The sequence below is a fragment of the Marinobacter alexandrii genome, from assembly GCA_039984955.1.
Classification (GTDB): domain Bacteria; phylum Bacteroidota; class Bacteroidia; order Cytophagales; family Cyclobacteriaceae; genus Ekhidna.
Window position 1 is genome coordinate 2,561,960 of the sequence record JBDWTN010000007.1, and the last position, 115,343, is coordinate 2,677,302.

At 37.2% G+C, this 115,343-nt stretch carries 112 protein-coding genes and 1 riboswitch (2 of these 113 running past the window's edge); of the genes, 75 read left to right on the plus strand and 37 right to left on the minus strand.

Translation table 11 applies throughout. From position 1 onward, the window contains the following. The 3 genes in view from ABJQ32_17720 to ABJQ32_17730 are tightly spaced (at most 33 nt apart) and all read left to right on the plus strand, a layout consistent with a single transcriptional unit that may run on beyond the window. A protein-coding gene (locus ABJQ32_17720) for a DUF1223 domain-containing protein (protein MEP5291498.1) crosses the window boundary here: on the plus strand, positions 1–427 show its 3' portion. Its footprint begins 311 nt before the window's first position; only the last 427 of its 738 coding nucleotides appear in the window; its start codon lies beyond the left edge, outside the window; it ends in the stop codon at positions 425–427. A gap of 33 nt (positions 428–460) precedes the next feature. After that, positions 461–1,042 (plus strand): GNAT family protein, encoded by a 582-nt coding sequence (locus ABJQ32_17725; protein MEP5291499.1) that lies wholly within the window; start codon positions 461–463, stop codon positions 1,040–1,042. Further along, a complete protein-coding gene (locus tag ABJQ32_17730) occupies positions 1,043–1,555 on the plus strand; it encodes a DUF456 domain-containing protein (GenBank protein ID MEP5291500.1) in 513 nt (170 codons plus the stop codon). Here ABJQ32_17730 and ABJQ32_17735 read toward each other — a convergent pair. Genes ABJQ32_17735 through ABJQ32_17765 form a run of 7 tightly spaced genes read right to left on the minus strand, consistent with a single transcriptional unit; the run spans position 1,552 to position 7,645 of the window. Beyond that, the gene (locus ABJQ32_17735) at positions 1,552–2,403 is read right to left on the minus strand and encodes a geranylgeranylglycerol-phosphate geranylgeranyltransferase (protein MEP5291501.1); all 852 of its coding nucleotides are present in this window, start codon (positions 2,401–2,403) and stop codon (positions 1,552–1,554) included. The genes ABJQ32_17730 and ABJQ32_17735 overlap by 4 nt on opposite strands. Then, positions 2,400–3,125: a Rossmann-like and DUF2520 domain-containing protein gene (locus ABJQ32_17740; GenBank protein MEP5291502.1), complete on the minus strand. Its 726-nt coding sequence runs from the start codon at positions 3,123–3,125 to the stop codon at positions 2,400–2,402. Before ABJQ32_17740 ends, ABJQ32_17735 begins: the two co-directional genes overlap by 4 nt. Positions 3,126–3,163: 38 nt before the next feature. After that, on the minus strand, positions 3,164–5,659 hold the full coding sequence (ccsA, locus tag ABJQ32_17745; GenBank protein MEP5291503.1) for a cytochrome c biogenesis protein CcsA: 2,496 nt from the start codon (positions 5,657–5,659) through the stop codon (positions 3,164–3,166). Positions 5,660–5,685: 26 nt separating this feature from the next. Beyond that, positions 5,686–6,093, minus strand: a complete 408-nt coding sequence (locus ABJQ32_17750) for a cytochrome c maturation protein CcmE (protein MEP5291504.1) — start codon at positions 6,091–6,093, stop codon at positions 5,686–5,688. Then, positions 6,090–6,308, minus strand: a complete 219-nt coding sequence (locus ABJQ32_17755; GenBank protein MEP5291505.1) for a CcmD family protein — start codon at positions 6,306–6,308, stop codon at positions 6,090–6,092. The genes ABJQ32_17750 and ABJQ32_17755 overlap by 4 nt, the downstream gene beginning before the upstream one ends. A 9-nt stretch (positions 6,309–6,317) precedes the next feature. Further along, positions 6,318–6,995, minus strand: coding sequence for a cytochrome c biogenesis protein CcsA (gene ccsA, locus ABJQ32_17760; GenBank protein ID MEP5291506.1), 678 nt, complete (start codon positions 6,993–6,995; stop codon positions 6,318–6,320). After that, positions 6,995–7,645 carry a heme exporter protein CcmB gene (locus tag ABJQ32_17765; protein MEP5291507.1) on the minus strand — a complete coding sequence of 217 codons (651 nt, stop codon included), beginning with the start codon at positions 7,643–7,645 and terminating at the stop codon, positions 6,995–6,997. Before ABJQ32_17765 ends, ccsA (ABJQ32_17760) begins: the two co-directional genes overlap by 1 nt. Before the next feature lie 82 nt (positions 7,646–7,727). Here ABJQ32_17765 and ABJQ32_17770 point away from each other — a divergent pair, with 82 nt between their 5' ends. The 35 genes from ABJQ32_17770 (at position 7,728) to pheS (ending at position 42,192) form a co-directional block, all read left to right on the plus strand. Next, a complete protein-coding gene (locus ABJQ32_17770) occupies positions 7,728–8,747 on the plus strand; it encodes an NAD-dependent epimerase (GenBank protein ID MEP5291508.1) in 1,020 nt (339 codons plus the stop codon). Positions 8,748–8,749: 2 nt separating this feature from the next. After that, positions 8,750–9,805 (plus strand): dTDP-glucose 4,6-dehydratase, encoded by a 1,056-nt coding sequence (gene rfbB / locus ABJQ32_17775; protein MEP5291509.1) that lies wholly within the window; start codon positions 8,750–8,752, stop codon positions 9,803–9,805. A 3-nt stretch (positions 9,806–9,808) separates the two neighbouring features. Further along, positions 9,809–10,672 carry a glucose-1-phosphate thymidylyltransferase RfbA gene (gene rfbA, locus ABJQ32_17780; protein ID MEP5291510.1) on the plus strand — a complete coding sequence of 288 codons (864 nt, stop codon included), beginning with the start codon at positions 9,809–9,811 and terminating at the stop codon, positions 10,670–10,672. Then, on the plus strand, positions 10,669–11,220 hold the full coding sequence (gene rfbC, locus ABJQ32_17785; GenBank protein MEP5291511.1) for a dTDP-4-dehydrorhamnose 3,5-epimerase: 552 nt from the start codon (positions 10,669–10,671) through the stop codon (positions 11,218–11,220). Before rfbA ends, rfbC begins: the two co-directional genes overlap by 4 nt. Next, positions 11,220–12,164, plus strand: coding sequence for a UDP-glucuronic acid decarboxylase family protein (locus ABJQ32_17790; protein ID MEP5291512.1), 945 nt, complete (start codon positions 11,220–11,222; stop codon positions 12,162–12,164). The genes rfbC and ABJQ32_17790 overlap by 1 nt, the downstream gene beginning before the upstream one ends. 36 nt (positions 12,165–12,200) lie before the next feature. Next, entirely contained in the window at positions 12,201–13,454 is a 1,254-nt protein-coding gene (locus ABJQ32_17795) for a nucleotide sugar dehydrogenase (protein MEP5291513.1), read from the plus strand. Beyond that, entirely contained in the window at positions 13,441–14,043 is a 603-nt protein-coding gene (gene cysC, locus ABJQ32_17800; GenBank protein ID MEP5291514.1) for an adenylyl-sulfate kinase, read from the plus strand. Before ABJQ32_17795 ends, cysC begins: the two co-directional genes overlap by 14 nt. A 101-nt stretch (positions 14,044–14,144) precedes the next feature. Next, positions 14,145–15,050 (plus strand): sulfate adenylyltransferase subunit CysD, encoded by a 906-nt coding sequence (cysD, locus tag ABJQ32_17805; protein MEP5291515.1) that lies wholly within the window; start codon positions 14,145–14,147, stop codon positions 15,048–15,050. A gap of 35 nt (positions 15,051–15,085) precedes the next feature. After that, a complete protein-coding gene (locus ABJQ32_17810; protein ID MEP5291516.1) occupies positions 15,086–15,436 on the plus strand; it encodes a four helix bundle protein in 351 nt (116 codons plus the stop codon). Next, a complete protein-coding gene (cysN, locus tag ABJQ32_17815) occupies positions 15,433–16,764 on the plus strand; it encodes a sulfate adenylyltransferase subunit CysN (protein MEP5291517.1) in 1,332 nt (443 codons plus the stop codon). The genes ABJQ32_17810 and cysN overlap by 4 nt, the downstream gene beginning before the upstream one ends. Beyond that, on the plus strand, positions 16,761–17,531 hold the full coding sequence (gene cysQ, locus ABJQ32_17820) for a 3'(2'),5'-bisphosphate nucleotidase CysQ (protein MEP5291518.1): 771 nt from the start codon (positions 16,761–16,763) through the stop codon (positions 17,529–17,531). Before cysN ends, cysQ begins: the two co-directional genes overlap by 4 nt. A gap of 18 nt (positions 17,532–17,549) precedes the next feature. Continuing rightward, positions 17,550–20,174: an SLBB domain-containing protein gene (locus ABJQ32_17825; GenBank protein ID MEP5291519.1), complete on the plus strand. Its 2,625-nt coding sequence runs from the start codon at positions 17,550–17,552 to the stop codon at positions 20,172–20,174. An 11-nt stretch (positions 20,175–20,185) separates the two neighbouring features. Continuing rightward, entirely contained in the window at positions 20,186–21,250 is a 1,065-nt protein-coding gene (locus tag ABJQ32_17830) for a Wzz/FepE/Etk N-terminal domain-containing protein (protein MEP5291520.1), read from the plus strand. A 43-nt stretch (positions 21,251–21,293) separates the two neighbouring features. After that, positions 21,294–22,802, plus strand: coding sequence for a lipid II flippase MurJ (locus ABJQ32_17835; GenBank protein MEP5291521.1), 1,509 nt, complete (start codon positions 21,294–21,296; stop codon positions 22,800–22,802). Next, positions 22,802–23,524, plus strand: coding sequence for a class I SAM-dependent methyltransferase (locus ABJQ32_17840; protein MEP5291522.1), 723 nt, complete (start codon positions 22,802–22,804; stop codon positions 23,522–23,524). The genes ABJQ32_17835 and ABJQ32_17840 overlap by 1 nt, the downstream gene beginning before the upstream one ends. A gap of 11 nt (positions 23,525–23,535) precedes the next feature. Next, positions 23,536–24,693 (plus strand): histidinol-phosphate transaminase, encoded by a 1,158-nt coding sequence (locus tag ABJQ32_17845; protein MEP5291523.1) that lies wholly within the window; start codon positions 23,536–23,538, stop codon positions 24,691–24,693. A gap of 4 nt (positions 24,694–24,697) precedes the next feature. Beyond that, the gene (locus ABJQ32_17850; protein MEP5291524.1) at positions 24,698–25,168 is read left to right on the plus strand and encodes a ParB N-terminal domain-containing protein; all 471 of its coding nucleotides are present in this window, start codon (positions 24,698–24,700) and stop codon (positions 25,166–25,168) included. Positions 25,169–25,190: 22 nt separating this feature from the next. Further along, positions 25,191–25,682: a hypothetical protein gene (locus ABJQ32_17855; GenBank protein ID MEP5291525.1), complete on the plus strand. Its 492-nt coding sequence runs from the start codon at positions 25,191–25,193 to the stop codon at positions 25,680–25,682. Then, entirely contained in the window at positions 25,675–26,733 is a 1,059-nt protein-coding gene (locus tag ABJQ32_17860; protein MEP5291526.1) for a hypothetical protein, read from the plus strand. Before ABJQ32_17855 ends, ABJQ32_17860 begins: the two co-directional genes overlap by 8 nt. A 3-nt stretch (positions 26,734–26,736) precedes the next feature. Beyond that, positions 26,737–27,750, plus strand: coding sequence for a UDP-N-acetylglucosamine 4,6-dehydratase (inverting) (pseB, locus tag ABJQ32_17865; protein MEP5291527.1), 1,014 nt, complete (start codon positions 26,737–26,739; stop codon positions 27,748–27,750). Then, complete coding sequence (gene pseC / locus ABJQ32_17870; protein ID MEP5291528.1) at positions 27,747–28,946, plus strand: UDP-4-amino-4,6-dideoxy-N-acetyl-beta-L-altrosamine transaminase; 1,200 nt, start codon at positions 27,747–27,749, stop codon at positions 28,944–28,946. Before pseB ends, pseC begins: the two co-directional genes overlap by 4 nt. Then, complete coding sequence (gene pseF / locus ABJQ32_17875) at positions 28,939–29,634, plus strand: pseudaminic acid cytidylyltransferase (GenBank protein MEP5291529.1); 696 nt, start codon at positions 28,939–28,941, stop codon at positions 29,632–29,634. Before pseC ends, pseF begins: the two co-directional genes overlap by 8 nt. Then, positions 29,609–30,169, plus strand: coding sequence for a GNAT family protein (locus ABJQ32_17880; protein MEP5291530.1), 561 nt, complete (start codon positions 29,609–29,611; stop codon positions 30,167–30,169). The genes pseF and ABJQ32_17880 overlap by 26 nt, the downstream gene beginning before the upstream one ends. Beyond that, on the plus strand, positions 30,166–31,029 hold the full coding sequence (locus tag ABJQ32_17885) for a methionyl-tRNA formyltransferase (GenBank protein MEP5291531.1): 864 nt from the start codon (positions 30,166–30,168) through the stop codon (positions 31,027–31,029). Before ABJQ32_17880 ends, ABJQ32_17885 begins: the two co-directional genes overlap by 4 nt. A 1-nt stretch (position 31,030) precedes the next feature. After that, entirely contained in the window at positions 31,031–32,071 is a 1,041-nt protein-coding gene (gene pseI / locus ABJQ32_17890; protein ID MEP5291532.1) for a pseudaminic acid synthase, read from the plus strand. 361 nt (positions 32,072–32,432) lie between these two features. Beyond that, positions 32,433–33,293, plus strand: a complete 861-nt coding sequence (locus ABJQ32_17895; GenBank protein MEP5291533.1) for an O-antigen ligase family protein — start codon at positions 32,433–32,435, stop codon at positions 33,291–33,293. Then, complete coding sequence (locus ABJQ32_17900; protein ID MEP5291534.1) at positions 33,226–34,434, plus strand: glycosyltransferase; 1,209 nt, start codon at positions 33,226–33,228, stop codon at positions 34,432–34,434. The genes ABJQ32_17895 and ABJQ32_17900 overlap by 68 nt, the downstream gene beginning before the upstream one ends. Further along, positions 34,424–35,488 carry a glycosyltransferase family 4 protein gene (locus tag ABJQ32_17905; GenBank protein MEP5291535.1) on the plus strand — a complete coding sequence of 355 codons (1,065 nt, stop codon included), beginning with the start codon at positions 34,424–34,426 and terminating at the stop codon, positions 35,486–35,488. The genes ABJQ32_17900 and ABJQ32_17905 overlap by 11 nt, the downstream gene beginning before the upstream one ends. Beyond that, the gene (locus tag ABJQ32_17910) at positions 35,485–36,564 is read left to right on the plus strand and encodes a hypothetical protein (protein ID MEP5291536.1); all 1,080 of its coding nucleotides are present in this window, start codon (positions 35,485–35,487) and stop codon (positions 36,562–36,564) included. The genes ABJQ32_17905 and ABJQ32_17910 overlap by 4 nt, the downstream gene beginning before the upstream one ends. Positions 36,565–36,594: 30 nt before the next feature. Beyond that, the gene (locus tag ABJQ32_17915) at positions 36,595–36,738 is read left to right on the plus strand and encodes a hypothetical protein (GenBank protein ID MEP5291537.1); all 144 of its coding nucleotides are present in this window, start codon (positions 36,595–36,597) and stop codon (positions 36,736–36,738) included. Positions 36,739–36,762: 24 nt separating this feature from the next. Then, positions 36,763–37,530 (plus strand): WecB/TagA/CpsF family glycosyltransferase, encoded by a 768-nt coding sequence (locus ABJQ32_17920; GenBank protein ID MEP5291538.1) that lies wholly within the window; start codon positions 36,763–36,765, stop codon positions 37,528–37,530. Between the two features lie 27 nt (positions 37,531–37,557). Then, the gene (locus ABJQ32_17925; GenBank protein ID MEP5291539.1) at positions 37,558–38,928 is read left to right on the plus strand and encodes an undecaprenyl-phosphate glucose phosphotransferase; all 1,371 of its coding nucleotides are present in this window, start codon (positions 37,558–37,560) and stop codon (positions 38,926–38,928) included. Positions 38,929–38,933: 5 nt separating this feature from the next. After that, complete coding sequence (gene galE / locus ABJQ32_17930) at positions 38,934–39,947, plus strand: UDP-glucose 4-epimerase GalE (protein MEP5291540.1); 1,014 nt, start codon at positions 38,934–38,936, stop codon at positions 39,945–39,947. Between the two features lie 113 nt (positions 39,948–40,060). After that, the gene (locus tag ABJQ32_17935) at positions 40,061–41,149 is read left to right on the plus strand and encodes an MraY family glycosyltransferase (GenBank protein ID MEP5291541.1); all 1,089 of its coding nucleotides are present in this window, start codon (positions 40,061–40,063) and stop codon (positions 41,147–41,149) included. Positions 41,150–41,184: 35 nt separating this feature from the next. Then, positions 41,185–42,192 carry a phenylalanine--tRNA ligase subunit alpha gene (gene pheS, locus ABJQ32_17940; protein MEP5291542.1) on the plus strand — a complete coding sequence of 336 codons (1,008 nt, stop codon included), beginning with the start codon at positions 41,185–41,187 and terminating at the stop codon, positions 42,190–42,192. Here pheS and ABJQ32_17945 read toward each other — a convergent pair. The 8 genes from ABJQ32_17945 to ribD form a co-directional block, all read right to left on the minus strand. Further along, positions 42,189–43,151 carry a MoxR family ATPase gene (locus ABJQ32_17945; GenBank protein ID MEP5291543.1) on the minus strand — a complete coding sequence of 321 codons (963 nt, stop codon included), beginning with the start codon at positions 43,149–43,151 and terminating at the stop codon, positions 42,189–42,191. The genes pheS and ABJQ32_17945 overlap by 4 nt on opposite strands. Positions 43,152–43,198: 47 nt before the next feature. Then, entirely contained in the window at positions 43,199–44,548 is a 1,350-nt protein-coding gene (locus tag ABJQ32_17950) for a peptidylprolyl isomerase (protein ID MEP5291544.1), read from the minus strand. Further along, on the minus strand, positions 44,502–45,353 hold the full coding sequence (locus tag ABJQ32_17955) for a hypothetical protein (GenBank protein ID MEP5291545.1): 852 nt from the start codon (positions 45,351–45,353) through the stop codon (positions 44,502–44,504). Before ABJQ32_17955 ends, ABJQ32_17950 begins: the two co-directional genes overlap by 47 nt. Then, complete coding sequence (locus ABJQ32_17960) at positions 45,354–45,764, minus strand: ATP-binding protein (protein ID MEP5291546.1); 411 nt, start codon at positions 45,762–45,764, stop codon at positions 45,354–45,356. It lies immediately after the preceding gene. Further along, positions 45,757–46,098: an STAS domain-containing protein gene (locus ABJQ32_17965; GenBank protein MEP5291547.1), complete on the minus strand. Its 342-nt coding sequence runs from the start codon at positions 46,096–46,098 to the stop codon at positions 45,757–45,759. Before ABJQ32_17965 ends, ABJQ32_17960 begins: the two co-directional genes overlap by 8 nt. Beyond that, complete coding sequence (locus ABJQ32_17970; GenBank protein MEP5291548.1) at positions 46,091–48,049, minus strand: SpoIIE family protein phosphatase; 1,959 nt, start codon at positions 48,047–48,049, stop codon at positions 46,091–46,093. Before ABJQ32_17970 ends, ABJQ32_17965 begins: the two co-directional genes overlap by 8 nt. Positions 48,050–48,220: 171 nt before the next feature. Continuing rightward, complete coding sequence (locus ABJQ32_17975; GenBank protein ID MEP5291549.1) at positions 48,221–48,697, minus strand: GAF domain-containing protein; 477 nt, start codon at positions 48,695–48,697, stop codon at positions 48,221–48,223. Beyond that, entirely contained in the window at positions 48,690–49,712 is a 1,023-nt protein-coding gene (ribD, locus tag ABJQ32_17980) for a bifunctional diaminohydroxyphosphoribosylaminopyrimidine deaminase/5-amino-6-(5-phosphoribosylamino)uracil reductase RibD (protein MEP5291550.1), read from the minus strand. Before ribD ends, ABJQ32_17975 begins: the two co-directional genes overlap by 8 nt. A 23-nt stretch (positions 49,713–49,735) precedes the next feature. On the opposite strand from ribD, the gene prmC reads away from it, so the two are divergent. Then, positions 49,736–50,587 carry a peptide chain release factor N(5)-glutamine methyltransferase gene (gene prmC, locus ABJQ32_17985; protein ID MEP5291551.1) on the plus strand — a complete coding sequence of 284 codons (852 nt, stop codon included), beginning with the start codon at positions 49,736–49,738 and terminating at the stop codon, positions 50,585–50,587. Here prmC and ABJQ32_17990 read toward each other — a convergent pair. Continuing rightward, positions 50,559–52,766 (minus strand): DUF5916 domain-containing protein, encoded by a 2,208-nt coding sequence (locus ABJQ32_17990; protein MEP5291552.1) that lies wholly within the window; start codon positions 52,764–52,766, stop codon positions 50,559–50,561. The genes prmC and ABJQ32_17990 overlap by 29 nt on opposite strands. Before the next feature lie 223 nt (positions 52,767–52,989). Here ABJQ32_17990 and ABJQ32_17995 point away from each other — a divergent pair, with 223 nt between their 5' ends. Further along, complete coding sequence (locus ABJQ32_17995; GenBank protein MEP5291553.1) at positions 52,990–54,066, plus strand: histidine kinase; 1,077 nt, start codon at positions 52,990–52,992, stop codon at positions 54,064–54,066. Beyond that, entirely contained in the window at positions 54,056–54,778 is a 723-nt protein-coding gene (locus tag ABJQ32_18000) for a LytTR family DNA-binding domain-containing protein (GenBank protein MEP5291554.1), read from the plus strand. Before ABJQ32_17995 ends, ABJQ32_18000 begins: the two co-directional genes overlap by 11 nt. Here ABJQ32_18000 and ABJQ32_18005 read toward each other — a convergent pair. Both ABJQ32_18005 and ABJQ32_18010 read right to left on the minus strand, forming a co-directional pair. Further along, positions 54,762–56,174 carry a TonB family protein gene (locus ABJQ32_18005; protein ID MEP5291555.1) on the minus strand — a complete coding sequence of 471 codons (1,413 nt, stop codon included), beginning with the start codon at positions 56,172–56,174 and terminating at the stop codon, positions 54,762–54,764. The two genes, ABJQ32_18000 and ABJQ32_18005, sit on opposite strands and share 17 nt — an antisense overlap. Next, the gene (locus ABJQ32_18010) at positions 56,161–56,724 is read right to left on the minus strand and encodes a sigma-70 family RNA polymerase sigma factor (GenBank protein ID MEP5291556.1); all 564 of its coding nucleotides are present in this window, start codon (positions 56,722–56,724) and stop codon (positions 56,161–56,163) included. The genes ABJQ32_18005 and ABJQ32_18010 overlap by 14 nt, the downstream gene beginning before the upstream one ends. 72 nt (positions 56,725–56,796) lie before the next feature. On the opposite strand from ABJQ32_18010, the gene ABJQ32_18015 reads away from it, so the two are divergent. The 6 genes from ABJQ32_18015 (at position 56,797) to ABJQ32_18040 (ending at position 62,165) form a co-directional block, all read left to right on the plus strand. Next, positions 56,797–58,620, plus strand: coding sequence for a von Willebrand factor type A domain-containing protein (locus tag ABJQ32_18015; GenBank protein ID MEP5291557.1), 1,824 nt, complete (start codon positions 56,797–56,799; stop codon positions 58,618–58,620). Between the two features lie 322 nt (positions 58,621–58,942). After that, a complete protein-coding gene (locus ABJQ32_18020; protein MEP5291558.1) occupies positions 58,943–59,404 on the plus strand; it encodes a hypothetical protein in 462 nt (153 codons plus the stop codon). Between the two features lie 42 nt (positions 59,405–59,446). Next, entirely contained in the window at positions 59,447–59,863 is a 417-nt protein-coding gene (locus ABJQ32_18025; protein ID MEP5291559.1) for a SiaC family regulatory phosphoprotein, read from the plus strand. A gap of 88 nt (positions 59,864–59,951) precedes the next feature. Next, the gene (locus ABJQ32_18030; GenBank protein ID MEP5291560.1) at positions 59,952–60,623 is read left to right on the plus strand and encodes a hypothetical protein; all 672 of its coding nucleotides are present in this window, start codon (positions 59,952–59,954) and stop codon (positions 60,621–60,623) included. Between the two features lies 1 nt (position 60,624). After that, entirely contained in the window at positions 60,625–61,170 is a 546-nt protein-coding gene (locus tag ABJQ32_18035; GenBank protein ID MEP5291561.1) for a CAP domain-containing protein, read from the plus strand. 2 nt (positions 61,171–61,172) lie between these two features. Further along, positions 61,173–62,165 (plus strand): aldo/keto reductase, encoded by a 993-nt coding sequence (locus tag ABJQ32_18040; protein ID MEP5291562.1) that lies wholly within the window; start codon positions 61,173–61,175, stop codon positions 62,163–62,165. A 1-nt stretch (position 62,166) separates the two neighbouring features. Here ABJQ32_18040 and ABJQ32_18045 read toward each other — a convergent pair whose 3' ends face one another. From ABJQ32_18045 to ABJQ32_18060, 4 genes are all read right to left on the minus strand, one after another. Then, entirely contained in the window at positions 62,167–62,703 is a 537-nt protein-coding gene (locus ABJQ32_18045; protein ID MEP5291563.1) for a hypothetical protein, read from the minus strand. Between the two features lie 175 nt (positions 62,704–62,878). Next, a complete protein-coding gene (locus tag ABJQ32_18050) occupies positions 62,879–63,781 on the minus strand; it encodes an ABC transporter substrate-binding protein (GenBank protein ID MEP5291564.1) in 903 nt (300 codons plus the stop codon). Positions 63,782–63,793: 12 nt separating this feature from the next. Continuing rightward, positions 63,794–66,166 carry a TonB-dependent receptor gene (locus ABJQ32_18055; protein ID MEP5291565.1) on the minus strand — a complete coding sequence of 791 codons (2,373 nt, stop codon included), beginning with the start codon at positions 66,164–66,166 and terminating at the stop codon, positions 63,794–63,796. A 73-nt stretch (positions 66,167–66,239) separates the two neighbouring features. After that, positions 66,240–66,347: riboswitch (TPP riboswitch) on the minus strand. A 51-nt stretch (positions 66,348–66,398) separates the two neighbouring features. Further along, entirely contained in the window at positions 66,399–68,285 is a 1,887-nt protein-coding gene (locus ABJQ32_18060) for an ABC-F family ATP-binding cassette domain-containing protein (protein ID MEP5291566.1), read from the minus strand. 72 nt (positions 68,286–68,357) lie between these two features. Between ABJQ32_18060 and ABJQ32_18065 the strand changes: the two genes are divergently transcribed. Both ABJQ32_18065 and ABJQ32_18070 read left to right on the plus strand, forming a co-directional pair. Next, positions 68,358–69,278, plus strand: a complete 921-nt coding sequence (locus ABJQ32_18065) for a hypothetical protein (protein MEP5291567.1) — start codon at positions 68,358–68,360, stop codon at positions 69,276–69,278. Between the two features lie 105 nt (positions 69,279–69,383). Then, positions 69,384–69,926, plus strand: a complete 543-nt coding sequence (locus tag ABJQ32_18070) for an NUDIX hydrolase (GenBank protein MEP5291568.1) — start codon at positions 69,384–69,386, stop codon at positions 69,924–69,926. 12 nt (positions 69,927–69,938) lie between these two features. Here ABJQ32_18070 and ABJQ32_18075 read toward each other — a convergent pair whose 3' ends face one another. Beyond that, positions 69,939–70,655, minus strand: coding sequence for a hypothetical protein (locus tag ABJQ32_18075; protein MEP5291569.1), 717 nt, complete (start codon positions 70,653–70,655; stop codon positions 69,939–69,941). Positions 70,656–70,744: 89 nt separating this feature from the next. Here ABJQ32_18075 and ABJQ32_18080 point away from each other — a divergent pair, with 89 nt between their 5' ends. The 3 genes from ABJQ32_18080 to ABJQ32_18090 all read left to right on the plus strand — a co-directional run bounded on the left by ABJQ32_18080 (position 70,745) and on the right by ABJQ32_18090 (position 74,242). Beyond that, a complete protein-coding gene (locus tag ABJQ32_18080; protein MEP5291570.1) occupies positions 70,745–72,055 on the plus strand; it encodes an MATE family efflux transporter in 1,311 nt (436 codons plus the stop codon). Further along, positions 72,052–72,954 (plus strand): DUF4350 domain-containing protein, encoded by a 903-nt coding sequence (locus ABJQ32_18085; protein ID MEP5291571.1) that lies wholly within the window; start codon positions 72,052–72,054, stop codon positions 72,952–72,954. The genes ABJQ32_18080 and ABJQ32_18085 overlap by 4 nt, the downstream gene beginning before the upstream one ends. Before the next feature lie 61 nt (positions 72,955–73,015). Then, positions 73,016–74,242: a TCR/Tet family MFS transporter gene (locus tag ABJQ32_18090; protein MEP5291572.1), complete on the plus strand. Its 1,227-nt coding sequence runs from the start codon at positions 73,016–73,018 to the stop codon at positions 74,240–74,242. Here the strand turns inward: ABJQ32_18090 and ABJQ32_18095 are convergent. The 3 genes from ABJQ32_18095 to ABJQ32_18105 all read right to left on the minus strand — a co-directional run bounded on the left by ABJQ32_18095 (position 74,220) and on the right by ABJQ32_18105 (position 77,741). Beyond that, the gene (locus tag ABJQ32_18095) at positions 74,220–76,826 is read right to left on the minus strand and encodes an FtsX-like permease family protein (protein ID MEP5291573.1); all 2,607 of its coding nucleotides are present in this window, start codon (positions 76,824–76,826) and stop codon (positions 74,220–74,222) included. The two genes, ABJQ32_18090 and ABJQ32_18095, sit on opposite strands and share 23 nt — an antisense overlap. Next, complete coding sequence (locus tag ABJQ32_18100) at positions 76,823–77,149, minus strand: PadR family transcriptional regulator (protein MEP5291574.1); 327 nt, start codon at positions 77,147–77,149, stop codon at positions 76,823–76,825. Before ABJQ32_18100 ends, ABJQ32_18095 begins: the two co-directional genes overlap by 4 nt. A 235-nt stretch (positions 77,150–77,384) precedes the next feature. Then, a complete protein-coding gene (locus tag ABJQ32_18105; protein MEP5291575.1) occupies positions 77,385–77,741 on the minus strand; it encodes a hypothetical protein in 357 nt (118 codons plus the stop codon). 35 nt (positions 77,742–77,776) lie between these two features. Between ABJQ32_18105 and ABJQ32_18110 the strand changes: the two genes are divergently transcribed. From ABJQ32_18110 to ABJQ32_18130, 5 genes are all read left to right on the plus strand, one after another. Continuing rightward, the gene (locus ABJQ32_18110) at positions 77,777–78,421 is read left to right on the plus strand and encodes a DUF6503 family protein (GenBank protein ID MEP5291576.1); all 645 of its coding nucleotides are present in this window, start codon (positions 77,777–77,779) and stop codon (positions 78,419–78,421) included. Positions 78,422–78,535: 114 nt separating this feature from the next. Further along, positions 78,536–78,865: a PadR family transcriptional regulator gene (locus tag ABJQ32_18115; protein MEP5291577.1), complete on the plus strand. Its 330-nt coding sequence runs from the start codon at positions 78,536–78,538 to the stop codon at positions 78,863–78,865. Position 78,866: 1 nt separating this feature from the next. Further along, positions 78,867–81,506, plus strand: coding sequence for an FtsX-like permease family protein (locus ABJQ32_18120; GenBank protein MEP5291578.1), 2,640 nt, complete (start codon positions 78,867–78,869; stop codon positions 81,504–81,506). After that, positions 81,506–84,133 carry an ABC transporter permease gene (locus ABJQ32_18125; protein MEP5291579.1) on the plus strand — a complete coding sequence of 876 codons (2,628 nt, stop codon included), beginning with the start codon at positions 81,506–81,508 and terminating at the stop codon, positions 84,131–84,133. The genes ABJQ32_18120 and ABJQ32_18125 overlap by 1 nt, the downstream gene beginning before the upstream one ends. Further along, positions 84,126–85,595 (plus strand): serine hydrolase domain-containing protein, encoded by a 1,470-nt coding sequence (locus tag ABJQ32_18130; GenBank protein MEP5291580.1) that lies wholly within the window; start codon positions 84,126–84,128, stop codon positions 85,593–85,595. Before ABJQ32_18125 ends, ABJQ32_18130 begins: the two co-directional genes overlap by 8 nt. Positions 85,596–85,728: 133 nt before the next feature. Here the strand turns inward: ABJQ32_18130 and ABJQ32_18135 are convergent, their stop codons facing one another. After that, positions 85,729–86,091, minus strand: a complete 363-nt coding sequence (locus ABJQ32_18135; protein MEP5291581.1) for a SnoaL-like domain-containing protein — start codon at positions 86,089–86,091, stop codon at positions 85,729–85,731. Positions 86,092–86,338: 247 nt separating this feature from the next. On the opposite strand from ABJQ32_18135, the gene ABJQ32_18140 reads away from it, so the two are divergent. The 7 genes from ABJQ32_18140 to ABJQ32_18170 all read left to right on the plus strand — a co-directional run bounded on the left by ABJQ32_18140 (position 86,339) and on the right by ABJQ32_18170 (position 91,221). Next, a complete protein-coding gene (locus ABJQ32_18140) occupies positions 86,339–87,211 on the plus strand; it encodes an RNA polymerase sigma factor RpoD/SigA (protein ID MEP5291582.1) in 873 nt (290 codons plus the stop codon). A gap of 62 nt (positions 87,212–87,273) precedes the next feature. Further along, a complete protein-coding gene (locus ABJQ32_18145; GenBank protein ID MEP5291583.1) occupies positions 87,274–87,909 on the plus strand; it encodes a hypothetical protein in 636 nt (211 codons plus the stop codon). Next, entirely contained in the window at positions 87,906–88,238 is a 333-nt protein-coding gene (locus ABJQ32_18150; GenBank protein MEP5291584.1) for a tRNA-binding protein, read from the plus strand. The genes ABJQ32_18145 and ABJQ32_18150 overlap by 4 nt, the downstream gene beginning before the upstream one ends. Positions 88,239–88,365: 127 nt before the next feature. After that, complete coding sequence (locus tag ABJQ32_18155) at positions 88,366–89,142, plus strand: exodeoxyribonuclease III (GenBank protein MEP5291585.1); 777 nt, start codon at positions 88,366–88,368, stop codon at positions 89,140–89,142. A 5-nt stretch (positions 89,143–89,147) separates the two neighbouring features. Further along, entirely contained in the window at positions 89,148–90,230 is a 1,083-nt protein-coding gene (gene gcvT / locus ABJQ32_18160) for a glycine cleavage system aminomethyltransferase GcvT (GenBank protein ID MEP5291586.1), read from the plus strand. Positions 90,231–90,295: 65 nt separating this feature from the next. Continuing rightward, on the plus strand, positions 90,296–90,997 hold the full coding sequence (locus ABJQ32_18165; protein MEP5291587.1) for a 2-phosphosulfolactate phosphatase: 702 nt from the start codon (positions 90,296–90,298) through the stop codon (positions 90,995–90,997). A 2-nt stretch (positions 90,998–90,999) separates the two neighbouring features. Beyond that, positions 91,000–91,221, plus strand: coding sequence for a hypothetical protein (locus tag ABJQ32_18170; GenBank protein ID MEP5291588.1), 222 nt, complete (start codon positions 91,000–91,002; stop codon positions 91,219–91,221). On the opposite strand, the gene ABJQ32_18175 is transcribed toward ABJQ32_18170, so the two are convergent. From ABJQ32_18175 to ABJQ32_18195, 5 genes are all read right to left on the minus strand, one after another. Beyond that, on the minus strand, positions 91,218–92,141 hold the full coding sequence (locus tag ABJQ32_18175) for a leucine-rich repeat domain-containing protein (GenBank protein MEP5291589.1): 924 nt from the start codon (positions 92,139–92,141) through the stop codon (positions 91,218–91,220). The genes ABJQ32_18170 and ABJQ32_18175 overlap by 4 nt on opposite strands. Positions 92,142–92,202: 61 nt before the next feature. Continuing rightward, positions 92,203–93,348, minus strand: a complete 1,146-nt coding sequence (locus tag ABJQ32_18180) for an AraC family transcriptional regulator (protein ID MEP5291590.1) — start codon at positions 93,346–93,348, stop codon at positions 92,203–92,205. A gap of 26 nt (positions 93,349–93,374) precedes the next feature. Then, on the minus strand, positions 93,375–93,845 hold the full coding sequence (locus ABJQ32_18185) for an SgcJ/EcaC family oxidoreductase (GenBank protein ID MEP5291591.1): 471 nt from the start codon (positions 93,843–93,845) through the stop codon (positions 93,375–93,377). Next, entirely contained in the window at positions 93,842–94,168 is a 327-nt protein-coding gene (locus ABJQ32_18190; protein MEP5291592.1) for a nucleotide pyrophosphohydrolase, read from the minus strand. Before ABJQ32_18190 ends, ABJQ32_18185 begins: the two co-directional genes overlap by 4 nt. Then, on the minus strand, positions 94,165–94,728 hold the full coding sequence (locus ABJQ32_18195) for a hypothetical protein (GenBank protein MEP5291593.1): 564 nt from the start codon (positions 94,726–94,728) through the stop codon (positions 94,165–94,167). The genes ABJQ32_18190 and ABJQ32_18195 overlap by 4 nt, the downstream gene beginning before the upstream one ends. Positions 94,729–94,951: 223 nt before the next feature. Here ABJQ32_18195 and ABJQ32_18200 point away from each other — a divergent pair, with 223 nt between their 5' ends. Beyond that, the gene (locus ABJQ32_18200; GenBank protein MEP5291594.1) at positions 94,952–95,470 is read left to right on the plus strand and encodes a DUF2911 domain-containing protein; all 519 of its coding nucleotides are present in this window, start codon (positions 94,952–94,954) and stop codon (positions 95,468–95,470) included. A 50-nt stretch (positions 95,471–95,520) separates the two neighbouring features. Here ABJQ32_18200 and ABJQ32_18205 read toward each other — a convergent pair whose 3' ends face one another. Genes ABJQ32_18205 through ABJQ32_18215 form a run of 3 tightly spaced genes read right to left on the minus strand, consistent with a single transcriptional unit; the run spans position 95,521 to position 100,659 of the window. After that, positions 95,521–96,396, minus strand: coding sequence for a YicC/YloC family endoribonuclease (locus ABJQ32_18205; protein MEP5291595.1), 876 nt, complete (start codon positions 96,394–96,396; stop codon positions 95,521–95,523). 23 nt (positions 96,397–96,419) lie between these two features. Further along, a complete protein-coding gene (locus ABJQ32_18210) occupies positions 96,420–99,635 on the minus strand; it encodes a hypothetical protein (GenBank protein MEP5291596.1) in 3,216 nt (1,071 codons plus the stop codon). Next, positions 99,616–100,659 carry an FAD-dependent oxidoreductase gene (locus ABJQ32_18215; GenBank protein ID MEP5291597.1) on the minus strand — a complete coding sequence of 348 codons (1,044 nt, stop codon included), beginning with the start codon at positions 100,657–100,659 and terminating at the stop codon, positions 99,616–99,618. The genes ABJQ32_18210 and ABJQ32_18215 overlap by 20 nt, the downstream gene beginning before the upstream one ends. A 37-nt stretch (positions 100,660–100,696) precedes the next feature. Between ABJQ32_18215 and ABJQ32_18220 the strand changes: the two genes are divergently transcribed. From ABJQ32_18220 to ABJQ32_18250, 7 genes are all read left to right on the plus strand, one after another. Then, on the plus strand, positions 100,697–101,335 hold the full coding sequence (locus tag ABJQ32_18220) for an MBL fold metallo-hydrolase (protein MEP5291598.1): 639 nt from the start codon (positions 100,697–100,699) through the stop codon (positions 101,333–101,335). Then, positions 101,332–101,997 (plus strand): CDP-diacylglycerol--serine O-phosphatidyltransferase, encoded by a 666-nt coding sequence (gene pssA / locus ABJQ32_18225; protein ID MEP5291599.1) that lies wholly within the window; start codon positions 101,332–101,334, stop codon positions 101,995–101,997. The genes ABJQ32_18220 and pssA overlap by 4 nt, the downstream gene beginning before the upstream one ends. A 25-nt stretch (positions 101,998–102,022) precedes the next feature. Beyond that, complete coding sequence (gene porU, locus ABJQ32_18230; GenBank protein ID MEP5291600.1) at positions 102,023–105,358, plus strand: type IX secretion system sortase PorU; 3,336 nt, start codon at positions 102,023–102,025, stop codon at positions 105,356–105,358. Between the two features lie 98 nt (positions 105,359–105,456). Continuing rightward, positions 105,457–106,650, plus strand: coding sequence for a type IX secretion system outer membrane channel protein PorV (gene porV, locus ABJQ32_18235; GenBank protein MEP5291601.1), 1,194 nt, complete (start codon positions 105,457–105,459; stop codon positions 106,648–106,650). An 89-nt stretch (positions 106,651–106,739) separates the two neighbouring features. Then, on the plus strand, positions 106,740–107,936 hold the full coding sequence (locus ABJQ32_18240; GenBank protein ID MEP5291602.1) for a pyridoxal phosphate-dependent aminotransferase: 1,197 nt from the start codon (positions 106,740–106,742) through the stop codon (positions 107,934–107,936). Then, positions 107,937–108,935: a bifunctional ADP-heptose synthase gene (locus ABJQ32_18245; GenBank protein MEP5291603.1), complete on the plus strand. Its 999-nt coding sequence runs from the start codon at positions 107,937–107,939 to the stop codon at positions 108,933–108,935. It begins immediately after the preceding gene. Between the two features lie 17 nt (positions 108,936–108,952). Beyond that, positions 108,953–111,289 carry a response regulator gene (locus ABJQ32_18250; GenBank protein MEP5291604.1) on the plus strand — a complete coding sequence of 779 codons (2,337 nt, stop codon included), beginning with the start codon at positions 108,953–108,955 and terminating at the stop codon, positions 111,287–111,289. Here the strand turns inward: ABJQ32_18250 and hemE are convergent. Beyond that, positions 111,286–112,326: a uroporphyrinogen decarboxylase gene (hemE, locus tag ABJQ32_18255; GenBank protein MEP5291605.1), complete on the minus strand. Its 1,041-nt coding sequence runs from the start codon at positions 112,324–112,326 to the stop codon at positions 111,286–111,288. The two genes, ABJQ32_18250 and hemE, sit on opposite strands and share 4 nt — an antisense overlap. A gap of 61 nt (positions 112,327–112,387) precedes the next feature. Between hemE and sdaAA the strand changes: the two genes are divergently transcribed. Further along, positions 112,388–113,296 (plus strand): L-serine ammonia-lyase, iron-sulfur-dependent, subunit alpha, encoded by a 909-nt coding sequence (sdaAA, locus tag ABJQ32_18260; protein ID MEP5291606.1) that lies wholly within the window; start codon positions 112,388–112,390, stop codon positions 113,294–113,296. On the opposite strand, the gene ABJQ32_18265 is transcribed toward sdaAA, so the two are convergent. Next, the gene (locus tag ABJQ32_18265) at positions 113,293–113,742 is read right to left on the minus strand and encodes a hypothetical protein (GenBank protein ID MEP5291607.1); all 450 of its coding nucleotides are present in this window, start codon (positions 113,740–113,742) and stop codon (positions 113,293–113,295) included. The two genes, sdaAA and ABJQ32_18265, sit on opposite strands and share 4 nt — an antisense overlap. 92 nt (positions 113,743–113,834) lie before the next feature. Here ABJQ32_18265 and ABJQ32_18270 point away from each other — a divergent pair, with 92 nt between their 5' ends. Both ABJQ32_18270 and obgE read left to right on the plus strand, forming a co-directional pair. Beyond that, the gene (locus ABJQ32_18270) at positions 113,835–114,410 is read left to right on the plus strand and encodes an adenylate kinase (protein MEP5291608.1); all 576 of its coding nucleotides are present in this window, start codon (positions 113,835–113,837) and stop codon (positions 114,408–114,410) included. A 6-nt stretch (positions 114,411–114,416) separates the two neighbouring features. Beyond that, positions 114,417–115,343, plus strand: partial view of a GTPase ObgE gene (gene obgE / locus ABJQ32_18275; GenBank protein ID MEP5291609.1) — the 5' portion only. 57 nt of this gene lie beyond the right edge of the window; only the first 927 of its 984 coding nucleotides appear in the window; it begins with the start codon at positions 114,417–114,419; the stop codon falls past the right edge of the window.

Sequence of the window (115,343 nt, forward strand, 5' to 3'; positions counted from 1 at the left end):
GGTTGTTAATGGAAAACATGAATTTGTAGGTTCAAGTAAATCCAAATGGAGAGAAACGTACTCAAGCGAGAGTGCAACAAAATCAAACTTAGATTTAGTTGTTTCTAGCATCATTGTAGACCATCAAACTCTTACCTTCGATGTGAAGTCTAAAGCAACTGATTCTCAAATCAACGTGGCAATTGTTGAAAAGAATCTATCTCAAAATGTTATCAGAGGCGAAAACCGAGGAAGAACTTTGTCACATGACAATGTTGTGAGAGTTTATGATACAAGAAGATTTGATGGGAAGTCAAATACGTTTTCCTTGAAAGTTCCTATGGATTTGAATTTTGAAAATGCAAGCTTGATCATTTATTCACAAAACAGTGAGTCTTGGAATGTTAATGGGGCTAAAAAAATAAGTTTCGCCTCTCTACTTAATTGACAATAATTATCTTTCCACCGTAAGTACAGCGAGATGAAAGATAAATTTTATCGCCCACTCAAAGGTGAAAAAATCACATTGATCCCTATAACGAAGGAGCATATTCTTCAAATGAGAATGCTGAGTTCTGATTCAGATATATGGACATGGTATACAGAAGATTTAAGCAATCCGGATGCACTAGAGGGATGGATGACCAAGCGACTAGAAGAGACTGAAAGGGGGGATAAAATGACATACTCTGTGCTACTAAATGAGACAGGTCAAGTTATTGGTGCAACAAGTTATGGTCATCTGGATTGGGTTGAGCAAGGAATTGAAATCGGTTGGACATGGCTAGGAAAGAAATATATAGGTTCAGGAATCAACAGACACATGAAATATTTGATGCTTCATCATGCTTTTGAGATAATGGATATAGAGCGTTTGGAACTTCGTACAGATGAACAGAATATTCGGTCACGGAAAGCGATGGAGAAGATTGGGGCCAAGTATGATGGTACTCTTAGGAATCATCGAAGTACACAAGGGAATAGAAGAAGAGATACAGTGGTCTATAGTATCATTAAATCGGAGTGGTCTCAAATAAAATCAACGATATTCAAAGAGTTCTAAATGGAGGTAATTTTAGTAATTCTCACTGTTCTTTTGATTGCGGGAGGTATTGTGTTCTCAATTCTGCCTCCGCTTCCTGGTCCAATATTAACCTATGGGGCATTGGTTTGTGCTGATGCGATTTCAGGTGATACTGAATTCAGTACTACATCATTTGTTATCTGGGGTGTGATTGGTTTAATAATTATAGTAGCAGATTATTTGCTACCAATAGCAGCTACCAAGAAATTTGGAGGAACTAAGGCAGGAGTAATTGGAGGAATGATAGGTATGGTAGCTGGAGTCTTGTTACCCATTCCATTTGGGATTATCCTAGGGCCATTATTAGGTGCAATTATTGGAGATTTATATGGAGGTAATCGAATTAGGTCTGCATTTAAATCTGGCTTTGGTTCCTTTTTAGGATTTCTTTTGGCTACTACGATAAAACTTACCTACTCAATTGTGCTAGGAGTAATTATAGCTTGGAAAGTAGGAGGATTCACGTTTAATGCAATAATGGGAATGTTTTAAATCAAAAACATACTCACCAATCCGGCTATAATGATAATGTCTATGTAAACCTTGATGGTTTTAAAATCATTCATTTTGTCTGCTTTAGAAAGTTGAACGGCGATCCAAAAAATGAATAGCAGTACGGCGATAAAAAAATAACGAACTGTCCAGTTTGGTATGGATAGGAGGTAGAATGATAGCCCCCCCACACCAGCAATTCCTGCTAGGTAGATGAACACTTTTGCTCCCCTTATGCCCCACACGATTGGTACAGATTGTATCCCAAATTGTATCTCGCCTTTGGCACTTATGATATCTTTTATACTCTCACGAATAAACACAGTGACACATCCAAACATTGCATAAGCAACTACTAGTAAGCTAAATTCTCGAAAGTAAACCATGACTAAAAGAAGAGTCAGACAGGCTAAGAATGATATTGTCAGAGTACCTAATAATAGCCACCTTCGTAAAACAATACTATATGTCCATAAGGCGCCAGCTGAGAAAACATGGATGACCCCAACGGCAGGATCAATGAGGAACCCAAGAAGTATACCAGATATGGTCAAGATGATATGAGAGAAGAGAGCAAACCTTCTACGAAAAGTGGTTCCCACGATTACCTTTCCTGGACGATTGATCATGTCAATCTTTTGATCAAAATAATCATTGATTATGTATCCAGCAGCTCCAATCATTCCAGTACTAAAAATGAAAATGAAGAAGTCTGGTTGTATAAGTGTGGAGGTTGATTTATCCAGAAGGCAATATGCAGTAACAAATTGCGTAAGGCCAATAATGATGAGGTTAGGAATTCGACTCGCTTTTAAGAATCCTATGGTATCATTTGTATGTGCTTTCACTTGATATTTCTAATACTATCGGTAATCATACGATAGATATTTTTCATTTGTTCATCCTGAAGCATATCAAGATGTGTGTTTATAGTTGTTTCGTCATTTCGAATTGCAGGACCAGTTTGTGACTCAGATGGACCAAGTTTTATTGCTTTTTGTAGGGTTTCCTCTACAAGTGGTTGAATGTCCTGAAAGGTCATATCTAAGCTATCCAATATTTTTTCTGACAAGTGAAACATATGATTGCTGAAATTGCAAGCAAAAACAGCAGCTAAATGTAGCTTAGAGCGATTAGTAGATGTAAGAAGCCTTACATCGTTGCTGAAACTTCTAACAAGAGTAAAAATGTCTCTTTCACCATCTTCAGAGCCCTCAATAAAGATTGGAAAAGATGTAAAGTCAATTTCCTTCGTTCGACTAAAAGTTTGAAGAGGGTACATCACTCCATGCTTGGAATGTTTAGATAACTCAGCGATAGGAATTGACCCTGAAGTATGTAATACCACAGCATCTGAAGAATCAATTTGTTCTGATATTTCTTTAACGATACTATCAGGAACGCTTAGAATTATAAAATCAAATGAATTTGGATCGAGCTGATCGATAGGTAAAATTTGATCCTCAGACTGTGTTCTCGAAAAAATAGATACATCATGCCTTTTGGAAGAAAGCCGATTGGCTAAATGATAGCCTACATTTCCATACCCAATGATTGCTACCTTGCTCATGGAGTAAAAATAGGAGATAAAAATTCAAAAAATGAAAGTTACGCCTCTACTCCTTTGTCTCGCATTCTTACAAATTCTAAATACCTTCTTCTAATTGCAACTATAAAGCCAATCACTAACAGGAAGGTGCCTATCCATAAAAGATTAATCCAAGGCTTTTTCACTGCTTCCATGATGATCCAATCCTTTTGGGTAGTTTGATAGGCCAGTACTACCGCATTCTCTTGAGGTAAGATATTCTGAATAGACACTCTGAAAGCTAAATCATTTACCTGATCATCTATTCTACCAACATATTCCTTATTGCGAATGACAAAGACAGGCTCTGCATCGTAATCTTTATATTCACCTTGTAAGTTGATTACAGCCTTTACCGCTATATCTCCTGACGAAAGTGGAGTTCCTTCGACATTTGAAACAGGCTCCATTCGTTCTAGTGTCGCCACATAATCATTGATGAAAAATTGATCTCCAATCTTCACTTTTATTTCTTGTGGTTCGCTCCAGTCTGGCTCCTGATCTGGATCAGGAAAAGTTCGTACATGTGTATACATGTCTGCATTGACCTTCCTTTTGATGTCAGGAGAATAAACAATCATGTCCATCGCTGTATTTATTTGAACTCTTGGAAAGAGTGTGAACTGTTTTCCTTCTTCCGTATGATATTCAACCTCAAAGTAGCTATTCTCTGGGTTGATTAATGTAAGTGTGTCAGTTCCACGCTCACTCTTTCTGACCACCTTGAGGGGGTTGATAGTAGGGGTCAATTCGTTCTGATCTACAAACCCATCTTCGCGAGTATCCTTGCGAATGCCTCTATAAATCATAGAATACTCATCCATTTGTCGAGGTTCGTTGATGAAAAGCAGGAGGTTATCTTTATTTACTTCTTCAGGAAATTCGCTACTCCAGACCATAGAAGTATAATTGGTGGAAAGAATTTTTGAATAACCGCTGGAAAACAAGATTCCCACTAGCATTAAAGCTACTCCTATATGTGTGATGGATCCACCTGAAAGCTTAATGTTCGATTTTGCTATTCCAATAAAAACTTTACTATTAGCTACGATAGAATATATGCAAGCAATGAGTAGAATAACATAATAAGGCTCAGTGATTTTTCCGATTACAATAATCAAACCTGAGATAACCAATGAGATTAGAAAAGGAGTACGGAGCTCTTCTTTAAGCTTCTTTCCATCCATCTTTTTCCACCAAAAAAACTGACCAGTACCAGATAGAATTGCCAGCAGTACAGAAAGTATCAGTTGAGGTAACGAATAGGCAGAGTAAGTGTCTGTGGCAGGGGCCATATTTAATTCAAACCCAAACAACTCGGCTACCTGATTATAGACAGGTATAGAAGTGCCAGCAAGTACTTGAAATGCCATCAGGCAAAGCACTGCAGCACCCATAAAAATCCAAAACTCACGAGAATAGGGTGATGTTTCTTCTTTAGTAGACGGTATGTCTTTCCACCGCTTAACAATAAATGCAATGGATAACGCGATGAAAACTAGAAGATAAATCAGTAATTGTCCAGAAAGACCTAAATCTGTGAAAGAATGAACAGAGGAGTTACCTAGAATTCCACTTCTAGTTAAGAACGTAGCATAAAGTACTAGTAGGAAGGAGGCAACTACTAAGATCATAGAGATTTTCAGCGCAGATCCACTCTTTTTGTAGGCTATCATAACATGTATGGAAGCTACCAAAACAAGCCAGGGAACATAGATGGCATTTTCAACCGGATCCCAGTTCCAATACCCTCCAAAGTTCAATGTTTCATATGCCCAATAAGCACCCATGAGAATACCTACTCCAAGAATCATAGCCGAAAACTGGGCCCAAGGAAGCGCTGGTCTTATCCATTCTTTGTTTTTGCCTATCAGCAATCCACCAATGCAATACGCAAATGGAATAACGGTCGTGGCAAACCCTAAGAACAGTGTTGGAGGATGAATGACCATCCAATAATTTTGTAGCAAAGGATTTAATCCATTTCCATCCTCAGGGATGAAATTTGGGTTTGTTTTGAAAATAGGAGCGTCTATTACTTCACGTAAGAGCATGAATGGCGAACTACCTAGTTTAATATCAAAAATGACCACTCCGAGTATCATGGATGCTAGAAATACCTGCGTTAACGCTACTACAAACATGACAGGTGCTTTCCAGAAATTGTTGGTTCTGATTAAAATGACCCCAAGAATTGCGTTCCAAAACATCCAAAGTAGAAATGACCCTTCTTGACCTTCCCAGAAACAGGAAATCTGATAATAAATAGGTAGCAGCTTAGAGCTATGACTGAATACGTAGTGATATTCAAAGTAATGGTTGGTAATGAGATAAAATAATGTCCCTATAATTCCTATAATCGAAAAAACATGAACGTAGAATATTTTAGAAGCGAATGTTGTCCATTCTTTATCTTGATTTCTTCCTTTGAAATAAGCATATGCTGAAAGCATACTTGTTACGAATGCAATGATGACAAACGTATGACCTAACTGTCCTTCGAAGTAATGTATCATAAAACAGGCTTTTTTCAGCCTAAGGTTTAGCTATTAAATTCAGGATCTTCTTGATATTTAGAAGGGCACTTGAGTAGGATTTTTTCTGCAACAAATTTATCTCCTTGATAAGAACCGACAATGACTACCTGTTCAGAACGTATAAAATCAGTAGGAACTGGATTGGCGTGTAGTACTTGTTGCTGCACCCCATTCTCATCAATCATTTCGAACTTGAAAGAAAGCTTATCAGGACTCTCCTCTATACCAACTATTTCACCTGAGGCTGTTTTAGGTAATTCTCCAACAACATGGATGCTCTTTTTGAATCCCTTTTCAGAGAGCTTTTTGGCTTCACCAAAGGTGACGTAAGTGCTGGCGTCCCCAGCCATAGAAATGATAATGGCAATGGCTATTCCAATAATAACAATTGCTCCTATGTATTTCGTTTTCATTTTTCTCTTACTTCTTTTTCTAACTGCTTAGTCCTTTTGTCGAGCCTAAAAAGCAAAACAAAGAAACCCGCCAAAATGATAAGAATAACACCTATAACAATATAAATTTTTCCTTCGCCACGAAAATTATCAGCCATTTCCACTTGCGAATAACTTACAAGTGAACCAAGCGAGAAAAATCCTGTCATTAGAGGTTTTAAGTATTTCTTCATCATGCTAATTTTTCAATCTTGATTATCATTTTCATATTGAATCAACCCAATACGGGATGAAATAGTTGCCATCCAGAAGCCCAATAAGGTCCATCCAATTACAGCCACATAAAATACTTTTTTGAGATTACTGTCTGTATCATAAATACTAAGCGCAGGGTTACCTCCATTGCCAGGATGTAGGCTGTCAGTCATTCTAGGGAGAATGAAAAGCAAAGGAATCATTAAAGCAAAAGCGAAAATGTTATAAACAGCTGATATTTTGTTTCGCTGTTGTTCATCTTGTATCGAACTCCTTAAGACAAAGTACGCCAGGTATATAAGCAAAGAAACCGCTGATGCATTCTGCTTTGGATCATTACTCCAGTATTCTCCCCAAGCAAATTTTGCCCAGAGCATTCCAGACAGAATGCCCAAAATCCCAAAAAACAAACCAACTGTTGCTAATTTTTCACTAAAAATATCTGACTGGTAGCTCCCTGACTTCAAATACTTCACTGCATGAATGACGGAAGCGGTAAATACGAGAATCATCCCAAACCACATCGGTACATGAAAATGAAGGACACGGATAGTCTCATTTAGAATAGGTAGTCTCGGAACAGGAAACAATAAACCTGCAATCACTGTGTAAACGAGAATTGCCACACATAACCATTTCCACCAATTCGTTTTTAGCAAATACCCCATTAGGATTTCCAGATAAAAGGGAACAAAATAAACGTGAGCGCAATGATAATCACATCGACTGAAAAGAGTGTAGCAATATTACCCTGAATCTGCATTAGAATGTATCCATCAAGGACTTTGAAACTGTTGCTAATCGATAAAATAAGTACTGGGATTATCACGGGAAACCCAAGAACCGCCATCATAATTGATCTATTGCTAGTTCTAAATGCGATTGCCGAGACCATTGTAAAAGCAGAACTTAACCCAAGACAACCCAGAACTAAATTGAGAGTAAATAGAGGATAATTAATGATTGGATTCCCAAGTAATACGCCATAAATAACAAGTGAGATGATACTGATTGAAATCAGATAAATAAATGAATAAATCAGTTTTGCAAAAATGATCTCATTCGGTCTACACAAAAAATAATAATAATGTGACCTTCTTTCCTCTTGAATAAAGCTTTTTGAAATAGCGTTAATAGAAGTGAAGAGTAGTATAATCCAAAATAAAGCATTCCACACCTCCATAGATACAAATCCTTGAAAAGCCATATAGGCAGCAAAAATGGTAGACGCGAGGTATAGTAAAATTCCAGATATAGGATTCTGTTGTCTCCAGTCTACGATTAGATCTTTTTTTATAAGGGATATAATGCGTTCCACCACACAAAGGTACCATCAAGAGTGAAAAGCTATCTTGTTATCAAGTTCTAAAACCTTTAGAATTGTATTAAAATCAAAAAAATTGAATAACTCATCTTCTATTTTAGTAACGGGTTCTGCTGGTTTTATAGGATTCCATTTAGCGAAAAGGCTTCTCGATGAAGGTTTTCAGGTTATCGGAATTGATTCTCTCAATGATTATTATGATGTTTCATTAAAAGAAGCGAGAAACAATATCTTAGAGAGACAGAAAAACTATCATTTCTACAAAGAATCGCTGGAAAATTATGCTTCAATCAAATCTATTTTTGAGAAGAATCGTCCTAAAATTGTTGTCAATTTAGCTGCTCAAGCGGGTGTCAGGTACTCTCTGACTAACCCTCATGCATATACAAGCGCTAATGTCACAGGGTTCCTTAATATTCTTGAGTCATGCAAAGACTTTGATATAGATCATTTGCTTTATGCATCTTCAAGCTCTGTTTATGGCGCTAACACATCCATGCCTTTCAGTGTGAATCAAAATGTAGATCACCCCTTATCACTATATGCAGCAACGAAAAAATCAAACGAATTAATGGCGCATACATATGCATCAAGTTTTGGTTTACCTGTGACAGGTCTGCGTTTTTTTACTGTTTATGGTCCATGGGGAAGACCGGATATGGCTTTGTTTCTCTTCACAAAGGCAATTCTTAATCAAGAATCTATAGATGTTTTTAATTATGGTAAAATGAAAAGAGATTTTACCTATGTCAAAGACATTATCGAAGGAATTTATCGCCTTATCGCTCACCCGCCCAAGAAAAGGGATGATTGGGATTCAATGCATCCAAATCCAGCCTTTAGTTTTGCGCCATATCAATTATTTAATATTGGTAGTAACAATCCAGTAGAGCTCATGGAATACATCTCTGCGATAGAAAAAAAATTGGGTAAAAAAGCGATCATTAATTTTCAACCGCTCCAAATAGGGGACGTTCCAGAAACATTCGCAGATATTAGTAGCCTGGCTGAGTTGACTGACTTTAGACCACAGACAAATATTGACGATGGAGTCAGCGATTTTGTAGAATGGTATAGAGAATTCTATCAGGTTTGAGGATGCCAAAGAGAGCTAAAATACTGATTACTGGAGGAGCAGGATTTATTGGGTCACATGTCATGCGAAGGTTTATTAAGACAGACAAATACCATATTGTTAACTTAGATAAGTTGACATATGCAGGTAACCTTGAAAATCTAAAAGACATTGAGGATAGTTCAAATTATGAGTTTATCAAGGGAGATATCTGTGATTTTGAATTTGTTAAAGGGCTATTCACGAGGAATAATTTTTATGGTGTTATTCATTTGGCAGCTGAGTCCCATGTCGACAGAAGTATCTCGAATCCAATAGAATTTATTCAGACCAATGTTGTTGGGACAATGAGTCTATTAAATGCGGCAAAGAATTCATGGAATCAAAGCGCTAATCATAGGTTTTATCATGTTTCAACTGATGAGGTCTATGGTTCATTAGGAGATGAAGGATTCTTTTCAGAAACTACTCCGTACGACCCAAAATCTCCTTACTCTGCATCAAAGGCTTCATCAGATCACTTTGTCAGAGCCTATGGAAATACATATGGCTTGCCACATGTAATTTCTAACAGTTCAAATAATTATGGTCCTAATCAATTTCCTGAGAAATTGATCCCATTGATGATTCATAATATTAAAAATAGGAAGCCCTTACCAATCTATGGAAAAGGATATAATATACGAGATTGGTTATATGTTGAAGATCATGCTCGAGCCATTGAATTAATTTTTGAGCAAGGGGGAAATGGTGAAACTTATAACGTAGGAGGATTTAATGAGTGGAAGAATATTGATTTGATCCATTTACTGTGTGATATTATGGATAAAAAGCTAGGTAATGAACAGGGTACTTCTAGAAAGCTAATCACGTTAGTAAAAGATAGAGCAGGTCATGATATGCGCTACGCTATTGATGCTAGCAAGCTCAATTCAGAATTGGGTTGGAAACCTTCTTTGCAGTTTGCTGAAGGATTAGAAAAAACGGTAGATTGGTATTTTGAAAATGAGAAATGGCTGAATGATGTTACCTCTGGTGATTATCAAAAGTACTATGAAGAATATTATACAAATAGGTAGATCGTGAAAGGAATAATTTTAGCAGGCGGCTCAGGTACACGTCTTTATCCGTTGACATATGCTGTAAGCAAGCAAATCTTGCCGGTTTACGATAAACCAATGATCTATTATCCCCTTTCTACTTTAATGTTATCGGGAATCAATGAAATTTTGATCATTAGTACACAAAGAGATTTGCCAATATTCCAAGATTTACTAGGGGACGGGTCTGAATTGGGCTGCTCCTTCTCTTATACTGTACAGGAAGAGCCAAAAGGATTGGCAGAGGCCTTTATTATAGGAGAGGACTTCATAGGAACTGATTGTGTTGCCCTAATTTTGGGAGATAATATTTTCTATGCATCTGGTTTGCCAAAAAAACTTCAGACCTGTATCGATCCTAATGGAGGCATTGTCTTTGCCTACCACGTTAATGATCCCGAAAGATATGGAGTAATTGAATTCGATGAGAATAAAAAAGCTATCTCTATTGAAGAAAAACCAACTAATCCTAAATCTAACTATGCAGTTCCTGGGCTTTATTACTATGACAATGAAGTTGTAGAGATTGCTAGGAATGTGAAGCCAAGTTCGAGAGGAGAACTCGAAATCACAGATATCAATAACTTCTATTTGCAAAGAGATAAACTAAATGTTCAAGTATTCAATAGGGGTACAGCGTGGTTGGATACGGGAACGTTCGCCTCTCTCATGCAAGCTGGAAACTTTGTTAAGGTAATTGAAGAGCGCCAAGGACTTAAAGTGGGTTGCATAGAGGAGGTGGCTTTTTACATGAATTTCATCTCAGCAGAAGAGTTGGAGACATTAGCTAAGCCGTTAGAAAAAAGTGGCTATGGGAGCTATTTGTTAAGTGTTTTAAAGAAATGAAGGGAGAAAAAAGTAATTTAAAGGATTGTTGGATACTTGAACCAGATGTGTTTGAGGATGAAAGAGGATATTTTTATGAAGGGTTCAATATTGAGAAATTTAAAAAGGCGACAGGATTAGATTTTGATGTGAAGCAAATCAATCAATCAAGATCCTCTAAAGGCGTTCTAAGAGGTTTACATTTTCAGCGAGGAGATAGGGCACAAGCAAAATTAGTTTCATGTATTGAAGGTGAAGTATTAGATGTGGCAGTGGATTTAAGAAAGAACTCTCCAGATTTTGGAATCTATTCAATAGTTAGGCTCTCAGCCCATAACAAGAAACATTTCTACATTCCCAAGGGTATGGCACATGGTTTCTTAGTGCTTACAGATTATGCAAAACTGATGTATCAAGTTGATGAACTTTACTCAAAAGAACATGATTCAGGAATTATTTTCAATGACCCTGACATAAAAATTAGCTGGGGGCTTTCCGAAGATCAAATAATTCTTTCGGAAAGAGATAAAAATTTACCATTACTAAAGCAAGTAAAAACTGATTTCTAATGTCGAAAAAGAAAATATTAATAACCGGAGGGGCAGGATTTCTAGGTTCGCATCTATGTGATCGATTTATTAAAGAAGGATATCATGTTGTAGCAATGGATAACCTACTGACAGGTGATATTGCCAATATTGAGCATTTGATGGGGCATAAGGATTTTGAGTTTCAACATCACGATGTTTCGAACTATGTACATGTTTCAGGTGATCTAGAATATGTTCTTCATTTTGCTTCTCCAGCGAGTCCAATTGATTATCTCAAAATGCCAATTCAAACAATGAAAGTTGGCTCTTTGGGGACACTAAATTGCCTGGGTCTTGCAAAAGTTAAGGGAGCAAGAATGCTGATTGCTTCAACATCAGAGGTATACGGAGACCCTCTTGTTCACCCTCAAACAGAGGAGTATTGGGGGAATGTAAATCCAGTGGGACCTAGAGGAGTATACGATGAGGCTAAAAGATTTCAAGAAGCATTGACCATGGCTTATCATACATTCCACGGATTAGAAACCAGGATTGTTAGAATTTTTAACACATTCGGCCCACGAATGAGACTAGATGATGGAAGGGTATTGCCAGCCTTTATTTCGCAGGCTTTAAGAGGAGAAAATCTTACCGCTTTTGGCGATGGTTCTCAGACACGTTCTTTTACTTATGTTGATGACTTAGTTGAAGGAATTTATCGATTGTTAAAAAGTGACTATGCTCAACCAGTTAATATTGGAAACCCCGAAGAAATTACAATTAATGAGTTTGGGGAAGAGATTATTCGATTGACTGGTAGTAAGTCCAAGATTGTTTACAAAGACTTACCCAAGGATGATCCGAAACAACGTAAACCGGATATTAGTCTTGCCAAGAGTATTTTGGATTGGAAACCACAGTTTACAAGATCTCAGGGGCTAACACCAACGCTCGAATATTTCCAGAAAAAGGTATTAGGGTAAGTTTTATCCTATTTTTGCAGCCTAATTTATTCAGATATGGATTACAATGTCGGTATTATTGGCTTAGGTTATGTTGGCCTTCCTCTTGCAGTGGAGAGTGGAAAATTATACCCAACAGTTGGATTTGATATCGATTTAGGAAGAATTGGAGAGCTAAGGTCGGGAAATGACCGAACATTGGAAGTAACTAGTGAAGAGCTAAAGGAATCCACTTTCTTGAAATGTTCGCAAGAGCGAAAGGACCTGTCTGAATGTAATTTTTACATTGTTACAGTTCCTACACCGATTGATGAGAACAAAAACCCGGACTTGAGACCGATGATTTCAGCGTCTCAAATGATAGCTTCTTTTCTTAATGATGGTGATATAGTTGTGTATGAATCAACTGTTTTTCCAGGGTGCACGGAGGAGGTTTGTGTGCCGATTTTAGAGGAAGGTAGTGGCCTATTTTTTAATAAAGATTTCTATTGTGGCTATTCTCCTGAACGAATTAATCCGGGTGACAAAGAACATCGTATCACGAATATTCTTAAAATAACTAGCGGGAGTGATGAAAATTCCTCAGAAAAAGTTGATTTTTTTTATAAGTCGTTTATCAAGGCAGGCACCTACAGAGCATCATCAATTAAAGTAGCCGAAGCAGCTAAAGTCATTGAAAATTCTCAAAGAGATATCAATATCGCTTTTGTGAATGAACTAGCAATCATTTTTGATAAACTAGAAATAGATACCAATGAAGTGCTCGAAGCGGCTGGAACTAAGTGGAATTTTCTCCCCTTCAGACCAGGACTTGTTGGTGGGCATTGTATTGGTGTAGATCCCTTCTATCTCACACAAAAGGCAGAATCAGTAGGTCATCACCCTCAGGTAATTTTATCCGGTAGGAAAATAAATGATCAGATGGGAGAGTACGTGGCTCAGAAGGTCATAAAGCTGTTGGGCAGTAAAGGAGAGTTGAGTAATGAATCCAAAGTCTTAATTCTTGGTTTTACATTCAAGGAGAATTGTCCTGATACTCGCAATACACGTGTGATTGATATTTACGATGAGTTTTTAACTTATGGAATAAAAGTTGAAATATTTGATCCTCAAGCGGATAAAAAACAGGTGAAATCAGAATATGGAATTTTGCTTGAGGACACGATAAAAAATGATTATAATGCAATTATCCTAGCAGTCGCTCATACTGAATTTTTAAGTATGGACTGGAAAGCACTTAGAAAATCTACGTCAGTCATTTATGATGTGAAGAGTATTCTTCCGAAAGTTTTAGTAGATGGCAGATTATAAGGAAAACATTATCCCCCATTCTCACCAAATTAGACTCGAAGATCGAATCCTGCAAAAAGGTTTTAGGCCAAAATTAGTGTGGTTTACTGGCCTCTCTGGATCTGGAAAATCAACACTAGCCAGTGGCTTAGAAGCTTATTTCTTTAATAAAAATGTCAGTACCTACGTTCTCGATGGTGATAATATCCGAAGTGGACTCAATAATGATCTGGATTTTGGTGATATAGGAAGAAAAGAGAATATTAGAAGAATATCAGAAGTTTCAAAATTGTTTGTGGATGCAGGTGTGTTAGTCTTTACAGCATTCATCTCACCATTCAATGAAGACCGAGAGACGGCAAGAAAACTAATAGGGAGTGAGAATTTTATTGAGGTATTCGTAGAATGCCCTTTGAAGATATGTGAAGAGAGAGACGTAAAAGGCCTTTATAAAAAAGCCAGAGCTGGCGAGATTGAAAATTTTACTGGGATAAGTTCACCTTTTGAGAAACCGACCAATTCAGACATAAAACTGAACACGGCTGAACATTCATTAGATGAGTGTTTAAAGAAATTAATTGAAGAAATAGAACCGAAAATAAGATTATGAAATGAACAAAAAGAAAAGCTTGTCAATCGAAATGGCATTATACTTTTTGCAAATTCCCGTTTCGGCGGACCGATGTGACCATTTAAAAATGTACATCATACATGAAGAATTATAACCTGACACATTTGAAAGAGTTAGAAGCTGAGTCAATCTACATATTGAGAGAGGTGACTGCTCAGTTTCAGAAACCTGCTATATTATTTTCAGGAGGTAAAGACTCCATATGTGTAGCACATTTAGCCCGAAAGGCTTTTCACCCAGGCAAGATTCCATTCCCTTTGGTACACATTGATACTGGCCATAATTTCCCTGAGACCATGAAGTTTCGAGATAGTTTGATAAATGAATTGGGAGCGAAACTGATTGTTGGTTCAGTCCAGAAATCAATAGATGAAGGTAGAGCAGTAGAGGAAAAAGGCAAGAATGCCAGTAGAAATGCCATCCAAACAGTGACTTTGTTAGATACAATAGAAGAGTATGGATTCGATGCATGCATAGGCGGAGCTAGAAGAGATGAGGAAAAAGCAAGAGCGAAGGAGCGATTCTTTTCTCATCGCGATGAGTTTGGACAGTGGGATCCTAAAAATCAGCGACCTGAACTTTGGAATATATTTAATGGAAAACAAAGCTATGGAGAGCACTTTCGTGTATTCCCATTGAGCAATTGGACGGAGATGGATGTTTGGCAATATATCATGGCTGAAAACATAGCGATTCCTTCACTCTACTTTGCTCATCAAAGAGATGTAATTTGGAGAAATAATACATGGTTGCCAGCCTCGAATTTCATCCAAATTGATGCCGGGGAAGAAGTCGTCAACAAGCAAATACGGTTTCGTACACTAGGAGATATTACAATCACTGGAGGTATTGAGTCGGATGCGGATTCGTTGGAAAAAATTGTTGACGAAGTTGCTGCTGCTCGACATACTGAGCGAGGTAATAGAGCAGATGATAAACGTTCTGAGACTGCAATGGAAGATAGAAAGAAGGAAGGATATTTTTAGGTTAGCCATTGGCTTGTGCTATTAGCCTATAGTTCATGAGAGATTATACTAAGTACGATATTTGGAAAGGTGGAATAGAGATTTCCATCAAGAAATATAAATTGACAAAGCCCTTTCCTGAGGAGGAAAAATTTGGGATAGTTTCTCAACTTAGAAGGGCTTCTGTTTCAATTTCTTCAAATTTTGTTGAAGGATGTAGTATAAGTTCAGAGAAAGAATTCAAAAGATTTATTGAAATAGCCCTCGGTTCAGTTTTTGAGCTGAAAACTCAATTGATTATTTCAAATAAGCTTGGTTTTACAGAAGAAAGATTATTAACTGAATTAACAGAAATGATTGACAAAACATCTAAGCAATTAAATGCACTAAGAAATAAATTAAAATGACCTTGAAACCAAAAAAATCAACTAACGTCAACAACCAACAACGAACGGCTAAAGGCCAACAGCTAAAGGCCAACAGCTATCTCGATATGGAATTGCTGCGTTTCACTACAGCAGGGAGCGTAGATGACGGAAAGAGCACATTGATTGGCCGCTTGCTTTACGATTCAAAATCAATCTTTGAAGATCAATTGGAGCAGGTGCGAGAGACAAGTGAGAGACGAGGTGCAACGGAAGTTGATCTTGCATTATTAACCGATGGACTTAAAGATGAGAGAGAACAAGGTATAACGATTGATGTAGCATACAGGTATTTCGCAACTCCGAAACGCAAATTCATCATAGCGGATACACCAGGTCATATTCAATATACACGCAACATGGTTACAGGAGCTTCAACAGCCAATGTTGCACTAATTTTAATTGATGCAAGAAACGGTGTTGTGGAACAGACTTGCAGGCATTCTATTATTGCTTCCTTGCTCCAAATCCCACATGTAATTGTTTGCATAAACAAGATGGATTTGGTGGATTATAGTGAAGAAAAATTTGAGAGTATAAAAGAAGATTTTGAAAAATTTGCATCTAAACTAGATGTTAAAGATGTTCGTTTTATTCCCATCAGTGCTTTGAAGGGAGATAATGTTGTGAATCGAAGCAATAAAATGAAATGGTTTGAAGGATCAACACTTTTGTATTCCCTCGAAAATATTCACATCGGAAGCGATCACAACCACGTTGATTGTCGATTTCCGGTTCAAACTGTGATTCGCCCACAAACAGATGAATATCATGACTATCGTGGTTATGCTGGCAGAATTGCCGGAGGTGTGTTTAAACCAGGAGATGAGATAATAGTTCTTCCATCTGGGTTCACCTCGAAAATTAAAGCGATTGATACTTTTGATGGATCGGTTGAAGAGGCTTTTGCACCCATGTCGGTTACAATCATATTAGAAGATGATATTGATGTTGGCAGAGGAGATATGATTGTGCGACAAAACAATCAACCAGAACCACAACAAGATATCGATGTGATGCTTTGCTGGTTAAACAATAAAGGTCCCCAGTCTAGAACTAAATATACCATTAGGCATACAACTGCAGATGCCAAGGCAATGATCAAAGACATTCGATATAAGTTGGATATCAATTCACTTCATAGAAATGAAGATGATAAGAACATCTCTGCAAATGATATCTGTAGAGCACAAATCAGAACGACAAGACCACTTTTAGTAGATTCCTACAAGAAAAATAGAAATACTGGTAGCATCATTCTTGTTGATGAGGGAACAAATGAAACGGTTGCCGCCGGAATGATAATATGAAGGTTGACTTACAAAACCTTCTCGAGGTAGCAAAAGAATCTGCACTTGCGGCTGGAGAAGAAATCCTTAGGATTTACAAATCTGGAAATTTTTCTGTTGAAGTAAAATCGGATGACTCGCCTTTAACCAAGGCAGATAAAGCAGCACATAATAAAATTGTTTCAATACTCGAGAAAACTAAGATCCCTATTCTGAGTGAAGAAGGCAGAGATATCCCTTATTTGGAAAGGTCAAAATGGGAATATTTTTGGATGATAGACCCTTTGGATGGAACAAAAGAATTCATTAAAAAGAATGGTGAATTCACAGTCAATATTGCTTTGATACATGCTGGTAAAGCAATACTGGGTGTTGTATATCCACCCGTGATCGGAGAATTATACTGGGCAATTGAGCGAAATGGTGCTTATAAAGAAAGAAATAATGTTGTAAGTAGATTAAGTACAACTAAAAAGGAACTTAAAGAGTCAGGGGTTAGGGTGGTCGCTTCTAGATCTCACATGAATGAAGAAACTGAAAAGTACTTAGGCAAGTTCAAAGACGCAGATATTGTGTCAAAGGGGAGCTCATTGAAATTCCTTTTGGTGGCATCAGGAGAAGCGGATGTTTATCCTCGTTTTGCACCTACAATGGAGTGGGATACCGCTGCTGCCCATGCTATAGTTTCTGAAGCTGGGGGTCAAGTAGTACTTGAAGATGGTATAACTCCATTAACCTACAATAAACAGAACTTATTAAATACATCCTTTATAGCTTTGCCCTCTTAATTTGGAAGCACCGATTACATGAAATTTCTAAAGTATTGTTTGATATTGATATCTCTTGTATGTGCAGTACAAGGGTTAGCGCAAGACCCCAGTGATTTTTCTCCCAGCGATTTGAACTCTGTTAACATAGATGAATTAACAGACGAGCAAGTGCAAGGTTTCCTCGACAAAGCAAAGGAAAGTGGCCTTACACTAGAGCAACTTGAATTGGTAGCAAAGCAAAAAGGAATGTCAAGCTCGCAACTATCTAAACTAAGAAATAGGATACAACAATTACAGTTTGTGACTAATAGCGAGTCAGCAATTACTGTACCTTCAAGTAGACTAAGGGAATCTAATCAAGATCAGAACGACGAATATTCTTTTTTTACGTTCCTGAATAATCCAGATTCAATAAACACAAATGAGTTGGAAATTTTTGGAATGAATATTTTCAAAACCGCAGATATGACTTTTGAACCTTCGCTAAATGTGGCTACCCCAGAGAGCTATGTATTGGGTGCTGGTGATGAAATCATAATTGATGTCTATGGTGCGTCAGAAATCACGTATCAGGAGGTCATAAGCCCTGATGGCACTATTTTGATCACTAGTGTCGGGCCAATCAGCCTTACGGGAATTAGCATTAAAGAATCAAAAAATCGTATTTTTAATAAGCTATCATCTATCTACTCCGGATTAAGAGGAAGAAATCCTAACACCTTTATTCAAGTGTCTCTTGGTCAAGTAAGGTCCATCAAGGTTAATGTGGTAGGTAATGTTGTACAGCCAGGAACATATGAGATGTCGTCTTTTTCTACTGCATTTAATGCTCTTTACTTTGCAGGAGGACCATCAGAAAATGGATCACTAAGAGAAATTGAAATTGTAAGAAAAGGGAAGAAAATTGCGGTACTAGACGTATATAAATACCTGTTTGAAGGAGATGATAATCAAAATCCGCAACTTTTAGATCAAGATGTAATCATTATTAAACCATACCTCAATAGGGTAAAATTAGCTGGAAATGTCAAACAACCCGCAATATATGAGTTGAAGGATGACGAGACTGTTGCTTACTTATTCAACTTTTCTGGAGGATTTCATAATAACGCATTCAAAGAATTCATTACCATTGACCGAGTTGGAGAAAAAGAAAGAGAAGTTGCAACTATTGAAAGCTCAGAATTTACATCAGAACAAGTGATAGATGGAGATTCAATATTTGTGACAAGAATCTTAGATACATACGCCAATAGAGTAAAAATAGATGGCGCTGTAAATCGTCCGGGATACTATGAAATAACTCCTAATCTCATGCTATCGAATCTAATTGAAAAAGCAAATGGTTTAAGAGAAGATGCGTATCTTCAAAGAGGTAATATTATACGTTTATCCCAAACACTTACTCTTAAAAATATCTCTTTTGATGTGCATGAAATAGTTAACGGAATTCAAGATATTGTTTTAAGTCCAGATGATATTATTAAAATATCATCAATTTTTGATCTAACAGAACAGCGCGTTATCACTATTGATGGTCAGGTTAGAAATCCTGGAGAATTTCCTTATATAGATTCTATGACTGTGGAAGATTTAGTGAGTATTTCTGGCGGCTTGAAAGAAGATGCAAGTACTACGACCGTGGAGGTAGCTAGACGACTATCTACAGATGAGGATTTAACCAAATCTTCGAAAATCTTTACTTTTCAAATCAATGGTGACTTGACCATCGATGATGAGGCATCAAGCTTTATGTTACAAGCTTTTGATTTAGTCCTGATTAAATCGACTCCATTTGTGAGGCAACACAAGATAGTTAGAATAGAAGGCGAAGTTAATTTTCCGGGATTCTATGCCTTAGAAACCAATGAAGACCAAATTTCAGATTTGATAATGAGGGCTGGAGGATTGACCAAATATGGTTATCCAGAGGGCGCATCACTTATACGAAGAACTGAGTATTATCGAACTCTATTTGAAAAAGAGGAATTTCAGGCACTTTTGAATTCTAGAAGAGAAGAGCTAGAAGAGAAATTCATCAAAGACAATCCCAATGGCATTGAAAACTACAAGCTCGTTGAAGAGCAGCTTCTAGAATATGAAAAAGAATTGACTGAAGCTTTCAAGATTGAGGAGTCAACAGATGAGCTAGAAGCTCGAATTTTTAGAGCACAACAACTTAGAAAACTTTTGGTTAGGGATTCAGTCTCTGGGTCTGAAGAATTGATCGAACAGCAAGCTATAGGAATTGAGCTTGATAAGATTCTCGACCAGCCAAAATCTAAATATGATTTAATTTTAAAAGATGGAGATTTGATTAGTGTTCCTAAACAGCTGGAAACTGTGAGAGTTCAAGGAGAAGTGCTTTATCCTAATACGGTCCGATTTCAAGATGGAATATCATTTAAAAATTACGTTTCCGCATCAGGTGGTTTTTCTTCAAAGGCGAAAGTTGGAAAATCCTACATTGTATATGCAAATGGATCTGCTAGACGTACGAAAAATTTTCTGTTTTTCCGAAACTTCCCAAAAGTTAAGCCAGGTGCAGATATTATTGTTCCACAACGAGAGCCAAGAAGAAAGTTAAGTCCTCAGGAAATTCTTGGGATAGGTTCATCTCTGGCAACAATGGCATTGATAATTGATAGACTAAGCAATTAAAGACTAAGATAGTGAATCAGCAAAAGGAGGATATATCTATTTCATTGAGATTGCTAATTTCAGTAATTTTTAAAAATTGGGTTAAAATATTAATTGTATCCCTAGTATTCGCAATAGCTGCAATCTTGCTTTCATATGCTTGGCCAAAAGAGTTTGAAAGTAATGTTCTACTGCTGCCCGAAAGTAATTCTAGTGGATTGGATATTGGTAGTTTGTCTGGGTTGGCAGGATTGGCAGGAATTAATATTGGAAATCTAGAGACTACACAAGGGATATCGGTGAAGGTATATTCTAAGATTGTTAGTTCAACTGAATTAAACCATACCTTATTGTACTCTAGTATTGATTTACTAAGTTCAAATGACAGCATAACAGTAAAAAAGTATTTAGAAGGTTTAAAAAAATCACCTCTCGATTTTGTGTTAGGCTTTGTAGAAACAATTAGATCCTTGGCTAGACCAAATGTTTCTGGTGAGGGTGTAAGTGAAAAAATCATAGAAGAATATCTTATTCTCTCTCAGCAAGAATACTCATTGATTGAAGAGTTAAAAGACAGGATAGCAATTTCCTATAGTCCTTTAGATGGAGTGTTTAATATCAAGATAAAGATGCAAGATAGGATTGTGGCAACTCAAATATTGGATATTACCATTCAAGAACTAGAAAAAAAATTGATTGATTATAAGATAAATAAAGAAAAACATAATGCGGAGTTTATAATGGAGAGAATGAATGAGGCGGAGATAAATCTCAATAGGAAGATGGAAAAACTAGCCAGTTTTATTGATCAAAACAAGAATAGAATTGATCAAGGTCATTTACTTCAAGAAGACTTTCTGCGTTCTGAATATAATCTTGCTTTAGAAATCTATTCATCTATGGCAAATCAATATGCTCAAGCTTTGATTAAAATAGAAGAGTCTAAACCGGAATTCGTATACCTTGACGCAATCCAAGTTCCAGTTAGAAGATCCTCACCTCGAAGAATTTTTGCTGGAATTAGTTTCTTTTTATTTGGAGCGATCATTTCAGTTTTACTTCTTTTAATAAGGAATTACAAGGATGTACTTATTTAGTATCAATAGACCTTATTTGGGTTAGATTATATTTTTTCAATCAATGAATTCAACATTAAAAAAAGGTATTTTTAAAGATACACTTCTGGTTTCTATTCTAAGCATTTTTAGTCAAGGTGTAGGCTTTTTGATGATTATTTTTGTTGTTCGTATATACGGAGTAACAAATGTTACTGATGCTTACTATTTGGCTCTTTCTTTTTCCGATTTGATCATCAGTATCATTATTGGAGGAGCAATGAGATTGGTTTTACTTCCTATTTTAATTGAATTAAAAAATAGCGAAAACTACTCGGAATTTCTTGGTCAGATTTTACTTATACTGGTTTTGTTTTCTTTGCTAATGGTCGCTATTGCACTTATGGTATTTGAATCAAGCCTTTTTTCTGAGTCAATTTCAGGTGAATTCAAATACATATATTGGCTTTTGTTGATATTAGTTCCAATCAATATTTTTTTCAATTATTTCAATACTATTTATACTTCAGAACAAAAGTTTGGGTTATTCGAGGTTGCAAATACAATCAGGATTTTGACAGTATTAGGTTTTATTTTGTTCTTAAATAAAAGCCTTGGAATATATGCATTGGTATTTGGTCAACTGGTTGGGAGTTCGATTGCCTTATTAGTGACAATTTACAAGGTAAATAAAACGGTAAAACCAAGATTTATATTCAAATTAAGAGTTCACGAGTCGATTAAGCAGACTTTTAACCTTGTCGCCTATGGTGTTGCAGCATTTGTTCTTGCAAGATTCACGCCCTTTGTTGCAAAAATGCTTTCAGCCATTCTAGGCGAAGGAGATGTTACCATATACTCCGTTTCAGAAAAAGCGATTGCTATTCCAAGCCTATTAATAGGCAGTACTTTTACAACAGTTCTGACTTCACACTGGATGAAGTTAAAAACTGAACAAAAAAATGATGAAGTGATTAAGACTTTCAACAATACTTTGTCAATTATTACAATGTTAACAGTCCCTATTACTACTGGTTTGTTCTTCTTACGGGAGAATTTTGTGGTATTGATTTATTCTGATAACACCTTTTCTGAACAGACAATCAAGGATGCGGCACTAGCTTTTGGAATTCTAGCAATTACAATTGTGCCAAATTATGTTCATTCAGTTGCCATTAGAATTTTACATATCAATAAGTCTTTAAAGCTAAACTTTATTCTGGCTTTGGTTGGGTTCTTAACCAGCTCGTTTCTTATGTATATTCTTGCCGTAGAATTTAAACTGGGTCTAACAGGATTGGTTACTGGATTATTGATTAGCAACACCTTGATTTCAGCTACAACTCTGCTGTATGTTAAAAAGCATTTCATTAAGCTCAATGTAAAATATTTGCTAACTAACAACGTAAAAGTTGTACTAAGCACTGCTGTTATGTGGTTGATGCTCCATATGCTGAATAAGATTATTACATTCACAAGCTCGTTCCTACATGTATTGGTGTTCAGTTTAGTTGGGATATTGGTATATTTTTGCATGAATTTTTTACTGAAAAATTCTGACCTAATGGAATTGAAGAAAATAAATAGAAAATAATGGAAAATAGTTTTAAAGAAGTAGAATGGAGTGCTGAGAAAATATCAAAATTTTGGGATTTTATAGGGTCGAATACTTCATCCAAAGACCACTACTTTAGTAAGATGATGGGTGACGGGATAATTAATAAAGCAAGGAAGAGCGTCCCCCTGAAGGGAAAATTTCTGGATATGGGGTGTGGTCCTGGCTTTTTTACAGAGCATCTATTGAATGCAGGAATAGATTTCATCGCTATGGATTCATCTCCTGATTCTATCACAAAATTGCAAGAAAGGTATCCAAGCGTAGATTCAAAAGTTGGAAGCTTGGATAGCATTCCAACAGATGATGATTGTTTCGATGGAATTTTTTTGATAGAGGTTATGGAACATCTTGGAAATGACTATTTACAAGTTGTTCTGAAAGAGTTGAAGCGTGTCATTAAAAAAAATGGTTATTTGATTGCAACTGTACCTTTTGCTGAAGACTTAAGAGCAAACCATGTTGTTTGTCCGGAATGTGATCATCATTTTCATAGAATGCAGCATTTGCAAAGCTATACTGAGCAAAAAATGAGTACTTTAATTAGTAATGCAGGATTTGAACCTGTTTTAGTAAAAGCTTTGAATTTTAAGGACTATAAGAATAAGAGCATTAATAAATTTATAAGGCTAGCCAAGAAGTTGCCGCTTGGATTGGATCAAAGCACTCCTCACCTCCTTACAATAGCTAGACACCCCTGAAGATTATAATTTTGGAAACAATTAATAAGAGCGTTTATTATAAGCTAAAGGAGCTAAAGGATAATGCTGGAACACACTCTCCCAGTATTAACACTATTCTTGAAAATATTCCAGAAATTGATTTGAGAATTGATGCTTGCTATCTTTCTAATCCCTATGCTACAGACTTATTCATTTCTCATTTTGATTCGGATCTTGTCAAATCCAATAAACTTCGGGAAGTATTAGAATTTTATCCCTCTCAGAATAATAATATATCTTACAAATTGGGAGATTTTCTTGATATTGATCATGAAAATATTTTTATCGGGAATGGAGCCGTTGAAATTATTCAAGCTGTGATCCATAATTTTTCTAAGAGGATAATTGTAAATATTCCTACTTTTTCATCCTATTATGAATTTGCTAAGCCTGATCAAGAAGTTATATTCTATCAGCTGGATAAAAATGACAATTATAGACTTGACATAGAAGATTATATTCAGTTTGTTAAGGAAAAAAAACCAGACACAGTTGTAATAATCAATCCCAATAATCCAGATGGGAGCTATTTAACCTCTGAGGAGATGGAAGTTCTTGTTAAAGAACTTAAGGATGTAAAAAACTTAATCATAGATGAAAGTTTTATCCATTTCGCTTACGAGGAAGATAGCTTGCAAATGATAAAGGCTGTTGACTTTTTTAGAGAGAATAAAAATGTTATCGTCATTAAAAGCATGTCCAAAGATTTTGGAATAGCTGGTATTAGAGCGGGCTATGCAATCATGCCTTTAGAAAAAAGAAATTACCTACTTGAGAATGGTTTTCTTTGGAATTCTAATGGCTTAGCTGAATATTTCTTTCAACTTTATGTTAATAAGAATTTTCAATTGGAATACGATGAAGTACGAAGAAGATATATCCGGGACACACAAAAGTTCTATCAGGATTTATTAGTGCTTCCTGGAATCAAAGTTTATCCGACAAAAGCTAATTTTGTTTTGATAGAGCTATTAAATGGGATGAGTTCGTTTGAATTCGTTTCTAAATTGCTCATTGAGTATGGAATTTATGTCCGAACTTGCGATGATAAGATTGGTCTGGAAGGTCAGTTCTTAAGGATTGGAAGTAGAACCTTTGAAGAGAATGAACAAATTGTTTCTTCCTTACAGAGTATCTTGACCATTTGATCAAATGAATAATACACAATTAGAGCTGGATTATAATCCAATTTTAGGATTTAAACTTCTGAAACATTCAGAACTCAAACCACATGAAAGAGTGGTGACTGAAAGGTTTAGCAAATTGACTGATTACCTTAAATCATTGTCACCTTATGTTATAATCCCATCGATTTTAGTAAACATTGAAGATAATGTGATAATAGATGGTCACCACAGGTTTCATGCATTGGTTTCATTGGGTTTTGAGAAGGTACCGGTTACGTATATCAATTATCAACTTGATATGATTGTGACTGATTTAGAAGGTAATAAAGTATTGAAGTCTGAAATTTTGGAAGCTGGTAATTCAGGAAATTTACTTGAACCAAAAACATCTTTTCATCACGTAAGAGATAAAAACGAAGGGTTTCATCCTATTATATTGCTGTCTACACTTTATTCGGAGATAAATTCACTTCATGCTCACTCGACTGAAGTCTAGTTTATTTTCGATATATGTTAAGATGCTATTCATATCTTATAGAACTCAACTTGCTGGGAAGAAAGTTGTAGTGTTTGACATTGATAATACAATAAGCAACACTTGGCCTTTATTGAAAGAAACATCTAAGAATTATGCGTTAACATTCAAAAAAGCAATACCATTTCCGTCAATCAAGGATCTGATTCGCGAATATCATAGTTCTGATTACCAAGTACTCTACCTAACAGCAAGGAAGCATAGCTATTATAGAGTTACTTTAGAATGGATTAAAAAAAATGATCTTCCCTGTAAATATGGTGCTTTCCTGGTAAGAGCGCCCTTTAAGAAGCTTTGGTTTCTTAATAAATTAATAAAGATGGAATGCAGCGTAATTTACTATGATGATTTATCCTATAATCATGAAAATGGGAGAGTGAAATTTTATGATAACATTGTAGAAGAGGTAATGAAATTGGATTTGAAGTTCTATGGATATGAGGATTTAATAAACATTCAAAGTACAGATGCTTAAGAAAATTTTCAAATTAATTATAAACGTTTTACTGGTTCTTAGATATGGCCATTTTAAGAATGTTTCATTTTTCAAAAAAGACCAGAGTGTTGTTTTATGGATTTGTCCTAGTAGACGGTATTGGATATCGGATAATTTTATAAAAGATTTTTCAGCCGCTTCAGCTCTTTCCAAGAGAGGTATAGGGGTGTATGTTTATATTGGAGATAAAATTGGGAGATTTGAAGGTAGAAATATTATGTTTTCTTTTGATAGAGGTGTAAACAAATTTGGATTCAAGAATTACCTCTCCATACAACATTACATAACTTCAAACCTAAGTAATCAGCGAAACCGGATTTACCCTAATTCACATGAAATGAATCTATGGGAAAATAAGGCATTAATGCACCGGATGTTCGAGGAATTAAACATCAATACGCCGAAAACAGTGGTATTAGAATCTCTCAATGAGCCGAATAGCAGGCAGTTACCATTTCCATTCCTAATTAAAGAAGAACATTCATTCTCTTCTCAAGGTATTCACTTGATAAATAATAAAGAACAGCTAGATCAATGTATAAACGAAAAATTTTTAGAGAGAAATAAGCATATAATCCTCCAAAAACTCATAAACATGAGACGAGATCTTAGGGTTATTTTGGTGGGTGATGAAATTGTGTTGCATTATTGGAGAATAAACAAGTCTAAGGATTGGAAACCCACTGCCACCGGATATGGAAGTGAAGTGGACTTTGTTATGTTCCCAGAAAAATGGAGACATTATATAATAGAAGTATTTAAAAAACTGAATCTAGTGACAGGTGCATTTGACATTACTTGGGAAAATGACGACCTTGAAAGCGAACCACTTATTTTGGAAGTTAGTCCAAATTATCAGCCTAATCCCGTAGTTGATGTATCCAAATTGAAGGTTCCTTATGGTGAATTCAAAAAGAAGATCGGTTTTGGAAAGAATTCATACACTAACCTTTTTGTAAAAACCATATTTTCGCAACAAGAAAAAATTGTTAATTATTTAATTGACGTAGATAATAGATTTAAACTCTAAGCAATGGATTTGAATTCAAGATCAATATTAATAACAGGAGGCACTGGGTCGCTTGGCAAAGCTTTGACTAATCATATTCTTACAAATTACCCAAACATTGAAAGGCTGGTGATCTATAGTAGGGATGAACAAAAGCAGTTTCAAATGGCTCAAGACTACCCACAGTCAAAGTATCCGCAAATTCGTTTTTTTATAGGTGATGTTAGAGATAAGGAGCGTTTGATTAGGGCATTTAAGGGTGTTGATATGGTCATTCATGCTGCAGCAATGAAACATGTGCCAATAGCTGAATATAATCCTGATGAATGCATTAAAACAAACATTGTAGGAGCACAAAATGTAATTCATGCTTCGTTGGAAACGAATGTTCAAAATGTTGTTGCTCTTTCTACCGATAAGGCCTGTGCACCTATAAATTTGTACGGAGCAACTAAGCTTACATCTGATAAACTATTTGTAGCAGCAAATAATATTAAGGGAGACAACCCTATTCGATTTTCTGTTGTAAGATACGGAAATGTAATGGGGTCGAACGGATCAGTGATTCCGTTTTTTCTAAACAAAAGAAAAGAGGGAATACTACCAATCACTGATACCAATATGACAAGGTTTAACATATCACTTCAAGGAGGAGTTGATATGGTTATGCATGCTCTGGACTTGGCTTGGGGAGGGGAGTTATTTGTTCCAAAAATTCCATCATACAAAATTCTTGATGTAGCAGAAGCAATAGGTCCTGAATGTGAGAAGCCAGTCGTTGGAATTCGTCCTGGGGAAAAGGTTCACGAAGAAATGATAACAGCCTCAGATTCCTTTTATACCTATGATCTAGGAAAGTATTATGCAATTATTCCAGCTACACTCTCATGGGATTTAAACGAATTTATTAAAACATTCAAAGCAGAAAAGGTTCAAGAGGGATTTAGCTACTCTTCCGGTGAAAATACAGAATGGGAGACCGTTGAGACACTTAGGAACTTGATAAAGGAACATGTTGATCCAGAATTCAAGGTATGAAAAAAAGAAGTATTCCTTATGGCAAACAGCAAATCACAGATCAAGATGTAAAAGCAGTTGTTGAAGCACTTACTTCAGATTTTTTAACTCAGGGCCCACGCATTAAGGAATTTGAAGTCGAGTTTGCCAAATATGTTGAGTCTGATTTTGCAGTAGCAGTATCTAATGGAACTGCTGCTTTACATCTTTCAGCACTGTCGTTGGATTTAAGACCAGGACAGAAGGTAATTACCTCTCCGATTACATTTTCGGCCTCAGCAAATTGTATCCAATATTGTGGTGCAGAAGTTGTTTTTGTGGACATTGACCCTGAAACATATCTTTTGGATTTGGATAAAGTAACTGAGTTGCTGAAGAAATCATCTGAAAATGAATTTGTGGGAATTATTCCGGTTGATTTGGCAGGTAGAGCTGTTGATCTACAACGATTGAGAGAAATAGCTGACGAATATAGTTTATGGATCATTGAGGATTCTTGCCATGCTCCAGGGGGATTTTTCGTTGATAATCAGAGCAAAAAGCAATTTTGCGGGAATGGGTCATTTGCTGATATGTCTATATTTTCATTTCATCCCGTAAAACATATTGCCGCTGGAGAAGGAGGCATGATTACTACGAATGATGAAAAACTATACAATAGGCTATTGGACCTTCGAACCCATGGAATCACAAAAAATCCTAATCGATTTGTAAACGAACAAAGCCTAGCTGTAGGTAAGCAACATACGTCACCTGACTGGCCCGAATGGTATATGGAGATGCAAGAGTTGGGTTACAATTATAGACTCACAGATTTTCAGGCTGCTCTAGGACAAAGTCAACTGAAACGTGCAGATGAAGGTGTAGCCAAAAGAAGAGAAATAGCTGCACAATATTATAAATCATTTGAAGGAAAATCCTTTATTCTGGGGCAGTCAGGAATTGTATATGGTCATGCGTACCATTTGTACGTCATAGAAGTGAACGATCGACTTGGTCTATATAATTATTTAAGAACTAAAGATATTTATTGTCAGATTCACTATATCCCAGTCCACTTGATGCCATATTACGGGAAATTGGGTTGGAAAAAAGGAGATCTCCCACATGCTGAGAATTATTACAAATCATGCTTGAGTCTACCAATGTTTCCCTCATTGACTGAAGAAGAACAGGCCTTTGTTATTGACACAATTTGTAAATATTACAATGAGTAACATTTGTATTATACCAGCAAGGGGGGGGAGTAAGAGAATTCCAAGAAAGAATATTAAACAGTTTTTTGGTAAGCCAATAATTTCTTACAGCATTGAGGTGGCAAAAAGATCGCAGCTTTTTGATGAGATTATGGTTTCGACCGATGATGAAGAAATTGCTAAAATTGCGAAAGAAAATGGAGCTAAAGTCCCCTTTTTGAGATCAGCGGAAAGAGCGGATGATTTCACTACAACCGCGGAAGTTCTTGTTGAAGTTTTAGATAGATATAAAGAATTGGATAAATCATTCAAATATGTTTGTTGCTTGTATCCAGCGGCTCCTCTTGTCAGTTTCGAGGGTTTAATTCAAGGGTTTAATAAATTGCATACTGAAAAGAGAGATAGCGTGCTACCTGTTACTTCTTTCACTTATCCTATTTGGCGAAGTTTGAGACAACTTTCAAACGGTAGTGTAGAATTGATTTGGCCTAATTTTCAAGATAGTAGATCTCAAGATTTAGAAAAAACGTATCATGATACAGGCCAATGGTATTGGCTTAATTATGAATTATTTATTCATAACAAAAAGCTGTTTACCAAAAATAGCGGTATGATTGAATTATCACAGATGGAGGTTCAAGACATAGATGAATTGACTGATTGGAAAATGGCGGAACTCAAGTATGAAATATTACAAAATACTAGATAAGCAAGTCTTTAGTTCTGGAGATTATTCAATAGTTCCTATAAGATTGGAAGATCGTTACTTAATAATGAAGTGGCGAAATGAACAAATTTATCATTTGAGACAAAAGAACTCTTTGACAAAAGAACAACAAGATGATTATTTCTCAAATGTGATAGCAAAGAGTTATGATCAAGTCAGCCCGCATCAACTTTTGTTTTCTTTTTTGAAAGAGAGTGAGTGTATAGGTTATGGCGGATTAGTTCATATCAATTGGATTGATATGAATGCAGAAATCTCATTTATAATGAATACTGAATTAGAAAAGTCCGGTTTCAAATCTATTTGGTCTTGCTATCTTGAATTAATTGAATTAATTGCATTTGATCAGCTAGAATTTCATAAGATTTATGTTTATGCTTTTGATTTAAGACCTCACTTGTATGACACACTTGAATCCAGTAGTTACTTTCTTGATGCTAGATTGAAGGATCATTGTTTTTTTGAAGGGTCTTTTAAAGATGTAGTTATTTATTCCAAGATAAATCCAGGCTCATGAAGTTGGCATTGTTGTTATCGGGAAATTTAGGATTATCGATGGCGAGATATCTCTATGATAGAGACTACAACATTGAGGCAATTTTAACAGACAAAAATTCTTCTCAAATACTAGATTTTGCAACGTCAAAAAACATTAAACTCTTTGTTGGCAATCCAAGAAAAGGAAGGTGTGAAAAACTTATTGAGGATGTCAAACCAGAAGTACTTATTTCAGTTAATTATCTTTTTTTGATTGAAAACGATTTGATTCAATGGCCGAGCAAAATTGCTTTCAATGTTCACGGTTCTTTGCTTCCTAAGTATCGAGGAAGAACACCTCATGTATGGTCAATTATTAATAATGAAAAAGTAACAGGGATTACTGCCCATATTCTTGACGAGGATTGTGATGCCGGGGACATCCTTCAACAGAAACAGGTAAAAATTGAAAAAAATGATACTGGAGGAGATATTTTAAAGAAATTTGGGTTGCAATATCCTAAACTTATCGACAAAGTCTTAAGCAATATCAACTCGAATAAATTGCAAAGAATTCAACAAGATGAATCTTTAGCAACATATTTTGAAAAGCGAGTACCAGAAGATGGTAAGATTGATTGGAATTGGCAAAAGGAAAGAATAAGAAATTGGGTGAGAGCTCAGTCGTATCCATACCCAGGAGCATTTACAAACTTTGGGGATCAGATTATCATTATTGACGAGGTTTCTTTTGATAATTATGGATTTCGTCAAAGTATGAAAAATGGAGAAGTGATTTCCGCTAACCCAATAAGAATCAAAACCCCCAATGGGGTATTACTGATAAAAAAAATAAGAGGACAAGATTTCCAATTTTCAAAAGGCATGTTATTAAAATAGTATGAAAATAGATTCATTTAATTTCAGTACTGAACCAGGTGTTTTCATTATTGCAGAGTTATCGGCCAATCACAATGGAAGTTTGGATGTGGCAATTGAAACAATACATGCAGCAAAAAGAGCTGGAGCTGATGCAATAAAGTTTCAAACCTATACGGCTGATACTCTTACTATCAACTGTGAAAAGGAGGATTTTATTATTAAATCAGGATCTATTTGGGACGGTAAAACATTTCATGAACTATATCAAAGTGCTTTTACTCCATGGGAATGGCATGAAAAACTCTTCTCTGTTGCGAGAGATCTAGATTTAATCTGCTTTTCATCACCATTTGATAAAACTGCAGTTGATTTTCTTGAAGATTTGAATACACCAGCGTATAAAATCGCTTCATTCGAAATCACTGATATCCCGTTAATTGAATATACTGCATCAAAAGGTAAACCAATTATTTTATCAACTGGTATTGCCAATGAGGAAGATATAGAGCTCGCGTTGAACGCTTGCAAAAGCATGGATAATAGTCAAATTGCGCTATTGAAATGTACTTCAAGTTATCCTGCACCAATTGATGAAGCTAATATGTTAATGGTGCAGGATTTCCGGAAACGCTATGGAGTAATTCCCGGCCTTTCAGATCATACAATGGGCAGTACGGTACCTATAGTTGCTACAAGCCTGGGAGCAAAAATAATTGAGAAACATTTCATTTTAGATCGTTCAATTGGTGGTCCAGATGCTACATTTTCAATGACTGAAGAGGAATTTGCTGAGATGGTAAGAGCTGTACGTGAAGCAGAAAAAGCCATTGGGAAGGTGGATTATGAATTAACAGATAAGCAAAGGGCGGGTAAATCATTTTCAAGGTCTCTTTATGCAGTAAAGGATATAGAAATTGATGAGACTTTTACATCAGAAAATATTAAATCAATACGTCCAGGCTTTGGGCTTCATCCAAAGCATTACTCTGAATTAATTGGGCAAAGAACGAAGCGGAAAATAGAAGCTGGAGAGCGATTGACTAGTGATGATCTTACCTGATAGAATTGTTTTAGTTGACCGATTATCCTTTTCATTTGGAGTGAAAATATTGCATTCCGTAGGTTTTGTTTTTTTAGCATATTTTCAACGCTTATCAGATCCTTTTTCTAGTATAAAGGTTTTGGAGAGTCCGATTCATATAGCTCTTTGTACTCTTTCTATAATCTTATTCATAAAAATTATACCTCAACTCAAATCATACGATTGGAATATATGGTACTTTATTTTTTTGTTGGTACTTATAGCTTCAACTCTTTGGTCGGAACATCCCATCATTACCTTAAAAAACTCTTCTCTCTTAATAGCGACCTCTCTTTATGCTACTTATCTTTTTGTCAAATTTGATTTCAACGATTTCATTTTGATAATAACCTTAGGATTGCTAATTGTTCTAACATTATCACTCTTATTGACTATTCTAGCCCCATCAAAAGTCATACATAGTGGTACTGTTCATATTGGTGCCTGGAAAGGTATTTACTACCACAAATCTGGTTTTGGGCGTGAGATGGGTATTCTTGGTTTACTTCTACTCTTTACAGGAAAAGGTATCTGGAGATATTTGGTTTTTGTTCTTTGTTTGTTCCTAGTTTACAAATCTCAATCGGCTATTAGTTTACTTACAATAGTTGGAGCTTCGTTTTATCTCTTGACAGAAAGAATTCTTTCTAGAATAAAAGAACTAAAAAATCACACTAACAAAATAATCTTAGCTGGGATAGCAGGCTTCATAGCGTTCATTGCATCCGATTTCGCAAGTTTCATGGAATTGATAGGTAAGGATATCACTTTAACAGGCAGGTTGCAGATTTGGTTGTATTCAATTTTTTCGATTCGAGAACACTTATGGTTTGGATATGGATTCGAAAGTTTCTGGCAGGATCAAACGCTTACTCATAATTTAGGCTGGACAATAAATCACGCACATAATATGATATTTGATATTTTACTCGATGGAGGTATTTTATTGTTAGTGCCATTTTTAATGCTAATAGTTACCTTCTTCAAAAATTTGAGATCGTTATTAAGTAATCCACACTTGGCAAGTGTAATAATTACCTCGTTTTCCATGATCATCTTAATATCATTTATGGAAGAAACTATATACGTACCTTTTGATTTAAAATGGATATATACAAGTTGTTTAGTATTTTATGTCTCTAACCCTGGAAAAACAAAGAATTTTAATAATTACTCCTTCCAAATATGGGGGGGGAGCTGAAAGAGCTGCATCAAGACTTTCTAAACATTTAGATGAAGAAATTCACGTTCTTTCTCTCTTTGATAAAGATGAAAGTTACGATTTTGGAGGATTTATATATAATGTTCATTTTGAGCCTCGGAAATCTCTTTTAGGAAAAGTCTTATCATTTTTTAAGAGAATCCATACAGTTAAGTCAATTAAAAGGAGAATAAAGCCGGATGTATCAATTTCATTTATGACACAGCCTAATATTCTTAATGTCCTATCTAAGATTCGTTCAGAAAGGGTTTTCGTTAGCATCCGAAATTATCCATTATTAAAAGACCAAGAAGATAGGTCTATGCTGAACAAGCTTATGAATTTTGGATATACATATGTGCTTAGGAAAGCTAACAAAGTAATTACCGTTTCTAAAGGTATTGAAGAGTATTATCGAAAAAAAGACCCCAAATTGACGAATAAATTAAAAACAATATACAATGGGGTAGATGTGAATGGTATTTTTCATGACAGCAAGGAATCTGTGCAATCAGAATTAGAAAGCTTACTTTCTAACAAACCATCACTCATTAACATAGGAAAGTTGGAATATCAAAAAGGGCAAGTTCATCTGATCGATATTTTTAGCGAAATAAAGAAAGAAAAGGCCTTGAGTGACGCTGTTCTTCTAATTCTTGGCGATGGGAGACTCAAGTCGGAATTAATGGAATATGCAAGTAAGAAAGGCCTTGTCGTTACCACAGCTGATGAGCTTGGGAAATACAACTTTGATGCTGATATTTTTTTTCTTGGGTTCCAAAAGAACCCATACAAATATGTGAGGAACACCGATTTGTTTGTTTTAAGTTCTTTGTACGAAGGATTTCCAAATGCGCTAATTGAGGCAATGGCATGTGAGAGCCCCGTAGTATCCGCTGACTGTTTAACAGGCCCTGCGGAAATCCTAAAAGGACCTAAAGAAAACTATGGAGTATTACTACCAACCTTTACACAAACAAACCTAGAACCTATTTATAGTCAGTGGGGTAAAGAAATCTCCAATCTTTTGCTTGATAAGCATCGTTTGTCCTACTTTGCGTCAGCTTCTAAATCGCGATCTCAAACATTCGAACTATCTAATATTATTGATGTGTGGAAGCAGTTGATCAATGAAAGTTAAGAGAAAGAAGATTTTAATTAATGCGGATGCTACCAATGGCAATTTTAATGCTCAAAATCGCAATGGAAAACTTTGGTCTATTTTCCTTTCAAAAGAAAAGTACAATATTTATATATTCAGTTCAGACAAGAATATAGATCAAAGGATTAGCTCTGACTCTCAGATAAGAATAGTTTTTTCCAAAAAATATTTCTCATTATTAATCTTTTTTCTGAAACATTTTGTTTTTGAAAAATTTGATGTAATTCTAAACGCCAAGGTTACCCCCCACCTCAAATACTTTCTTTATTTTAAGAAAATTTTTAGTAAGAGAACTAAGTTTATCACTTTTGTAGTTAATCAAGTTCCTTACGGAGAATTTGGATCTAAATACACCAAGACATCAGATTATATTGTCCAAAATTCAGACTTGCGAATAGCAAATAGCGGATTTGTAGCCCATACAGTAAAGAGATATTACAAGGAAGATATTCCAGTGATAAACAACTTTATTGATACCAACCTTTTTAATCTGACAAGCAACTCAAGTAAAAGTAAATCTGAAAGAATCAAAGTGATTTCGGTTGGATCCATGATTTGTGTAAAACAACCTTTTTTATTTGCGTCTTTAGCAAAAAAACTGCCAGAAGTAGATTTTATGTGGATTGGAGGTAGGTACTACTTTCCAGACATGAAGGAGAAAAAGGAAAAAGAGAACATTGAAAATCTTCAGATTTTAGAAAGAGTTGATAATAATGAACTCCCTAATATACTATCAGAACAAGACATTTTTGTTTCTACATCTATACAAGAAGGTTTTGCCAATGTAATACTGGAAGCACTGGCTTGCGGCATCCCTGTTATTGCATTAGACAGATACTGGCCTGATGCTATTCTTTCTGGTGAAACGGGTTTTATTGTCTCAGACGAATTTGAGATGCTGGAGAAACTTCAATTTCTGTCTAAGAATAAAGAACTCTTGGATAAATTTAAGTCAAATGCAGCAAAACGTGCTGCTGATTATTCAGCAGAAAAAAATATTTATAGGTTAGAAGATATTATTGACCAGTTGTGAAAAAGAAAGTTTTATTATCCGCAGCAAATCCTCAAAGTTTCAAAAACATATCTATCATCTGCGATTCTTTGGATCCAAGTAAGTTTGAATTTTATTTTGCTGATTTCCGAGATGTATACAAGCAAGATTTTCAACTTCCGCCCTATATATCAAAGGTTTTGAATTTTGATGGATTAAAGGATTCCTTCTACCTAAAGAATTCTATTGGAAAAATTCAGCTCCTGATAAAGCTAAGAAGACATTTTAGAAGGTTGGAGGAGGATGTACATTTATGTTTACTTGGAGACTTTGGGATTTTAGAATATTGGTTAGTGCGATCGGTAAATCCATCCAAAACTCTTTTTATTCAAGATGCGATTCTATTATGGCCGGAAAAGCAAAGTTTTTTTAAACGTCTAAGAGGTTTTTTATATGGATTTCGTCCAAGATATAGATTGATCGATAATATTTATTGTTCTGGAGAGGCCACGAAGAAAACATTGACACTAGATGGTGCTAATGCTGAGATTATAAAAACGGTTGGAATTCCGCGATTTAAAGACGGCATGAAATTAAGGAAACGTTCCTATGATGGTGGGACAATAGAAATCCTTATCATTGGAGCATCATATACTTGGCACGGCCGAGATGACCTTCAGAAAAAACAAGCACAGTTTTTAAATAAAATAGATCAAAACCCTAAAGAAAATGTTCGCTATAATTTTAGAATTCATCCTAGGGATTTTGATAATTATGAATTTAAGAATATAAAGATCCAACATTCTAAAGAGATGACTCTCAAAGATTCAATTGAAGAGAACCATTTGGTGGTTAGTTACCAATTTCCATCTACGATAATCTTCGAATTGATGAATTTAGATGTACCATGCATTTTTGTTGAAAGTAATAAAATTGATTATTCTTTTATGACTAGCTGGGAAGAGTTCAAGAAAGTTTTCAATACAATTGATGAGGACAATTTCTTAGAGATCGATTTGGTTCCATTAATTAGGAATCATTTTTATGCTGCCGAAGCAAGTAAAGGATTTTTTAGTACCGATTTCCTTCTAGATGAAATTCTGGAAGCATTCAAATAATGGAATTAATTATAGGTAAGATTAAATAGTATGAAACATAACACAGAACAAGAAAAATTTTGGGCTGGAGATTTTGGAGACCAATATATCGACCGAAACAAAAGTGACGAATACCTAGCCTCTAATTTAAATTTCTTTTCAAAGGCCTTAACTGATGAAGAAAAGGTTAAATGAAATTTTCAAATTGAGTAGTAGCTTTTGAGTTTTAATGATGTGAAGGAGTTTGAGAAGATTAATATTCTGGGTATCAATGTCACTAACCTGACAAGTAAGGAATTAATTCGGCAGATTGGATTTTACGTTACACATAATCAAAAGCAGAATATTTTATATGCGAACATTCACGGCATCAATGTTGCAAGTTCATTAGGTTGGTTTAGAGAGTTTTTCAATAGATGTGCAATAGTTTTTTGCGATGGGGATGGTGTTAGGTTAGGAGCAAAGATTTTAGGACATCATATTTATGAAAAGATTACTTATAATCGTTGGATTTGGGACTTTGCATCATTCTGTGAAAGTGAAGGAATTTCGTGGTACCTTGTTGGATCTGAGAGCATCGTTATAAAAAATGCAGTAGACAACCTAAAAGTCAAGTATCCTAAGCTTGTGATTGTAGGCTATAGAAACGGATTTTTTCAAAACGAATCAGAGTATGAAAAACTAATTACTGATTTAAATACTACAAAACCTAATATTTTATTGCTTGGTATGGGTATGCCTCATCAAGAGAACTTATTGTTAAAACACGGAGATAGAATGACTTATAATGTCGCATTAACAGGTGGAGCAGTTTTTGAGTATGTTTCGGGTGAAGCAAAAATGACGCCTAGCATTTTCTTTCATTTAAAACTGGAGTGGTTTTTTAGATTCCTTTTAGAGCCCAAGAGATTGTTTAAAAGATACTTTATTGGAAATCCACTTTTTTTTGCTAGGATTTTTATGCAAAAATATTTCAATAAGTCTTGAACTATATTTGTACTTGTTTAGTAACAAATGCCAGCAAATCACCGATATTCCCAATACTTCCCAATACTTTTTCTTATCACAGACTTGGTATGCCTGAATATTGGTGTTTTGGTTGCCAATCAGTATCGCTATGGAAGTTTGATTCCCAGCGACGAATATCAGTTGCTTCAATTGCTCCTCAATGTAATTTGGGTTGGAGTTTTTTTCAGTTCCAATTTGCAAAGAATAAACCGAAACTCAAGGCTTCTTGATCATTTAAATAAGGTACTTACTGGTCTAGTTATTAACCTGTCTATTGTTTTTGCCTTGTGGTTTGCCTTAGAGCCGGTTGATTACTCGAGAAAATATCTTTTTGTAACATATTTAATCTTTACAGTGGCCATTCTACTATGGCGGAGCTTATGGCACTACCTGATTAGATATTATAGGATTAAAGGCTATAATATTCGTCGAGTAGTTATTATCGGCAAAGGGGATTTATCTGATTCACTAACTCATTATTTCAAAGAAACTCCAGAACTTGGATATCAGTTGGTAGGGATTGTGGATAATGATAATGGGGCAGATGAAAGCTTGACTAATTTTGAGGAATTCACTATTAACAATAAAGCTGATATTGTTTTTTGTTGCCTACCACACCTACAAGATGAACAAGTAAAGGATGTAATTGATTTTGCGGAAAATAACCTGATAAAGGTGAATTTGATATCGCAATTTAGTCGACTATCTAATTACAACCTTTCCATTGAGCAATTTGGGAACATCCCAATAATCAATGTAAACTCTATCCCCTTGGATAGCCAAGTGAATCGATTAATTAAAAGAGGATTTGATCTGGTATTTTCTAGCATATTTATTTTGCTGATTCTGTCATGGTTGATCCCGATCATCGGATTACTTATAAAGATGGAGTCAAAAGGCCCCATTTTCTTCAAACAGAAAAGACATGGAAAGGATAATAATTTTTTTCTCTGTTGGAAGTTTCGGACGATGGCGTTTGAAAAAGGAGCAGACTTTAAGCAGGCGACAAAAAATGATAATCGCATCACAAAAATGGGAGCTATTTTGAGAAAGACTTCTATTGATGAATTACCACAGTTTATTAATGTGTTCCTTGGTGATATGTCTGTGGTAGGCCCTAGACCTCACCCTATTAAATTGAACGAAGAGTTTCAACCAAAAATTGATCGCTTTTGGCAAAGACATGCTGTAAAACCAGGCATTACAGGATTAGCCCAAGCTAAAGGGTTTAGAGGCGAGACAGCAGAACTTAGTGACATGAGCGGTAGAGTAAAACTTGATCGTTTTTATGTGAAGAATTGGTCACTTATTCTAGACTTTAAGATAATTCTCCTCACCGCGCTCGCTATAGTTAAAGGAGATCAAAACGCTTATTAATGAATATGGAGAATGTACTTGTGACAGGAGGGCTTGGGTTTATTGGCTCTCATACAGTTGTGGAGTTAATAGCTCAAGGATACAAAGTCTTTATTGCAGACAATCTTTCAAACTCAAAAATAGAAGTCTTAGATAGAATTGAGAAAATCACAAAAGTTAAACCTGAATTCTTTAATATTGATTTAACTGATAAGGAGAAGCTCTTTAACCTATTTTCCACATACAATTTAGATTCGATCATACATTTCGCTGCATCAAAAGCTGTAGGGGAGTCTGTTCAAAAACCACTCTTATATTACAAAAATAATCTTAGCTCTTTAATTAATGTATTGGAATGCTGCAGAGAACTCAAAGTAAATAATCTTATTTTCTCCTCCTCATGCACAGTATATGGACAGCCGGATAAACTACCTGTTACCGAGAAGACGCCCAAGCAGCAAGCAGAGTCACCTTATGGTAACACGAAACAAGTAGGCGAAGAGATAATCGAAGATTATTGCAATTCAAATGTTGATTTTAAGGCTATTTCATTACGGTATTTCAATCCAATCGGAGCGCATGATAGTGCATTGATCGGAGAGCTTCCTCTTGGGATTCCTAACAATCTTATCCCCTTTATAACCCAAACTGCTTCTGGCATTAGAGAAAAGCTAAATGTATTTGGTGGCGACTATGACACCCCAGATGGCACATGTATTCGAGATTACATTCATGTTGTGGATTTAGCAAAGGCTCATATAGCTGCATTGAAGCATGCTAACTCTTCTAAAGTAAATTACGATTTTTTTAATGTAGGTACTGGAAAAGGGCATTCAGTTTTGGAGGTGATACAAACTTTTGAAGCACAATCAGGTATGAAGCTTAACTACGAAATCGTTGAAAGAAGACCTGGTGATGTCGAGAAGATTTATGCCGATACGACTAAAATGAATCAAGAACTTGGTTGGAGTGCTGAAAAGGATTTAAATGACATGATAAGCTCAGCTTGGAAATGGCAAAAGTCTCTGATAAAGTCATAAAATGCCTGTTCAACTATAAAATTCACCTATTTGCCGAAATAGTCTAATATTCCCTTAAAAAGTTTACATTTTTGAGTTCTCATTTGATAAAACAGATGACTTAAATAATGATCATGGTACTACCGCTAGCCATAGCAGCTTCCTTTTTAGTAACACTAACTCTTATGCCAATAGTAATAAGAGTTTTCAAGTCTATTAATCTTCTAGATAAGCCTGACAAAAGAAAAATCCATAGCGTAAGTACGCCATCTTTAGGTGGTATTGCAATTTTTGCAGGAATCATCTTTGCCCTTCTTCTTTCTACTTCACTAGTAGATATAGCAACTGAAAAATATTTTCTTGGAGCCACTGTTTTAATTTTCCTATTGGGAGTACGTGATGACTTATCAAGTCTCTTAGCACAACACAAATTAGTTGTCCAAATTTTTTCTGCTTTCATGGTGGTCTATTTTGGAGATGTTCAGATTCATGGACTTAATGGACTATTTGGAATTACTTCTTTTCCTTGGGTTTTTAATGAAATTTTCACAGTTTTTGTGATCGTAGTGATGACCAATGCATTTAATCTAATAGATGGGATAGATGGTTTAGCAGGCAGTATAGCTCTTATAATTTCTTCTTTTCTTGGATGGGTAGCTTTTCAAAGTGGTTATTACGTTGATGCTTGTTTGGCTTTTTCAATTTCTGGCGCATCATTAGGCTTCCTACTATACAATTGGTATCCATCGAAGGTTTTTATGGGAGATACTGGCTCAATGGTTTTTGGTTTCATGCTTACTACCTTAATGGTTAAATTTTTAGCAATACCAATTCCTCCGTCAACGATATTAGCTCCAGTAGCAACAAGCTTTGCACTATTTATCTTACCCATATATGATACTTTAAGAGTGATTCTCATACGCTTTGTTACTGGCGCGCCTCCATTGGCTCCAGACAGAAATCACACACATCACGTTCTATTAAAGTTAGGACTTACTCATGGACACTCTACTTTGTGTTTGGCTTCCTATAATATCTTCGTGATCACTATGGCTGTAGTTTTCCAGTCTGTTGGGGAGCTGTGGTTAATTTTTATCATGGCAGTTTTGACAGCAAGTATTGGCGCTATCCTAGATAGAAAATTAATACGAAGAGAAGCTGCAAGGCTTGCTAAAATTATGCCGCCAGAAATAAAATTGAGTAAAACACATACCTCAGTTTAATTACTATTTTTGCAATTCAATATCGAATTGCAATCATGCTGGAGAAAGTAAAATTATTTATTTCAGAAGTAGAAAAAGCCACTGCACAAAGCAGTGATGAGGTAGAAAAGTTCCGGCTGAAATTTATCGGTAAGAATAATGTGATAAATGATCTCTTTGAAGACTTTAAGAAAGTTCCGGCTGAGCAAAAACGCGAACTAGGCCCAGCTCTTAATAATCTTAAAAACCTTGCTCAAATCAAACTCAAAGATCTATCTAGCCAAGTAGTAGGCGGAAGTGTATCTTCTGAAAATGTAGATGTAACGCTACCAGGAGAGTACGGTGTGGAAGGCTCTATTCATCCAATTTCACAAACTAAAAATCGAATCATTGAGATTTTTGAGCGACAGGGATTCAATGTAGAAGATGGACCAGAAATAGATAATGATTGGAACAACTTTACTGCGCTGAATTTCCCCGAAAATCATCCTGCGCGTGAGATGCAGGATACTTATTTCATTGAAAAAAATCCAGATATTCTTTTGAGGACACATACATCAAATGTTCAAATACGCTTGATGAAAAATAAGAAACCACCTATCCGTTCCATCATGCCAGGGAGAGTTTTTCGGAATGAGGCAATATCTGCTAGAGCACATTGCTTTTTTCATCAGGTTGAAGGACTTGTAGTTGGAAAGAATATTAGTTTTAAAGATCTAAAGAATACACTGTATCACTTCTCAAAGGAAATGTTTGGGAAGGATACAAAAATCAGATTGAGGCCTTCATACTTTCCTTTTACAGAGCCAAGTGCTGAAATTGATATTAGCTGCTTTATCTGTGGAGGGTCAGGTTGTAAAATTTGTAAACAAACTGGCTGGGTTGAGATTGCAGGTTCAGGGATGGTAGATCCAAATGTTTTGGAAAATTGTGGGATAGATTCAACTAAGTATAGCGGATTCGCATTTGGAATGGGAATCGAACGCGTTACTATGCTGAAATATCAGTTAGACGATTTGAGACTTTTTTCAGAAAACGATATTCGATTTTTGAAGCAATTTTAGAGAAGATCAGAAATAATCTTCTCCTCGGTAACTCGTTCTGCTTCAGCTTTAAAATTCTTAACAATCCTGTGTCTTAATACAGGAATAGCAACAGATTTAATATCCTCAATATCAGGGGAGTATTTGCCATTGATAAGTGCATTGCATTTTGCGGCAAGAATCAAAAATTGACCTGCTCTAGGGCCAGCACCCCACTCTAAATACTCTTTGGCAATAGGATCTGCCTTTTCGCCATCAGGCCTTGTTTTTGTCACAAGATTCACTGCATATTCAAAAACATTATCAGCTACTGGAACTTTTCTGATAAGTTTTTGATAATTCAATATGACTTCTTTTGAGATCACTTCCTTTACTTCTCCTGTTTGTTGGGATGTGGTACTCTTTATTACTTCTATCTCGTCTTCGTAGCTTGGATAGTCCAGCTTGATCATAAACATGAATCTATCAAGCTGTGCTTCAGGAAGCGGATAGGTTCCTTCTTGTTCTATTGGATTTTGAGTTGCTAAAACAAAAAATGGTTTATCTAGTGTGTAATTTTTACCGGCAATAGTTACTGCTCCTTCTTGCATTGATTCCAGCAAAGCAGATTGTGTTTTTGGTGGAGTTCTGTTGATTTCATCTGCTAAAATCACATTGGCAAAGATTGGACCTTGAATAAACCTTAAGTTTCTTTCTTTATCTAGAGTTTCAGCGCCCAAAATATCAGAAGGCATAAGATCTGGTGTGAATTGGATTCTATTAAAATCTAGAGATAGACATTTTGATACAGTTTGTACAAGCAATGTCTTTGCAAGACCTGGAACACCTACCAGCAATGAATGTCCATTACAAAACAGTGATGTAATTAACAATCTAACAACTTCAGGCTGGCCTATAATCTTTTGGGATATTTCAGTCTCCAACCTTTTAAAATCTTTGGAAAGATCATCCGCCAATTGTACATCTTTTGTATCAGCCATTCAGTTATTTATTTGTTCAGTGAATTTATTCTTTTCTTAATCGAAAATTAATTTGTCAGGTTACAGTAATCATACTCAGGATCCACCTCTATGAATACATTACCCCTGGCTTTGTCAAACCAATTAGAAATTTTAAGGTTTCGTTTTTGAGCTAATGATGCGGCCGCAATCTTTTGATAATCATCATTAAGATTTGCTTGGTGAGGTGCTATTTTATTGTTGTAATAGATGATTCTAAAAGCATAACTTCCATCTTCTTTCTGAAAGCGCAATGGCTTGGTTATATTTCCAATTTTCATAGTGTCAATCGTAAAGAAGATATTTGGATCTAGCTGCTCCGCAGGAATTCTTAAGGCACCTGTTTCATCTTGGAAGTATCCTCCAGCGGAGGAAGTCTGTTGATCATCAGAATGTTCTTTTGCTGCTGATTGGAATGTAATACTATCCAATGTAATGAGTGTTCGGATACTGTCGATATAATTTTCAGCTCTTTTATAATCCTCCTGATTTGGTTGAGGGCTAATGAGGATGTGTTTGGTCTTATACGTATTCCCCCTTTTTTCCAGAAGCTGTATTACGTGATATCCAAATTGTGTTTCAACTGGCATGGAAATTTCGCCTGGAGACATAGAGAGTGATGCAGCTTCATATTCTGGAGCTAACTCTCCACGACTATAAAAACCAAGTTCTCCTCCTCTAGCGGCAGATCCCGGGTCTTGCGAATATTGTTTTGCCAAAGCAGCAAAGGATTCTCCTCTCTCTAATCTTTCACGGATATCGAGCATGAGATTTCGAACCTTATCTTTCTGAGATTTACCAGGTTTTGGCTCTTTCACTATTTGAGCTACTGATACCTCCGTTGAGAAATAGGGAAGTGAGTCTTGAGGAATATTTTTAAAGAACTTCTTTACTTCTGAGGGTGTAACCTTCATGCCTGAGGTAAGCTCAGATTGCATACGTTGAATAGTGAGCTGCTCTTTAATGTTATCGAAGATTTCAGCTCGAATCTGAGTGATACTTTTTCCATAAGCTCTTTCAATTTCAGACTCTCCTCCAAACTGTTGGGCCATAACAGACATCCGCCTGTCAAGACTTAAGTTAACTTCAGAATCGTCCACAAAAATTGAATCAATTTCTGATTGGGCCATTAGCATTTTGTTGACTACCAGCTGTTGAAGTATGTTGCACTTTGCGTTACTGCCACGCGCTTCTCCTCTTGATAGAAAATCAAGATAGGAACGTTCTAGTTCTGATTTTAAAATAATATAATCATCAACCTTGGCAATGATTTTATCTATTGCTACTTCACTATCTTGCGCTAAACCGCTGAATGACAGCAGGATTGCTGTACTAATTACTATAAATCTCAAACGCATTTGTCTGTTCTGCTTCTTCATAAATTTTCTTCTCTAACTCTATCTTCAGAGCTATTTTACGCTTGTTAATGATAATATCAGAAACACTTTCTTTTATAAACTCTAAAGGGGCAATTTCACCGACTAACTTGTATTCAAAAATCCTAAGGAAATAAATATAATCTTCGTCAGAAACCTCTACTGAGCTATTTGTTTTGAGAAATGAAACCTTATCGCTAACGTCCTTGAGAGGAGTCTCAAGTAATACCTCATCAAACTTTACCCAAACTGAGTCCTCAATGAAAGCTTTGATCGCATGCTCATTAGCATATTCCCAGATTTTTGTTGTGTCCTTTGGGTAATTTTTCAAATTTCTTCTAAATCTCCATACATTCGGCGAATTTGAAGGAATCTTAAAATAAATACATTTGGCTAAGTTTTGTCTAAGGATAAAATTTTCTGCTTTATTTTGATAGTATGCCTCTATTTCCAGATCATCCACCTCATCATTGAGATTAGCGTCTATATATTTTTTCTCTAACTCATGAACCATCAGCGCATACTGATAGTCCAGTACCTTCTTTTGGATTCTTGCTTCATTGAAATCAATTGCCTCTTCTGCTCGTGCAATCATTAATTGTTTCTTCACCCAATCGAGAATAAACTTCTCAACAAAAACTGAGCTGTCTATGATAGAGAGATTAGCAGGAATCAAGTCTTGCAGAGAAGATTCTAATAGTCTTTTATCTCCCACTTTTGCGATAACCTTTTCCTGAGTCTCTTCCTTCGGTTGGAAATACTGACAGCCAGTAATAAATAAAATATTGAAAATGAGGATGTTTCTCACTTAAGGATACATTTTAATGAGCTTGCAAATATTATGATTCTTTTCAGTAGAGAACTCAATTTTATCCATTATTCTTTTGACAAGCATTAAGCCTAAACCACCTTGCCTGCGTGATGATACTAACTCTTCCATTGATGGAGATTCATATTCATTGATGTCAAAACCAGCCCCTCTGTCTCTAAATGTGAAAATGATTTGTTTGGGCTTAAAGTCTATGTCAAATTCTATACGACTTTCAGGATTGCAGTCATTGGCATGTATGATCAGATTAGCGCATACTTCGTCTACTGCAAGAACCAATTTATGTGCTTGTAAGTCAGGTACGCTATGTTCTTCCAGCATATCTGATGTGAATTGACGTATTTTTACCAATTCATTTTTATCACACCCTATGGTTAATCTCTTAATCATTTAACGCTTTGATGGCTGCTTCTTTCGTTTCTTCTATTGTTAATAACTTTTCCAAACCTAGAATATCAAAAACTTGTTTCACTGAGTCGTTTATTCCAAACAATGCCAATTCTATATTTTGCAACTTGAATTCATCAAGGTGTGAGATAAATACGCCAAGTCCGGCAGAAGAGATATAGTCCAGCCCCGACAAATCAGCAATGATTTTCTTCTCACCATCTCCAAGAGCCTCTTTAAAGGCATTGTCAAGATAAATACTTGAACCAGCATCAATATCTCCATTTACGGTTATAAAATGAATTCCATCGTTATTTTCAGTATTTATTTCAGCCATTTTTTCCTTTATCTTTAAATTTTATGACCACTAATGTGTAGTCATCATCAATAATCATCTCTCCTATAAATTCAGATAGATCATCTTTAATTCCTTCTTTGACTTGGTTGGGTGCTTTCGAGGCATGGATGGTGAATGAATCTTTTAACCGTTCGCTTCCAAATTGCTCCCCGTCAATATTCTTTGCCTCAGTAATACCGTCAGTATATAGAAGAAGAGTATCTCCTTCGTTATAGTTCACAGTGTTGCTATAAACGTAATCATCGTACTTTGAGTTTCTAAGAATTCCTAAGCCCATACCATCACACTTGAGAAAATTTACTTCATCTTCCTTTTTGCAGTAGAACAAACTAGGGCAATGTCCCGCTCGTGAAAAATGTAAAATATTTTTAGTCGTATCAATATCAAAGTACGTTGCGGTGATGAAAGATGACTTTTCAAGGCATTGACTTAAGGCCATATTGGCTTGTTTGTTAAACTCTTCTGGTGATTTACCTTGTGCAACTAGACTGTGAAATATTCCTTTCATTTGAGCCATTTGAAATGCAGCACTCGTACCCTTACCCGAAACATCTCCGATAATCACTCCAAACTTATTTTTTTGATATTCTAAAATATCATAGTAGTCGCCTCCGACTTCATCTGCAGCCATAGAAAACGCAGACATTGTAAGATGATCATTATTGATCAAAGCTCTTGGAAGGAGGCTTTTTTGAACGTTCTTGGCAATTTTTAACTGCTCTTTATAGCGTTCATTTTCAATGGACTCCTGAATGAGTGTGAGGTTTTCCAATGAAATACTTGCCTGATTTACAAAAGTTGTAATGATATTTACCATTTCGCGGTTAAATGCTTCAGAGACCTCATTTAAGAGAACAATAAAACCAACTTGGCTATCCTGAACCATAATGGGTAGTGCGATGATGGATTTAAATTTTGCATGCTTAATGCCATCCGTCAACTTCCCAGGACTGACTTCATTTTTGAGCTCAAGTTGAAGTATTGATTTTATAGTATCTGTTTTGATCGCGGATTTTATTCCTTGTATATCGTCATCTCTTAAGTTTCGGATAACTTGAGTTCTTCCGCCATCTTCGATAACCTCTAACCATGCAGCATCAGCAAATACGGCGCTCATTGAGCTTTCTAATAGAATTTCATAGGTCTGATCTTTTGTTTCACCTCTGGGGATTGACTGACTAAGTTTTTGAAAATCTATAGCCTCTTTCAATTTTTGTTCAAAAACAGAGGATGTAGGAAGATTAAAAAGCGTTACTAAAATGGATATGACAGCATATAAAAAAAGGAATCCAAAAACACCCCAAACAAATACTCTATCTAATAAATCAATCACCAAAACTTCGGTGTAAGAGAATTTTAGAAGGTTAAGTATAAAATGATAGAGATAGATAGCGGATAGAATAATAAATAGTATTCCCTTCCACTTTTGCTTAAAATTTAAATAGGCAACCCATTTGAGATTGAATACGAGGATGATTGAGAAACAGCCTAGGACAATAAGCGAGAATCGAAAATTAGCATCATCAACCTTTAGATTAAAGAAATCAAATAGTAGAGCTGCAACGAGAGCTATTTCAAACAATCCCCAAAGCTGAAGTAGTCTTTTTGATTTTTGATAGAGAATCAATCGCTTCCAAACGACTAAAGTGGAAACCATAAATATGACCACTAGAGCTATTAAAATATTATAGAAGAAGTTAATAGTGAGCGGGCTTTCTACCAGAGTAGATCTTGCAAATAGGTTGAAAAATAGCTGAATAGCTAGTGATATTAAGGTTGTAATTAGACCGGTGATGAATACTTTCCACAATAAGTCTGTGAAGTTGAGCGAATCAGCCTTTGTTATTACATACCTGTAGTACGCGAAAGTGAATAGAACAAATCCGGTAAATGACAACTGAGGGAAGAAGTTAGAAAAATCTACCTTCATGTCGTAGTTCTGGACAAAAAGAAGGTATATGCTAGAGCCTGAAAAAAGCAGCCAGCATATAATTGCTCCTAGAAAACTCAATCTTATTTTCACCTTGTCCGACACGGGGGCAAAAATACAGCGCTTGGTCTATATAATGATGATAGAAGCCAGATATGCAGTTAAAGTATGTTAAGGAAGAAGATCTAGGATTTTTTGAAGATATTTCTGATCGATTTCATCAAAGTCGGCAAGTATATCACTGTCTACATCCAATACACACATGGTCTTTCCATCTTTTTTAATAGGTATAACAATTTCGGATTTCGAAGCTGAAGCGCATGCAATGTGACCTGGAAACTCATCTACGTTTGGAACAATCAATACTTCATCTCTTTGCCAACTTGCACCACATACACCTTTACCCTTTTTAATACGAGTGCACGCAACAGGACCTTGAAATGGTCCGAGAACGAGTTCATCTTCGGAATCAACTTGGTAAAAGCCAACCCAAAAGAAATTCATGCCTTCTTTTAGTGCAGCTGCTATGTTAGCGAGATTGGCAATCAGATTTGTTTCTCCGTACAGAAGCCCTTGAATCTGAGGCAGTAATGCTTCATACCTCTCTTCTTTAGTCCCTTCCTTTACAATTGTTAAATCTTCAGCCATTAATGTTTTTATAAAAAGTTAGTATATCATCAAAAATCTTCTCTTCTCTAGTTATTCCATCAATTTGCGGAGCAAGAACACCTTTTTCGAAGGACTCTTTTGAAGTGAAAACCCTAGCTTCATCCCAACAATTTTCATTGATAAAAGAGTTCAATACTTGAGATCCTCCTTCTATTATAACTGATTGTACTCTTCTTTCATGAAGCTTTCTAAGGACACTCCACGGATTGTTCATGTCTATTTTAATCCATTCAAGATTCTTCTTCTTTTCCTCTTTCAAAGAATTAAAAATCAAAGTAGGTGCAAAGTCATTGAAAAGATTTGAGTCTTTATTGACTTCTAGATTGCTATCTAGTAAGATTCGAATGGGGTTTTTTCCTTCCCATTCTCTAGCGGTAAGTTGTGGGTTGTCATAAATGGCAGTATTCTTCCCCACAAGAATTGCATCTTCTTCTGTGCGCCATTTATGTACTAACTGCCGTGAGTATTGATTGCTAATCCATTTTGAATCATAATTTTCTCTTGCGACAAAGCCATCAGAAGTCTGTGCCCATTTCAAGATTACATAAGGTCTTTCCTGCTGAATAGAAGTAAAGAATCTGATATTTAATTTTTCAGCCTCTTCTTTATGTAAACCGATTACAACTTCGACTCCTGCTGCTTTTAGTTTTTTAATCCCCTTTCCGTTTACCTTTTCAAAAGGATCTCTAGAGGCGATTACAACTCGTTTGATTTTTTTTTGAATCAATAAATCAGCACACGGAGGAGTTTTGCCATGATGAGCACATGGCTCTAACGTAACATAAGCGGTGCTTTTGGCAAGTACGGAGTGATCCTTTACAGCATTGATTGCATTGACTTCTGCATGAGGTTTTCCATATTCCTGGTGATAGCCTTCTCCCACAATAGTGTCCTCATGAACAATGACACAGCCCACCATCGGATTGGGGGAGATTGACCCTCGACCAAGTTCGGCTAGTTCTAGCGCACGTTTCATATATCGCCTATCATCCATTGAATGTGTAGTTTCGCTTTGCTATGCAAAATGTCAAGCAAATCTGGCAAGAAACAGCGAAACGACTGGAAAAAATTTATGATAGGCGAGAAGCTGAAAGCATTACTTATCTATTGCTGGAAGATGTTTTTAATATAAAACTTGCGGATGTTATTGCTGAGGAAAGCAGAGGGCTAGATTCAGAGAAATTAGAAGAATTGATAGGTCGACTACTAAATCACGAACCAATTCAATATGTGACAGAGGTGGCTGACTTTTATGGAAGGAAATTCAAAATCTCTCCCGGGGCTTTGATTCCGAGACCTGAAACCGAAGAATTGATCGAACTGATAGTTCACAAAAATGAACTTGAAAAGCCAAGAATTCTAGATATAGGAGTAGGTTCAGGATGTATTGGAATCTCACTATCTCTGGAAATAGGTGGCATTGTTTATGGTACTGATACATCTAAAGGTGCGATCCAGATCGCACAGGAAAATGCGAAGAGATTGAATGCAGAGATAACTGTTTTTCAGCACGATGTTTTGAAAGATGAATTGCTGCAAAGTGAACTCGATATTTTAGTAAGTAATCCGCCTTACATTCCAGAAGAGGATAGGGAGCATATGAATAAGAATGTACTTCAGCATGAGCCTAATATTGCCCTTTTTGTGCCGGATTCTGATCCAATTGTTTTCTATAAACGGATTGCAACTATAGGATTGATATCACTAAAAGACGGAGGAAAAATCTATTTTGAAATTCATGAGAATTTTGGAAAGGATGTTCAGGATTACCTCATTAGTCTGGGATATGTTGATGTAGCTATCCATCAAGATATGCAGAAAAAAGATAGAATGATCTCAGCTACAAATTCAACCAATAAGTTGCTTTAAACACAATTTGGCGGTCTTTTAAGCCTAATCCATCCATTTCGTAATTATCTGTATACACAAGAAAAAAGTCTGACATTGGTCGGTAGCGCCACTGAAATCGCGTAAAGAAGTTATAGTTTTCGCTCTGCGAATTGAATTGAACTGCTGATGTTAAGAACATAGTGTTGGAAAAGCTGATTTGAGCATTGGTTCGCAATAAGTGAAAATCTGCTTCACCAAAGGCTCCAGGTAATTGCACTTTGTTATAATCGTAAGAGATTCCAAAATTTCCCCAAGGTTGGGCGCGAAAGTTCAAACCTGTTGAGGTATTGACTCTTGTACCGTTGAAGAAATTTCCAAACCCAAAAATAAGATTTGCGCTTACTACTTTTCTTCGGTCGGTGTTATATCTGACATCTGCTCTGGTGAATCGATAATTGGCAACTGGGAGAGGTTCAAAATCATCACCAAGTAATGTAGTAGGTACGGGCAGATTCACTTCGCGATAGACCATGTTTGGCCTCAACCATGAAGTATTCTTAAAATTGAAGTTATAGCCTAAACCATGAGTCCTTTCATTTAAACCTGTGCCATCTTGATTTAAGAACATGTTAAACCATGATACTGGCCCATGCGAATTTAATTTCCCTTTTTCAGGGAAAAAGCGATAGTTAATCCATGGATTTATGCGTGTAAATCCCTTACGAGTAGTTTCTTCTGTTTCTGCGTTATAGTTCTCTAATCTTGGGTTGAACCCTAACTCTGTAATGTAATTTTCACCAACCACATCAAATGACCAACCCATACGAAGGTTTCTGCTGTTATAATTCCCGTTGAATCCATAAAAATGATTGTCACTCAAACCATCATCGGTAGTTGCAGCATGAAATCGAACAGTATTTCCCAATTTTCCATCGTTAGATAAGTAAGCGAATTCAAGTCCTCCATTTCGAGCAAACTGTCCGGTCTCTAAGGTCTCTCCAGCTTGCCTATTAATAAAAATGGCTTTGATGACTGAGCGATCCAATACCTGCTGATGGATGGCTGCAACAGAGTAATTCTGTACGGCTATTGTATCGAATTGACTCGTTCGAATATTCATAACACCTATTCGAGTGCTGTTGGAGATATTCCCTGTCAGACGAGCTCCATGAGTAATGGGAACCTGTTCTCCATCAACTAAGCCGATACGGCGTGAAAAAAAAGGGGAAATCTGCCATGTTCCAAAGTTTGAGAAGATGTCGCCATTTTCTAAGAAAAAATTTCGCCTCTCGGGAAAGAAGATGCTAAATCGGGAAAGATTTGTGACTTGCTGATCTACATCAACATTAGAGAAGTCTGGATTAATAGTTAGATCCAGGTTCAACGAGCCAGTAACGGCAATCTTGGCATCTAGTCCGGTATCGCGTGTTTTTTTATAAGATGTTTGCTCAGTCTCCTCAAAGTCTCTCTGTGTTCCTCCTGATAGGTATGGAATCAATACAACTTTCCCGGAAGCTTTTTTTGGATTCTGCTCCCAATCCAGCGTACCCATAAAGTTTAAATCAATACCTCCATAATTAAGTGGAAACTGTGTCCAGGTAGAAAACTCATTTCGCTCCATATCTCCTCTTATGAAGTTGATTCCCCACTCTGATTGATTGGGAGAGTATCTCAATGTTTTGAATGGGATAGCAAACTCAGCAGTCCAATTTTTGTCATTTGACTTCACCACCGAATACCATTTATTGTCCCAATTTTGATCATATTGAGTTCGTGCACCTTGCACATTTAATTGCCCTTCCAATTGAGAACCGCCCGCATTCACACCAAAAATGAACCCATTTTGTTTATTGTTCATTGGATCTATGACAATGGTGAAATTGTCACTATTCCAATGAGCATCTTCATCATCTCTTCTTAATGACTGCACGATGCGTGTGCCGTTATCAAAACAAGTTGCTAGTATATATAGGTAGTCATCATCGTAGGTGACTTTCACTTTGGTCAATGTTTCAGATCTGCCAGAATCAATGGGCCAGTGGTTAATAAAGTAAGGGATGTCTTGCGTGTTCTCCCAGGCGGGATCATTTTCTTCACCGTCAATCTTGATGGATTCCGTTGATTTTTTTATGATGTATCTAAATGTTTGACGGGTCTCTTGAGCAGAGAGAAATAGTGTACAAAAAAGTAAACTCAAGGCTAACACAACTTTAGTCATAGTAGTAGGATTTGAATGCGTATACCTATCAGGATCGCCTTAGTTCCTACTTCATTACTTTTTTAGCTAAACTGCATTTTACTAATCCTCAACACATTTTTTGACTTACTTAATGCCTCTTAGAGATAGAGATTGGTTGTTTGACAGAATAAGGATGTTGTTTGTCGATGGAAGATCAATTATCCAGTGGAATTGATAAGTTTGAACGTAATAGGAGTGGATTATGAGTCGCATTAAACTTGAAGATATTCTATTTAGGCCCCCAAGGATTCTATGGCACTTTGTGTTTTGGATTGTATTCATAAGCTTCTTCGCACTGGTGTATGGAAGTTTTGAGGAAGACTATGGACGGCAATACCTGATTCTACTTACTGATGCTGTTCTCCAAATTCCAGCTGTTTACTTCACGCTTTATTTTCTGATGCCCAAGTTCCTATTCAAGGAACGCTATATAGAGTTCATCATTTATTTGGTTCTGGTGATTTTAGTAGTTAGTGGATTGCTTTGGCTCAACTACGTCTTAGTACAGAAGCCGATATTCTGGCCTGATAATGATTACAATCCATACTTTTTGAATTTTGGAAAAATGCTGAAAAACACCACCAAGATTTATCCAGTCTTGGTCTTGGCAATAGTGATTAAGTGGTTTAAGTATTGGTATCGAGAGCAAAGAGCGAATCAATTGTTGGTTGAGGAAAAGCTTAAGGCTGAATTAAATTTTTTGAAAGCTCAGGTTCATCCTCATTTTTTGTTTAATACGCTTAACAACCTTTACGCATTGACGCTGAAGCAGTCAAAAGATGCCCCAGAAGTAGTATTGAAGCTTTCAGATTTACTCAATTACATGCTTTATGAGTGCACAGCTGATGAAGTTCTTGTTGAGAAAGAAGTCAAACTGTTGAAGGACTATATTTCCCTAGAACAAATTCGATACGGTGAGCGGCTGAATATTTCTTTTAATATTCTCGGACAGGCTACAGCAATGCGGGTAGCTCCTTTAATGCTTTTGCCTTTTGTAGAAAACAGCTTTAAACATGGTGTAAGTGAGGAAATGGATGAAGCATGGGTGAGCATTGACCTTGAACTTAAACCAGAAAGACTAACCTTAAAGGTAGAAAACAGTAAAAGTAAACATGAGGATAGGGATGACAAATTCAACTACAAACAAGGGATAGGGCTAAAAAATGTAAGAAGAAGATTAGAGTTGCTTTATCCTGAAAAGCATAAACTGGATATGCACGATTCAGAAGATTCATTTTTGATAGTGCTTAACATCAATCTTAGAACAGATGTCAATTAAATGCTTAATCGTTGATGATGAACCGCTAGCCATTGAGATTCTTCAATCTTATGTAGAGCGTGTGGAGTCATTAGAGCTTATTGCAACATGCAATAATGCGGTAAAGGCATTTGATGTATTGAAGAAGGAGTCAGTGGATTTACTTCTCTTAGATATTCAAATGCCCAAGTTGACAGGGATAGAATTTTTGAAGGTCTTAAACCCTTCGCCTAAAGTGATTTTTACAACTGCCTACCGAGAATATGCCGTTGAGAGCTATGAACTCAATGTTGTTGACTACTTACTCAAGCCAATAGCATTTGATCGCTTTTTGATGGCCATCAATAAAGTAGTGAAAAATGGGAGTTCGACACTTGAAATGGCTCAGCCAAAAATAGAATCCACTCAAGATGGTGACCCTTTTCTCTTCCTTAAGGTAGATCGGAAGATGGTAAAAGTCTATTTGAAAGACATTACATACATCGAAAGTTTGAAAGACTATGTGAGAGTTAAGAAACATGACGGGAAAGAGGTAGTGTCTCTCCAGAAAATTAGCTACCTCGAGCAAAAGTTACCTTCGGATTGCTTTTTAAGAGTTCATAAATCGTACATCATTTCTCTAAAGAAGGTTGATGCCTATTCAAATACATCTATTGAAGTAGGAGGAGTAGAAGTTCCTATTGGGAGAAGTTATAAGTCCGAGGTTGTTAAGGTGCTCAACGATCAAGTTTAAACTTCACCCTCACTCTTAATTTATCTTCAACCTTATTTCCATCTTTTTCTGCAGCATCCCACTTGGGTCCTTCTCTCACTAATCGTATCGCTTCTTCATCACAGCCATATCCAAGGCTTTTTTTAATGGAGATATTACTGACTTTACCATTTGAATCAATGGTTAATTCTAGCACCACAGTTCCTTCAATGTTGTTTGCTGTTGCCGCTTGAGGATATTGAAGATTTTCTTCCAGGTATTTCTTAAAGGCTCTATTTCCATTAGCAGGTTGGGCTGGAGAATAGCTTGGGCTTGTTTCTTCATTATCGCTATATCCTGTTACTACAACTTCTTGTAGCTCAGTAGCTCCTCCCATTGTCACATCAATAGTTGACCGACTGCCTACATCGATCTCTTGCGATTCAAAACCAACATAGGCAAATACTAAAGTTTGTCTGTTGATTTTTGGAATTTGATAGTTACCGTCCAAATCGGTAACTACTCCAGTAGTTGTGCCTTTGATGATTACATTGACTCCTGGTAAAGCTTCACCCGTATCATCTGTTACTTTTCCTGATATGTTTTCGGTTGATTTACTTCTTGCAGTAGCCAATGGTATGGATGCCTTTGCTCGTTTAGCGATTTTTATTTCTTCATCCGAGTCAGTAATTGAATTCCCAAGTGCTTCTTTCTTGGCAACCAAAGGTTGAGCTGTAATGACCACCTCTTCTAATTGAGTAGTGTCAATAAACAATGCAGCTCTGTCTTGATTAATTTTTACTCCTGCTACTTGACTGTTAAGGGCTTTTGCAATATCCTGATCATCTTCAGATACCAATTTATCTATATCAACTATTTCTGATTCTGGAATTTCAGCGACTTCAATTTCTTCAACAAGAAGTTCTTCTTTATTCTCCTCTTCAATAGCCAGCTGGGCTACTTCATCATCTTTGTCTTCGACCTTCAATCCATCTTGTCTGAATTTTTTCGGATCGATTTCTTCTGTCAATGTCGATTCGCCAATTGACTCTATTTCCTTAGCTGTAGGGACAGAAATGGTGTCTGGTTCAGGGCTGCTTTGAATGAGTTCCTCAATTGGTTCTTCTTCGATTGCCAATTGCTCGCCTTCTATTTCATTAGTAAATTGATAAATAGAGAAGAAGCCGACAATTAGTAGAGCTATAGCGGCGGCTACTTTCATGAAGGAGAATGTTTTTTTCTTCTTGGGAGAAACTTTTTCTTTCAGAATCTTAATGTCTTCAAGTGAATTTGATCCTTGCGCTTCAAAACCTTCAAGGGCTTCTTGGGCAAAAGGATCGTCCAAAACCTCACGCTCAAAAGAATGTGCTTCTTTCGGATCCATCTGACCTTTCAGATACCTTTCAAATTGCTCGCTATGGTTTCTATCGTTTGACATTCTTATTCTCTAGGCACATCTTCAAATTTCGTTTACCATTTTGAATGTAGCTCTTCACTTTTTTTAAATCTATCCCGGTTTGCTCATTAACCTCCAGATAGCTCTTTTTTTCAAGGAAGAATAGTTTCACACATTTTCTTTGTTGCTCTTTCAATTCTTCGATGCATGCTTCCAGTGCTTCTATATCTTTTTCCAACTCCACCTTTTCCTCATTAAGATGCACAGCTTCAGCGGATTCCATAAAAATATCTGCATGAACCTCCGGATTCTTTTTACGCAATTCCATGAGGCAATGATTTTTACTCACCATATATAGCCAGCTTTTGAAGTGTTGTACCTCAGTAGTAAGCAGCTTGGTACTGATCTTCTCATAGATGGTCATCGTGGCATCTTGACTGTCATCTCTGTTTTTCAAATACTTCAAACACAAGCCATACACTAGATGCATATAGGAATTGAAAAGATTTCCGAATAGCTCTTGATTACCCGTTTCTCTATATACAGAAAGGATTTCTTCATCTGTGGATGATATGGATTTTAGTTTACTCAGAAAAAAATCAAAATAATTTTATGGAATCTATTTTATAACTGCATCTCAATGTCAAATCAAATGAAAAATGGCATGAAAAATCTAATAATCATCTTCTTAATATTACTGGCATTCAATGTTAATGCCAAGTATGTGAATGGTACGGTCTATGAGGATGGCGGGCAAACGCTAGCTGGAGTGAATGTGGTAATCAAAGGAACAACAACAGGTGTCATCACAGATATCAATGGTTTTTATTCTATAGAGGTGCCCAATGAGCGGTCTGTTCTGGTCTTCTCTTATATTGGTTTTGAATCTCAGGAAACCAGAGTGGGTAAGAGAAAGATCATAGATGTTGCACTCGTATCAAGTGAAATGGAGCTGCAAGAAATAGTGGTAGAGGATGCTGTATCAAGACCTATGCTGCTCAGATCAAAGGTGGGGAGAGCAGAAAAAAAAACCATGAGTTATTCACCTGCTTATTTTCAAGAGCAAGGAATAAATCATAATACCGAAGAATATGCAACGATTCATGAAAATGGATTTAGAAAAGTTTTGGATCATGCACTCTCGACCTTTTCGATAGATGTGGATGCAGCTTCTTATAGCAACATGCGGAGGTTTATCAATAATGGGCAGCTGCCACAAAAAGACGTAGTACGAATTGAAGAGATGATAAATTATTTCAATTATGAATATAAGAACCCAGAAGGAAAAGATCCATTCTCGATTAATACTGAATTAGCCAAAGCGCCTTGGAATGAAAAGCATCTTATAGCGCAAATAGGGCTTCAAGGAAAGAAAATTGAGTTGGATAATCTTCCAGCCTCAAACATCGTGTTTTTGCTGGATGTGTCTGGCTCAATGAGTGCTCCGAATAAATTACCATTGTTAAAGTCCTCATTCAAGCTTTTGGTGAATGAGCTTCGTCCTCAAGACAAAGTATCTATCGTAGTGTATGCTGGAGCAGCTGGTGTTGTTCTTGAACCGACCGATGGGAATGACAAGAAGAAAATCATGGATGCGTTGGATAAGCTGCAAGCTGGTGGGTCAACTGCTGGTGGAGCGGGTATCCAGCTCGCATACAAGCTAGCTAAGGAGCAATATATGGAAAGAGGAAATAACCGGGTAGTGATAGCTACTGATGGAGATTTTAATGTTGGTGCTTCCAGTAATGCCTCAATGGAGCGTATGATTGAGGAAAAGCGAAGTGAAGGAGTATTTCTGACTGTGTTGGGATTTGGAATGGGAAATTACAAAGACTCGAAAATGGAAATATTGGCAGATAAGGGAAACGGAAATTATGCTTATATCGATAACATGAAGGAGGCAAAGAAAGTGTTAGTAAATGAATTTGGCGGAACTATGTTCACCATTGCGAAAGATGTGAAGATTCAGGTGGGGTTTAACCCAGCAGTGGTTCAAGCATACCGATTGATCGGGTATGAAAACAGAATGTTGAATGATGAGGATTTCAATGATGATAAGAAAGATGCAGGAGAACTTGGAAGTGGGCACACAGTAACGGCATTGTATGAGATTATTCCGGTAGGAGTAGATAGTGAGTTTGTGAAAGACATTGACCCTCTGAAGTATCAAGCAAACGATAACAACGTGCCTGTAATTTCCAATGATTTGTTGACTGTAAAATTCCGATACAAAGAACCTGATGGAAACAAGAGTAAGTTGATCACCCAGGTTGTGGGAAATCAGATTAGAAAGTCAAGCAATAACCTGGACTGGTCTATGGCTGTAGCTGGATTTGGAATGCTCTTGCGTAATTCTGAGTATAAAGGAGACCTAAACTATTCAAATGTGCTAGCCTTAGCAAGGTCCTCCAAAGGATCAGATGAGTTTGGCTATCGAAGCGAGTTTATTGAATTGGTGGATTTAGCTAAGAGCATGAGTCCGCAGTAATGAAGATTGAATTTGATCAAGAGGCGGTTCCGAAGGGATCGCCTTTTTTCTTCATTCTAACAGTAGATAAATCAGTCTAGCTCTTTTAAAAGCACTTTCTAAGTTTAGGAATTCCCCTTCTAAAGCATGGATAGCAGTTAAAAATGTATGTGACTGGATCATCTAAGTAAATTCCGCAATTCGATACGTGCTATTGCTATAAGTATCATCCGTACATTTCTCAGTGATTTTCGGAAATATTAAGAACCAGAGAATCACTCTCAGTTTCGACCACTCATTTTCGGACTTTTGAATTATCAAACAATTTAAAACCAATACGAAAATGAAAAAGCAATTACTACTTCCGATCTTTTTTGTGGCAATTCTAGGAACTCTATCAGCACAAACTGTAATCATTAGAACCTACGTAGAAAAGACTCACATGAGCCCGAAGACAGGAACATCTATTGGATTAGAAAACCGATACGCTTGGGAATTCGGAGCATTCTTTCAGGAAGCATCTTTGATGGAATCATTCATGATGAGTGAAGAGCAGAAAGAAGCACTTCCAAGAGAATATGAGGAAGAGTTCAGTGGTATCTACTTCGCAGTGCCTATCACTGTCAGAGAAAAATTTGTTGTAAAAGCACAGGTGCGAACGGGTATGACAAATGGAGAAAACTTCGCAATCACACCATCGATCCTCGCAGACTATAAGCCTATGAAGCATGTCAGAATCGGTATGGGTGTAGGAACAAGAAGCTTCCGACCCACCTTACAAGGCTCAGTGTCTTTTTCTTTTTAATATCCTTTTCCAATCTACTCACAAGAATTTAATTATACCATTATGAACGCGCTTACAATAAACGAAACACATCAAGAAGAAGTATCTCCTCTGCACCTGGTAAAAAGTGAACTCAAAGTATTTAAAGTTCACTACCTGGGAAGTCTCAATCTGATTACTGTAGTAGGGTGGAGCATCACAGATGATGCTTGGATAAAGTACTGTGAAATGCTTGCAAACATTGAATCACATTTTGTGAATCGAGACGAGCTTGCCATTCACTTCAAGTATGAGTTATTCAACACTTCATCCGCAGCATACATGTTTAAAATCATTCAGAGATTGAACAAGGCTCATGCTGCTGGCAAAACTGTGAAAATCTACTGGTCTTATACTTCAAGTAATGAAGATGAAATGGTAGACATGGGATTGGATCTTTCGGAAATGTGTGATTTCGAATTCAAGATCTCAAAACAATAAAATCAAAAGGAAAAGTAGTAGTTTTTAAATTGGTAAAGGAGGCTCGTAACGAGCCGCCTTTTTTTGTTATTCTTGTAAGAAAATTCTTATGAGGAATATTATTTGTATCGGGTTAATCTCATTGTCTTTTATTGCTTATGGACAAATTCAAAAGGGTGCAGAAATCATTGATCTAAATTTTTCTTATATATTAAGTAATTCTGAAACCATAGGGGCACTTGATGGGACCTTAAGAACTTTTAGAACCGAGTCAAGAACTATTAATATATTACCTAATATAGGAATTGCAATAAAGAAGAATCAACTCCTTTATATAGGAGCTAATCTACTCTTCAACAAAGGAACCAATAATCGATTCTTTTCATCCGGCTTTACACAGTTAGTGACAACAAATAATGTTTACTCATTTGTTCTTGGTTATGAGAGATTGCTACAGATAGAAAACAGGCTGTTTATAGCTCCTTCTCTTTCAGGATCAATAGGGTTTGGAAAAAGAAAAGGAGAAGATTTTTCAGGTGAAGTTGATAATAGTATAGTTCAATATAGAGTGTCATTAGCACCAAGAATGTATTATTTTGCTAATGAAAAGTGGGCACTAACAGGAAGCATTGGATTTATAGAATATCGTAGAAATGAAGAAAAGATTGATGTTCCTAATGGGGAAGATTTGAAGGCTATTAATCAAAACTTCCAATCAACATTTGGTTTAAATTCGTGGAGGTTAGGAGTCAGGTTTATCTTAAATAATTCATCAGATTAATATGAAAAAAATTTCATCCCGAAAATCCGACTTGAAAATTTATCAGACATTTAGAAAAGCAAGATCACTGAGTTTAATCGTATTGATGGGGCTTTCAATCTTTTCTTGTGGTGATGATGATGGAATCAACTCAAGTGTGGAAATCAATCTTGACCCCAATTCAATTTTGAACATTGTGAATAATCATCGTCGGTCTGGAGCAAACTGTGGTGGAGATAATTTACCTAACACCGGAGGCTTGCAATGGAGTGATGAACTTGCAAAAGCAGCACTCGATCACAGCAATGACATGCAGCAAAATGGTTATTTTGATCATACCTCTCAGGATGGAAGAAAATTCTCCGAAAGAGCTAAGTCTGCGGGATTTGAAGGTTCCCCAGTTGGCGAAAACATAGCTTCAGGTTACCAATCAGAGGAAAGTGTGATGCAAGGTTGGATGGAGAGCTCGGGACATTGTAAAAATATTATGAATAGTAATGCTACCCATGTCGGAGTGGCCAGATCAAATGAAGGTGCACTTTGGACAATGGTTTTAGGAAGACAGTAGATATGCAAAAAGTACAGTTAGGAAAATCAGACCTTAAAATTTCGCCGATCGTATTCGGAGCGTGGGCCATTGGTGGCTCAGCTTGGGGCGGAAACGATGATCAACATGCGTTGGAAGCTATTAAAACTAGTTTCGATTTAGGTGTAAGCTCCATTGATACAGCTCCAATCTATGGGTATGGTCATAGTGAATCGTTGGTAGGAAAAGCCATCAAAGAATTGGGTCGAGATAAGGTGGAAATACTCACCAAGTTTGGCATAAACTGGAAAACCAAAAAAGGAGAGTTTTACTTTGACGGAGAGGGGCATGGAAAATCCTATACGGTTCATGCTTATTCAGGAAGAGACGGCATTATTCAGGAAGTAGAAGATAGCCTTCAGCGATTAGGCACAGACTATATTGATCTTATTCAAATCCACAGGCCAGATGCCACTACTCCAATCGAGGAGACAATGGAAGTGTTGAAGGAACTCCAGCAACAAGGTAAGGTCAGAGCAATTGGGATGTCTAATCACACTGTTGAAATGATGAAACGTGCAGATAAAATCATTGATCTTGCGTCGACTCAATCACCTTACAGCATGGTGTATCGCAAGATCGAGAAGGATATTGTTCCCTTTTGTGAGGAAGAGAATGTTGGTATTCTTGCATACAGTCCTTTGCAAAGAGGATTGCTGACCGGGAAGATTACTTCAGATTATGAATTCAAAGGAGATGATCATCGCCCGGGAACTAAATGGTTTAAGGAACCCAATCGATCCAGGACGAATGAATTTCTTCAAAAAATAAAACCAATTGCTGATGATCATGGAGTTGCTTTGGCGCAGCTTGTGATTAATTGGACCATTCAACGTCCTGGCATTACATCGGCTTTAGTGGGCGCCCGAAATGGCGAACAAGCAAGCGAGAACGCTAAAAGTATGGGTTTTCAATTGTCAAGTGATGAAATTGCATTGATTAATACCGAGTTAGAGAAGGTAGTAATAGACGATTAAGCTATTGATTTGTAATTTCTGTTGAGAGTCTCTCTAGGCTAGATCCAAGCATTTGTGAGATTGATTCATTATAAAGTTTCAATTTCCCCTTCTTGAGACTTTCTGTTTGAGTGTCAGAGAAAACTAACTGACCGTTTTCATAATATGCCACCTTTAAAGACATCACTCCAAACTTTCTTGTCAAATCTTTTTTAGGATCAATCCAAAAGTCAGTCACGACCATCACGATACTTTTCCCCAGGGGGTTATGAAAGCTATAGTTGGCTATAAATTGTTGAAATTGGAACTCTAATCCGTTTTTAAATTTGATTGGTCTTTTTGTGTTTTGATATCCTTTGTATACAAATCCATAGATCTGGTTGTTACCTGTACTGTCGATGATCTGAGTGATTTTAAAGGGCATTTCTCTAAAGGAAGGGTCTTCACCAGAAAAGTCGAAAGCTAGAAAATGTGGTTTTTTGTAATTTGAATATTCTCCGATATGCTTCTCAATATTTGAATAAGAATGTTGAGACTGTCCAAAGGTGAAGAATGCCACGAATACGAAGCTAATTCCTAAAATCTTTCTTTTTGAAATCATTAAAATCTAAATAGTGGTTACTTAAAATTAGCAACTTGATTTTAATAACTGCCTGAAGCCAAATAAAGAGACCATTTCAAAGTTTGGATTTAGTATCACTACTTCAAAATGGTCTCCTAAGTACATTGTTCAGTTAATGGAGCTTATTAGTAAATAATTCTGAACTAGAAACTTTGGTTTCCAATCCATGCTTTTTTAACCATTCTACATAGCTAGAAACGTTATCATCATCCATGATACCCCATGAATCTGTTGTGTCTACATAATCTGATGAAAATTGGATTGCTTCTTTTAAGTCCATTTTCTCATCTTGCTTGGAAAGATTTGGAGCAAGTATGTCAGCCGCTTCATCAGGATGCGCTATTGAGTAAATAAAGCCTTCTTTGGTAGCTGATATAAATGCTTTGTAGGTGTCAAACCGCTCTTCGATATATTTCTCTCTGGCTGCTATGACCGGAGAATAGGAATATGGAACGCCATAATCTTTCATTTGAAAGGAAGACAATTCCACTCCATTCCCTTTTGCTTCAACGCCTTCCCAGTTGAGAAATATCCATGTAGCATCAGCATTCCCTTTGAGTAGTGTCTCCCAAATGCCTAGTTTTTCAGGATAGCTGATCTGAAAGTTTCCATTACCTCCATCATTTCTGATCATTTGCTTCACAATCTCATCTTCATACCTTGCTTTATAAGAAGCGTAGATTTTGTTATCTAAATCCTTAGGGCTTGTGATACCAGATTCTTTGAGTGAAGCAATTGCGCTCACATCTTCTTTGAAGATAGTAGCAATTGCCTTCATTGGAAATGCATTAGCTTTTGTTCGATAACTGATGATACTTTCCATCGGGCATAAAGCAAAATCCACTTCACCCATTTCTACCTTCTTAGCAGGAGTAACTGCATAATTATCATCAGCTGGGGAGGTAATCTCTACCGATACTCCCTGATCTTGATAGAAGTCTTTTTCCCGAGCTACGAAGAACCCAATGTGATTCACATTAGGTGTCCAGTCTAGTGCTAGTTTTAGTGTTTTCATCTTACAGCTGATTTAAAATTTCAAACTAACAGCCAACAAAAAGTTCCTTCCAGCTTGCGGATAATAATTGTTTTGTTGATACAGTTGATCGTCACCGTAATAGTATCCCCATGTGTATCCATTGGAGGAATATTCTTCGTCAAGTACATTGTTTACCAAAAGAGAGATGCCAATGTTCTTTACATCACCAAAGGTGAAATCATACGCAATACGTACATCATTAGTCAAATACGCTTCAATTGCTCGGTTATCATTGGAAGTGTTGTCCAGAAACTGCTTACCTACATACTTGGTTAATAATTGCAGTGAAAGTCCATCTATAGGAGAATAGCTTAGATCACTTGCACTTATAACGTTTGGAGAAAAAGAAATGTCGGTATTAGCATGCTGTATCTCACCAAAACTTGCAAATACTATTTCAGAAAATTGATCAATCTTATTTCTGCTAAGTGTGAGGTTGGCAGACCATGTTAAGTTATCCAAGAATTTGTATGCTCCAGCTAACTCAATACCCATACGGAAGCTTTTCGGAACGTTCACCCTAATAGGTGAACCCACATCATTTACAGCACCGGTCACCACCAATTGGTTTTCGTAATTCATATGATAGAAGTTAGCCTCGTATGAAAAATTTGAACTTGTGGAGCGAACTCCTATCTCAATGTTTTTCAATGTTTCATGCTTAGGTTCAGTTCCATCATTGGCGTCAATGAAATCGGATCTTACGGGTTCTCTATTTCCTATGGCGTAAGAAGCATACAAATTGGTAGAATTGTTAAGTGAGTATGTCAGCCCAAATTTCGGATTGAAGAAGGTAAAGCCTGTATCCACGTCATATGCTTCTCGATCATTGTCTAATCCCGACGTTTCGTAATTTATTTTTCTTATTTGAGCATCCCCAAACAAATTAAGTTCATCATTCAATTGATAGTTTACTTTCAAGAAAGTATTGAAATCAGTTTTTTCCCCATTTCCGGAATAGTACCTGTCTCTTATGTTAGTTGCATTCGCAAACTCAGCCCAGATGATTTCGCCAAAATGATCACCATCGTACCTATTCCATGCTCCTCCAAGAGTCACATCCCATTCATTTTTATTGTAGTTAATTGAGTAAGTAGCTCCATAAAAATGATTGTCTAACCACCTTCTTCTTATAATATCTGTTTCAGAACGCTGGGCTATTCCTTCTAATAGTACATTTCCACCTACATCTCTAATAGTGTCACCATTATTATCAAAAAGCACATTAAATAAGATTTCTGGATCGTTTTCAAGATTGTTCCCAAATGAGGAATTTGAATAACCACTATCTTCGGAAAAAGCATCACTGAAGATAGTATCCCGTTGAAAAATAATATTTTCAAGTCCATAGTCTCCAAATTCATCACTATCCCGGAATTGCTCAAAAAAACCTCTTCCTCTGGTGTAATGTAATGCCCCTGAAAAATTGAAATTTTCAGATATGGTGTGTCCTACATGCAGCTGATAATGATCTTGGCGGTAATTATCCACTTCGTTATCATACAGATAGTAATTAAAAGATCTTCCGGAGTTTCTCAAATTGTCCAGTTGTTCAGGAGTGCTGTATTCACCACCAAAATCAATGAGTTCTTGTATGTCATCGGCATTGCCGGTGAGCCTTGCTTCTGGTGTTCCATACCATGCTTGTTGGGTAATCTCCTGACCGCCAAACATGACCATTTTGATCATTGTTTTTTCACCATAACGACCTCCGGATAGATAGTAAGATTTTAAATCAGCAGCAGACCGATCAATGAATCCATCGGAAGTGATTCTAGATAGTCTTGCTTCAAAATTGTATACCCCATTCATCAGACCTGTATTATACGTTACATTATTTTTCAAGGTATTAAAACTGCCAATGGTATTGTCTGTCTGAAAAAATGCTTCTGGAGATACATTATTGGTCTTTAAGCTTACTGTGGCTCCAAATGCGGCTGCCCCATTAGATGAAGTACCTACTCCTCGCTGTATCTGAACGCTATTTAAAGAAGAGGAGAGATCAGGCATGTTTACCCAAAACACTCCGTGCGATTCTGAATCATTTACAGGTATACCATTGATGGTTACATTGATACGAGTAGCATCACTACCTCGTATACGCAGACCCGTGTAACCAATTCCAGCTCCGGCATCCGAAGTGGTAACTAGCGAAGGAGTGAAGTTGAGTAAAATCGGTAAGTCCTGACCAAGATTGCGTTCGGTCAATTCCTTTTTGTTCACCGTAGAATAGGTGGTTGGTGTTTTTTCATTTGCTCGTGTTGAATAAACAGTGACATCATCCAATTGTACCGTTTTCAATGATTCTTGACTGTATGTCAAGTTTGCAAGCAGTAACCCAGCTGCTAAGAATAAAAATTTCATGTGTTTAAAAATTTAACATTTAACCATTGGAAAGTGGGGACTCTCCATTCATTGGTTATCATACTTTGATCATGATTCTCATCATCATCAGTCCCTACGCCAGCATTACCCGGATCAGGTTTATGGGTATGATCTCAGCCGTTTCTACCGCAATTGCGGTTTGGCACCCCTTGTTAATACAAATGTAGATATAGATATTGTCTAATATCCAATATCTAAAGCCTAAAATCTCTTAAACCTCGCTCAACTCCAACCAGCGCATCTCTTTTTCTTCCAGCTCTCCTTCTACCTCTTTTATCTTATTGCTTATTTCCTGAAGTTTTTCGTACTCAGTTTCTGAAGTAAGAGATTCCTGAAGTTCTGCCTTTTTAGCTTCTAGTTTTGGGATGTCTTTATCCAACTGATCCAGTTCACGCTGTTCATTGTAGCTAAGCTTTCGAGATTTTTTTGTTTCTTCTGGCCTTGTGCCGGAATCTTCCTTATTTTGATCATTTCCTATTTTTTCTTGTGCTGGCAATTCAGCAACTGGCACACCTACTTTGTCTCGATAGTCAGTATAGTTACCAGGGAAGTCTCTGATTTTACCATTCCCTTCGAATACAAACAAGTGATCAACCAACCTATCCATGAAGTATCTATCGTGAGATACGATCATCAGACAACCGGCAAAGTTTTGAAGATAGTCTTCCAGGACATTCAGGGTTGTAATGTCCAAATCATTTGTTGGCTCATCGAGGATCAGGAAGTTAGGATTGGCCATCAATACGCGTAGTAGTTGTAGTCTTCGTTTTTCTCCACCACTCAGTTTCCCCACAAAATTGTGCTGCATTTTGGGAGGAAACATAAACTGATTCAAGAGTTGCGAGGCTGTAACCTGACTCCCATTATCTAGCTCAATGTATTCTGCTACCTCTTTGACAATATCCAACACCTTCTTGTTTGGATCAAAGATGGTTTCGTCCTGTGTGTAGTAGCCAAATTTGGTAGTCTGACCGATCTCAATTTCACCAGTGTCAGGCTTTATTTTCTGTGAGAGAATATTTAGAAATGTAGACTTCCCAACTCCATTTGGTCCTATGATACCGATCTTCTCTCTTCGCTTGAATACATAGCTAAAGTCTTTCACAAGTTGAAGCCCTTCGAAGGATTTATGGACATGTTCGAGTTCTAGAATCTTCTTGCCCTGACGTTCCCCTTTTAGGTTTACCTCCATCTTTTGGTTCTGCACAGCACTGTGCGCTTTAGCTTTCACATCTTGAAAAGCATCCACCCGATACTTGGCCTTAGTACCTCGTGCCTTTGGTTGTCTTCTCATCCATTCCAGTTCTGTTTTGAAAAGATTCTTGGCTTTATCTATGGAGGAAGCCTCCATCTCCATGCGTTCAGCTTTTTTCTCTAAAAACTGACTGTAGTTTCCTTTGTATCTGAAAATATCACCGTGCTCTATTTCAAGAATTTCATTCGTTACCCGATCGAGAAAATAACGATCGTGAGTTACCATCAATAGTGTAAGATTAGCTGTTGCTAGATAATTTTCAAGCCATTCGATCAATGCTAGGTCAAGGTGGTTAGTAGGTTCATCCAATATGAGGAAGTCTGGATTTACCACAAGTGCTTGTGCGATTGCCACACGTTTTTTTTGACCACCTGAAAGGTCGCCCATTTTCTTTTCCAGGTCATGAATGCCTAGCTGTCCGAGAATTGCTTTGATCTGATGCTCATATTCCCAAGCATTCAAAGCATCCATTCGCTCTAATATTGGAGAGAGGTCAGGTGCATTTTCTGGATCATGCTCTGTCTTATACATCGCACGCTCATAGTCACGGATGACATTTAGTTCTTCTTTGTCTTCAGCAAATACCGCCTCGATGATTTTTTCATCTGGATTGAATTCAGGATGCTGAGGAAGCATAGATACGGTCAGACCTTTTCGAAAGGAAACAATTCCTTTATCAGGAACTTCTATCCCTGCGATCACTTTCATGAGTGTGGATTTACCTGTCCCGTTCACACCCACAAGTGCCGCTTTCTGTCCTTGATCCAGCCCGAAGGTGATGCTCTCAAAAAGCTTCTTTTCATCGTAGCTTTTACTAAGGTCTTCAACCGATAAATAATTCATGCCGCAAAAGTACGCTTTCGGTAATTGGAACAAATCATTCGGTTTTAGTTTTATATAATAAACCCTACAATCATGAAGAACTTCATCTATTGCTTTCTCTTTATTTCGTTGACTGCTTGTACACCTTCCAATTCGCAAGAAATTTCAACGATCAAACCGAAAAGCTTTAATGACTATTGGTATGCTGGCAAAGCAGAAATTACTAGTTATGAATTGCAGCAAGCTCGATATGGAGAAGTTCACTCAGGTGAAGCGGTACTTGTCTTTGTGACTGAGCCTTTTTCTAAGAAGAAGCAAGTAAAGCTGGATAACTGGAGAGACCAGAGTCCGGATAATGTAAGTGTGATGAAATTGAATATGACTAAGAAGTTCCTGACGGGAATCTATCCTTATTCCATGATGATGAGCACATTTACACCAGTCTCTGCTGACAAACATCCTGATCCATTTAAGGTCACAACTTCTTCTCAAGAATGGTGCGGGCATACATTCATGCAGTTAAATCTGGAAGAGAAGGATTATCGATTGAGAGGTTACTCTTATTTTGAATCTGAAGGTGATGTAGATATCTCCGTGCCGAATGCGATTTTAGAAGATGAATTATGGACCAGGATACGATTGAACCCTGAAAGCTTACCAGTGGGAGAAGTTGAATTGGTGCCATCAACTTTCTACTTGAGATTGAGGCATCAAGAAAGCGGAGTAAAAAAGGCTACAACGAAAATCTCAGAACTATCAAAGTCTGATTATGCAGGGGATGCTCATAAAATGTATTCCATTGAATATGATAATCGATCTGTAAATATCTATTTTGAATCCACCTTTCCATATACCATTCTTGGGTGGGAGGAGAGCTATTTGAGTGGTTTTGGCAAGCCTGAAAAACTAACGACTAAGGCCAAGAAAATTAATACAATCAAATCAGCTTACTGGGGGAAGAATAGCAATGCTGATCGTGAGATTCGGAAGGAGTTAGGGTTGAGAGTGGAGTAGCATATTTCTGTCATTACGAGGAGGAACGACGAAGTAATCTCAAACTAGAGATTGCTTCTCCACGAATCAGACGGACGAAGCAATGACGTTACTTATTTTTACTTCATGAAAGAGAAAAACCCTTGGATCACCCACTCTTCCAAAGAAGTCTACTCCAACCCATGGATCAAGCTCACAGAACATGATGTGACCAATCCAGGAGGAGGAAAAAGTATCTACGGAAAAGTTCATTACAAGAACTGGGCACTGGGCATTATTCCGTTGGATGAACATCAGAATACTTGGTTGGTTGGCCAGTATCGCTATACACTAGATGAATACAGCTGGGAAATTCCAATGGGAGGTGGACCATTAGATATTCCTAAACTAGAATCTGCAAAGCGAGAGCTCAAAGAGGAAACGGGATTGACAGCTAAAAAGTGGACAGAAATATGTAAAATTCACACCTCCAATTCAGTAACAGATGAAGTGGGATTTGCTTACTTGGCTGAAGGGTTGACACAAGGGGAAACTGAGTTCGAAGAAACAGAAGATCTTCAAATAAAAAAGCTCCCTTTTCAGGAAGCTGTGATAATGTGCGATCGAGGCGAAATCACAGATAGCTTAAGTGTTGCCGCTATTTACCGATTGGCTCGGTTACTCAGTTGATATTGCTACTGATCAAAACTTCATGAGCGTCATCTTCTCATTCAACTCGTTCACATCTGTATCCTCCTTAAAGCGATCCATATAGTACGGGTCGGCAAACACAAAGGGATTGTATCCTAACTCCAAGAATTTTTGATTTTTTAAGTTCTCGATTGCTTTCACGGCCATGAAGCGAGCGTGTTTTTCGCCACTTTCGTTAACATATTTCTCTAATACTTTAGAGTATTCCAGCATCGCTTTCATAGTAACCACGAGATCCTCCTTGGTTAACTTTTCTAATGTAGGAAGCTGATTAATTTCTTCCATCCGCTTTTTATTATAATAGGTCTTGGAAAGAAGTTTCTTGGAATTCTTGTTGTCTAATTTACTTAGCGCGTCTTCTTTATTTGCACTGGCCTCTCTCATCTGGAAAGTCTTCAACTCACCATTTTTATCAGTCCAGAATTCTCCTGCAAAATATTGATTCTTCTCAGGTAAGAATCCTAGTATTTGATAACCTGATCCTTTTTTCTCCAGACTGATGATTGCACTCTCTTTATCTTTTTTCCAATAGGGCTCTTCAACTTCATAGGTTTCCAGTCTCTCAGAAACCAAAGCATTGCTGGTCAAGACAATTCTCTGTCGACTTTCATCATCGTTTTCAATGACATACCATGTTCCGAGTATAGACTCTTGAGAGAGAAGACTATTAAATGACAGAAAAGTGATTAAAATGAAGATTTTTTTCATGATCTAGTAAACAAATTGTGGACTACTGATAAGGTTATTGCATGTTGAATATCTAAGATACTACCTTGCGGCTTGATTTTAAAAAGGTCATGACGCTCAAGGAACATATCAGAAAAAACATTATCCTTTCTCTACCAGTGATCATAGGTCAGTTGGGTCATATCATGGTAGGTGTTTCTGATAGTATCATGGTAGGAAGGATAGGTGTTATTCCTTTGGCGGCTGCAACGTTTGCCGGAACGATCTATCATGTTTTAATGCTGTTTGGAATAGGTGTGAGCTACGCAATTACACCAAAGGTAGCAGCAACTGATGTTAAGGATAAATCCAAATTATTAAAATTCCTTCAGGACGGGTTTTTCATGAATCTTGGATTGGGACTTATTCTTTTCGCCCTCGGATATTTCGCCAGTCATTTTCTCGGATACTTCGGGCAGGATGAGTCTGTAGCAACAGCAGCAGGTCCTTACCTCATTATCATGTGTGGATCACTGATTCCACTAATGATTTTCCAAACTTTCAGGCAGTATGCCGAAGGCCTTTCTGATACATTTAGCCCTATGATCGTGTCTGTTTTTGCTAATCTGCTCAATGTGTTTTTCAACTATATGCTTATCTATGGAAAACTTGGAGCTCCTGAACTTGGGCTGAATGGTGCGGGTATTGCGACCTTATTAGCTAGAGTAATTATGTTTTCTGTAATGATCTGGTGGGTTAGGAAAAGAATTTCTGGATTTGAATGGAAATATCAATGGTCGGGAATTAAAGAATTGCTAAAGATTGGATTGCCTTCAGGCCTTCAATATGTATTTGAGGTAGGAGCATTTGCCACGGCAGCTATTATGGTGGGGTGGATAAGTGCAGAAGCTTTGGCAGCTCATAACATTGCTTTGAATTTGGCTGCTATTAGCTACATGGCAGCTACGGGATTAGCCGCAGCATCTACCATAAGAATTGGAAATCAAATGGGATTAAAGGATAAACAAAACCTTCGGATCGCTGGTTTTTCTTCCTTTGGACTGGTGACAATCTTTATGGCATTTTGTGGACTGACATTCATCTTGCTTAGAGATATACTTCCTGCATTGTACATCGAAAATGATATAGTGCAAGCCACCGCGGCATCTCTTTTGATAATTGCTGCTGCTTTTCAGATTTCGGATGGCATTCAGGCAGTTGGCTTGGGAGTCCTCAGGGGGTTAACTGATGTAAAGGTGCCAACAATAGTCACTTTTGTTGCATATTGGTTAATCGCTATTCCTGTTGGGTATTGGCTTGCTTTCCATGGAGGGTATGGTGTGCAAGGGGTATGGTATGGTCTTTCTATTGGGCTGACCATTTCCGGAATCTTGCATATTTGGCGCTTCAATAGACTCTCAAATAAGATTCAATTCAAATGAAACATTGGTTTGTCATATTTTTTGTAACGGCTACTTTCTTATTGGAAGCACAACCGACAATAGATAGTGCTTTTCGAGTACCCGTTATCAGCCCTATGTTCTTAAGTGAGGATGGTCCTAAAGTCTTGGTTGATGAAGCTCATAACAATCTTCATAGAAAGGAAGGAGGGCTTTACTCATTTACTCGTATGATGGAAGAAGATGGCGCACAGGTTTTTGCAAATGATCAGGTATTTACTGAGGAGGTTTTAATTAAATATGACCTGTTGATCATAGTAAATGCTCTTCATGACTCTAACGTTGGAAATTGGCAAAATCCATGTCCTTCTGCATTCACAAAGGGTGAGATAGAAGCTATTGTAGCTTTTGTAAAGAATGGAGGTAGCCTGCTTTTTGTTGCAGATCATATGCCATATGGTGGAGCGGCTCAGGATTTAGCAAAAAGATTAGGCATAGAATGGAGTAATTCTTTTGCTATTCAAAATGGTAGGCATTGGCCACCAAGTGTTTTTGATAGAAATCACAATACCTTGTTTGATTCTCCAGTGACTACTGATACTGGTTATGGAAAAAAGGTATCCAGAATTGGTTCTTTTACAGGATCAGTATTTAAAGCTTCAGAAGATGCCATTCCGTTTCTGATTTATGATAATTCGCATGCCATTCTGATGCCGGATGTTGCCTGGCAATTTTCGGAAGAAACGAAGAATGAAAATGCATCAGGTTGGTATCAAGGGGCATGCTTGAAACATGGAAAAGGTAAAATGATATTGCTTGGTGAGGCTGCTATGATTACTGCTCAGGTACGAGGAAAAGCCAAAATCGGGATGAACAGTCCTGATGCTCCTGAGAATGCGCAGCTGGCGTTAAATATTTTTAGGTATTTGGTTACCAATTGATGACCCTATTTGATTGCCATTTATGAGGTAATAAAGTAACTATGCCGATCATTTTCGTCATATGAAAAACAAACAAGCCGCAATCATATTCATTTTTATTACTGTGCTGATTGATATTCTAGGGATTGGATTGATTATTCCTGTTTTACCTCAATTATTTAAGGAAGTAGGTGGACTTAGTGCAAGTGAGGCAGCATTTGTCGGTGGACTCCTTACAGCTACCTATGCTGTGATGCAGTTTTTCTTTGCGCCAATCCTTGGTGGTTTGAGCGATAAATATGGAAGGCGCCCTCTACTTCTCATTGCCTTACTGGGTTTAGGTTTAGACTATGTAGTCATTGTATTTGCCCCTACCATCGCCTGGTTTTTTGTAGCAAGAGCTATAGCTGGAATTTGTGGTGGAAGTATGACCGTTGCGAATGCGTATATTGCAGACATAAGTACACCTAAGGATCGAGCGAAGAATTTTGGTATGATTGGAGCAGCTTTTGGTCTAGGGTTTGTTGTGGGGCCAAGTTTGGGAGGTTTGCTCGGGGATATTGGGACGAAAGTTCCTTTTATGGCTGCTGCAGGTTTATCATTCTTAAATATGGTGTATGGCTACTTTGTGATACCAGAATCTTTGAAAAAAGAAGATCGAAGAGAATTTAGCTGGAAAAGAGCAAACCCATTTGGTACTTTAAAGCAAGTGTTTAATTATAAAGCCATTATTGGGCTAGTCGTTAGTCTATTTTTCATTTACATAGCAGCAAATGCTACCCAAGCTAATTGGCCATATTTCACAGCCGAAAAATTCAAATGGGGAGCTTCAGAAATAGGGCTTTCGCTAACTTTTGTTGGAGTAATGGTCGCCATTGTTCAAGGTGGAGTTATCAGCCCAGTTGTGAAGAAGATTGGAGAGGTTAAAGCTGTTTATGTTGGGTTGTTCTTCAATATACTCGGACTCTCGCTTTTAGGAATTGTTCCGGAGGGCTGGATGATTTATGCTGTTATTGTACCTTATGCTTTTGGCGGACTAGCAGGGCCTTCGCTTCAATCTTTAATGACATCCCAAGTACCCAAAAATGCGCAAGGAGAGTTTCAAGGTGGACTGACAAGTATCGTCACCATATCCGCAATAATAGGACCCTTGGTGATGACTGGAATATTTAGATATTTCACCAATCCATCTAATGAAATTTACTTCCCTGGAGCTCCTTTTATCCTTGGGACGTTTTTAGCAATCATCAGCGTTTTCATTGCTAGTATTTCCCTTAAAAATCTAGTTACTCGTCCTTCAGATGATTAACCGGATTTGAAGAAGCAGCTCTAATGGATTGATATCCAACAGTGAGAATTACAAGCCCTAAAACAATAAGAAGAGCAAGTCCAAAAGTGATCCAGGAAATAGAAATTCTATAGTAGTAAGACTCAAGCCATGCGTTGAGGAAGTAAATAGCAAAAGGCACACTGATAATAAAAGCGATAGCTACCCATTTGGTGAAATCTTTGAATATCAATTTGAGAATGGTATTGATCTGAGCCCCCAGAACCTTTCGTATACTAATTTCTTTCCTTCTCTTTTCAATAATAAATAGGGTCAATCCATAAAGACCTAAACAAGCAATCGCAATAGAAAGAGCTGAAAACAATCCGACCATTCCCAGATATCGGTTTTCCTGCTCATAAAGTCCAGCTACACGATCATTCATAAATGAGTGTGTAAATTCCTGAGTTGATCCTAACTCATCCCACATCGCCTCAATTTCTTCAATTCGTTCAACAAGATTACTCATATCCATCTTTAGGGTTATGGTACTATGAGCAACAGGATTCGATGCTATTCGATGGAAAATAAGTGTTGGACCCACCTTATTCTGGAGCGTTTCAAAATGAAAATCTTCGACTATTCCGACTACATTGATTTCTGTATTTCCAATTCGAATAGTATTTTCTTTTTCAGGAGTAAACTGAAAAGCTTTGACTGCAGCTTCATTCAAAATCACAGAGCCACGCTGATCTCCCTCAGAGTCAGGCAAGAAGTTTCGTCCGTATTTTACAGGGATATCATAAATGTCAAAGAAATTCGCGTCCACATAGGTGTATCTCATTCTCAGTGGATCACCTTCCCACTCATTTGGTCTTACGAAAACAAAACTCCCAGTCCATGAAGTTGGAACTGATCTACTGCTGGATATATCTGTGATATAAGATTTATTTATGAGCTCCTCTTTAAAGGTATTGAGCCTAGATTGAGCTAATTCACTATTGGTAAAACTTCTTGGCGAAGCAGAAACAATTAAAATACCTTCTGACTCGAATCCCATATCCTTATTCGACATGAAATTAATTTGTTTGTGTACGATGATGGTACCTGCTATTAAGAAAAGTGCTATAGCAAACTGAATAACCACCAGTACGCTCCGAAAACTTGACGAGTTACTTATCCCTAACTTTTGTCTCAATACTTTAATGACACTAATGGATGAAAGGTAGAATGCTGGATAGCTGCCACTTAAAAAGCCCAGACAGATGATCAAAAACGAAAAAGCTATAATAATTTCTTGAAGTGAGAATTGGTTAAACGAAACTGTTACATCAAAAAACTGATTAAACTGAGAGACTAGAACTGCGACAATGAAGACCCCAATCGTACAAGCAAGAAAAGACATTACCAATGCCTCTGTGATAAATTGAGCTCGTAATTGACCTTGAAATGCACCCAACACCTTTCGCAATCCTATTTCTTTTGCGCGTTGTGTGGCTTGGGCAGTTGAGAGGTTCATAAAATTGATAATCGCAATTAGAAGAATCCCAATTCCTATTACCAGTAATGTTCTTGCATTGGATGAATCACCGAAAAAAGTGTCGTACGTTTGATCAAAAGGGAGCAGTTTGAAGTTAGTGTTTCCTCGAGTTTCAGCATCCCAAATTGATTCAATAAGATTAGGAAAATCTGCTTCCAGTGGTACTGCATCTTCCTGTTTCTGTAAGAGTACATAGGTTTCCAAAAAGGAACCATTCCAACGATTAGACAATTCAGGATAAACCGGAATGCTCTCAATTGGAATAATCAGAGAGGGCCTTATTGATGCATTATCTGGATGATTTTGAATAACTGCAGACACTTCATAACGCATGGTTGTATCCTCTTCTGGCAAGAAAATCTCAAGACTGTTGGCTACTGCATTTTCTGTATCAAAATATTTGATGGCCAACTCCTGGTTGAGTACTACGGAATGTTTTGTAGGAAATACATTATTTAGACTACCATGAACTACGGGAAAAGTGAAAATCTTAAATAAAGAAGCATCTGTATAAGTAATGGATTCTTCCAGATAGCGATTGTTTTTTAAAATGCTGGCTTCAGTTGTATAATGCCTAGTAGCGTACTCCACTTGTTGGTAGTCATTTTTCAGGCGATCTTTTAAAGGCATCCAGGTATCATAAGTTGGCTGAATACCATCAGGAGTGATACGTTCTTTGTATGCCAAAAAGATGCGATCCTTGTTGGTGTGATGATCATCAAATGTGAAAATTTGGTGAGTGTACAGGTAAATGAAGATAAATGACGCTACCCCTATAGATAGCCCAAGGATATTGATGAAAGAAGTGGATTTTCTTTTCAGAAGGGTTCTGAATGCAATTTTTAGATAGTTTCTGATGATCATGGTATTGAGGGATAAATGATAAAAAGATTTTAAGTTGGTTGGACGTAGTGATACAATCACTTCTAGAATCAATTTGAACTTGGCTTTAGTTTTACCCTCCTCAGCAATTCGCCAATGGTAAGCTTCAGTGATATCCCCAAGGATTTCGTCAGAGTAATCTGATCGTAAAAAAAACTCGAGGAGTCTCTTAGCCCATTTTGGAGAATGTTGAGGAGTGTTCATGCCGGACTAAAATTCAATTTTGGGATTACCTTCCAGATTTCATTTCGTCGATGTTGAAGTTCCTGAGCAGTTTCATAACCTTTATTGGTTGCTTTGTAAAGGCGCTTTCCTTTTCCTCCCCGTTCCGGTGTGGGATCCCCCATTCGTGAGTCTACGAATCCTTTCTTTTCCAGTCGCTTAAATACTACATGAATGGCAGGCAGAGAAATAGATTGATTTAACTGGCTTTTGTACTCTTTGGCTATCTCAAATCCATACGTTTCTTCCTTCATTAGGAGGATAATGAGGATCATTTCTTCTAGTGTCCCAAGTTGTAGACTCATTAAATTAATTTTTGTTTAAAATATAAGATACGAATAAAATTAATTTTTGTTTAAAAAATATAATTGCCCTCTGCTGGTATTGAGTTACAGCTATTGAGCTAAGTGGCCAATTATCCCTCTTTGGAGAGGGTTAGGGAGAGGAATAAATGAAAACAGCTTAGCTAGTAGCGGAGGTGAAGGAAGGGTTTTACACTTTTATCATATCCACCCCCAACCCCCGCCAGTGGGGGAAATCTTAATGTGAACTCTTCAAAGCTCTCCAAGTCCACATCCCTGCGATAAACTCAATAAAGGAGAAGGCCACAAGAGCTAATGTTCCTCTCTCAAAAACATAAAGCCAAATGAAGAACACAAACTGTACGATTCGGATTTGCACAGTGAAGCCAAAAAATGGAAGTAGATTTTCTTTGGAATTCCTAACATAATAATACCCAAGAACGGATACTACAAAACCGAGAATAACTCTCCAGATACTTTCAGAGTCAGGTATACCAATAGCATTTAATACCCAAGAAGGAGCGATCATCAGAAATAACCCCTCAATAATCAGGTAGAACCCAAAGAACCATACAGTTTTTGCAGCTTTACTCATTTTTTACTCAATTACGTCTTGTAATTTATCACTCTATGAAAAAGTTCTTTATTCTAATTGCCTTTTTTCCATTGCTAGTTGTTGCGCAAATAACTTCAAAAGAAGTCTTAGCAAAATCAATAAAGTATCATGATCCAAATAGAGAGTGGACAACTTTAAAAGCGATATTGACTTTTAATGAAGTAAGGCCTGAGGGACCAGAGCGATTCTCAACCTTCATCCTTGATAATGGTAAGGACTATTACAAAGTGAATAGAAATGACGAAGAAATATACGAGGTTGTCCAGGGAAAAGGGAAAGTTTTACTGGGAGATAAGGAAGTAGAAAGATCGCTGTTTATGCGCAATTACTACTTGTATCTATGGGGACTCCCAATGAAACTATTAGATGAAGGGACTGCTCTGGATGAAGAAGTTTTGAAAGAAAATATCAATGGCATTGCATGCCATGTTCTGAGAGTAGTGTATGAGAAGGATACCTGGTACTTCTTCATTGATCAGAAAACTGGAAGACTGGTCCAGTATAAATTTTATAAAGATGAGGCTGCTGGGAAGGGAGAGCTTATTGGCCTAGAAGATGAAGTTTCATTCAAAAGCTTAAGATTTCCTCAAAAAAGAAGCTGGTATACACTTCCTGAAATGAAGTATCTCGGTACAGATATCCTTACAAAAGTGGAGTAGATCTCAATTACACTTTAGTTTATTTTATTGATTGAAGGTGTGGCTATTTTATTTACTTAACAAAAGTGAAACTTATATATTATATTCACGTTTGTTAAGTAAATATTTTGATCCATGGAATATCAATTAGGTGAATTTGAAGAGCTCGTATTACTGACAGTGGCTGCTCAGCATGATCAGGCATATGGAGTGTCTATTCATGAATTTCTCACTGAAGAAACCAAAAAGAAAATCAATGTCAGTGCAATTCATGTCGCACTGAAAAGATTAGAAAAAAAGGGATTTGTGGATTCACGTTTTGGTGGAATTACGGAAGAACGAGGAGGTAGGAGAAAAAAATTCTACATAGTCACGGCACTGGGCAAAAAGGTGTTGGATGCTTCGCACGATCTACGTACAAGTATCTATCAGAAAATTCCACAGCTCCAATTCGTAAAAAATTAGAATGTCGGAACTTCAACCACCAAAATGGGCACTCAGGTTTCTGAGATGGTATTGCCGAGAAGAATTTCTTGATGAGATAGAAGGAGATCTATTCGAGTTTTTCTACTTGAGAGGCAAGACTTCTCAGAAGTCGGCCAATCTGTTTTTTGTGTGGAATGTCTTCCGATCTTTTCGAATAATCAACTTTAAAAAAACTGGACTACTTAATAATTGGACTATGAACTTATTAAAAAACTACACTAAAATATACTTCCGTCGGTTTCGGAAGGAAACATCTCATTATCTGGTTAACATATTGGGGTTAGGGTTGGGATTTGCTATCCTGTTTTTCATCCTCATGTATGTCTATGATGAGCAGAGCATTGATCAATATCACACGAAAATGGATCGTGTCTATCGGTTGGTAGAAAAAAGTCAGGAAGAGGATGGGATTCACGATTATTTAAGTACATCCAATGCTGTTGCTGCAGCTTTAAAATCTGATTTCCCAGTAGTAGAAGAGACAGCACATATGACATACATGGGGTCGCAAGTATTGGTGGAAGGAGATATTAAAATTGCAGATAGAGATTGGGCGCTAGTTTCTCGGGGAATATTTGACATTTTGGATTTTCCTATTGTCAACGGTAACCCCAAGAAGGAATTTGAAGGTCCTATTGGAATCATATTGGAGAAAGAGATGGCAAAGGCTCTTTTTGGTCATTCAGATGTGGTAGGAGAAGTGCTAGATGAGTCAAGATTTGGACCAGTAGAGGTGTTGGCTGTGATGAATTCTATGCCGGCTAATTCAACTTATCGTTTCAAAGAAATCTATATATATAACCTAGAACAGGTTGATGAAGGATTTCAAAACTTTATGAAATCATGGGATACACGATTTATGCAAACGTGGGTCCTTTTAAAAGAGGGAGCTAATCCTGAAGATATCTATGCCAAGAAGTCTGATTTTCTTGAGAAGTACTATGATGAAGAAATTAGGAAAGAACATGATTTTTACCTTCATCCGCTGAGCGAACTTCATTTGGGATCTACTCATATAGAGAATGGCGGTCCTGGACCATTGTTGGCAATTCCTTATAGTGACAGACAGTTTGTGTCCATGATATTGCTTATGGGCTTTTTGGTGATTTTCATTGCTGCACTCAATTATGTAAATCTCTCTTCTGTACAAGCTTTAAAAAGGACTTTAGAAGCCAGCATGCGAAAAATCAATGGAGCCAATGCCCGACAACTTGTTGGTCAATTGTTTTTTGAAACATTGTTTACAATCCTTATAGCTTACTTTTTATCAATTCTATTGATCATTGTTCTTTTTCCTTACTTTCTGCAGATAGCCAATAAGAATATTGAACTAGTGAATTTAATATCCATGGACTTCATTATTTCACAGTTGGTTGCAGTCATAGTTATATGGGTTGCTTCAGCAATGCTTCCGGCATTATACTATTCAAAGTTGAAGAGGTCACTTCTAATCTTAAAAAATGCTTTTTCTGGGAAAGGTGATACATTAAGAAAAGTGTTAGTTGGTATTCAATATTCGCTATCTCTTTTCCTGATCATAGGTTCAATGGTTATTTATCGTCAATTAAATTTTGTACAATCCAAAGACTTAGGATTTGATAAGGAGAATCTAATTGTCATGGACATTAATTCAGGAACTACCAGAAATAGCTTTAAAGGAATAATTGAAGGCATAAAGCAAAATCCGAACGTGATTAATGCAACCACTTCATCTCGAGTTCCAGGTGAATGGAAAAATATTCCTCAAGTATTTATTGGAGAAAACTTAGCCGAAAGTGAACTTGAAGCAAGCTTTTATGGGATCGAGAAAAACTGGCTTGATACCTATGGTGTGAAGCTCATTGAAGGACAAAATTTTACAGGGTCAGATGATACGGATAGTTTGTACGTGCTGGTGAACGAGCGGGCTGTTGAGATGCTGGGCTTTGATGAGGCAATTGGAAAAAGTATTTGGGTAATAGAAGGAAATGAGGGTGATTCAGCCAGATTGAAAATTGCTGGAGTGGTGGAGAACTTTCACTTCGAGTCACTCTATGAAACTATAGGTCCTGTTGTATTAGGAAGTTGGAATAATCATGTGATGGGTATCGACTATTTCACCATCCGATATAGTCAGAATCCACGTGAAACGGTTAGTCATATTGAAACAGTCAATGATAAATTTGATCCTGAGACTCCAGCGGAGATAAATTTCTTAGATCAGCAATGGAATCGATTTTATCAGGCAGAGGAAAGTCGAGCAACTATCATTTTAATAGCGTCGATTGTATCGATCATCATTTCAGCCTTTGGATTGTTTGGGTTGATCAACTTCACTGTAGAGCGAAAGACCAAAGAGATAGGTATTAGAAAAGTGATGGGAGCAACTATTCCCAATATTCTTAACCTGGTGTTGAAAGACTATTTAGTATTGTTACTTATTGCTTTGGTGGTTTCTGTACCCGTTTCATGGTGGTTATTTGAGGATTGGCTTTCTGATTTTGCCTACAGGATAAATCTAAGCGTTGATCTTTTTCTCATAGCTTTTGGAACAGTTTTAATGATTTCTTGTGCTACTGTATTAAGTAGGATTTTCAAAATTGCTAAATCAAACCCTGTCACAGCCATTCGTTACGAATAATGGCTGCTAAACCACCAAAGTGGCCTTTGAAATTCTTGCGATGGTTTTGTAAGAAAGAGTACCTGGATGAAATCGAAGGAGACATTCTTGAACTTTATCATGCAAGAGCTAAACAATCCAGAAGAATAGCAAATGCTTTCCTTTTCTGGAATGTCTTGAGGTCGTTGAGGTGGGAAAACGTAAAGCATAGTCAGATGATCAAATTCGGATTAATTGGAAACTATTTCAAGGTGGGTTTCAGAGCACTATTAAAAGATCGTCAGTTTACTGCTATCAACCTTTTTGGTCTTTCATTAGGACTTTCAGTTTTTCTCACAATTGTGTTATTGGTAAGGCACGAGCTCAGCTTTGATCAATTTCACTCCAAGGCAGATAGGATATATCAGGTTATTCAAGAGTTTGAAAATGCAGATGGAGTAGATCCGGAAATTTGGACTTCCTGGCAGCTATCGAATGCCCTCAGAACGGATTTGGACATTGTAGAAAATGCCGTCACCATCCATGCAGCTTCCTCTACCTGGGTAGAGACCGGAGGCAAACAATTCTTTGAAGAAGATGGGATAGTGGCGGGACCACAATTCTTTGAAATTTTTGATTTTGAGCTGAAAGATGGCAACACAACTAATGTTCTTAGCAGAAAGCGATCAATTGTTTTAACTGAATCTCTGGCTAAGAAATATTTTGAGTTGGAAACCCCAATAGGGAAAGAAGTTGAGTTAGAATTTTATGGGAGGTTTACTGTGACAGGAGTACTAAAAGACATTCCTGCCAATTCATACATTCAATTCAATTTCATCATTACTCAAGATTATGATGTGTTTCTACAGAATGTATCCGAGAATTTTAGAAGGTCGTTTTATGCATGGACTGGTGACCCGGTGGCTACTTATGCCCTTTTGAAAGACCCGAAGTACAAAGAATTGTTCGAAGCTAAAGCGGAAACTATGCTTGCGAAGTACCTTGATGAAGAATACATGAATCGACACTATTTACTAGGATTGCTCGACCTTCATTTTAATTCCCACGGCATTGATGGAAGAGTCAATGACTATGTCAAAGGAGATTTTTCTAAAATCCAATTTTTGATCATTGTAGGTTCAATCATTCTACTAATGGCCTGCTTTAACTATATAAGCATATCTACTGCGCGCTATATCAAACGAACGAGGGAAGTGGGTGTGAGAAAAGCGATGGGTGCACATAGCAAACAGGTTGCAGCTCAATTTTTGATTGAGTCTTTTTTGATGGTGTTATTTTCTTTCATGCTAGGTATGGCCTTTGCCAATTTTCTACTTCCATATTTCAATATACTTACTGGAATAGAACTTGATCTAAGCACTACGTTTGTAATCGAATCACTTCCCTATTTCATTGTCACAGTCATACTGGTTACACTCTTTGCCGGCTTCTACCCAGCTTTTCATTTAAGTAGATATTCAGTCGTTAATGTACTTAAGAATATGACTATTTCTGTTTCAGGAAATAATACCCTTCGCAAGTCCCTTGTGATTATTCAATACTTGTTTGTTGTGATGATTTTGGCAGGGTTGACCATAGTCAATCAGCAATACACTTTCATGAATAGTAAGTCTCTGGGCTTCAACACGGAGCAATTGGTCGTTGTAGAAATCAATAGTGCCCCAGTACGAAATAACTACTCAAAAATTAAAGATGAGCTTCTTAAAATTCCAGATGTTCAAAAAGTTGCTGGTCTTACCAGGATGATAAGTGGGTATAGATCAGGAACCGCAGTAGAGGTGAACGCATTGGGCAATCCGAAAGGGAAAATTGCAATGAAATACTACGGAATGGATCAAGATGGTATTTCTACACTGGAACTTTCATTGGTTGCAGGTCAAGGTTTTTCCGGAATGAAAGGACAGGATAGTATTTCTGTTTTAATTAATGAAACAGCTGCAAAAATGTATGGAGGGAATGGTGCTGTTGGACAGTTGATAAAGATTCAAGAAACAGGAGGCGATGAATTGCAAGCACGTATCATTGGAGTCATAAGTGACTTCCATTATAGATCACTTCGAAAAACGATTGGCCCGGTGGTGATTGGACACTATCACAATCCATTTGTAAGTCTAGATGATATTGTGATTCAATTAAGTGGTTTTAATACAATCTCAACACTGGAGAAAATTGAAACTATTCATAATTCTTTCGATACGAATAAAGTGATGACATGGGAATTTATGGACGATATGGTACAGCGGGAATATGAAAAGGAAGCGATTTTTAGAAACGTATTTGTTAGTGCTTCTATTGTATCATTTTTTATTGCTGTAATTGGTATGATTGGATTATCCTCATATAATGTAGTAGCAAGAAGAAAAGAAATCGCCATCCGCAAAATTATGGGGGCAGGATTTCTAGACTTAATTCACCAACATACACGCGAGTTTGTCAAATTTTTATTGATAGCATCAGCAGTATCGGTACCACTATGTTGGTGGCTTGCTTCACAGTGGCTGATCGGGTTCGAATACCGGGTGAGTATTTCCCCGTTGATCTTCTTGGCCGTTATCTTGTTCGTACTGGCTATTACATGCCTGGTGATCCTTACAGTAAGCAACAAAACGATTAAATCAAATCCAGTTAATTCTATTAGATATGAGTAATGAAGAGAGAATGCAATGTAAATTTTCGCCACTCATCTACCTGATCTCACTTTTAGTTGTATGCCCTTGTATTGGACAAAAAAGATCAAAGGACAATGCTGTTTTATCTGAAATAGAAAATGGACTAACAATCACAGCTACACTTAATGGAATAAATGGTAACTATTCTATTCAAGATAGAATGGAATATTATGGTGTTCCGGGCGTAAGTATATCCGTAATGAATGGTGATAAAATCGATCTGAAAGCTAGCTATGGAGTATCCAGAAAAAAGGATGAAAAAGGCATTGACTCGAATACCCTTTTCCAGGCAGCCTCTATTGGTAAGCCAATCACAAGTTTTGCCATTTTCAGACTGGTTCAAAGTGGATTATTATCTCTGGATACTGACGTAAACGATTATTTAAAAGGATGGCAAATTGACTATTCTAATTACAGTGATACAGCAAAAGTCACCTTAAGGCAGATTATATCTCATACTTCAGGATTGTCACGAGGGAGTGTCGCATACTATTCGATTGGTGAGGAAATACCTGATAATGAAATAGACATGTTAGATGCCAACCCGCCCGCAAAGCTTGAGCCAGTTAAATTAGAGTTTGAGCCAGGAACAGATTGGTCTTATTCCGGAGGAGGTTATACCGTGCTTCAAAAAATTATTCAGGATGTATTAAATGTTGGCTTTGAGAAAGCAATGGACTCTTTGGTATTCAAGCCATTAGAGATGCATAGAAGCTTTTTTGATCCATCATTTAGCGACACAAGCACAAATGTTGCATTGGGTTATAATTACGATGGCACTCTGGTTGAAAGTGGCTGGATGATACTGACGGATCTTGCTGCTGGTGGACTTTGGACAACTCCGAATGATATTCTGAAATTTGTTTCCGCTTTCTCAACATCCCTTAAGGGAGAAGCTGTTGGTTTTCTCACGAAGGAACTCGCTGATGAAATGCTTGACCTTGGACTTTTTGTTGATGATAAAGGAACTCCAACCATATTTTCATTCAGGGGTACGAATAAGGGCTATAGAAGTGAGTTTATAGGCTTTATAGAAAACGGAAGAGCCAACGGAGCTGTAGTGATGACTAATTCTTATAATAGTCGTTATTTGATTCAAGAAATTCTAAGAAGTATCTCAAATCATTATAAATGGCGATATCCTTTTGCTAAAGAACCTAAAGAGTATAGTGTTGTAAGCTTAGATGATAAGAAACTTTTTCAATTTAAGGGGAGGTACAAGTCTGAGAGTAGAGATTATGTGATAGAATTAACATCTAGAGATAGTTTGTTGATGGTAAGCAGAGAGTGGAATGGACGTTTCACTTATATGAATCCAACATCTGATAGTTCTTTTGTCGACCCTACAACTCTTCAAGAATTCGCATTTTTGAGAAACTCATCAAATGAATTTACGAGACTGATTATTAACGGAAAATCAACATACATCAAAATAAAATGAGACTGTCTCAAAAGCCGTCATCGCGAGGAATCGAAGCGATCTCATGATAGAAAAAATGCCTTGAAATCATTTGAGATAGCTTCACTTGTTCGCTATGACGTTTAATTTGACTTTTGAAAACAGCCTCATATTCTTACCCTGGAGCATTATAATAGAATCGCTCGTGAACAATCAAATCCCCATCCCATTTTTTCACAGAAACTTCCTCGACTTTCATCCGGTTTCCATTCTTAAATGAAACATCTACCCATGACTCGGTCATAGTATACCCTGTTTCTTCGTTGGCAGACATAGCTCCGATACCACCTCCATGCATTTCAGCTATCATATCCAGCCATTCTTCATTCCTTTTTCTGTTTGTTGCTTTGCCTTTGTATTCTATACCATCTCCCTCTATCATCACCACATTTTCATGGTAAAATTTGTCAAATGCTTCGAGCATTTGTCCTTGGCTGACCATAGATTGCAATTCTTGTTCTTTTTCTAGTAAGTTCATTTTGTATTGTGTTTTAGGGTTTAATTAGTGTTTGAACGATTACACTCAAAGTGAATGGACAATGCCTCTTTCCTAAATCAGAATATTAATTTTCTGAAATTGTAAAGAAAATCGAAACTTACTGGGGCAATTTTTGGTTGATTTATCGTATATAATAAGATAATCTATTGCAAATACAGCGGCGAAAAGCCTATCTTTGCAGATTGCTTTTGTAGACCCATAACAAACTAGTATTTAAAAAGAACATATGCGACAGTTAAAAATTACCCAGTCAATTACCAACAGGAGAGAAAGCCACACCCTGGAGAAATATTTTACTGAGGTAAGTAACGTTCCAATGATTACTCCAGATGAGGAAGTAACGCTAGCTAAGCGTATCAAAGAGGGCGATGACCTTGCATTGGAAAAACTTGTGAAAGCAAACCTTAGGTTCGTGGTATCTGTGGCTAAGCAATACCAAAATAGAAGTCTGCCACTAAATGATTTGATCAATGAGGGGAATCTCGGTCTAATTAAGGCAGCAAAGAAATTTGATGAAACAAAGGGATTTAAATTTATCTCTTACGCCGTATGGTGGATTCGTCAGTCCATTATGCAAGCACTTGCTGAGCAGTCAAGAATTGTTCGTCTTCCTATGAATAAGTCTGGTGCAATTAACCAGATCAGAAGAGCCTATGCGGAGCTAGAGCAACAGTTTGAGCGTGAACCAACAGAAGAAGAATTGGCTGACATTCTTGACATGAAGCCAAGCGAAGTAAGAAATACGCTTGGAGCAGAAGTGAAGCAAATGTCAATGGACGCACCTTTCGGAGAGGATGAGAGTGGGTCACTACTGGATGTTCTTGAGAACCAAACTACTGGTCCTACAGATGGAAACTTGGTTTTCAATGATTCATTGAAAGTAGAAACCATGAGAGCATTATCTACACTTACAGCTCGTGAAAGAGAAGTAGTGATGATGAGTTTTGGAATCGGATGTGACAATCCATTCACACTTGAGGAAATTGGCGATGCAATGGGATTGACAAGAGAACGAGTAAGACAAATCAGAGAGAAGGCGCTTCAAAAATTAAGAGAGCCAGGCAAAAACAGAAGGCTGAAAGAATTCTGTGCAAGCTAGCAACTGAGAAAATACGAACTAATCTCGACCATAGTGTCGAGATTTTTTTTGCCCTAAATAATATGCCGATTCAAGACAAACTTGCATTTGCACTAAAACAGAAGATTCAGGAGCCAAACAGGCAAGCTGCGAAATATATTGTTGAAACGGGAGGCATGAATGCAGTGGAAGAGTTAGTTGCTTTCTTCGAAAGCAAACCAATTCAAAGAGCTCAATCTGATGCGGTTCTTACACTTGCTTACACGGGAGAGCTGTCTCCAAAATTATTGGTTGGTCAAATTGATTTTTTATTAGAACAATTGAGGAGTCCCATCAATCGTGTTGTTTTTGGGAGTATGATTGGTCTTGCGCATATCGCCCATTTAGTAAAGGAGAAGTTGTATGATGTACTTCCTCAAATCATTGATGCGATGGATGTTGGTACAGTTGTGACCAGAGATTATGGATTTCGGATCATGACTACTCTGTATGTCGATAAGCATTTTCAGAATGACATGTTTTTACTCATGCAAGAGCAATTGATGAAAGCTCCTTCTAATCAGCTCGGCCAATATACTGAGCGATTAATCCAGGAATTGAACAAATCCCACCTGAATGCACTTATTGAAATACTAGAGGAAAGAAGAAGTGATATTGAAAATGAATATCACTTAAAAAGATTAAACAAGAACCTTAAAAAATTATACAAACTGCTATGATTAATTGGAGTGACTTTGAGAAAATAGATATGCGAGTTGGCACCATTGTTAAAGTGGAGGAATTTCCTGAAGCAAGGAAACCAGCCTATATTCTCACCATTGATTTCGGCCTTGAAATCGGAACCAAAAAGAGCTCTGCACAAATCACCACACTTTATAACAAGAAGCGTCTGAAAGGCGAGCAAGTCATAGCGGTAGTAAACTTCCAGCCAAAACAAATAGGTCCATTCATGAGTGAATGCTTAGTCATGGGCATCTATAATGAAAGTGAAGAAGTGGTGCTACTTAGACCCCAAAGAGAGACAATGAATGGATGCAAAGTGGGTTAAAGCCTTGTTCACCTAATTTCTGATATTTTAACCTGTTAATTTCCCTCAAAATCAAGTCAGGGTTAAGTTTTATAAATGGCTCGGTGTGCTTTTCTTTGCGCACTTGACACTAAATCTGAAAAATTAAATGCCTCAATCTCATCTGGTTTCCTGGAATGTAAATGGTATTCGTGCCATTGTGAAGAAAGACTTTATTAAGGACGTAAAAGCAATGAATCCTGATGTTTTATGTCTACAGGAGACAAAAGGCCAGCCAGAAGATGTAAAGACAGCTTTACAGCTTTTTCCAGAATATAGTCTAGCCGTAAATTCATCCAAAGCCAGGAAAGGCTATTCAGGCACTGCCATCCTTTCAAAGGAAAAACCACTTGAAGTTTTCTATGATATAGGTATTGAGGAGCATGATCAGGAGGGAAGAGTCATAGCCGCTGAGTTTCAAGATTTCTTTGTGGTCACAGTATACACACCTAATTCCGGTGAAGGAATGAAGCGTCTGGATTATCGAGGTACATGGGACGATTCATTCAGAGAATACATCATTTCTCTTGAAGAGAAAAAGCCAGTAATCATTTGTGGAGATCTAAATGTTGCTCATACGGAAATAGATATTGCCAGGTCCAAAGAAAATTACAATAAAGCGTCAGGATATACGCAGACTGAAATCGATGGATTGAACGCTTTATTAAATGAGGGATATTTAGATACGTTCAGATTGAAATATCCTGAAGAAGTAAAATACTCCTGGTGGAACTACAAGTATAGAGCGAGAGAGCGAAATGTGGGTTGGAGAATCGACTACTTCCTGGTGAGTGAAAAATTGAAAGATCAAGTTGCTGAAGCACACATCTACAATGAATATTTTGGATCGGATCACTGTCCGGTTGGATTAAAAATTAATAGCTAGAAAGCATGGAAACGAAACAAATTCCTTTGAATGACCTGCATGAAAAATTAGGTGGAAAGATGATGCCATTTGCAGGGTATAATATGCCAGTAAGATATTCTTCTGATAAAGAAGAACACATGACAGTGAGAGAAGGGGTAGGGGTTTTTGATGTCTCGCATATGGGTGAGTTTATGCTTCGAGGACCTCATGCGTTGGACTTGATTCAATGGGTGACTAGTAATGATGCTTCCAAGATTATCAACGGTCAGGCGCAGTACTCGTGCTTACCGAATGATAAAGGAGGGATAGTTGATGATCTATTGGTATACCGTTTCTCAGAGGAGAAATACATGTTGGTTGTCAATGCCTCTAACATTGAGAAAGATTGGAACTGGATCAAAGGCCAAGACAAATGGGGAGTAGATATGGAGGATGTGTCAGATGATTTAGTGCTTCTGGCTGTGCAGGGACCAAAGGCAATGGAAACACTTCAAAAACTGACAGAAGTCGATCTTTCTGAAGTTAAATTTTATCACTTCAAAGCCGCATTCCTTGCCGGATATGAAATGATTATTTCTGCAACTGGATACACAGGATCAGGAGGTTTTGAGCTATATATCAATAAGGAAGATGCTAAAGATGTATGGAATAAAATTTTTGAAGCGGGCGAAGAGTTTGGAATCAAACCGATTGGACTGGGGGCAAGAGATACCTTACGACTAGAAAAAGGATTTTGTCTTTATGGTAATGATATTACGGACGAGACATCTCCGCTAGAGGCAGGTCTTGGATGGGTAACCAAATTCACGAAGGACTTTGTGAATAGCGAAAATATAAAAGCTCAAAAAGAGGCAGGTGTTCAAAGAAAACTAGTTGGTTTTGAAATGACTGAGAGAGGTATTCCCCGTCACGATTATGAACTTGCTGATTTAGATGGGAATATTATTGGTATGGTAACTTCTGGTACAATGTCACCCTCGTTGAATCTAGGAATAGGCATGGGCTATGTTACCATCGAAAACAGTAAGCCTGACACTGAGATCAATGTGATTATTCGGGATAAGCAAGTGAAGGCAAAAGTTGTTAGACCACCATTTTTGAAGTGACCTGAAGGGTTATCCTGAACGTGATGAAGGATCTTTATTAATTCAAGCAAGATCTAAATATAATTATGAAAACCATTGAAGTTTGTTTAACACCAGACCTGATACATCAGCATGATTTGAAAGGAAAAATCGTGGTAGTTGTAGATGTATTTCGGGCAACTTCATGCATCGTAACAGGCTTGGCGAATGAGGTAGAGGCTATCAAGCCGGTAGGAGAGGTAGATGAAGTCAAGGCCTTAGGAAAGGAAGGCTATTTAATGGCGGGCGAGCGAGGAGGGATCAAGATCCCTGAGTTTGATATGGGAAACTCCCCTTTTGAATATCAAGCTGATCAAGTAAAAGGAAAGAAGATAGCGATCTCTACGACAAATGGCTCTCAGGCAATCATTAAATCGGAAGGGGCGGACGAAATTATTATAGGAGCTTTTTTGAATTTGGAAAGCGTGGCTGAATACGTATTGCAATCTAAAAGCAATGTGCTCATACACTGTGCCGGATGGAAGGGAACACCTAATCTGGAAGACACGCTTTTTGCCGGAGCATTGATTGATGAATGTGCTGAGGAAATGAAAACAGTTGGCGATTCAGCGTTGGTTGCTCATCAGGTCTACATTGCCAATCATGAAAACTTGTTTGGCATAGCGAAGCAATCAAGCCATGCTGAACGACTCAGTGGATTTGGTATCGAGGAGGATCTGGAGTTTTGTATGACAGAAAGTGAGTATCAAGTGGTGCCAAGGCTGGTGGCGGGTGAGTTAATTGTATAAAAATGAACTGGATTTACATTCTTATCTCAATAGTGATCATTGTTCAAATCGCCATTTTCATCATGGGGAGGAGAATAAGGAAACGCGAGAAAGAGAATAATGTGCTGTTTAAGTACGATATCAACTCTCGCCAAAGAGCCTGGCAGTTGTTGGCTGACCCTTCGATTCCTGATGAGGATAAAGAAAAGATCAAGGCGATTTATGACGATGAATCTTCTGATTAAAAATTCACCTTTGTATCCTTAAGTATAGACTCAATTCGCTTTTTCTCTGCCTCAGAAAAATGATTTTCGCCCAGTTCCAATACAGCTAGATTTAGAAATGGACTTAGATCATCAGGCATTTTTTCTATTGCATTATTTCTTAGTAAAAGTACTTTCAATTGACTCAGCTCCTTCAGAGCTATACTAAGGCTTTTAAGGTCTAGATCGGGGTTGTTGTCCAAAACCAATCCTTGCAAATTCTTAAGAACGCTCATTTCTCTGGGTAAAATTTTTATATCATTCTTAGCCAGACCAAGAATAGTAAGAGACTCCATTTCTGCTAATACTGAGATAGTATTTTCTAAATTTAATCCTGGATTATCGCTTAGCAATAGTTCTTCAATCATATCCAGTTCACCCATTTTCGGCGGAAGTGATTTCAAGGAGTTTCCTTCAAGTACAAGCTTATCCAGCATCTTAATGTTGGTTAATACGTCAATCGATTTATCTAGGTCCAGATCTCCATTGAAGGAGAGGTCAAGTTCTCTTAATTTGGCCCATTTTGATAAGACTTTTGGTAGAGATTTGAATTGATTGCGACTGATGTTAACAACATCAATATTTTGCAATTTTTTCAAATTACTTGGGAGAGTGTAGAGACTATTTCCCTCAACCTTAAGCAATTCCAGATTAGCAAAACCTTCAATTCCTCTAGGCAGCTCCTTCAGATTGCAATTAGTTAGAAACAACACCTTTAAGTTGGTTAGATTAGAGACCATTTCTTCAATGTCCCTCACCTCTTCACAGGGGATGTCAAGCCACTCGACTTGTAAGGGATCAGGTTTTACCTGACTGAAGGAAGTAAACCTTTTAAGATTATTCTGTGCTTGGGCGAATAAGGTGGAGATTAAAAGAAAGGGAATTGAGAATATCTTTTTCATGTCACAAAAAGAAATAGAACAACTCATAGAAAGGTCGCAATGGGTAGATTGAGACCTGTTGTCAGTGAGACCTATTGTGTTTTAGAAAATCACTTGGAGACATCTTGGTTAGTTTTTTGAAAGATCTATTAAAAGTAGCTTTCGAGTTAAATCCGCATTCATAAGCGATAGATTCAATTTTATAATGCTCAAAATCGGGATTCATCATCATTGATTTGGCCTCTTCAACTCTGAAATGATTGATAAAATCATAAAAACTTCTCTTCAAATGAGTATTGAGCATGAAGGAAATCAAGTTTGGTTCTTCTCCAATATGCCTAGATAAGGAGGAAAGGCTTATTTGATCATCTTTAAACAGCTTCTCATCTTTCATGGAGTGCTCAAGTTTATCAATAAGCTCTTTTACTTTTTCTTTGGAAATACTGGAGTACCCCTTGTTTGAATAAAGAGTTTTTGGTTTGATTAGATGAATACCAGAGGATTGAATCAAAGCTTCCAAACCTAAAAAATAAGTTAAGTAGGTTACTCCTAAAATTAAGGTGTACATGATCACAACAAGAAAAAGACCTCCAACATCGTATTGAAATGTTATTAGCAATAGAATAATGAAGGGAATCCAACAGATCCATATCCAACGATAAAAAGAAATGAACTTCAAAAGCCACCTTAGAGTAATATCCCTTAGGTTGGCATAATTACCTATTATCCAATTTTCATGATTTTGAATAAGTTTTAAAGACTTGTTGGCGAAATAATAAATAGAACCCCCAGTCCATAGGTAGATCAAGGTGTAGAGAGGGATAAATATGGAAGTTCGATCATAGGAGGTATTACATTGAACAGTAAAGGCAACTTGGGCGATGTGGAATACGAGTTCAACAATGGTTGGGATAAATAACTTAAACTCCGCTTTGGAAAAGGAGAATGCATTGTCAGTCTTGCTCTTAGAATACAAGTACAGCAAAGGACCAATTGCAGTAGTGTAATTCAGAGGAATCCACAATAGCCATGAGTAACTAGCTGTAATATTAAAGTCTATCAGCAAGAGGTATGTAAGGTGTAGGAAGGTGACTGCTAGGGCTATAGATAAATACTTATTAGAATTAGCTTGACTATGTTTTCTAACAGCTAAAACAATGGTAATAATTATGCCCTGAAAAATCCCTGCTGCGATGAGTACATTAACAAAGTTGATGTTGTAAGGCATACTTGATTACTTTGTTCAGGTCTTGATTACTTTCTATAATCTACTGAACTCATTTCACCTTTCTCATTGACAATATTTGTTTCCTTGCCGGGAATAACATCTGTATTATGAGCAGACACGCAAACCCATCCTTTTGCTTCTTTTCTCATAACAAAACTGAAAATATTCATCCGATCGGCTGGTGATACAACTCCACCATAGCTAGTCTGTCCAGTAAGCTTCATCCGAGCATGAACGATAGATACATCAATTGAGATTTCTTTTGTGGTGACTTTCCTCAACTCAAGATTTGATTTATTGAAAATTACTTTAAGCCCATAATCATGAGCTTTCCAGATATCGTTCCTTTTGTGCCACCATAAGCCTACAACATTGATAAATTCGGCATCTTCTATGAACAGGTTTGCAAGAGAGCACGCATCTCTATCGTTCCAAGCATCGACCCATTTTTGAGGTAAATCATTTGGATCGCGGAGATACGTTTGACTGAAGTTCATTTCAATTTTTCATTTTCAAGATGTCTGGTACCATCTCGAATATTTTTCTTTTCCAGATTCTTTTTCAATGCTTCTGTAAGGTCTATGCCCGTTTGATTTGCAAGGCAGATTAAGACCCATAGCACATCGGCCATTTCATCTCCCAGATCTCGATTTTTATCAGAGTCTTTAAAGGATTGTTCTCCATAAGTTCGAGCTATAATTCTTGCTAATTCTCCAACCTCTTCAGTGAGCATAGCCATGTTGGTCAATTCATTGAAGTAGCGGACCCCTTTGGTTTTGATCCAATCATCTATAATCTTTTGAGCTTCTTCAATTGTCATCTATTACTATTAGCTTCTAAATTTTCATTGATGTGTTTCAACTCAAAACCTTCTTTTTCAAGCTTGGATAGAAAAAAACTCATCCTATTTCGTTCTTCTGACATCAAGCTGTCCATATCGGGTTCAAATTCTTTGAATGTTTCATGCGGGAATCGCTTGCCAGGCTTGTAATGATCTTCCCAAAATAAGCTTTCTACTATTGTATCACCATGATAATAATACTTAAATTCTTCTGCGAGCCTATTATCCATGAAATTGATCATATGACCAGAGAATATGGGTTTTTCATTTTCAAAGTAGAAGTAATCATCTCGTTCAAAATGTGGTGTTTTTATGACACCAACAAGTTTCATTAAACGTCCTTCATTAAAGTACCCACGTACTTTATAAACAGAATCGGACAGCACAAAGTCATCTTCCACAATACTGATCCTATGGTTGTGATCAATGCTTTTCACTTTATAGTCAATTGCTTCGACTAGATGTCTATTTTCCTTCTTTACTTCTGAGCCACAGGAATAAAAAAGAAGTACTGTGATGATGAGGCCTAATTTTCTCATGGTATAGGTTGGTTTTTATGAAAAGTTAAGCAATTCCAAACTTCACTTTATGTTCCATTCCATGGATTAGCGGATTTATTCGATGTAAGCAGCTAAATAAGTTGTAAAAAAGCACTGAAAAAAGTGGTTAGAATGAAAACAAAAAGACAGCTCTTTCGTCCATATACAATCATTGAATTAACCATCATTGATATCAGACTAAGAATATTATAAAAAAAACAAGATGAAAAACTTAAAAATTGCTTCATTCCTGATACTGAGTCTATTATTTACATTCTCTGCTCTAGCACAAAAAGATAAGAGTAAGAGGAAAAGTCCTCCAGCTCAGGTTTCACAAGAAGTAGATGGGCTAAATATCACAATTGACTATAGTCGCCCTTCCAAAAGAGGACGTGAGATTTTCGGTGGATTAGAAGACTATGGTAAAGTTTGGAGAACTGGAGCGAATGAGACAACTTGGATAGAGCTATCCAAAGATGTGAAAGTAGAAGGTAAGGCCTTAGCAGCCGGTAAGTATGGTTTATTCACTATTCCGGGTGAAGATGAATGGATTATTATCTTCAACAAAAAATGGGATGGATGGGGTGCTTATGAGTATAAGGAAGATGAAGATGTATTACGAGTGTCGGTTACACCTTCAACCACAGAAGAAGTTGTTGAGTTGTTTTCAGTAGATGTCGAAAACAGTGGAGATGTGATCTTAGCTTGGGATCAAACCAAAGTAAAATTTTCAATTAGATAAAATTGACAATGGAAAGTTAAAGCCCGCTTTGGCGGGCTTTTTTGCTTTATTTATAGGATGTTAAGGTTTTGCTCTTTGATCTTTTCTAGTTCATCCTTCATCATTACCACAGTTCGTTGAATTTCGGCATGATTAGCTTTTGATCCAATGGTGTTGATTTCTCGTCCTATTTCCTGAGAAATGAATCCGAGTTTCTTTCCAGCATTTTCTTCTTTTTGTATTACTTCGTCAAAGTAGTCTAGATGCTGTTTTAAACGCACTTTTTCTTCAGAGATATCCAATCTTTCTGTGTAAAAAATCAATTCTTGCTCAAATCGATTTTCATCTACCTGCACTCGATCTCTAATTTCATCTAGATTTTTTTGAATTCGTGTGCGGATGTTTTCAGACCTGCTATCGTCATTATCCTCTACAGTTTTCAAACCATCACGAATATTTTTAATGTATTCTGAAAGCTTCTTGGCTAGCGCTTCCCCTTCATTTTTCCTAAACGCGATACACTGCAGAATTGCCTCTGAAAGACTTTCCTTAATATCTTTCCAAGGCAAAGATTCCGAATCAAGCTCTTGTTGTTTTATTACGTCTGGGGCTTGCAATGCAAGTTTCACCAATTCAGGGCTGTCACTACCCACCTCTCTAGTAAGCTCACTGAATTTTTTGTAATATGCTTTGAATCTTGCCTCATCTACTTGAACATCGAGGGAACTATCATCTGCTACTTCAATCTCTATTGTAAGCATGACCTTACCTCTTTTTAGGCGATCAGTTACGACAGTTCTAATTTCAGCTTCTTTAGATGAAAGCTCTTTGGGGTAACGAGGAGAAAAGTCTAAAAATTTACTATTTAGAGTTTTGATCTCTGTCTTAATCAACAAATTTTGACATGTCCGCTCATCACGTCCATATCCAGTCATGGATTCTTGCATATTCTGCAAATGTAAGAATTGGTCTAGAAGTCTAGCCCGAGAGTGAAATAAAATCTGTAGTTACCTACCTCTCCATCGATATACGGCCTGGCCGCATCAAATTTGATGTAATATCCAAATAGGACAGTTCTAAGTCCAAAACCGAATCCACCCAGCCATGGATTTTGAAATTTGACAATTTCTGCTGTGAATTCACCTTCCTCAAACTTCCTGGTTATCGGACGCCCATCTTTAAATGGAGGTGGCCCTGTCCAGACTGAACCTACATCCAAGAAACTAATCAATTGGAAGTTCCTCAAGAAATTGGAACGGATAGGTCCGTTGGTTAAGTATTGAAAAACAGGTACCCTTAGTTCACTGTTGAAGACCAATACATCAGATCCAAAGGCTTCATTATAATCTAGTCCTCTTAGGTTAGTGACAAACTCATTGAATAGAATATCACTGTTGTCCTGATCGTTGGTGATAGCAAGCGGATCTTCATCACCTTGTATTTCTGACGATGCAAATAGCCAATTGTCCATTCCACCCAACATATAGTCTTTTCTGGCAGGACCCATTTGTTTGCCATAAAGCACCCTATTGGCTAGTGTAATTTCTTTGTGAATTTTTTGGTAGTGCCTAAAATCAAATCTGATATTGCTGAAATTAAGATTCGGATTAGTGGAGTGAATGTGGGTAGTATACTCGAGCAAAGCACGCGTACCGTGATAGAGATTAAAAGATTTTTCAATGGTATTGTCAAAAACAAAAGAAATACTACCTCCTACATATCTTTCTCTACTATTTTCTGCAAATTCATTGGCTCTTCCTATAACACTTAGGAAGTTCAAATTTGTAAACGATGTTTCAGTGAAAAAAGGAGAAGCTTCCACTCTGAAAGTATGAGTGACTGGCAAAGCAGCAGTAAGCTTAAACCGATTGAGCTTATACTTGTGTCTAAAAACATTGTCTTGATTTTCGAGGATATATGTTTTTCTATCAACTCGGAATTTGAAATCCATCCAATATTTCAGATACTGAAATTCTGCAAAAATATCTCCTTGGCGAAAATCTGTTTTAATCAATGCCCCGCCTTTAATTTTATAATTCTCAAGAACATCATTGATCTCAGTTTCCATGAACATCATGAAATTTCTATACGGATCCCATAAAAATGATGTGATTACATTATTAAAACTAAATCTAGGACTATAAGGAATAGGTCCTAGTCGCTCATTGTCCTGTTCAAAGCTTCTGTATTTACTGAAGAAAGATTCAGGCTGAAAAGCCGTTTCGGATTCATCTTCAAATTGATAATTGTCAGTATCTATCCAGTTGGGGTTATCTGATTCTGTACTGTCAGCTTCTAGATCTTCTTCTTCAAAAACGAAATCTTCCGTATCTATTTCGTCTTTTTCTTCAATGACAGGTTTTTCTTCTTCTAATTGAGCATTTCTCAATACTCTGGAAACCACCAGCATTGCATTTTCCCTCCTCTTACGTGGAGTCTCTGAAGTAAACTTGTTAGAACTCAGATCAGTGAGTGAATCAAGATAGACTTTATCCTCTCCATCATTTAGCATTATGTACGTAAGCCGATCAGGATCAAAATGAAGGTCATAGCTAATAATGCTTTTATCAAAATTTGTAATTTGAGTGGTTAAGGAATCGAAGAGATTGTATCTATAAAGGTTTGAGATACCTTGTTGGTCACTTAGATAATAGATTTCATTCAAGTTCTTCGCATAAGGTTTTCTATCCTCTCCATATGAGTTTGTCAGGCGAAAAAACTGAGTTGATGTTGTATCAAGATCATAAACAAATAAATTAAAATTTTCATCTAAGGTTTCCAAAGGGACATCAGAAACACTCACAGAGTCACTTACGCGATTAGAGCTAAATACGATAGCAGCTGTTCCAGGAACAAATATTGGATCAAGATCATCGTATACATCGCGTGTTATTCTTCGAAGCGCATTTCTATTCATGGCAATTAAAAACACATCATTTTGACCATCAATATCTCCAGAAATCACAGCAAGTCTTCCGTTATCATTAAATGAAAAACTTTCGATTTGACGAAATCGATTTAAAGGCTTTTGACCCTTCTGTCCATTCTCAAGATTAAAAGTATTTAAATAGAGGAATCCTCTTTTAAAGAGAATTACGCCCAATGTGTATTCATCTTGCCAGTCTAGTAGCGGCAAATGATCATCTACATCCTGGCCATTAATTCGATACCCTCCACTTGTTATTTTATTGGTTCTACCTGATTCTAAATCAGTTACGAAAACCTGATACTTGCCATTTTTTAGTAGAGCGTAGGCCACCTTATCAGCGTCTTTATTGAAACTAATACTACTTTCAATGAGATCCTTCGAATTTTGAATGTCCCTGAGCAACCTCTCTTCACCAGATGGAACATAGTTTTCTTCTACTTCAAGTCTCTGCAGAAGGTAATAATTTTTCCAGTCATCTAGAAAGGTTTTAAATGAAACGCCAAGTGTATTTGCGATACTATTCTCTTCTTTTCTAATTATTCGTGTGAGGTTAAGAATATTTGAAATATTGCTTTCTCCATATTTTACTGCGATATAATTCCAGATACTCTGCCCGACAACTGAGGCAGATTCACCCTCTATTCTCTTTAGTTTTTTAATTTTCTTTTGACTCATATAGTCACGGAGATAATCATCCATCTCTCTAGACCAACCATAAGCGATATATCTTGCCGCACCATCAATGAACCATGATGGTAGTGTTAATAGGAAGCTATTTTGAAATGCTTCAGCAAGACTGCCACCAAACATCATGTCTTGAATCAATGTAGCAGAGAGCTGGTACATTAAATCTTCCTTGAATCTATGCGCCTGACCAGGGTAAGCAACTTCGAGCTGCAATTTGACGAAATCAGTTCTACCTCCAATAGTATAGACAGCACCATCTATACCTACATTGCTTTGTTGGAGGTCATGAATTGAGTTATAGATAAAAATTTTGGTTTTGCTGTAGGGTGCGTATCCAAGCTTGTCGGTCAGCTCGACAAACTCATCTTCTAGAAAATCAATAGCTTCAAGAGCATACTCCTGACCGCCTGGGTAATAATAGATATCAAAATTACTGGTGCTGTAATAGTACCAATCAAAGTTTTTGTATTGGATTCTATTTTGCCCAAAAGGAGTAGTGTAATGCTGCGCAAAGGCAACATTCACAAGAAAAAAGAATGGAATAGTATATTTAATTAACTCTTTGAACATGTACTTCTTGATCTATCTCATCCCTGTGTGTCAAAACATCGACGAAGTGTTTTGCAAAATATGGTGCTAAAGAAACACCTTTCGTGCCAAAACCATTAAAAATACCCAATGTTTTATACTTTTTATGCAAACCAATATACGGTTTTCGATCGTGTGTAGCTGGTCTGACACCTGCTTGTTTGTCAATGATCCTAAAATCTCCTTTAAAAATTTTCTTTAACCGTTCTTCAAGAGATTTTATCCCCGATTCCTGAGGTTCAAAAGTAAGATTCTTATGATCGTAAGTAGCTCCTATAGTTATTCGATCTTTCTTGGGGATCATAAAAACCCCTTGATTGATAATAAAATCACTTTTAAAATCACATTCGATATCAATAATTTCTCCCCTCACAGGCCTAAAAGGCAAATCCCAAAATTGATTTTCAGGTAATGATCCTTCACAAAAAATAATTTTTTTAGCTTCGAACGAATCGTACAGTGCTGTATTCGAATTTAACTTCATCTTATCATAATCAAACACCTCACTAAGGTATGCTCCCTTATTGAGAAGGAAAGTCTTCATCGCACTTAGCATTACGGGGATATTTACATAACCGGATTTGTTCAAAATTATTCCACCAAGAGGGTCAATAATATCATCATACCCAATACTTTGTTCCTTAAACTCCTTTAAGTATTCTAAATAGCCTTCATCGGATGCTTTTCCATTCCAATCATTTTGATCTTCTACTGCTTTAAAAGGACGATAGATCGGGATAGGGTGAAGAAATTTTGCTCTGATTTTTTTTTCTAGATGAGAATAATCAAACTCTAGATTAGAAAATAGTGCATCAGCCTTCCAGGTTTTTACCATGTTCCGCCCTGTGATTGGGTTATAAATACCAGCTGCTTTTTTAGAAGATGTTTCTTCAATGTTTCTATCAAAAACCATGACTGATAAATCTCTTTTTAGAAATTCAAATGCCAACCATGAACCGGCGAGCCCTTGTCCAACGATGATATAATCTATCTTAATTTTTCCCACTTTACTTTTGTCCCCTCAAAGGCATAAAGCTAATCAGATGAAGATAAAATCTTTTGTGTTCAATCCGTTCTATGAGAATACTTACATACTGTCCTCCGAAAGAGGGAATTGCCTAATCTTTGATCCGGGATGCTACGAAGATTATGAGGTAGAGGAGTTGAAAGAATACATTCATATGAATGATTTAAAAGTTCAATCTATAATTAATACACATTGCCATATAGATCATGTGTTGGGAAATGATTTGCTAAAAGTTGCTTACAAAGTGCCCTTGAAAATCCCTAAGAATGAAAAAGAAGTTTTTGATTCTGTTCCAGCATACGCTCCACAATGGGGCATGGCAGGATATAGACACGCTGAGATAGATGAATACCTCAATGAAGGAGAAGTTTTATCATTGGACGAAGTTCAAATGAGAATGATAGAAGTCCCTGGGCATTCGCCAGGTCATTTGGTCTTCTACATAGAAGATCAAAAAGTAATGATTGGGGGAGATGTTCTTTTTAGAGAAAGTATTGGACGAACAGATTTACCAGGGGGCAATCATGATGATTTGCTTAAAAATATTCAAGAAAAGGTGTACACACTTCCTGAGGATGTCGAAGTTTTACCTGGACATGGACCTTCTACTACTATAGGTCACGAAAAACAATTTAACCCCTTTGTAAAAGGATGATGAAGCATCTTCCCAACTTCCTTACATGCATGAATTTGGCAATTGGATGTGTAGGAATTTATTTCACACTTTCAAGCCAAAAACCGGAAGCATTTTACTTTGTCGTTTTGGCAGGATTATTCGATTTTCTGGATGGTTTTGCTGCACGATTACTCAAAGTACAATCTGAAATTGGAAAGCAATTGGATTCATTGTCTGATTTGGTTTCATTTGGATTGTTGCCATCTTTTTTCATGCTTCAATGGATGAAAGACTTAACGCCTTTTTATTGGATAGCCATTGTGATAGCCATCTTCTCGGCATTACGCTTAGCTATGTTTAATGTGGACGATTCCCAAACAAATAATTTTAAAGGTCTTCCGACACCAGCGAATGCAATAATGATTACTTCCTTAGTTTTTGTTCCATTTGAATTGTATGAATATACATTGATGAGTCTCTGTATTTTTTCAGCGATTTTATTAGTCTCTCCGATTAGGCTTATTGCGCTAAAGTTCTCTTCGAAAAAATGGAAAGGAAATGAGCCTAGATGGATTCTGATTGGAGGAATTGTACTACTTCTGGTTGTCTTTCAGTGGGCATTTATTCCCTTCTTAATTCCTTTTTATATAGTGGTCTCAGTTATTTCATTTGTGATAAATAACAAAGCAGAGAATTTTTAATTTAGATAGTACGTTATTTATCTCAATGAAGCAGACTTTTTACTTTCTATTCCTTTTAAGCTTACAGCTTACGATAGCTCAGACGTCCGTCTTATCAGAGGGCAATTGGTATAAAATTGGTATTACTGAAACTGGAATCTATAAACTTGATATAAACACACTCGAAATTCTTGGGATACCATCATCTGTTGACCCAAGACAGATTAGGATTTTTGGAAACGGAGTTAACGGGATTTTGCCCCAGTCAAATGAGGGGGAAAGGCCTGTTGACCTTATAGAGAATGCAATTTTTGTTTTAGGGGGTGCAGATGGTTCATTTGATCAAAACGATTACATTCTTTTTTACGGAAAGGGTCCCGATAAAAAAGTTTGGAGAGAAACAGGGTTTGAATACGAGAAAAATTTCTATTCTGATACCTCTTTTTATTTTATCCGAATTGACGGAGAGGATGGAAAAAGAATCGAATCCAAAGTAAGTTTAGGCGGAGCTGCTACAGCTACCGTTAATTCGTTTAATGACTTCATTACTTATGAAGAGGATAAGGTCAATTTGATCTCCTCGGGAAGAGGCTGGTATGGGGATATAATTTTAAGTGGAGAAACTATGTCATTTAATCACATGATCGATGGACTAAATTCTGAAATCACTTTTAAACTAAACGCCATTAGTCAGTCTTCCGAGAATGCAACTTTTGATTTTTCAGTAGAGAATTCACCAATAGGCTCTGTGCCGATCGCTGCTGTACCGGATGGACCTGGGACAACATACAGCATCAAGGCCCGGCAAGAAATTGGCCTATTTACTTTGCCCAATAACCCTGACTTGAATCTTGAAATTGATTTTAGTGGAAATGCTTCAGGAGAAAGGGGATTTATCGACTATTACACCCTGACTTTTGAGAGAAGTCTTGCATTGTATAATGATGAGACTGATTTTAGATGGGTATCCAATCCTGGAGAGATGTTAAGGTATGAGATTTCTAATGCGAATTCAGCTACCATATGGAATGTGACAGATCCTACAAATGTGGAATCTCAACAATTCTCAGTTGCAGAGAATACAGCGATATTTCAGAGCCAGTCATCAACTATCGAAGAATTTGTTGTCTTTAGTGGGAATAATTTTCCAACGCCTTTTGTCTTTGGAGCAGTGGCAAATCAAAATATTAAAGGCTCATCGAATCTTGATGGAATCATAGTCACGCATCCTCTTTTTGAATCAGAGGCACAAAGACTAGCACAATTTCATTCGGATCACGAAGGACTCAGTATTGGAGTTGTTACGACTAATGAAGTTTACAATGAGTTTTCTTCTGGAAGGCAAGATGTATCTGCTATTAGAGACTATGCGAGATACATTTATCAAACAGGTGGTCGGTTGAAATATTTACTCCTTTTTGGTGATTGTTCTTATGATTACAAAGATCGAATTATAAACAACACCAACTTTGTTCCTACCTACGAGTCTCGCGAGAGCTTTCATCCAATTTTCAGTCACTCATCGGATGATTATTTTGGCTTTTTAGAAGATGATGAAGGAGAGTGGCTAGAAACCATTGCAGGGGATCATACCATGGAGATAGGTGTTGGAAGACTTCCAGCAAAGTCTATAGAGGAGGCCGAAGGAATGGTAGATAAAATAATCTATTACAGCACAAGTCCTAACACGCTAGGTAAGTGGAGGGGAGAGATTACGTATGTCGCGGACGATGGAGATGGGAATATTCATGCCCGACATGTAGAAGACCTATCTGAGCTTTTAGATACGACATATGCCCAATACAACATTAATAAGGTATTGCTGGATGCTTTTTTTCAGGAGCCATCAGGATCATCGGAAAAATCACCTCAAGCAAATTCGGCCTTAAAGACACGAATCAAAAATGGCACATTTGTAGTAAACTTTATTGGCCATGGGAATGAGCGACTGTGGATGGAAGAAGAAATTCTGACCAGATCTGATATTGAGCGATTGACAAACAGAAATAAACTTCCAATTTTTGTTACTGCTACGTGTGAGTTTGGTAGGTATGATGATCCCATTTTGGCATCTGGTGCTGAAGAATTACTCCTATTGGAACAAGGTGGGGCGATAGCACTTCTTACGACTAGTCGCCCAGTATTTGCAAGTACAAATTTTAGCCTGAATCAGGCCTTTCATGAAAATATTTTCCGAGAGGACGCAGGAAACAATCTAAGGCTTGGTGATGTAATTCGTTTTACGAAGAATGAAGGATTAGAAGGCCCAGTAAATAGAAATTTCACTTTACTTGGGGATCCAATGATGATGCCTGCGTATCCTAAGCTAAACGTTTCAATCAATGAGATAGGAAGCAGCGAGTTGGATACATTAAATGCACTTGAAGAAATAACCTTTACAGGACAAATCCAATCTGGAGGGTTCATAGAAGCTAATTTTAATGGAACCTTGATTGTCGGTATTTATGACGTAGAACAGGCATTCAAAACGATAGGTCAAGAAAGCAATCCTTATACGTATACGCTAAGAAGCAATGCAATCTTCAGAGGTGAGGCCACAGTTGAATCTGGTGAATTTTCCTTTTCTTTCGTCGTGCCTAAGAATATCTCTTATCAATACAAAAAAGGGAAAATGAGTTTGTATGCTTGGGATGAGGAATTAAATATAGATGCCGGAGGATCTTCCAGAGATTTTTTGATCGGAGGAACAAATAATGTTGCAATTGCAGATACGAACTCACCTGAGGTAACCTTGTATATGAATGATTCTTCATTTGTCAATGGGGACGTTGTTGGTGATTCACCGTTACTTATTGCAAAATTGAGAGATGAAAGCGGTATTACTACTACCAGATCAGGAGTCGTTCAGGGTATTACATTGACCATCGGGGAAGAAACCTTCAACTTGAATGATTTTTATACAGCAACTACGGATAATTATAGGGAAGGTGCAGTTGTTTTCCCATTACAGAATCTAAGTTCTGGAAATTATACAGGGACGTTGAAAGTTTGGGACACTCACAATAATGCGACTGAAGCTACAGTTAGCTTTACTGTTTCATCTGATCCACTTTTATTGGTTTACAATCCTATAACTTATCCAAATCCAGTAAATGGGTCTACTGTTTTTTCATTTGAGCACGATAGAGAAGACGAGGATATTCAAGTTTCACTTTACGTTTTTGGCTCCAGAGGTGAAGTTGTCAACAAGCAGGAACTATTATTTGAAAACACACAACGTAAAATAGAAATACCTTGGGAGGCAAGGACAAATTCTGGGCAAGCACTAAATCAGGGCATTTATTACACGAAAATGATAGTAAGAAGTAAATTAGACGGAGCAATGAAAGAAATTAGTCAGAAGCTCGTTATTGTAAATTAACACGCCTTAGTTATTGAAAAGTAACAGTTTTATTCAAAATTTTAATTGGTATTCACCTGATAATGTTAAGTTTGGCCTCCTTTTATAAAATCATTCTAATGAATCATCTTGTGAAGAAGATATTCGTAGCTCTTCTTTTAGTATCAGCAATCAGTTCCTTTGGTCAGGTTCAGCCTGGAGGATTAGGAGGAGCAGACTTGGATCGTAATCCAATAACAACAGCTGTTCCATTCTTAAGTTTCGCACCTGATAGTCGTGCATCTGCTATGGGAGATGTGGGAGTTGCTACCTCTCCAGACGTTAATAGTATCCATTGGAACAACGCTAAGCTTGCTTTTCTTGACAAAGATTTGGGAGTAGGTTTTTCTTACTCTCCGTGGTTAGGAAACATTGTGGACGACATGTCATTGAGTTACTTGTCCTTCTATAAGAAGATTGATAGAGTTCAAACTATAGGAGTGAGCTTTAGATATTTCGACCTAGGTGAAATTGCTTTATTTGATGATAATGCTAATTCACTTGGAATAGAGAATCCAAATGAATTAGCTTTTGATGGGACCTATTCAAGAAAACTCTCCGAAAATATGGGGTTAGGCGTTACGTTACGTTTTATCTGGTCAAACATTGCAGGAAATATTACCCAAGCACCCGATGCTAAAGCAGGGACTAGTGTGGCTGTGGACTTTGGTTGGTACTACACCAAACCTCTGATATTATCAGGGAAAGATTCTGAAATTTCTTTTGGGGCACATATTTCAAATATTGGCCAGAAATTAACCTATAGCACTGAGGGAGCAGAGAACTTTATTCCTGCTAATCTCCGAATAGGAACCGCATTCAAAACAAATTTAGATCCTTACAATTCTTTCACTTTTGCATTCGATGTGAATAAGTTACTTGTTCCTACTCCACCAATCATAGAAACAAATGAAGATGGGGAAGATGTGATTGTAAAAGGAAAAGATCCGAACAGATCTTTACTGTCTGGTACGTTTGGATCTTTTGGTGATGCTCCCAATGGATTCAAAGAAGAAATTCAAGAACTAACATATTCTGCCGGATTAGAATATTGGTACAGAGATATCTTTGCTGCACGAGCTGGATATTTTTCAGAACATCAAAACAAAGGAAACAGAAAATACCTTACACTTGGAGCTGGTTTCAGATATCAGGTATTTGGATTTGATTTCTCCTACTTGATCCCAACGGATGGACAAAATAATCCATTAGCTGATACACTTCGAATTTCTCTATTATTTAATCTAGACAAAGGCATAGACGAGGGAGGCTAAAATTCATATACTCAAGACATTTTGAAAGAAGAGTTAACTGATTTTAGTTGACTCTTCTTTCTATTTTTACGGTATTAAAAAAATAAACCATGAACCAACTCTCCAATCGCATTAATAGTATTCCTGAATCAGCCACTTTGGCTATGGCAGCAAAAGCTAGAGAAATGAAAGAAAAAGGGGTTGAGGTAATCAGCCTCAGCCTTGGAGAACCTGATTTCAAGACACCTAAACATATCCAAGATGGTGCGATAGATGCGATAAAATCTGAAGATTTTTTTGCTTACCCACCCGTAAACGGGTATTTAGATTTAAGAAAAGCTATTTCAGAAAAATTTAAAAGAGACAATAATCTTGAATATAGTGCAGATCAGATAGTTGTATCGAATGGGGCAAAGCAGTCGATTGCCAATGTTTTCATGGCTATCCTAAATCCAGGCGATGAAGTGGTGGTTTTAACACCCTATTGGGTGAGTTACTCTGCCATGATCTTATTGGCAGAAGGACAACCAGTTTTTGTGAGGGGTACCATAGAAAATGATTTTAAGGCTACTGCTGATCAGATAAAAGAGGCAATTACGGAAAAAACCAAAGCAGTGATCTTTTCTTCTCCGTGCAACCCAACCGGATCGGTATTCACTAAATCTGAGTTAACGGCAATTGCTGATGTTTTAAAAGACAGAAAGGATATTACGATAATTTCCGATGAGATTTATGAATTGATAAATTTTGGGGAAAAACATGAAAGTATTGGCACAATAGGAGATTTGCAGGAGCGTACAGTTACAGTAAATGGATTCTCTAAAGGATTTGCAATGACGGGATGGAGAGTCGGATACATTGGTGCTCCGCTTTGGATAGCTAAGGCAGCAAATAAAATGCAAGGGCAATACACGTCAGGCAATTGTTCAATTGCCCAAAGAGCTGCACTCACAGCTTTAAATGGCCCAATGGAACCAACTATAAAGATGGCTCAAGCATATGAAAATCGTAGATCCTTAGTCTACGATTTATTGAATGAAATACCTGGTTTTGAAGTAAATATGCCACAAGGAGCATTCTATTTTTTCCCGAATGTTAAACATTACTTAGGTAAATCAATCAATGATACTAAGATTGATACAGTTAATGATTTATGTATGTATTTGCTTGAAGACGCTCACGTTTCTTTAGTAACTGGAGAAGCCTTTGGTGATCCTGAGTGCTTAAGAATTTCGTATGCTGCCTCCGAAGAAGATTTGACCACTGCACTTTCCAAGGTAAAAGAATCTTTGGCTAAATTATCCTAAATGAAATCACTGGAAGAAGTATTTGACGGATTCAAAAACAAGACTGTTTTAGTTGTCGGAGACGTAATGATAGATTATTACATGCATGGGCAAGTAAGTCGAATCTCTCCGGAGGCACCTGTTCCTGTTTTGAAATTGGGTAGGCAAGAAAAACGTTTGGGTGGAGCTGCCAACGTAGCTATGAATATTCGTGCCTTAGGAGCAACACCAATTTTATGCTCAGTTGTTGGTGATGATTCAGATGGAGCAGCATTTGAGCAATTGTTAGAGTATGAAAATATGCCAAATAAAGGCATCATTAGGAGTCAAAATAGAGTTACTACTACGAAGCTGAGAATTATGTCTGACCTTCAGCACCTTGTCAGGGTGGATACTGAAGATGTACATCCTTTGGTTGATCTGGATCAAAAATCACTTTTGCATCATATAAAAAATCTTTTGGAAGAGTGTGATTTAGTGATTTTTGAGGATTACGATAAAGGGACTATCAATCCTGAGGTAATTCAAGAGACGATAGCACTTGCACAAGAAAAAAATATACCTGTAGCAGTTGATCCCAAAACAAGAAATTTTACTAAGTATCAGGGTGTATCAATATTCAAGGTGAATATTGCAGACTTGAAGGATGGGCTAGACATTGAATTTGATGCATTAGAAGAGTCGCAGTTTGAGAATGCTGTAAAGCAATTGAAGAATAGTGTAAAAGCTGAGAATTATCTAATCACGCTATCCAAAAAAGGAATTTTTTACGATTCAGAAAAATCATCGGGTAAACTTTCGGCACATCCTCGTCAGATTTCAGAAGTTCTTGGTGCTGGAGATACAGTTATTAGTATTGCAGGGCTATGTTTAACGCTAGGTCTTCCATTAGAATTCATAGCAGAGCTTGCAAATCTTGGAGGAGGAATCGTTTGTGAATTGCCCGGAGCAGTTCCAATTAATAAAGAAATATTGCTTAAGCAAGCAAAGGAGAATTCTATACTCAAAAAATATCTTTAATTTGGCTGATATCAGCCATGAATAGATTCACATTAATTATTCTGTTTTTGTTTTCTATCACTCTTAGCGCAAATGCGCAAGAGGTGGTTGATGGGGTTATTGATCTTTCTGGAATTGAGCTGAAAGACAATGCAGTGACCTTGAATGGCGAATGGGAGTTCTTTTGGGAAGAATTGATAAGTCCAGACTCAATTCAATTTTATGAGAAGGATTACTATCAATTCCCAAAACTTTGGAATGGAGGGACGACTAGAAATGGTCAAGAATTGCAAGCGGTGGGTTATGCAACCTACCGTATAAAAATTATTCTACCACCAAAAACGCCCCAACTTGCTATTTCAATGGGCGAAACGTACAATTCTTATTTATTGTACTACGATGGGTTTGAAATCTCAAAGAATGGGAAAGTGGGAAAATCGAAGGAGGAATCAGTGCCAGACTGGATGCCTCAAGTTATTTCTATTGCACGATATCAAAATAGTCTGGAATTTGTTCTTCAGGTTTCTAATTTCAGACACACAAAGGGAGGATGCAGAGAGCCAATCTTAATTGGTGACAGGAAGGTTTTAACCGCTCAGCGCGACTTTAATTTTAGTTATGATTTTTTACTGAGTGGTAGCCTGATCATGGGAGGATTATTTTTCCTTGGACTATTCATGTTTGGTCAGCACGAAAAGTCTGTGCTATTCTTTGCATTATTTTGTTTGACCTTCAGCTATCGAATGATAGGGAGCGGAGAATATGCCATTCATGCTTTGTATCCTGATATGCCATGGGATTTGATTATTCGAGCTGAATATTTAGCTCTCTTTATACCCTGCGGCATCTTTACCATATATAGTTACCTACTTTATCCAGAGGATAGTAAAAAGCTAGTGTTACTTGGATTTTCGCTTGTAGCAGGTGTTTTTTCAGTACTTTCTTTTTTTGCACCCACAGCATTTTTCACCAAGCTAGTAGAGCCCTTCTTCTTCTTAATAATTGTTGGAATTTTCTACTTGATATACGTCTATTGGATTGCGTATAAAAGAAATCGTACCGGAGCTCAATATGCATTTGCCAGCACAGGAATTGTATTCATGGTGGCGGTTTATCTTATCTCTGTATATCTAACTCCGGTTCAGGAAAATACATTTTTAACGTTTATAGGATTTATCCTGTTCTTCTTTTTCCAATCACTAATTCTATCGTATCGTTTCGCACATTCATTAAGGAAGGCGAAAGATGCTGCTGAAACAGCTTCGAAGGCGAAGACAGATTTCTTAAGTACAATCTCTCATGAGATTCGTACCCCACTAAATGCAGTAGTTGGAATTTCACACTTTCTTATCAATGAAAGCCCGAGATCGGATCAAAAAGAAAGCTTAGAGTCTCTTCAGTTCTCAGCAGAACACTTAACAGCGCTGATAAATGATATTTTAGATTACAATAAACTCGAATCAGGAGCAATTGAATTTGAATTCACAAATGTGAATCTCAATAACCTTTCAGCTAAAATAATCAAAGCCCATTCAGCTTTAGCCAAAGAAAAGGGAGTGAGTTTAACACTTGAAATCGATGAGAAAATTCACCCTTTGGTACTAGCGGATCAGACAAGAATATACCAAGTACTCAATAATCTGATCAATAATGCCCTCAAGTTTACTTCGAAAGGATATGTAAAACTGAACTGTATATTGCTTGAATCTGATGATGAAGTTCAGAAAATTAGGACCGAAGTTCTAGACTCTGGAATCGGTATTCCATACAACAAGCAAAAACTAATATTTGAAAGATTTACTCAAGCAGGCTCTTCGACAACTAGGGAATATGGAGGAACTGGACTTGGGTTAGCCATTATCAAGAAGATTTTAAACCTGGTGGGTTCAGAGATTCATGTGAAAAGTGAACCAGGTTCAGGTACAATATTTTGGTTTGACCTTAGCTTCAGGAAGATTCTTAGCGAAGAAGTGGATGAAGCCATTCAAGAAGAACAGGATAGTAATATCATTTCAGGAAAGACCATTTTGCTGGTTGAGGATAATCAAATGAATATCATGGTTGCAGAAAAGTTCTTAAAAAAATGGGAACTTCATGTGGTTGTAGCGTTCAATGGTCAAGAAGGTGTTGAAATGATGCAAAACAAGAAATTTGACCTTGTTTTAATGGACTTACAAATGCCAATCATGGATGGCTACAAAGCCACTAGGAAAATAAGAACCTTTGATCAACAAACCCCTATTATAGCATTAACCGCATCTGCATTGTTAAAAGTGCGGCAGGATGTAATTGCAGCGGGGATGAATGACTATATAACCAAGCCATTTGACCCGAATGAATTAAGACGCAAGATCGCACACTATATCAAGCACTAGCTTGTTGATAGCTCTTTCACGGATTCAATAAAGTATTTCACCTTATTAGGATCAGTGTCTGGATACACTCCATGACCGAGGTTTGCAATGTGAGGATGACCTTGAAAACCCTTAAGCATTTTTTTGGTTTCTATTTTTATAAGCTCATTGCTACCATAAAGTGCACATGGATCCAGATTCCCTTGAAGAGTTTTATCCTTCAGGACGTTCTTAGCTGTAGCAACGTCCATATTCCAATCCAGACCTATTGTTCTGCAGTCTAAGTTTACCATTTCAGGTAGTGCCCACCATGCCCCTTTTGCAAAGACTGTAATAGGTACTTCAGTAATTGCTTGACATATTTTGGAAATGTATTTAAGAGAGAATTGTGAATAATGTTCAGGAGGAAGTACTCCAGCCCAAGAATCAAAAATCTGAATGATATCAGCACCAGCTTTGATTTGATTTTTGAGATAGCCGATTGTAGAATCGGTGATCATGTTTAGCAGCTTATCTGCCATTTCAGGATTTGAGTAGAGTAATTTCCTTGCTTTCGAAAAAGTCTTACTCCCACCTCCTTCGATCATGTAAGAAAAAATAGTCCAAGGAGCACCTGCAAATCCAATAAGAGGTACTCTTTCATTGAGTTCCTTCTTCGTGATTTTAATAGCCTCATAAACGTAACTTAGATCACTGGGATCCGCTACTTTCAAGCTATCAATGTCAGATATTTTTTCCACGGTTTTTGGGAAGTGCGGCCCTTTTTTCTCTACCATTTCATAGGTCAATCCCATTGCCTCAGGAATTACAAGAATGTCAGAAAAAATAATTGCAGCATCGACTCCTAGAATGTCCACCGGTTGAATTGTGACTTCAGCAGCGAGCTCTGGGGTTTCTACCAATTCTTTGAATCCAGATAAGCGATTTCTTATTGCTCTGTATTCAGGCAATATTCTTCCAGCTTGTCTCATTAACCAAACAGGAGTGCGTTCTGTCTTTTCCCCTCTGGCTGCTCTTAGGATAAGGTCGTTTTTCAGCATGGCCGCAAAAATAGACACGATTGGCAAACTCCAACATCAAAGCTTCAGTTATTGCTTCAAACAATGAGTATCTTTGAGTATGGCAATATTATTCGACAGTTTTGAAGCTTGGAAAAAAGAATGTGAAGAAAAAGATCTGCCACTTTTTAGACCTGTGCTTGATTTTGAGATAAATCAAAAAGGACACGCTGAAGAGGAAATATGGAACGGAGTTGGGGAGGCATATAAGGTAATGAAAGAGGCCGTTCAATCTGGTCTTAGTGAAGAGATGAGTTCTTATTCAGGCATGATTAATAATGGAGCTAAGAAGGTGATGAATTTCCCCAAAGCAGTTTTGTCTCCTGAATTCCAAAAATTAATCGCCAGATCGCTTGCTGCCAAAGAAGTGAATTCTTGCATGGGGAGAGTTGTAGCTGCACCAACAGCAGGAGCCAGTGGTATTTTACCAGGCACTTTAGTTACGCTTCAGGAAATTCACGGAATAGACGATAGAAAAATATTTGAAGCGTTGCTGATAGGCGCAGGAGTGGCGTTGATTTTAGAGAAACGAGCTTCAATTGCGGGCGCAGTAGGAGGGTGTCAAGCAGAGACCGGAGCAGCAGCAGCTATGGCCGCAGCAGGGATTGCTTATTGTCTAGGAGGATCCAATGATCAAACATTTAATGCAGTGGCGATTACCATCCAATGTATGCTTGGTTTAGTCTGCGATCCAGTCGCAGGTTTAGTGGAAATACCTTGTGTTGTGAGAAATGCTAGTGCTGCAGCGATTGCGAATTCGTCAGCACAAATAGCGCTTGCGGATGTAAGCTCTGTTATTCCAGTAGATGAATGCGTGGATGCGATGGGTGAGGTAGGCCAAAGCATGGAGTCCAGATATAAAGAGACCGCAGAAGGAGGCCTGGCTGCTACGCCGACAGGTAGAGCAATATCTAAGAGGGTCCTAATTCAAGATATTGAGGTGATGGAGGATCCTACAGATGAGGATTAGTTAGGGATAAAATCCTCTACCAACCAGAAGGCATACTTAATCACAAGTGTAATTATGGTACTCCATAAAAAGGCACTAATCCACATCCATTTTAGGATTAATTTCTTTTTTGACCCGAGAAGATTTACAAGAAGACCTCCTCCAGGGGGAGTCAATACTAATGGGGTCAAAAGACACATTCCTTTCAAGCCAAACCTTCTCCATATTTTGACAAAACGTCTACTTTTTTTTGAAAATACACGTTTGTTTTTTCTAAATCTTCCAAAGAACGTTCTAATCTCATCACCAAAAAAAGTGAAAAGGTAGATTGTAGTCATCATTCCTAGCGCTGTAAGTATAATGATAGCCGGAATGGGTAGGTCATTAGCTACTCCGAAGGTGGGTCCAAAAACGAATTTTAACCCACTCAAAAAGTATACAGTAAAGTATTTCAGTGCTGTAGCCATAATAGTTCGCTAACTTAGTGATACTAGTTTAAAATCAGACCGACAGATACACTTTTACCTTTTATCTTTACCGCTTTTTACAAATTGAAGGTATGCTAAATATTATTTTGTTTGGACCTCCAGGAGCGGGGAAAGGAACTCAAAGTGAGCGATTAATAGAGAAATACGGATTGTGTCATATATCTACAGGTGATCTATTCAGATTGCATACAAAGAATGATACTGAACTTGGCAAGAGGGTTAAAGAAATAATGAATAATGGTCAGCTGGTTTCTGACGACATTACCATTGCCATGTTGAAGGAAGAAGTAGAAAAAAATCCAGATGCGAGTGGTTTTTTGTTTGATGGATTTCCAAGAACAGTAGACCAAGCGAAGGCCCTTGATAACCTTATGGAATCAATGAGTTCTAAGATTCATTCTATCATTGAATTGAAGGTGACTGAACACGAAGTGAGACAGAGAATTGCTAAGCGAAAGGAATTAGAGAATCGCGTAGACGATGCATCAGATAAGTTGGATAGAAGAATTAATGAATACTTTACAAAAACAGTTCATGTGCTCCCATTTTATGAAGAACAAGGTAGACTCTCAACAGTAAATGGCATTGGAGACATAGAGGATATTTCAAAAGAGATTGATAAAACAGTATCTGCCCTGGAGGTCTAAAGACCCATGGATTCTAACTTTATAGATTACGTCAAATTCTACGCCCGATCAGGCGATGGAGGAGCAGGATCTGTCCATCTCAGACGAGAGAAACATGTGCCTAAGGGAGGTCCTGATGGAGGTGACGGAGGAAAAGGAGGTAATATTGTTCTAAGGGGCAATAGTCAAATGTGGACACTACTCCACTTGAAATATAAAAAGCATATCACAGCCGAAAATGGAGGTCATGGCGAAGGCAATAGACGTTTCGGGAAAGACGGAGAAGACATTATTCTCGATGTACCCATTGGGACGATAGCTCGCAATGCGGAGACCAATGAAAAAATGCTGGAAATTCTTGAGGAGGGAGAAGAAAAGATTCTTCTTTCTGGAGGAATTGGTGGCAGAGGAAATGTTCACTTTAAGACATCAACGAATCAAACACCACGCTATGCTCAGCCGGGAATTGAAGGTGTAGAAGATTGGATTATTCTGGAGTTGAAAATTTTAGCAGATGTTGGCTTGGTCGGCTTCCCTAATGCTGGAAAATCGACATTACTTTCAGTAGTATCTGAAGCCAAGCCGGAGATTGCGGATTATCCTTTCACTACTCTTGTTCCAAACTTAGGAGTAGTTCCATACAGAGATTATAAGTCTTTCGTAATGGCGGATATTCCAGGAATTATTGAAGGAGCTGCAGAAGGTAAAGGGTTAGGAAATCGGTTCTTGAGACATATAGAGCGAAACTCAATACTTCTCTTTTTGATACCTGCTGATGCGGAGGATATTCGAAAAGAATTCAATATACTGACAGGTGAGTTAGAGAAACACAATCCAGAACTCATGGATAAAGATCGATTGTTGGCTATATCAAAGTCGGACCTCTTAGATGAAGAGCTCATGACGGAGATGAAAGAAGAGCTTCCTGAAATCGAGACGCTATTTATCTCTAGC

Coding starts and splice junctions, on each gene's coding strand:
- ABJQ32_17725 (MEP5291499.1), top strand. CDS start 461: ATGAAAGATAAATTTTATCGCCCACTCAAAGGTGAAAAAATCACATTG.
- ABJQ32_17730 (MEP5291500.1), top strand. CDS start 1,043: ATGGAGGTAATTTTAGTAATTCTCACTGTTCTTTTGATTGCGGGAGGT.
- ABJQ32_17740 (MEP5291502.1), bottom strand. CDS start 3,125: ATGAGCAAGGTAGCAATCATTGGGTATGGAAATGTAGGCTATCATTTA.
- ccsA (MEP5291503.1), bottom strand. CDS start 5,659: ATGATACATTACTTCGAAGGACAGTTAGGTCATACGTTTGTCATCATT.
- ABJQ32_17750 (MEP5291504.1), bottom strand. CDS start 6,093: ATGAAAACGAAATACATAGGAGCAATTGTTATTATTGGAATAGCCATT.
- ABJQ32_17755 (MEP5291505.1), bottom strand. CDS start 6,308: ATGATGAAGAAATACTTAAAACCTCTAATGACAGGATTTTTCTCGCTT.
- ccsA (MEP5291506.1), bottom strand. CDS start 6,995: ATGGGGTATTTGCTAAAAACGAATTGGTGGAAATGGTTATGTGTGGCA.
- rfbB (MEP5291509.1), top strand. CDS start 8,750: ATGCCAAAGAGAGCTAAAATACTGATTACTGGAGGAGCAGGATTTATT.
- rfbC (MEP5291511.1), top strand. CDS start 10,669: ATGAAGGGAGAAAAAAGTAATTTAAAGGATTGTTGGATACTTGAACCA.
- ABJQ32_17790 (MEP5291512.1), top strand. CDS start 11,220: ATGTCGAAAAAGAAAATATTAATAACCGGAGGGGCAGGATTTCTAGGT.
- ABJQ32_17795 (MEP5291513.1), top strand. CDS start 12,201: ATGGATTACAATGTCGGTATTATTGGCTTAGGTTATGTTGGCCTTCCT.
- cysC (MEP5291514.1), top strand. CDS start 13,441: ATGGCAGATTATAAGGAAAACATTATCCCCCATTCTCACCAAATTAGA.
- cysD (MEP5291515.1), top strand. CDS start 14,145: ATGAAGAATTATAACCTGACACATTTGAAAGAGTTAGAAGCTGAGTCA.
- ABJQ32_17810 (MEP5291516.1), top strand. CDS start 15,086: ATGAGAGATTATACTAAGTACGATATTTGGAAAGGTGGAATAGAGATT.
- cysN (MEP5291517.1), top strand. CDS start 15,433: ATGACCTTGAAACCAAAAAAATCAACTAACGTCAACAACCAACAACGA.
- cysQ (MEP5291518.1), top strand. CDS start 16,761: ATGAAGGTTGACTTACAAAACCTTCTCGAGGTAGCAAAAGAATCTGCA.
- ABJQ32_17825 (MEP5291519.1), top strand. CDS start 17,550: ATGAAATTTCTAAAGTATTGTTTGATATTGATATCTCTTGTATGTGCA.
- ABJQ32_17835 (MEP5291521.1), top strand. CDS start 21,294: ATGAATTCAACATTAAAAAAAGGTATTTTTAAAGATACACTTCTGGTT.
- ABJQ32_17840 (MEP5291522.1), top strand. CDS start 22,802: ATGGAAAATAGTTTTAAAGAAGTAGAATGGAGTGCTGAGAAAATATCA.
- ABJQ32_17850 (MEP5291524.1), top strand. CDS start 24,698: ATGAATAATACACAATTAGAGCTGGATTATAATCCAATTTTAGGATTT.
- ABJQ32_17855 (MEP5291525.1), top strand. CDS start 25,191: ATGCTATTCATATCTTATAGAACTCAACTTGCTGGGAAGAAAGTTGTA.
- ABJQ32_17860 (MEP5291526.1), top strand. CDS start 25,675: ATGCTTAAGAAAATTTTCAAATTAATTATAAACGTTTTACTGGTTCTT.
- pseB (MEP5291527.1), top strand. CDS start 26,737: ATGGATTTGAATTCAAGATCAATATTAATAACAGGAGGCACTGGGTCG.
- pseC (MEP5291528.1), top strand. CDS start 27,747: ATGAAAAAAAGAAGTATTCCTTATGGCAAACAGCAAATCACAGATCAA.
- pseF (MEP5291529.1), top strand. CDS start 28,939: ATGAGTAACATTTGTATTATACCAGCAAGGGGGGGGAGTAAGAGAATT.
- ABJQ32_17880 (MEP5291530.1), top strand. CDS start 29,609: ATGAAATATTACAAAATACTAGATAAGCAAGTCTTTAGTTCTGGAGAT.
- ABJQ32_17885 (MEP5291531.1), top strand. CDS start 30,166: ATGAAGTTGGCATTGTTGTTATCGGGAAATTTAGGATTATCGATGGCG.
- pseI (MEP5291532.1), top strand. CDS start 31,031: ATGAAAATAGATTCATTTAATTTCAGTACTGAACCAGGTGTTTTCATT.
- ABJQ32_17900 (MEP5291534.1), top strand. CDS start 33,226: ATGTCTCTAACCCTGGAAAAACAAAGAATTTTAATAATTACTCCTTCC.
- ABJQ32_17905 (MEP5291535.1), top strand. CDS start 34,424: ATGAAAGTTAAGAGAAAGAAGATTTTAATTAATGCGGATGCTACCAAT.
- ABJQ32_17915 (MEP5291537.1), top strand. CDS start 36,595: ATGAAACATAACACAGAACAAGAAAAATTTTGGGCTGGAGATTTTGGA.
- ABJQ32_17925 (MEP5291539.1), top strand. CDS start 37,558: ATGCCAGCAAATCACCGATATTCCCAATACTTCCCAATACTTTTTCTT.
- galE (MEP5291540.1), top strand. CDS start 38,934: ATGGAGAATGTACTTGTGACAGGAGGGCTTGGGTTTATTGGCTCTCAT.
- ABJQ32_17935 (MEP5291541.1), top strand. CDS start 40,061: ATGGTACTACCGCTAGCCATAGCAGCTTCCTTTTTAGTAACACTAACT.
- pheS (MEP5291542.1), top strand. CDS start 41,185: ATGCTGGAGAAAGTAAAATTATTTATTTCAGAAGTAGAAAAAGCCACT.
- ABJQ32_17945 (MEP5291543.1), bottom strand. CDS start 43,151: ATGGCTGATACAAAAGATGTACAATTGGCGGATGATCTTTCCAAAGAT.
- ABJQ32_17950 (MEP5291544.1), bottom strand. CDS start 44,548: ATGAAGAAGCAGAACAGACAAATGCGTTTGAGATTTATAGTAATTAGT.
- ABJQ32_17960 (MEP5291546.1), bottom strand. CDS start 45,764: ATGATTAAGAGATTAACCATAGGGTGTGATAAAAATGAATTGGTAAAA.
- ABJQ32_17965 (MEP5291547.1), bottom strand. CDS start 46,098: ATGGCTGAAATAAATACTGAAAATAACGATGGAATTCATTTTATAACC.
- ABJQ32_17970 (MEP5291548.1), bottom strand. CDS start 48,049: ATGAAGGTAGATTTTTCTAACTTCTTCCCTCAGTTGTCATTTACCGGA.
- ABJQ32_17975 (MEP5291549.1), bottom strand. CDS start 48,697: ATGGCTGAAGATTTAACAATTGTAAAGGAAGGGACTAAAGAAGAGAGG.
- ribD (MEP5291550.1), bottom strand. CDS start 49,712: ATGGATGATAGGCGATATATGAAACGTGCGCTAGAACTAGCCGAACTT.
- prmC (MEP5291551.1), top strand. CDS start 49,736: ATGCAAAATGTCAAGCAAATCTGGCAAGAAACAGCGAAACGACTGGAA.
- ABJQ32_17990 (MEP5291552.1), bottom strand. CDS start 52,766: ATGACTAAAGTTGTGTTAGCCTTGAGTTTACTTTTTTGTACACTATTT.
- ABJQ32_17995 (MEP5291553.1), top strand. CDS start 52,990: ATGAGTCGCATTAAACTTGAAGATATTCTATTTAGGCCCCCAAGGATT.
- ABJQ32_18000 (MEP5291554.1), top strand. CDS start 54,056: ATGTCAATTAAATGCTTAATCGTTGATGATGAACCGCTAGCCATTGAG.
- ABJQ32_18005 (MEP5291555.1), bottom strand. CDS start 56,174: ATGTCAAACGATAGAAACCATAGCGAGCAATTTGAAAGGTATCTGAAA.
- ABJQ32_18015 (MEP5291557.1), top strand. CDS start 56,797: ATGAAAAATCTAATAATCATCTTCTTAATATTACTGGCATTCAATGTT.
- ABJQ32_18020 (MEP5291558.1), top strand. CDS start 58,943: ATGAAAAAGCAATTACTACTTCCGATCTTTTTTGTGGCAATTCTAGGA.
- ABJQ32_18025 (MEP5291559.1), top strand. CDS start 59,447: ATGAACGCGCTTACAATAAACGAAACACATCAAGAAGAAGTATCTCCT.
- ABJQ32_18030 (MEP5291560.1), top strand. CDS start 59,952: ATGAGGAATATTATTTGTATCGGGTTAATCTCATTGTCTTTTATTGCT.
- ABJQ32_18035 (MEP5291561.1), top strand. CDS start 60,625: ATGAAAAAAATTTCATCCCGAAAATCCGACTTGAAAATTTATCAGACA.
- ABJQ32_18040 (MEP5291562.1), top strand. CDS start 61,173: ATGCAAAAAGTACAGTTAGGAAAATCAGACCTTAAAATTTCGCCGATC.
- ABJQ32_18050 (MEP5291564.1), bottom strand. CDS start 63,781: ATGAAAACACTAAAACTAGCACTAGACTGGACACCTAATGTGAATCAC.
- ABJQ32_18055 (MEP5291565.1), bottom strand. CDS start 66,166: ATGAAATTTTTATTCTTAGCAGCTGGGTTACTGCTTGCAAACTTGACA.
- ABJQ32_18060 (MEP5291566.1), bottom strand. CDS start 68,285: ATGAATTATTTATCGGTTGAAGACCTTAGTAAAAGCTACGATGAAAAG.
- ABJQ32_18065 (MEP5291567.1), top strand. CDS start 68,358: ATGAAGAACTTCATCTATTGCTTTCTCTTTATTTCGTTGACTGCTTGT.
- ABJQ32_18070 (MEP5291568.1), top strand. CDS start 69,384: ATGAAAGAGAAAAACCCTTGGATCACCCACTCTTCCAAAGAAGTCTAC.
- ABJQ32_18075 (MEP5291569.1), bottom strand. CDS start 70,655: ATGAAAAAAATCTTCATTTTAATCACTTTTCTGTCATTTAATAGTCTT.
- ABJQ32_18080 (MEP5291570.1), top strand. CDS start 70,745: ATGACGCTCAAGGAACATATCAGAAAAAACATTATCCTTTCTCTACCA.
- ABJQ32_18085 (MEP5291571.1), top strand. CDS start 72,052: ATGAAACATTGGTTTGTCATATTTTTTGTAACGGCTACTTTCTTATTG.
- ABJQ32_18090 (MEP5291572.1), top strand. CDS start 73,016: ATGAAAAACAAACAAGCCGCAATCATATTCATTTTTATTACTGTGCTG.
- ABJQ32_18095 (MEP5291573.1), bottom strand. CDS start 76,826: ATGAACACTCCTCAACATTCTCCAAAATGGGCTAAGAGACTCCTCGAG.
- ABJQ32_18100 (MEP5291574.1), bottom strand. CDS start 77,149: ATGAGTCTACAACTTGGGACACTAGAAGAAATGATCCTCATTATCCTC.
- ABJQ32_18105 (MEP5291575.1), bottom strand. CDS start 77,741: ATGAGTAAAGCTGCAAAAACTGTATGGTTCTTTGGGTTCTACCTGATT.
- ABJQ32_18110 (MEP5291576.1), top strand. CDS start 77,777: ATGAAAAAGTTCTTTATTCTAATTGCCTTTTTTCCATTGCTAGTTGTT.
- ABJQ32_18115 (MEP5291577.1), top strand. CDS start 78,536: ATGGAATATCAATTAGGTGAATTTGAAGAGCTCGTATTACTGACAGTG.
- ABJQ32_18120 (MEP5291578.1), top strand. CDS start 78,867: ATGTCGGAACTTCAACCACCAAAATGGGCACTCAGGTTTCTGAGATGG.
- ABJQ32_18125 (MEP5291579.1), top strand. CDS start 81,506: ATGGCTGCTAAACCACCAAAGTGGCCTTTGAAATTCTTGCGATGGTTT.
- ABJQ32_18130 (MEP5291580.1), top strand. CDS start 84,126: ATGAGTAATGAAGAGAGAATGCAATGTAAATTTTCGCCACTCATCTAC.
- ABJQ32_18135 (MEP5291581.1), bottom strand. CDS start 86,091: ATGAACTTACTAGAAAAAGAACAAGAATTGCAATCTATGGTCAGCCAA.
- ABJQ32_18140 (MEP5291582.1), top strand. CDS start 86,339: ATGCGACAGTTAAAAATTACCCAGTCAATTACCAACAGGAGAGAAAGC.
- ABJQ32_18145 (MEP5291583.1), top strand. CDS start 87,274: ATGCCGATTCAAGACAAACTTGCATTTGCACTAAAACAGAAGATTCAG.
- ABJQ32_18150 (MEP5291584.1), top strand. CDS start 87,906: ATGATTAATTGGAGTGACTTTGAGAAAATAGATATGCGAGTTGGCACC.
- ABJQ32_18155 (MEP5291585.1), top strand. CDS start 88,366: ATGCCTCAATCTCATCTGGTTTCCTGGAATGTAAATGGTATTCGTGCC.
- gcvT (MEP5291586.1), top strand. CDS start 89,148: ATGGAAACGAAACAAATTCCTTTGAATGACCTGCATGAAAAATTAGGT.
- ABJQ32_18165 (MEP5291587.1), top strand. CDS start 90,296: ATGAAAACCATTGAAGTTTGTTTAACACCAGACCTGATACATCAGCAT.
- ABJQ32_18170 (MEP5291588.1), top strand. CDS start 91,000: ATGAACTGGATTTACATTCTTATCTCAATAGTGATCATTGTTCAAATC.
- ABJQ32_18175 (MEP5291589.1), bottom strand. CDS start 92,141: ATGAAAAAGATATTCTCAATTCCCTTTCTTTTAATCTCCACCTTATTC.
- ABJQ32_18180 (MEP5291590.1), bottom strand. CDS start 93,348: ATGCCTTACAACATCAACTTTGTTAATGTACTCATCGCAGCAGGGATT.
- ABJQ32_18185 (MEP5291591.1), bottom strand. CDS start 93,845: ATGAACTTCAGTCAAACGTATCTCCGCGATCCAAATGATTTACCTCAA.
- ABJQ32_18190 (MEP5291592.1), bottom strand. CDS start 94,168: ATGACAATTGAAGAAGCTCAAAAGATTATAGATGATTGGATCAAAACC.
- ABJQ32_18195 (MEP5291593.1), bottom strand. CDS start 94,728: ATGAGAAAATTAGGCCTCATCATCACAGTACTTCTTTTTTATTCCTGT.
- ABJQ32_18200 (MEP5291594.1), top strand. CDS start 94,952: ATGAAAAACTTAAAAATTGCTTCATTCCTGATACTGAGTCTATTATTT.
- ABJQ32_18205 (MEP5291595.1), bottom strand. CDS start 96,396: ATGCAAGAATCCATGACTGGATATGGACGTGATGAGCGGACATGTCAA.
- ABJQ32_18210 (MEP5291596.1), bottom strand. CDS start 99,635: ATGTTCAAAGAGTTAATTAAATATACTATTCCATTCTTTTTTCTTGTG.
- ABJQ32_18220 (MEP5291598.1), top strand. CDS start 100,697: ATGAAGATAAAATCTTTTGTGTTCAATCCGTTCTATGAGAATACTTAC.
- pssA (MEP5291599.1), top strand. CDS start 101,332: ATGATGAAGCATCTTCCCAACTTCCTTACATGCATGAATTTGGCAATT.
- porU (MEP5291600.1), top strand. CDS start 102,023: ATGAAGCAGACTTTTTACTTTCTATTCCTTTTAAGCTTACAGCTTACG.
- porV (MEP5291601.1), top strand. CDS start 105,457: ATGAATCATCTTGTGAAGAAGATATTCGTAGCTCTTCTTTTAGTATCA.
- ABJQ32_18240 (MEP5291602.1), top strand. CDS start 106,740: ATGAACCAACTCTCCAATCGCATTAATAGTATTCCTGAATCAGCCACT.
- ABJQ32_18245 (MEP5291603.1), top strand. CDS start 107,937: ATGAAATCACTGGAAGAAGTATTTGACGGATTCAAAAACAAGACTGTT.
- ABJQ32_18250 (MEP5291604.1), top strand. CDS start 108,953: ATGAATAGATTCACATTAATTATTCTGTTTTTGTTTTCTATCACTCTT.
- sdaAA (MEP5291606.1), top strand. CDS start 112,388: ATGGCAATATTATTCGACAGTTTTGAAGCTTGGAAAAAAGAATGTGAA.
- ABJQ32_18265 (MEP5291607.1), bottom strand. CDS start 113,742: ATGGCTACAGCACTGAAATACTTTACTGTATACTTTTTGAGTGGGTTA.
- ABJQ32_18270 (MEP5291608.1), top strand. CDS start 113,835: ATGCTAAATATTATTTTGTTTGGACCTCCAGGAGCGGGGAAAGGAACT.